Below are 112,377 nucleotides of genomic sequence, written 5' to 3' on the forward strand. Positions count from 1 at the left end.
GGCTGCTGGCCTCGGCCCCGCTCGCGCCGTACTACGCCTATGAGGATTTCCCGGGACCGAAGGTGAACAGCGACGACGAGTTCCTGGCCGCGGCGACGCAGCGCGCCACCACCACCTTCCATCCCGGCTGCTCCTGCCGGATGGGCCCAGCGGACTCGACCTGGGCAACGGTCGACGACCAGCTCCGCGTCCATGGTCTCGAGGGCCTGCGCGTTGCCGACGCCTCGATCATGCCGCGCATGATCTCCGCCAACCTCAACGCCGCGACCCTGATGATCGGCGACAAGGCGGCGGACCTGATTTTGGGCAAGGCGCCGGTGGCGGAGAGTTTGTCGGCGTAGTTGGGGCCGTCGCCGCTTATCGTTCGAGCCCGTGTCGTGCCGCACGACCAGTGCGCCCCCCTCCCCCTTGCGGGGAGGGGTCGGGGGTCCCCGGGCGCTGAACTAAGTTGCAAGCTCACGTTCGGCAGATGGGCTTCGGCGTGAGCATTGACTTCGCCCTCTACGATTTAGTCTGTCTCGCGCGCGTTCAATCGCACATCATTGACAGTGGGACTCGTGGACCCCCACCCCCGACCCCTCCCCGCAAGGGGGAGGGGAGTGCACCGCCTGCGCGGCAGACTATGCTTCCGATCACGAGCTTGACTACTTCACCAGCCTGAATCTCCCGCCCTCGACCTTGATCAGGAACGCCGAGCGTTCGTCGTAGCCGTTGTGGTCGGTCGGGCTCATATTGGAGAGGCCGTTGTTGAGATAGATATCCTTGCCGCGCTCGAGTTCGTCGCGCAGCGCGGCGCGGAATTCCGGCGTGCCGGGCTTGGCGGCCTTCAGCGCGCCGGGAATGGCGCCCTTGAGCAGGGTTGCGGTGTCCCACAGATGCGCGGCGAAGATGTTGGGCTTGTCGCCATTGGCGGCCTGATAGGCGGAGACGAACGCGTCGTTGGCGCGGCGGAACGGATCCTCGGGCGCCAGATCGTCGGCGATCGAGAACGCTTCGCCGGCGAACACCGCGCCCTCGACATTCTCCTTGCCGAGCTTGATGAACTCCTGCGTCGCGACGCCATGGGTCTGGAAAATCCTCCCCGCATAGCCGCGCTCGCGCAGCGCCTGTTGCGGCAGCACCGCCGGCGTGCCGGCGGACGCGATGAACACCGCATCCGGATTGGTGGCGATCACCTTGAGCGCCTGGCCGGTGACGCTGGTGTCGCCGCGCGCATAGACCTCGTGCGTGGTCACCGTGAGCCCGAGCTTCGGCGCCAGCTTCGTCACCTCCTGATAATAGCCCTCGCCATAGCCGTCGGACACGCCGATGAAGCCGAGCGTCTTCACCCCGGTCTTGGCGATGTATTTGAGCATCGCCGCGGCCATGATGTCGTCATTGGGCACGACCTTGAATGCCCATTTGCGCTTGTCGTCCATCGGCTGCACGATCGCGGTCGAGGCCGCCAGCGACAGCAGCGGCGTCCTGCTTTCGAGCGCGACGTCGAGCATCGGCATGGTGACCGGCGTCAGCGAGGAGCCGATGATGACGTCGACACCGTCCTGGATCACCAGGCGGCGCGCGTTCTGCAGTCCCTTCACGCTGTCGGATTCGTCGTCGAGCGCGATGTAGACGATCTTCTCGCCGTCGATCTCCTTCGGCAGCGCAGCCACCGCCTTGATCTGCGGCTGCCCGAGCGCCGAGCCGGGCCCGGTTGCGGACACCACGATACCGACCTTGATGTCGGCGCACGCGGGCGAGCCGAAAGCCATCGTTGCAGCAATTCCGATCGCCGTGAGCGCGGCTCTCATCGCATATCCTCCCCGTTGAGCGTGCTCGGCGCGTTGACTGGCCGAGACTTTGGCCGATGAGCGTAGCCGGACCGGCGGCCTCGTGTCTGTCCCCGTGGTTGGTGACGCGGGGCGGCGCTTCCAGCCAGGGCGGGTTGCTGCTAGGTTTCGGCGAACAAAGAGATCCGGGAGGAACGCATGGAGGCTCAGGAGCCTGGCATCGAGGCGGCCGGTGCCGTCGGCGCGATGGTGCTCGCGATCGGACAGCCCGCATTTCCGCAAGTCCTGATCGAGACGTTGCGCATCCTTGCCGATGTCGGCCACTGCATGGTGTTCGCCTTCGAGGACCAGCGCTCGGCGCGCTGCCTGCTCAGCACGGGGAACATCGCGATCGGGCCCGACCTCGGCGCGGCCTATTCGGAGCACTTCCACATCGCCGATCCGAACCGGGATACGATCTTTCGCGAGCGCGCGGAAGCGCGCCACATCCTGCTGCCGAACTTCGCGCGCCGCATGTACCCGAAGGGCTACCGCAAGCTGTTCTTCGAGGACTCCGAGATCGTCGACAAGGCCGCCACCGCGATCTGGGTCGGCGAGCACTGCACCTACGTGAACTTCTATCGTACTGCTGCTCAAGGCGGTTTTGCGCCCCACGAGCGCCAGCGCATCGCCGCGGTCGCCCCGATCGTGGGGGCCATCGTCGCGCGTCATTGCCAGGATCGCGCTGCCGCGATGGATCCGGCCGACAGATTTGCTTCGTTGTTCGCCGCCGGCGGACCGCTGTCGGTCCTCACCGCGCGGGAGAAGGACGTCTGCCGTCGCATCCTCGAAGGCTTCACCTCCGAGGCGATCGCCGGGGCTCTCGGCATCGCCCTCAACTCCGTCTTCACCTATCGCAAGCGCGCCTATGAGAAGCTCGGCATCGCCTCGCAGAACGAGCTGTTCGCGATCGCCCTCCGCCTGATGACGACACCGCGGCCGCTGAACTGAGCGAGGGGCTCGCCTGCTGTCACCCATCGCCGGGACAGACGTTGCCGGAGCGTGCGGCTAGCCTGCGCCGTCAGAACCGGAGACCGAGAGTGAGCACAGCACCGCGCTTCGATATCGACACCGCCACCTTCTGGACCGATCCCTATCCGGCGCTGGCGCGCATGCGCCAGGAGGCGCCGATCGCCTTCGTGCCGCAGCTCGGCAGCACGCTGTTGTGCCGTCGCGACGACATCTTCGTCTCCGAGAAGCAGATCGACGTCTTCAGCTCGCATCAGCCGCAGGGCCTGATGAACCGACTGATGGGCCACAACATGATGCGCAAGGACGGCGCGGCGCACATGGCGGAGCGCCAGGCGATCGCGCCGGCGGTGTCGCCGCGCGCCGTGCGCGTGCACTGGCTGGCGCAGTTCCAGGCCCACGCCGACCGGCTGCTCGATGCGCTCGACCCGGCGAGGGATGTCGATCTCGTCGGCGATTTCGCGCTGCCGTTCTCGGCCGAGTGCCTGAAGCTGATCACCGGCCTCACCAACATGCGCTTCCAGGACATGAATGCGTGGTCGCAGGCAATGATCGACGGCATCGCCAACTACACCGGGGATCCCGCGGTCGAGGCGCGTTGCAACGCCGCGACATCAGGCATCGACGCTGCCATCGACGACATGCTGCCGGTGCTGGAGAAGACCCCGAACCAGAGCCTGCTTGGCGTGATGCTCGCCACGCAAATGCCGATGGAGAGCGTCCGCGCCAACATCAAGCTCGCCATCTCGGGCGGCCAGAACGAACCGCGCGATGCGATCGCCGGCACGGTGTGGGCGCTTCTGACGCATCCCGAGCAGCTCGCGCTGGCCATCCATGGCGAGGTGCGCTGGCTCCAGGTGTTCGAGGAATATGCCCGCTGGATCTCGCCGATCGGCATGTCGCCCCGGCGCATCGCCAAGCCCTGGACGATTCGCGACGTCGCCTTCGAACCGGAGGAGCGCGTGTTCCTGATGTTCGGCTCGGCCAATCGCGACGAGGCGCATTTCACCGACCCCGATCGCTTCGACGTCCGCCGCGACGTCTCCAAGAGCATCGCCTTCGGCGCAGGCCCGCATTTCTGTGCGGGCGCCTGGGCCTCGCGCGCGATGATCGCCGACGTCGCGCTCCCGACGCTGTTCGCGCGGCTCAAGAACCTGCGCCTGCGTGACACCGAGCCGGTGCGCATCGGCGGCTGGGCCTTTCGCGGCCTGCTCAATCTGCCGGTGACCTGGGACGCGACGCAGGATTGATCCTCGCCGCGGCCCTTGCGGGGGGGCGCCGTGCTCAGGCGGCCTCTACGCCCTGCCTGCTGCGATCGCCTGCGCCTCTGCGGCTGCGCGCTGCATGCTGGACGACATCTCGCCGGTGACCGTGCTCTGCTCCTCGACGGCGGCGGCGGTCGAGGTGACGTATTCGCTGACGTTCTGGATCTCGACCTTGATCGCGTTCAGCGCATTCACGACCTCGCTGGAGATCCCGTTCAGTCCGGCGATCTCCGCGCCGATCTTGTCGGTGGCGGCCTTGGCCTGCGTGGCGAGATTCTTGACCTCCGACGCGACCACGGCAAAGCCGCGGCCGGCATCGCCGGCGCGCGCCGATTCGATCGTGGCATTGAGTGCCAGCAGGTTGATCTGCCCGGTGATGTTGCCGATCAGCTCGACGATGCCGCTCATCGCCTGCGTCGCCTCGCTCAGGCGCTTGGCCTGCGAATCGGCGGAGGCGACCCGGTCAGCCGCCCCCATCGCGGTCTCGCGGGACTTCGTCATGGCCTCGGAAATCTCGCGCACCGAGGCGTTCAATTCCTCGGCACCCGCGGCGACGGACTCCATCATGCCGCGGACTCGCTCATTGCCCATCCGCACCAGCACTTGCTTGGTGACGTCGGTGGCGTATTTCACGACCTTGAACGGCTTGCCGTTGAGGTCGAGGATTGGATTGTAGGAGGCCTGAATCCAGACCTCGCGACCGCCCTTTCCGATCCGCTTGTATTCCGCGGTCTGATATTCGCCGCGGTTCAGGGCGGCCCAGAAGTTGCGGTAGGCCGCACCGTCGCGCTCTGACGGATCGACGAACATCGAATGATGGCGGCCCTTGATCTCGGACAGCGTATAGCCGAGCGCCTGCAGGAAATTGTTGTTGGCGTCGATGATGGTGCCGTCCAGTTCGAACTCGATCACGGCCTGCGATTTGCTGATGGCGGCGATCTGTCCGGCGAGATCGGCATTCCGAAGCTTCTGGGCGGTCACGTCGGTGGCGAACTTGACGACCTTGAAGGGCTTTCCGTTCTGATCGAACACCGGATTATAGGACGCCTGAATCCATACCTCCTTGCCGCCCTTTCCGATTCGCTTGTATTCCGCGGCCTGATATTCGCCGCGGTTCAGGGCGGCCCAGAACTCGCGATAGGCGGCACTGTTGCGCTCCTCCGGCGAAACGAACATGCTGTGATGTTTGCCCTGGATCTCCGGAAGGCTGTAGCCCAGCGCATTCAGAAAATTGTCGTTGGCGGTGACGATGGTGCCGTCCAGGTTGAATTCGATCACGGCCTGTGATCGGCCGATGGCCGCGACCTGAGCGCTGTAGTCGAGGTTCTGCAGCCGCACGCTGGCGTCGGACCACTCGACGACCGTTCCGGCGCGGCTTCCGTCCGGGTGCTTCAAGGGCTGCGCGATCAGATCGAACGTCCACTTGCCGATCTTGATGGTGGCCCGGTGCTCGGAGGCGAGGGCCTGCAGCATGCGGCGCTGGTGGGTCGGGTCCTTGTGGAAGACGTCGATGTTGGTGCCGATGAGGCCGTCGACGCGGAAGTTCGGCAACTGCGTCTTGAGATCGGCCTCCGCCTCACGCATCAGCGCCCGTACCGCCTCGTTCATGTAGACGATGTTGAGCTTGTCGTCAGCGACCATCACCTTCGCGGTGATCGCGTTTGCGGCCAGGGCGGTCAGGGATGCGGCGTTGTTCTTGCGGCCAAACATGATGGTCTCCTGTGCAAACGATCACGCCAGCGATGTGCACATCCTCGTGATCACGCGGTAGTTGCTGTGATCCGGAGACGGCGCTGACTGCGATCATTCCTGAACTCGATGATCCCCGTAAATCCCCGGGGGGCTTTATTCAATCTAACAGCTCGTCAGTAAGATTCGGTTAGGCAGCAATCTGCAGCGATGTTCTGATTGTGCAGGAATGGCCGTGAATCTGCGGGGCGTGTTCAGGTGTCGCAGGGCCGGGATTGCCTTAGATCAAGATCGACATGATCCTCGGCGCTAGGCTCCATTCGGATTGGATGGTATCGGCTTCGACATGCCAGAGAAGGACATTGCCGAAGTCATCGCGGTGCCGAGGGTGTTTCTCGACAGCCTCGGCATCGGCATCTCGATCATCGACAGTGCAACGGGACATATCCGGTTTGCGAACGCCGAATGCTGCCGGATCGTCGGATACACGCTGGAGCAGCTCAAGACCGGTGGGCTGACCTTTGTCGATCTGACGCATCCAGAGGACCGGGAGCGCAATCGGCTGCAGCACGACAAGCTGCTTGCAGGCGAGATCGCGACCTATCAGCTCGACAAGCGCTATCTTCGGCCGGACGGAAGCGTCGTGTGGGGACGCGTGACCGTCAATCCCGTCAGGGACGCCAGGGGCCGCCTGAAGTGGTTCTGCGCCGTGGTCGAGGACATCACGACAACCAGGATCCTGGAAGAACAGCTTGCGGCCGCGGAGAAGCTCGCTGGGCTGTCGACGTTCAACCTGATCGTCGATGCAGACGAGTCCAAGGGAGATTTTCCGCCGGCGTCGCCATCGTCGCTGCGCGACATGTTGTGCCATGTGCATCCCGAGGATCGGAACGGGCTCGCGCAGGTCATCCGTCGTGCGATCATGAAGCGAACCGGCTACACGCGCGACTACCGGGTGCTTGGCAAAGCCGGTGCGGTGCGCTGGGTCCGTGGCATGGCGACCTCCGTCTACAGCCCGTCCGACGGACGAACCCATCTCGTCGGCGCGACGATCGACGTCACCGCGGATCATCTCGATCGCGATCGCCAGGTGCCGGAGCCCATTCGCAGGATCCTGGAACACATTGAGACGAACTGGGATCAGAAGATATCGATCCAGCAACTCGCGGTTCGCTACGGCGTCAGCCCCCGCACGGTCTATCAGTACTTCGCGAAGAGTGGCGTGTCCTTGGCCGAGAAGATCAAGCTGACGCGAATCCAACATGCGCACCGCATGCTGTATGATGCGAAAGCGGGTGACACGGTGACGTCGATCGCCCTGCGATGTGGCTTCAGCAATCCGGGGCATTTCGCCAGGGAGTATCGAAAGATCTATGGTGAGACGCCGTCGGAAAGTCTGAGGCAGGCGTCATTGCCGCTGGCGGCGCGGGGTGAAGCCGCCGCTGCTCCGTCCGTCCGCTGATCGTCAGCCGACCTTCACGGCATCACGTCTGGATGGAGCACCGGCCAGATGTGCCCGACGAGCAATCTCCGCATGCTTCGTATGCGCGAAATGCCCGTCGAGTTAGTTTGCCGCAGCCGTGCCGGCTTGCGTCGTCGGGCAAATCAGACCGATGGTCTTGCCCATCCCGCCTCGAGCAGAGGGACGTACGCGTCGTCACGAACGTGGAGGCGGGCTGCGATGGACGTGACGGCTGCGCTGGACGAGCGTAGCCGGCGCGGACGGCGAAGTCGTGTGGTCCTGACCTCTCGACGCTGAGGTCAAGCTCGCGAGCGTTGCTTGGCGGCACGCGCGGGCGATGGGGGCAAGAGAGCCGATCCCCAGGGAGAGCACGAAGGACACCGTTAAAACCGTTGCGCGGGGAAGGCCGGGTCTGTCCGGCTGTACCTGTGGTACCTGCCGCCTGCATTCTTTTGAGCAGGCGGGCCACGGGCCTCAGCCGAGGTCCGGCCTTCCTCGCGCCCTCTCGTTGTTCAGGAGGGGCATGATTGCCGCATCACCTGCGCCTCATGGGCGGCGGGAAGGCGGTGTCGTGTCTTATGGGATGTCTCGGGCACAGTGTGATGGAAGGCGCCAACCGCAACCTCAGCCGTCGTCCCGGCCTTGCGCCGGGACCCATAACCCCAGGAAGATGTGTGAGGCACGCTGGTGGATCGATTTCGCTGCGCCACCATGGCCGGTGGCCATGGGTCCCGGCGCAAGGCCGGGACGACACCGGTCGTGACGCGCGAGTTCTGGCAAACGAGACATCGACCGGCGCCACCATCGCGGTTCGCCTTACGCTTCCAGCGCCGTCCTGATCATGCGCGCGAGGTCGGCGCTGACATACGGCTTCGCCAGCAGCAGCACGTCGGCATCGAGCCGGCCATGATGCACGATCGCGTTCTCGGTGTAGCCAGATGTGTAGAGCACCTTCAGCCCGGGGCGGCGCTTCTCGGCCTCGATGGCGAGCTGCCGGCCGTTCATGCCGCCGGGAATGATGACGTCGGTGAACAGCAGGTCGATGCGTTCCTGGCTGTCGATGATTGTCAGCCCATCGGCGGCATTGCTGGCCGACAGGGTGCGATAGCCGAGACGGCGCACCTGAGCCACGACGTAGTCGCGCACCAGCGCATCGTCCTCGACGATCAGGATGGTCTCGTCGCCGCGCGCGACCGCCGGCCGGCCGGGCTCTGCGGCCGGCGTCTCCGGCAGTCCGGCGGCGCGCGGCAGATAGAGCTTGACCGTCGTGCCGTGGCCTTCCTCGCTGTAGATCTTGACGTGGCCGTTCGATTGTTTGACGAAGCCGTAGACCATGCTCAGCCCGAGGCCCGATCCCTTGCCGACGTCCTTGGTGGTGAAGAACGGCTCGAACACCTTGTCGAGCAGTGGAGCCGGAATGCCCTGGCCGGTGTCGCTGACCGCGATCATGACGTAGCTTCCGGGCTTGGCGTCGCGGTTCAGTTGCGCGTAGTGCTCGTCGAGCGTGACGTTCTTGGTCTCCAGGGTCAGCTTGCCGCCGTCCGGCATCGCGTCGCGCGCATTGAGCGCGAGGTTGAGGATCGCGGTCGACAATTGGCTCGGATCGATCAGCGCCGGCGCGCTGTCATGGGCCAGCATCGATTCGATCTCGATCTGCTCGCCGAGCGTCGGCCGCAGCAGACGGCCGGCCTCGACGATGAGCGCATTGATGTCGGTGGCGCGCGGCTGCAGCGGCTGGCGGCGCGAGAAGGCGAGCAGGTGCCGGGTCAGATCGGCGCCGCGCTCGGCGGCGGCGCTGATCATGCCGGCGATGCCTGCGAGCTGGGGCTTGTCCTTGACCGCATCGGCAAGGATCTCGATCGTCCCGGTGATGACGGTCAGGATGTTGTTGAAGTCGTGCGCGACGCCGCCGGTGAGCTGGCCGATCGCCTCCATCTTCTGCGCCTGACGGACCTGGGCCTCGTTGGCCTCGATTTCCTGGAATCGCCGCACCATCGCTTCCGCGGCGCGGCGCTGCCGGATCTCCTCCTCGAGCTGCGCATAGGCCTTCTGCAAGGTGATGCGCGTCGGCAGCACCAGAAGCTGCGGCAGCATCTTGATCATGATGACGATGATTCCGATCGAGGTGACGCCGAGAAAGACGTTGATGACGTCCGTGATGGTCGAGGTCGGTACCCAGAGATCGACGATCGCAAGCAGGCGGGTGACCCCGACGACGGCCACGAAGGTCGCAAGCGCCCCGACGATTCCGCGGAACATGACGTCGCGCCAGCGCCGCCGCAGGAACGTGCCGACGACGAAGGCGATGGTGAAGAAGGCGCTGGCGATCAGTCCGTTGGATACGACCTGCAGCCATGCCCATACCGGCGCTCCCTGCAGACCCGCCGCTTGCACCGTCAACGTCGGCATATGCAAATCATCCTCAACAACGCAACGCGCCAAAATCCGGGGGCGGCCCGGCCTGTCGTCGTCGCAACCCGAACGGATCATTCAGCTTTTCGTCTCCGGCGCAAGGGCAATGGCGGCTTCGACGCGCATCGCGGCAGGGCGCCCTCGCCGCGAATGCCGCTCCGCCGCGCGGCGTCAAAAGCCTGCCACACATCCTTTACCGCCCGGTCACGCGGTTGTTAACGCGCCGACCTAAGCCGCTCGACACCGTCATCACCATGGGGAATGAACGAGATGTCGAACACGATCGCGCACAACCGGCGCGAGTTCCTGCGGCTGCTCGGAGCGTCGGCTGCGACCGCCGCCCTCGGCCAGAGCATCGAGCGCGCGCATGCCATTCCGGCGTTCAACCGCCACGGCAGCATCGAGGACGTCAAGCACATCGTGGTGCTGATGCAGGAGAACCGCGCCTTCGATCATTATTTCGGCGCGATGCGCGGCGTCCGCGGCTTCAACGATCCGCGCGCCGTGAAGCTGCCGAATGGCAATCCGGTGTGGCAGCAGCCGAACGGCGCGGGGGCAGTGATGCCGTTCCGCGTCGACAATGCCGGCCAGGTCTATGTCGAGGACGTCGCCCATGGCTGGAACGACGGCCAGAAGGCCTGGAACAACGGCAACTACGACAAGTGGATCGCCAACAAGGGCACCACGACCATGACCTGCTTGAACCGGCAGGATCTGCCCTGGCACTATGCGCTGGCCGACGCCTTCACGGTGTGCGATTCCTATTTCTGCTCGGTGATGGGCCCGACCGATCCGAATCGCTACTACTTGTGGACCGGTTGGGACGGCAACGACGGCAAGGGCGGCGGCCCGGTCATCACCAATGCGGAAGCCGGCTACGACTGGACCACGTTTCCGGAGCGGTTGGAGAAGGCCGGCATCTCCTGGAAGGTCTACCAGGACATCGGTCTCGGCCTGACGGCGGAAGGCTCCTGGGGCTGGACCCAGAATCCGTGGATCGGCAATTACGGCGACAACTCGCTGCTGTATTTCCATCAGTACCAGAATTCGCAAGCAGGCAGCCCGCTGTACGAGAAGGCGCTGCGTGGCAGCAACATCGCCAATGGCGGCACGTTCGAGAACCTGTTCGACGGGCTGCGCAACGACGTCCGCAACGGCACGCTGCCGCAGGTGTCGTGGATCGCAGCTCCGGAGGCGTTCAGCGAGCATCCGAACTGGCTGCCCGGGCCGGGCGCCTGGTACATCTCCAAGGTGCTCGACATCCTGACGTCGAACCCCGAGCTGTGGAGCAAGACCGCGCTGCTCATCAACTACGACGAGGGCGGCGGATTCTTCGACCATGTCGTCGGCCCGTATCCGGCGATGTCGCAGGCCTGGGGCCAGTCGACCGTCGATGTGAGCACGGACCTCTTCGCTGGCGACGGAAGCCACGTTGCCGGCCCCTACGGACTAGGCGTCCGCGTGCCGATGCTGGTGGTGTCGCCGTGGTCGCGCGGCGGCTTCGTGTGCTCGGAAGTGTTCGACCATACTTCTGTGATCCGCTTCATCGAGCGCCGCTTCCATCACAAGGCGCCCGATCTGTTCGAGAGCAACATCCCGGCGTGGCGGCGCGCGGTGTGCGGCGATCTCACCTCGGCGTTCAACTTCACTTCGCCCAACGAAGGCATGGCGCCGCTGCCGAGCACGGCCGGCTACAAGCCGCCGGCCGCCGACATCACCTCCGGCGCCCGCTTCGACGACTATCATCCGGTGCCGCCGGCCAAGCAGGCGTTGCCGCAGCAGGAGCCGGGCATTCGCCCGGCGCGCCCGCTGCCCTACGATCTCAGGGTCGATGGCGACGCCGATGCTGCGCACAAGACGTTCGCGATCCGCTTCGCCAATCCGGGGCAGGCGGGCGCCTGCTTCCACGTCCGCTCCGGCAACACCGCGACCGGCCCGTGGAGCTACACCGTCGAAGCCGGGAAATCGCTGCACGGCGTGTGGGACCTCGCGGCCAGCGCCGGCCAGTACGATCTGTCGGTGTACGGCCCGAACGGCTTCTTCCGCCACTTCAAGGGCGGCGTCGCCACCACCGCCGCGCTGGTCGACGTCGATACGGTCCATCTCTGTGATTGGGATGATGACGACGATTCGCGCAGCCTTGCGATCGCGCTCACCAACAAGGGGGCGAGCTGTGTCGTGACACTGGCCGACAACTATACGGGACGCAGCCAGCGGCACCGCCTGCAGCGTGGCCAGCGGCTGGAGACGCGGGTTCGCCTGCAGCAGACCCATGGCTGGTACGACCTGACGGTCACGACGGACAGCGATGCCAACTTCAACTGGCAGCTCGCGGGTCACGTCGAGAACGGCCGGCCCAGCATCAGCGACCCGGCGATGGGCAGGATCGCCGCGACCTGATCGCGAACGATATCGGGATGCGCCCGGAGCGATTTGGGCGCATCCTCAAGATGACGAGGTGACGAGACCTTCGGGGGCTGCGTCGTCGGCATTGGGATCGCCGGGCGCCGTCGCCCAGGCAAGTTCGACCAGGGTGACGATGCGGCGGCCGGCGCCGTCGAGCTGGCACACGATGAGGCCCTGGTCCTCGATATAGGTCAGCAGGCGCTGCGCACGGCGCAGCGAATGCGAGCCATAGGCGCGGGCGATCGCCGCATCGCTCGGGCAGGGGCGGCCGTCCTTGGCGGCGCGGGCGATCATCATGAACACGCCCTGCATGTCCTCAGGCAGCAGCGAGGCGCGCAGCCTGACGTCCTGCCAGCCGGCATCGTCGGCCGTCTCGTCGCCGCCGAGCCCGGCGCGGGCGCGGGTCAGCATGCGGCGGAACTCGTTGAGGTCGGGCACGGCCGTGCCCAGCCCCTCGATGCGGCAGCGGACGACGAATTCCTGGTAGAGCACGCCGACGGCGCGGAAGCCGGCGTCGGGCTCGGCCAAGACCGCGCGCAGCACACGCTCGACGCGGGCTTTGCGTTCGGCGAGCTCCTCCTCGCTGACGGCGGGTGCTGGCGGTTCGGGGCGCAGCTCGAGCGCGGCGGACTTCGCCGCCATGAGCTGGTCGAGCAGCTCCGGTTGCGGCTTGCGCTGCGGCCGCGCGTTGGTCTCGGGCGGCGGTGCGGCGAGAATCACCGCGCGGGCGTCCTCGAGCGAAGCCTCCGGCAGCGGCATCAGCCGCGGCGTTGCGTTGCGCGGCTTGGTATCGGTCGGGCCGATGCGCAGGCCGAGTGGACGGCGCGACAGCGCGGGCCCCAAGGCCATGAACTGGCCGCGCTCGAGGTCGCGGAACGCCTCCGCCTGGCGCCGCTCCATGCCGAGCAGGTCGGCGGCGCGGGCCATGTCGATGTCGAGGAAGGTGCGGCCCATCAGGAAGTTCGAGGCCTCGGCCGCGACATTCTTGGCGAGCTTCGCCAGTCGTTGCGTCGCGATCACGCCCGCCAGCCCGCGCTTGCGGCCGCGGCACATCAGGTTGGTCATCGCGCCGAGCGAGGCCTTGCGGGCCTCGTCGGAGACCTCGCCCGCGACGGCCGGTGCGAACAGCTGGGCCTCGTCGACCACGACCAGCATCGGGTACCAGTGGTCGCGGGAGATCTCGAACAGGCCGTTGAGAAAGGCGGCCGCGCGCCGCATCTGATTCTCGGCGTCGAGGCCTTCGAGGTTGAGCACCGTCGAGACGCGATGCATCCGCGCCCGTTCGCCGGCGACCTGCAGCGCGCGCTCGGTGTGGTCCTCGGCCGCGATCACGAGATGGCCGAATCGCTCGGCCAGCGTGACGAAGTCGCCCTCCGGGTCGATGATCGTCTGCTGCACCCAGGGCGCGCTCTGCTCCAGCAGGCGGCGCAGGAGATGCGACTTGCCGGAGCCGGAATTGCCCTGCACCAGGAGCCGGGTCGCCAGCAGTTCCTCGAGGTCCAGGGCGGCAGGCGATCCCGCCGCCGTCTGCCCCATCTCGATTGCAACCGTCATGTGCCCCGACTCAAGCCCGCTTCACGCAGAGGCTGGCGCTTAACAAGCGCGGGCGCGCACGTCGAGCGTTTGCAATGGACTGTCCCAGATTGCGGGATGGGCTGTGGATGGTTCGCAGATGGAACCCGATCGCGGGCTGCCCAGTTCCCTGTCGACGCGCCTCTTACCGTGAGGGCCGGTGCTTGGCGCCCGCGCGCATTTGACGGTACTGTGCGGCGAAAAAGGGGCCAGGAGTGAACGAGCATTCGGATGCCGGTCACGCGACGTTCAAGGCGTTCGCGCGCGGAGCCGACTTCCTGCAGGGTGGCGGGGAGATGGGGGCGCTCATGCGCATCCATGATTGGTCGCGGACGCCGTTGGGGCCGCCCGAGAGCTGGCCTCAGTCCTTGCGCACTTCGATCAGCACCTGCCTGGACTGCGCGTTCCCGATCCTGATCTGGTGGGGCCCGGAGCTCGTCATGCTCTACAATGACGAGTATCGCCTGATCCTCGGCTCGCAGAAGCATCCCGCGGCGCTGGGGGCGCCAGGGCGCGCGGTATGGTCCGAGATCTGGGAGGTCATCGGCCCGATGCTGCGGCACGTCGTCGGGCTTGGCGAAGCGACCCGCTCACGCGACATGCCGCTGTTCATCGACCGCCACGGCTACCTGGAGGAGACCTATTTTTCGTTCTCCTATTCGCCGATTCGCGATGAGACCGGCGGCGTCGGCGGCGTCTTCACCCCCGTCATCGAGACGACGGCCCGGGTCGTGGGCGAGCGCCGTATGCGGACCTTGCGCGATCTCGCCGCGCGCGGCCGTGCCGACAGTCTGGCGCATGCTTGTCGCGAAGCCACCGACGTCCTCGCCGAGAATCCGCATGATGTCCCGTTTGCGCTGATCTACCAACTCAGCGAGGATCAGCGATCGGCACGGTTGTTGAGCGCCGCGGGGGGGCACCCGGACAGCGCCATCGCGCCGGCGCAGATTGCCCTCGACAGTGACGGGCTGTGGCCGATCCGGGCGGCGGCGCGCGCGGTGGCGCCGATTCGCGTCGTGCTGGATCGTGCGAAATTTGCCGGCGTGCCGACCGGCGCATGGCCCGAGCCGCCACAGCTGGCGCTGGTGCTGCCGGTTGCGACGGGCCGGGAGCAGGCGACGGCGATCCTGATCTGTGGCGTCAATCCGCGCCGCGCCCTCGATGCCGAGCACCAGGGCTTCTTCGATCTGATGGCCGCTCAGCTCGGTAGCTCCTTTGCGGAGACGCTGGCCTATGAACAGGAGCGGCGCCGCGCAGAGGCGCTCGCCGAGATCGATCGGGCCAAGACCGCGTTCTTCACCAATGTCAGCCACGAATTCCGTACGCCGCTGACGCTGATGCTCGGTCCGCTCGAAGATGTCCTGCTGCGGTCGCAGGCCTTGCCGCCTGCGGATCGCGACCGGTTGGAGATCGCCGAGCGCAATGCCTTGCGGATGCTCAAGCTGGTCAACACGCTGCTGGATTTCTCGCGGATCGAGGCCGGCAGGATGCAGGCAGTCTACGCGCCGGTCGACCTCGCGAGCCTGACCGCGGAGATCGCCAGCACCTTCCGCTCGGCGATCGAGGCCGCCGGCCTCAGGCTGATGGTGGATTGCCCGCCGCTGCCGGAGCCGGCCTATGTCGATCCCGAAATGTGGGAGAAGATCGTCCTCAACCTGCTGTCCAACGCGTTCAAATTCACCTTTGCGGGCGACATCGAGGTCCGGCTCGTCACCTGCGATCGTCATTTCGAACTGAGCGTGAAGGACACCGGGACCGGCATCCCGCAGCACGAGCTGCCGCGGCTGTTCGAGCGTTTCCATCGCGTCGCCGGCGCGTTCGGCCGCACCCATGAAGGCTCGGGCATCGGGCTCGCGCTGGTGCATGAGCTCGCCAAGCTGCACGGCGGATCCGTCGCAGCGACCAGCGAAGCCGGGCAGGGCAGCACGTTCGCGGTCAGGATTCCCAGGGGACGAAGTCATCTGCCGTTCGACCAGGTCGACGCGGCGCCAGCGCAGGAACCGATCCTTCGCGGTGCGCGGCCCTTCATCGAGGAGGCGTTGCGCTGGCTGCCGGATCCGCCGACGCTCGACGCGCACGCCGTTCCGGACATCGACATCACCACCCCGTCAGCTGACAGGGCCGGGCCGCGCCCCCGTATCCTGCTGGCCGACGACAATGCCGATATGCGCGACTATGTCCGCCGCCTGCTCGCCTCGCGCTACGATGTCGAGACCGTCGCCGATGGTGAAGCCGCGCTCGCGGCCATCGCCCGCGACAAGCCCGACCTCGTTCTGTCTGATGTGATGATGCCGCGCATCGACGGCATGCAGTTGCTTGCGCGGCTGCGCGCCGATGAACGGGTCGGCACTATCCCGGTGATCCTGGTGTCGGCCCGGGCCGGAGAAGAGAGCCGCGTCGAAGGCATGGAGGCCGGTGCGGATGACTATCTCATCAAGCCGTTCAGTGCGCGTGAACTGTTGGCGCGCGTCGAGGCGCATCTCAAGATGGCCCGTCTGCGTGCCGAAGCGACGGAGCGGCTGCGCGCCAGCGAGGAGCGCTATCGCGCTTTCGTAACCGCGAGTTCCGACGTCATCTATCGCATGAGCCCCGACTGGCGGGAGATGCGCCAGTTGCAGGGCAAGGACTTCATCGCCGATACAATGAACCCGAGCCAAGGCTGGCTCGCGAAATACATTCATCCGGACGATCAGGCGCAGGTGACTGCGGCGATCAGCAGGGCGGTCGCGACGAAGGGCATGTTTGAGCTGGAGCACCGTATCATCCGGATCGATGGCAGCCTCGGTTGGATCCATTCGCGCGCCATCCCCATTCTCGGGCGTGACGGCGAGATCATCGAGTGGTTCGGGACGGCGCGCGACATCTCCGAGCAGAACAAGGCCGAACGGGAGTTGCGCAAGAGCGAGGAGCGCCTGCGTAGCGCGGTCGAGGTCGGTCGGCTCGGCCTGTGGGACTGGAACGTCGCGACCGGCGAGGTCTACTGGTCGGACGAGCACTTCCGCATGGAAGGCTATGGCGTTGGCGAACTGACTCCGAGCTATGAGGCCTGGGCGGCGCGCATCCATCCCGACGATCGTCCCGCAGCCGAAGCCGCGCTTCACCGCGCGATGGAGGCGCACCAAGAGTATGTCAGCGAGTTTCGCGTGGTGCATCCGGGGGGCGCAATTCGCTACCTCTACGGCCGTGGGCGCTTCTTCTATGACGACGCGGGACGACCGATCCGCATGACCGGCGCCATGGTCGACGTGACCGAGCGGCGTGAATGGGAGGAGCGGCAGAAGGTGCTGGTGGCCGAACTGCAGCATCGCACCCGCAACCTGCTGGGCGTGGTCCGCTCGATGGCCGACAAGACGGCGCGCGCCAGCACCGATCTCGGCGATTTTCGAGCTCGCTTCCGTGATCGGCTGGATACGCTGTCACGCGCCCAGGGCCTGCTGTCCCGCCTCAAGGAGCATGATCGCGTCACGTTCGACGATCTGATCCGTAGCGAGCTGTGGGCTGTCGCCGGCGGTTCGGAGCGCATCGGGCTGTCGGGGCCGTCCGGCGTAAGGCTGCGGTCGTCGACCGTTCAGACCCTTGCCATGGCGCTGCACGAGCTCGCCACCAACGCGGTCAAGTATGGCGCGCTGGCGCAGCCGTCGGGCCGGCTCTGCGTGGTCTGGTCGCTCGAGCGCGAAGGCGCGGAGGGACAGCCCTGGCTGCATATCGAGTGGCGCGAAAGCGGCGTCGACATGCCGCCGCCAGACACGATGCCCAGCGGCACGGGGCAGGGGCGCGAGCTGATCGAACAGGCCTTGCCCTATCAGCTCAGCGCGAGGACCTCGTACGCCTTCGAATCCGACGGTGTCCGTTGCACGATATCGATTCCCGTTTCGCTCACCACACTGGAGCTCGAGGATCATGCCTGAACGCTCGCTTCGCGACCGTCATATCCTCATCGTCGAGGACGAGTACATGCTTGCCGACGAGCTGCGCTGCGCCTTCGGCGACGCCGGCGGCACGATCCTGGGCCCGGTCGGAACCGTCCCCGACGCGCTCGCCTTGATCAAACGCGAGGGGCGGATCGAAGGCGCCGTTCTCGACGTGAATCTGCGCGGCGACATGGCGTTTCCGGTTGCCGATCTGCTGGTCGAACGCGGCGTGCCCTTCGTCTTCACCACCGGCTATGACGAATCGGTCATTCCGGACCGCTTCTCGAAGATCCTCCGCTGCGAGAAGCCGATTGCCGTCGATGGGATCATGCGCGCGCTCGGACGCCTGATCAAGAAGACGGCGCCGCAATGACGCGCCGGTCGGATGGAGCTGGGCGCCTCACACCTCGCGCCGGCTGAGGAAGGCGAGCCGCTCGAACAGGTGGACGTCCTGCTCGTTCTTGAGCAGCGCACCGTGCAGCGGCGGGATCAGCTTCCGCGGGTCGCGCTCGCGCAGCTGCTCAGGACCGATGTCCTCGTTGAGCAGCAGCTTGAGCCAGTCGAGCAGCTCGGAGGTCGACGGCTTCTTCTTCAGGCCGGGCACGTCGCGGACCTCGAAGAAGATGCGCAGGGCCTCCTCGACCAGTCGCTTCTTGATGTTCGGGAAGTGCACGTCGACGATGCGGCCCATCGTATCCGGATCGGGGAACTTGATGTAGTGGAAGAAGCAGCGGCGCAGGAACGCATCCGGCAACTCCTTCTCGTTGTTGGACGTGATGATGACGATCGGGCGCAGCTTCGCCTTGATGGTCTCGTTGGTCTCGTAGACGTGGAATTCCATCCGGTCGAGCTCGAGCAGCAGGTCGTTCGGAAACTCGATGTCGGCCTTGTCGATCTCGTCGATCAAGAGCACCGGTCGCTGCTCGGCCGTGAAGGCCTCCCACAGCTTGCCGCGCTTGATGTAGTTCTTGATGTCGGACACCCTGGAGTCGCCGAGCTGGCTGTCGCGTAGCCGCGAGACGGCGTCGTATTCGTAAAGGCCCTGCTGCGCCTTGGTGGTCGACTTGATGTGCCAGGTGAGCAGCGGCGCGTTGACGGCCTTGGCGACTTCCTCGGCCAGCACGGTCTTGCCCGTCCCCGGCTCGCCCTTCACCAGCAGCGGGCGCTCGAGCACGATCGCCGCATTGACGGCCACTTTGAGGTCGTCGGTGGCGACGTAGTCCTGGGTGCCGGTAAATTTCATTGCGTCTCGCTCATCGTTCGAACTTGTGTTGAGTGGCTACACAGCGGCAACGCCGCTGCGGCCTTAAGATGATGGCTGCCATCGGAAGCAGAAATAATCAAGCGCGCCTGATCAATGAGAGGATCACGAGCACGATGACGGCGCCGATCGTGGCGTCCAGGATCGCCCCCAGCGTGCCGCTGGCGAGCGCAATGTGCAGCGCCGGCAGCACGTAGCTTGCGACCAGCGCGCCGATGATGCCGATGACCATGTTGCCGATCAGGCCGAAACCTGCGCCGCGCACGATCAGCCCCGCCAGCCAGCCCGCGACGGCGCCGATGATCAGTGCTGCAATAATACCCATGAAAGCCCCCATTCCACCTGTTGTTCCAGGGATTGTAGAGCAAAATGCCGGCGGGTCCAGCGTGGGGCGTGGAGCGGCCCTTGACGCGCCCTCCCAGCCGCGCGATCTAATGGGCATGTTCCTGCAATTCTTCACAGCACTGCGCGATGCGCAGGTCCCGGTCTCCTTGCGTGAATATCTCACGCTGATGGAGGCGGTCGACGCCGACCTCGCCGAGCATTCGGTCGAGAACTTCTACTATCTCTCGCGCACCGCGCTGGTGAAGGACGAGCGCAATCTCGACAAGTTCGATCGCGTATTCGGCACCGTGTTCAAGGGGCTGGAGAACCTGCTCGACGCGATGGAGAAGGCCGAGATTCCCGAGGAGTGGCTGAGGAAGCTGGCCGAGAAATACCTCACCGAGGAGGAGAAGAAAGAGATCGAGGCCATGGGCTGGGACAAGCTCATGGAGACCTTGAAGAAGCGCCTGGAGGAGCAGAAGGGCCGCCATCAGGGCGGCAACAAGTGGATCGGCACCGCCGGCACCTCGCCGTTCGGCGCCTATGGCTACAACCCCGAAGGCGTCCGCATCGGCCAGGAGAAGAACCGCAACAACCGCGCCGTGAAGGTGTGGGACCGGCGCGAGTTCAAGGATCTCGACGGCAATGTCGAGCTCGGCATCCGCAACATCAAGGTGGCGCTGCGCCGGCTGCGCAAGTTCGCCCGCACCGGTGCGCCCGACGAGCTCGATCTGGACACCACGATCCGCGAAACCGCCAACCACGGCTATCTCGACGTGCACATGCGTCCCGAGCGGCGCAATGCGGTGAAGGTGCTGGTGTTCTTCGACATCGGCGGCTCGATGGATTCCCACGTCGCGCAGGTCGAGGAGCTGTTCTCGGCCGCCAAGAGCGAATTCAAGCACATGGAATATTTCTACTTCCACAACTGCCTCTACGAGGGCGTGTGGAAGCAGAACAAGCGGCGTTTCACCGACCGCACGCCGACCTGGGACGTGCTGCACAAGTACCCGCACGACTACAAGGTCGTATTCGTCGGCGACGCCTCGATGTCGCCTTATGAGATCATGGTGCCCGGCGGTTCGGTCGAGCACGTCAACGAAGAGCCGGGGTCGGTGTGGCTCGACCGCGTCATCCGCACCTATCCACACGCGGTGTGGCTCAATCCGGTGGCGCAGAAGCACTGGGACTATTCTGAGTCCACCACCATCATTCGCCGCATCTTCTCCGAGCGCATGTATCCGATCACGATTGAGGGATTGGAAGCGGCGATGAAGGAGCTGGTCCGGTAGGCAGTCCCGTCATTCCGGGCGGTTCGGTCCTGACCGACCACCCCGAATGACGAGGTCGAAACGGCGCCGCGCGACGGCTGGACACGACGAAGGAAGAAGGCATGCCCCAGACCATCACGCGCGGCATCAAGGCGCTGCTCGATGAAGCCAACGCCGAGATCGAGACGCTCTCGGCGGCTGAGGCGATCGCGGCGGCGAAGCGCGACGATGTCGTGATCGTCGATATCAGGGATCCCCGAGAGATCGAGCGCGAGGGCAGGATTCCCGGCGCGTTCTCGTGCACCCGCGGCATGCTGGAGTTCTGGATCGACCCGCAGAGCCCCTATGCCAAGCCGATCTTTCAGCAGGACAAGACGTTCATCTTTCATTGCGCCGGCGGCCTGCGCTCGGCGCTCGCGGCCAAGACCGCACAGGACATGGGTCTGACGCCGGTCGCCCATATCGGCGGCGGCTTCGCGGCGTGGCGCGACGCCGGCGGGCCGGTCGAGGCCTGGGCGCCGAAGAAGAAGGATTGATCGCTGCCCATCCCGCGCGGACTTGACCCGCGTGTCCATCGCTTCGACAAGGTGGATCGCCGGATCTCAAGTCCGGCGATGACGACTGAATGTGAAGTCCGGAGCTCTTGCGCATGACCATCCACGACGACCCTCTCGTCTCCACCGACTGGCTCGCTGCGCATCTGGGCGATCCCAAGGTGAAGGTGCTCGACGCGACCTTCAAGATGCCGGGTGTGCTGCCGCTGCCGAAGGACGATTATCTGAAGGCGCACATCCCCGGCGCCGTGTTCTTCGACGTCGACGAGGTCTCCGACCATTCCAATCCGCTGCCGCACATGTATCCGAGCGCCGAGCAGTTCGGCCGCGACGCGGGCCGGCTCGGCGTCAGCAATGGCGATACGGTCGTGGTCTATGATTCCGGCGGCTGGGTCGCCGCGCCGCGCGCCTGGTGGATGTTCCTGTCATTCGGCCACACGGATGTGCGCGTGCTCGACGGCGGGCTGAAGAAGTGGATGGCGGAGGGGCGCCCGGTCGAGAGCGGACAGGTCACGCCGGCGCTCGGCACGTTCAGCGCGAAGTTCGATGCCGCGCGCGTGCGCCGGATCGAGCAGATGGTTGCCAATCTCGCCGGCAACGCCGAGCAGGTGATCGATGCACGGCAGGCGCCGCGCTTCGCGGGCGAGGTCGCCGAGCCGCGGCCCGGCCTCCGATCCGGCCATATCCCCGGCAGCCGAAATCTGCCTTATGCGGAGCTGTTTGACGCGGCGACCGGCGTGATGAAGCCGCTCGACCGGTTGCGCGAGGCATTCGGCGCCGCCGGCGTCGATCTCGCCAAGCCGATCGTCACCTCCTGCGGCTCCGGGGTGTCGGCGGCCGTGCTGACGCTGGCGCTCTATCGTCTCGGCATCCGCGACACCGCGCTCTACGACGGCTCATGGTCGGAGTGGGGCATCGAGAACGGTCCGCCGGTTGCGACGGGGCTGGCCTGATCGGCTGGCTCCGCCTATCGCGTGCGCGGCCCGGCAGCCTGCTGGCCGACCGCCTGCGGTTGACCAAACGGCTGCTGTCCGAATGGATCGGGGAAGGCAGTCTGTTGCTGCTGGGCGGCCGCGGCTTGCCGAGCCGACCGGAGCCGCTGGGCGATGCGCCGCTGCTTGGCGCGGCGCGCAGCGATCTGCTTCTCCCGGGCCTGGCGCTTCTTGAGGATGCTCCGGCGCAACTGAACGCTCGCGACCTTCACCGAGGCACGATGCTCGCTGGCGGCAGGCCGCTCCTGATGAGCCGGCTGTTCGGCCAGCGCGGCGAGCTTGGCCGCGATCGGATCGAGCACCGCCGGAACGGGCGCGAGCGCGGTTGAAGCGGCGGCTGCGGTCGTCATCATCGGATCGGCGCTGGCGATGACCTGAGGAACTGGCGGCGGTGGTGCGACCACGGCGGCCGCCGTTTCGCTCGACGCCCGCGGCGGGGCCGGCGCTGCAGTCTCGGGCGAGCTGTCCATGCTCGGCCTGTCGGACGCTTTTTCGACCGGAGCGACGATCGAAGCGGTCGTGTCCGGAATGGGGCGCTCCGGCTTGGTGCTCTCGATCCGGTCGTTCGTCGCGGACGCGGTCGCGACAATGGCGGAGGTGCGGGACGTGTCGACCGTTTCCGCGGGCAGCGAGGGCGTCGGCACGTCGGTGGCCACCGCAACGGGTGTCACTTCGGGCGCTTCTGTGAGCGGCGTCGCCGTCGACGGCGCGCTCGGCTGTTCGGACGTTGCCGGGGCAGCATCGGCCACGACCGGCGGCGGCGTCACCGGCGGTGTCGGAATCGAATCCACCCGCAGCACTGCGAGCACCGGCGTGGGCTCGGCCGGCGGTAGGAACGTCGTGAAGCCCGACGCCTGAGTCGTGCGCCAGGACGCGTTGCTGGCGAACTGCTCGTGGGCGGCGCGCAACAGGGCCGCGGCGCCCATGCCGAAGATGGTGAGAGAGATGGAACAGACGATCGCGGCGACCAGAAAACGAAAGCCGGGAAGCATTGACGGTAACTCTCGCCACGGCAGCGGGGACTGCCGAGACATTCGAGCCAGTAGGGAACGCGGTGATCACAGGGAATAGCCGCGTTCGCGACGAGGCCGGCTTCTGCCGTGCATCGCGAATCAGGCTCAGGTCAGAATACCGGAAGTGTTCCCGCCCGCTCGGCAAATCACGGCATCGATAGGGCCTGCGGGGGCTTCGCCGCACTTTTTCGGCGGCGTGAGACTTCCGTGCAACGACGGAGACATGATCACAAATTGCCGAAGTCGGGCCGCTCTGGCCGGAATTGTCTTGAATGCGCCGCTATCTTCGGCCATCTGGCACAGCAAAGGTCCCAATCGGCGGCTTGGGGATACTGCAAGGGCGATGATGATCAGACAAATCCTGACGGTTTGCGCGGTCGCGGCAGCGGGCGTGACGGCAACTTCGTTTGCCGAGGCACAGCAGGTCTATCAGACCGCGCCTGGAGCGTATTCACCGGCGCCGACGCCTTACCCGGCCGACGCGCGCGGGCAGGGGCAGGATTTTGACGCGCTCGACGATGAGGATGCGCCCGGCAATTCCGCGGCGTTGCCGCCGCCCGGCCCGGTGATCTCGCCGGACGATCCGCGCTACGGTCGTCCAGCCAATGCGCCGGTTTATGGTGCTGCCGCTCCGACCGGTCCCATCCTTTCTCCCGACGATCCTCGATATGGACGTCCGGCCGGTGCGACGGTCTATGGAGCCGCTCCGACCGGCCCGGTGATGTCCCCGGATGATCCGCGGTATGGCCGCCCGGCTGGTCCGCCCCCGGTGATCTACGGTGATCGTCCCGCCTCCAGCCAACAGGCCTATGGTGGCGCCTATGGCAACAGCGCGCCCGGTGGCGACGCAGGCGCGCCGCGGCCGCCCGGCGCCGTCGGCGGCGCTCCCGCCGTCGCGGGCGCGGCGCAGGCCCCGTCCGCCGGAGATCGTCCGATGACGGTAGCAGCTCTGCCGCCTGAGGAACAACCCGATGCGGCGCCAGCGCCGCTGCCGGCGAACCTGCGCCGCCAGGAGGTCGACTTCGTCACCAAGGAGCCGCCGGGAACGATCGTCGTCGATACGCCCAACACCTACCTCTATCTGGTGCTCGGCAACGGCCGGGCGATGCGCTACGGCGTCCGCGTCGGCCGCGAAGGCTTCACCTGGACCGGCGTGCAGAAGATCACCAAGAAGACCGAGTGGCCGGACTGGTATCCGCCGAGCGAGATGATCGAGCGGCAGCCCTATCTGCCGCGCTTCATGGCCGGCGGTCCGGGCAATCCGCTCGGTGCCCGCGCGATGTATCTCGGCTCGACCGTGTACCGCATCCACGGCACCAACCAGCCGTCGACGATCGGCAAGTTCGTGTCCTCCGGCTGCATCGGCATGCTGAACGACGACGTCGCCGACCTGTTCGACCGGGTCAAGGTCGGCACCCGCGTGGTCGTGATGCCGGGCGGTGCGCCTCCGGGTTCCGGCAAGAACATGGCTGCTGCCGCGGCCTCTCCGGCTCCGGCGCCCGTCCAGGCCCAGGCGACTGTGCCGGCGGCTGGCCAGCCCGCCAACATGCAGCCGCTGCCGCCGCCGGTGACGATCCGCTGAGGCGGGCGTGGGCGCGCTGATTACGTTGAAAACACCCTCCTCGCGGAGGGTGTTTTGCTGTGAGGGCCGCGCTCGCCTGCTTCAAGCCAGCCGGCGCGGCGGCTCGGCTCCTGCGAGCCAGGTGGCGATACAATCGACCATCTGGCCGTAATGGGCGCGAAAACTCTCCTCGGTGACGTAGCCGAGATGCGGCGTGAGCACGACATTGCCGAGCTGGCGCAGCGGATGGGCGACGGGCAGCGGTTCCACCGAGAACACGTCGAGGCCGGCGCCGGCAATGCGCTTGTCGCGCAGTGCCTGCAGCAATGCGGCCTCGTCGACGATCGGCGCGCGCGAGGTGTTGACGAGATAGGCGGTGGCCTTCATGCGCGCGATGTCGGCCGCGCCCACCAGCCCGCGTGAGCGGTCGCTGAGCACGACGTGGACGGTGATGACGTCGGCGGCGGTGAACAGCTCCTCCTTGGTCGCGTAGCCTACTCCCGCCGCCTCGCAGCGTTCGGGCGTCAGGTTGGGGCTCCAGGCGATCACGTTCATGCCGAACGCCTTGCCGAGCCCGGCGACCTTGGTGCCGAGCTTGCCCAGCCCGATCACGCCCAGCGTCTTGCTCTCGATCTCCACGCCGCCCAGCGTCTGCCAGGGCTGCCCGGCATGCATGAGAGCATTCTCCTGGCCGATCCTGCGGGTCAGCTCCAGGATCAGGCCCATGGTGAGCGCTGCGGTGGGGTCACGGCCATATTGCGTGCCGCAGACCATGATGCCGCGCGCCTTGGCGGCCTCCAGGTCGATGGCGGCGTTGCGCATGCCGGAGGTGATCAGGAGCTTCAGCTTCGGCAACCGCTCGATCAGGGAGCGCGGCAATGGCGTCCGCTCGCGCATCGCACAGATGATGTCGGCATCGGTGAGCGCGCCGGCGGCCGCTTCCTCGTTGCCGAACGGCTGTGTGAAAGCCGTCACATCCACTCTGTCGGCCAGCCGGGGCCAGTCGGCCAATGAGAGGGCCGTATCGTAATAGTCGTCGAGGATCGCACAGCGCAGCCGTGTCATCGGCAGGGTCCATTCATCGGGGGACGGCGGCAATGGTGAAGGCCGTCAGGAATGGAGCCATGCTTGCGCGCAACGCGCTGGTTGCGCAAGGCATCGTCACGCTCACGTGGAACCAGGAGACGTCAGTCGAGGCGGGTCTTCAGCCTGAACGCGGCGTCATGGCCGTACTTGGCGCGCCAGGCGGGGCCGGGGCCGCGCATATAGTGCAATTCTGGCCGGTACGGGTTGAAGGCGCGCGCGACGAATTCGCGCCAGAAGCCGCGGATGTCGTCCGCGATCCCGGATCGGTCTTTGCGGTGTGCCGCCGGAGCGGGCAGGGAGGCTGAGGTGAAGGCTGCCATGACGGGCTCTCGCTGTTGTCGGTCGCGGCTTTTGCCGCTTGGGCGCGCGGGGTCTTGCGGGCCGAGACCGAGTGTCCCGCCGAATTAATTAAAAGATGGTTGCAATTGTCGTGATCCGCCACACACAAGGTGATGGACCCGTATTCGTCCGTGGGCGGCAGGCCGGGCCGGCGCAGGAACGACCGTGATTCTCCCGGCATTTGTTCCCGCCGAGACCGGCTCGCCGGTTGCCCTTTGGGGACCGCGCGGTTACATCAGCGGCAACCATTTTCCGAAAATTCCGGCAGGCTTCAAGGGACACGCGATGGCGCGCCAGTTCGTCTATTTCATGCAGGGTCTGTCCAAGACCTACCCGACCCGCAAGGTGCTCGATAACATTCACCTGTCGTTCTATCCGGACGCCAAGATCGGCGTGCTCGGTGTCAACGGCTCGGGCAAGTCGACCCTGCTCAAGATCATGGCCGGTATCGACAAGGACTATACCGGCGAGGCCTGGGTGGCCGAGGGTGCCCGCGTCGGCTATCTCGAGCAGGAGCCGCAGCTCGATCCGAAGCTCACGGTGCGCGAGAACGTCATGCTCGGCGTCGGCAAGCAGAAGGCGATCCTCGATCGCTACAACGAGCTGGCGATGAACTACTCGGAAGAGACCGCCGACGAGATGACCAAGCTGCAGGACGAGATCGAGGCGCAGGGCCTTTGGGATCTCGACAGCAAGGTCGACCAGGCGATGGATGCGCTGCGCTGTCCGCCCGACGATGCCGACGTCACCAAGCTGTCCGGTGGTGAGCGCCGCCGCGTCGCGTTGTGCAAGCTGCTGCTCGACCAGCCCGAGCTGTTGCTGCTGGACGAGCCGACCAACCATCTCGACGCCGAATCGGTGTCCTGGCTCGAAGGTCACCTGCGCAATTATCCGGGCGCGATCCTGATCGTGACCCACGATCGCTACTTCCTCGACAACGTCACCAGCTGGATCCTGGAGCTCGATCGCGGCAAGGGCATCCCCTACGAGGGCAATTATTCGTCCTGGCTGCAGCAGAAGCAGAAGCGGCTGGAGCAGGAGGGCCGCGAGGATGCCGCGCATCAGCGCACTTTGGCGCGCGAGCAGGAGTGGATCGCGGCCTCGCCGAAGGCCCGCCAGGCCAAGTCCAAGGCGCGCTACCAGCGCTATGAGGAGTTGCTCAAGAAGGCCAGCGAGAAGCAGACCCAGACCGCCCAGATCATCATTCCGGTCGCCGAGCGGCTCGGCCAGAACGTCGTCGATTTCGACGGATTGTCCAAGAGCTTCGGCGACCGCCTGCTGATCGACAATCTCACCTTCAAGTTGCCGCCGGGCGGCATCGTCGGCGTGATCGGTCCGAACGGCGCCGGCAAGACCACACTGTTCCGCATGATCACCGGGCAGGAGAAGCCGGACGCTGGCACCATCACCATCGGAGAGACCGTGCATCTCGGCTATGTCGACCAGTCGCGCGACGCGCTCGATGGCAACAAGACCGTGTGGGAGGAGATCTCCGGCGGCAACGAGCTGATCCTGCTCGGCAAGAAGGAAGTGAACTCGCGCGGCTATTGCTCGGCGTTCAACTTCAAGGGCGCCGACCAGCAGAAGAAGGTCGGGGCGCTGTCCGGCGGCGAGCGTAATCGCGTTCATCTCGCCAAGATGCTGAAGTCGGGCGCCAACGTGCTGCTGCTCGACGAGCCGACCAACGACCTCGACGTCGACACCCTGCGTGCGCTCGAAGAGGCGCTGGAGGATTTCGCCGGCTGCGCCGTCATCATCAGCCACGATCGCTGGTTCCTCGACCGCATCGCGACCCACATGCTGGCCTTCGAGGGCGACAGCCATGTCGAATGGTTCGAAGGAAACTTCCAGGACTACGAGAAGGACAAGATGCGCCGGCTCGGCCAGGACAGCGTGATTCCGCACCGGGTCAAGTACAAGAAGCTGACGCGCTGATCCCTGATCTCGCGAGGCGCGACGCGGTCTCTGTTCCGAGACAAAGCGTCGCGCCCCGGCTGCGGCCAGTTGTCGCTTTTCCGCGTGCTGCGATTGCGTAGATACATGATCCGCAATCCCTCCCAGCCGCGAGATTCTTCACATGTCTTCCTCCGACGCGACCCTGTCCTCCAAGGGCGGAGCGCTGCGCCCCATTCCCATGCTGATCTTCGGCTCGCGCTGGCTGCAGCTGCCGCTCTATGTCGGGCTGATCATCGCGCAGGGCGTCTATGTCGTGCTGTTCCTGAAGGAGCTCTGGCACCTGTTCGCGCACGCGTTCGATTTCTCCGAGCAGCAGATCATGCTCGCCGTGCTCGGACTGATCGACGTGGTCATGATCTCGAACCTGCTCGTGATGGTGATCGTCGGCGGCTACGAAACGTTCGTGTCGCGGCTCAATCTGCAGGGCCATCCCGACGAGCCGGAATGGCTCAGCCACGTCAATGCCAGCGTGCTGAAGATCAAGCTGGCGATGGCCATCATCGGCATCTCGTCGATCCACCTGCTGCGCACCTTCATCGAGGCCGGCGCGCTTTCGTCGGGCAAGTCGAACTACACCGAGACCGGCGTGATGTGGCAGACGATCATCCACACGGTCTTCATCCTCTCCGCGATCGGCATCGCCGTGGTCGACAAATTGTCGAATGCCGCGATCGAAGAGACGAAGCAGGCGGGGCATTGAGCGGCAGCCTCGGGTTCCGTCGGTGGCCTGCTGACGTTCACAAGTGCCGCGGGCTATGGTAGCCCTGAGGCATGGTTCGGCAGCTGCTACTCCGTTTGCGCAGGCTCGTTCTCGTCGGTCTGGCGCTCTGCATGTTCGGCGATGGCCAAGCGAGCGCGGCTGACGCCGCCTTCACGCAGTTCATCAACTCGCTCTGGCCCGAAGCCAAGGAGCAGGGCGTCTCCCGTGCGACGTTCGAGGCGGAGACGCGCGGGTTGGAGCCTGACTACAAGCTTCCCGATCTGCTGCTGCCCGGCCGGCCCGCGACGGGGGCGCCGGCGCAGGCCGAGTTCGTGCAGGTGCCAGCCGACTACATCAAGGAAGCGTCGATCGCGCGGCTGGCCGCGCACGGCGAGAAGCTGATCCAGCAATATCGTCCGGCACTCGCCGAGATCGAGCGCCGCTTCGGCGTGCCGGGGCCGGTCGTGCTTGCGATCTGGGGCCGGGAGACCGATTTCGGCCGCTATGCGCTGCCCTACGATGCGCTGCGCGTGCTGGCGACGCAGGCCTATGTCGGCCGCCGCAAGGACCAGTACCGCACCGAGTTCATCATGGCGCTGAAGATGCTGAGCGACGGCGTGGTGTCGCGCCGCGATCTCAGGGCGTCATGGGGCGGGGCGGTCGGGCTCACCCAGTTCCTGCCGTCGGAGTACTACAAGCACGGTGTCGATCTCGATGGCGACGGCAAGGTCGATCTCTGGCATTCGGTGCCGGACGCGCTGGGCTCGGCGGCGCTGCAGCTTGCCAACAAGGGGTGGCAGCGCGGCCTGCGCTGGGCCTACGAGGTCAAGCCGCCAGCGACTGTCGACTGCGCGATCGGCGTGCCGGAGGTGAAGAAGCCGATCGGCGAATGGCTGCGCGCCGGCTTTGTCCCGGTACGCGGCCAGCGGCTCAGCGCAGCCGAGCAGCAGCAGCCCGCGTCGCTGCTGCAGCCTGAGGGCATCTATGGTCCGGCGTTCCTGACGACGGCGAACTACTTCGTCATCAAGGAATACAATTTTTCCGATCTCTATGTGCTGTTCGTCGGTCACCTCGCGGACCGTATGACGAGCCCGGCTCCGTTCGCGACACCATGGTCGGCGTCAAAGCAGCTTCGGAGCAAGGACGTCGAGGCGATGCAGAAGGGCCTGACGCGGCTCGGTCTCTACGGCGACAAGCTCGACGGCAAGGCCGGCATGCAGACCCGCGCCGCGCTCGGCGCATTTCAGAAGAAGGCGGGCCTGAAGGTCGACTGCTGGCCGAGCGAATCGGTGCTGCAGGCGATCAACGCCGCGCGCTGAGCGGCCGATTCGGTGCGAAGGCCGGAGCCGGCAGTAAAAAGCCCGGCCGCAAGGCCGGGCTTTTCGCATCGAGATGTATCGTCAGGATCAGTAGCAGACGCGAACCGGGCGGGACACCCAGCCATAGCCGTCCCAATAGCGCTCACGGCGCCACACGCACGGCGGCGGGCCCGGCGGAGGGGCTTCGACGTAGACCGGACCGCCATAGGCCGGACGGCTGGACGCGATCGCGCCGCCGAGCAGGGCGCCGCCGATCAGGCCGGCTGCCACGCCGGCACCCACGTCGCCAGCCTTGGCGGCCGGTGCCGTCACGCTCAGCGAACCGGCGATGGTCGCAACCGCAAGCACTGCGGTCAGGATCTTCTTCATGTTCCGAGATCTCCTGGAAGGCGCCCTCGCAGGCGCCGGGTTGGTGATTCACGCACGATCTGGGCCGTCAGCATCGTGAGAAAACACGACAATCCGTCAACCCTTCGTAAACTCTGTTCGACCTGATGCGACGGAAAAACGGTTTTTTCTGGCCGTGCCGGCCGCCGTTCTCGAAATTCCGGTGCAAGGTCATGGAATTAATGAAGGTGAACGATCACTCGCAAACCCGGACGCGGCGAATCCGCCAGCCGTAGCCGTCCCAGAAGCGCTGGCGCTGCCAATAGCAGGCGTAGCCAGGATCGGCGACGTAGGCAGGCCCGCCGTAATAGGAGTAGCCCGGTTCGTAAGAATATCCGGGCCCATAATAATAGGGATTGCTGCCCGCAGCGATGGCGCCACCGATGAGGGCACCCCCGAGCAGGCCGGCAGCGACACCGGCGGCGACACGACCATTGCGCGCTTCAGCAGGAGCAGGGGCCAGCGCTGCGGTCGACAGCGTTGCGACGGCGGCCAGGGCCGCAAGAGTCTTCTTCATGACCTTAACCTCTCTCACTCCAGGTCGGCGGATCGCGTATCAAGCGATACGGCAGGTTCACACATCCCGCTTGAATGATCAATGAACGGGGGCGTCCCATTGGACGACCCAAGTCCAGGATACGTTCAATGCTGCATTGCACAAAATTCACTGCCGCATTGGAGCCGGCATGACCCCCACGATGGCGATGGTCGTGGCGATCGGATTGACCTCGGCCGTCTGCTACGCGCTGTTGGTTCGTGTCGACCGCAGGCCCAACCGCCGCCGTTCGTCCGCGGACAGCACCAGCGTCGACTCCCACGGGGGGTCCAGCTCCAGTCAGGGCGGCGGTCTCGCAAGTTGGTTTTCCAATACCTCGTCGGACGTCATGGGAAACCCGATCGACGGCGGAGGTGACAGTGGGGACGGTGGTGGAGGGGACGGTGGTGGTGGCGACTGAGTTGCGCCTGCTCGATCGCCGCCCACCATTGTTATTCGGCGGTAACTTTGATCTGCGGCAAGCTCGTACAGTTGGAGGCATTCTAGATTGATCGCGAAATTGGAATAGCTTCAAAAGCGCCGTTTTCCCTTTGCGCGGGTAGCTGCGGATGACTATCGATACCTGACCAAGGACGATTGGCCGGTTTCTCATGATTGTTTGTTCCTGCAACGTCATCAGCGATCACGATATCCGCAACGCGGTGAAGTCCGCGGACGAACTGCCGCGGAACCCCAAGCAGGTCTACGGTTGCCTGGGGTGCAGCGCGGAATGCGGCCGCTGTGCGCGCACGATCAAGACGATCATCGACGAGGCGCTGGGTCCCTGTGCTCGCGCCTGCCAGGCCGGCTGTCAGCACGGCCACCACCATGGGACGACACCGGTGAAGGCGATCGATGACGACCTTCAGAGCCGTTTCGCGCTCGCTGCCTGCTGACAGGCATTGCCGTCAGTCGCGTCGTTCTCCGCCCGAAAAATGCACATGAACGGGGGTCGTCTCCGCACTTCGAACCTGTTATTGAGCGCCTGCGGCCTCTAACTTTTTCGGAGCTTATCCATGCAGGGCGACCCCAAGGTCATCGAATATCTCAACAAGGGATTGCGCAGCGAGCTGACTGCCATCAACCAATATTGGCTGCACTATCGTCTGTTGAACAATTGGGGCCTTCTCGACATGGCGAAGGTCTGGCGCAAGGAATCCATCGAGGAGATGGAGCACGCCGACAAGTTCACCGACCGCATTCTCTTCCTCGACGGCTTCCCCAACATGCAGGTGCTCGATCCCCTGCGCATCGGCCAGAACGTCAAGGAGATCATCGAATGCGATCTCGCCGCCGAGATCGGTGCGCGGACGCTGTATCAGGAAGCCGCAACCTATTGTCATGGCGTCAAGGACTACGTGTCGCGCGACCTGTTCGAGCAGCTGATGAAGGACGAGGAGCATCACATCGACTTCCTCGAGACCCAGCTCGACCTCATCGACCGCATCGGTCTCGAACTCTACACGCAGAAGCACGTCGGCGGCCTCGAGAGCGAGCACTGACGGCGTCGGCGAGGCGGCAGTCCGCTTCGGAACGGGAGGCGATTCAGGGCTGGTGTTTCAAGCCTTGAATCGACCGCCCCTGACGTCGAACCCGCTCACGCGATGATGCCGAAGGCGGTGACGGGTACGACCCAATAGACGAGCTGGGTTCCCGCAAACGCGCTTCTGAGCCGCTCGAGGAGCCGCTCGAGATCCTCTTCCGGCAACACGATCCGCACGACGACCTCGTCGGCATGTCCTTTCACCCGCTCTGCAGCGCTCCGTAGCCGGACGCGCGCACCGTGTCCGGCTGCTTCCGAGGCGGTAAAGCCCGTCACGAGATCGGTCTGCTCGCTCAGATGGTCGAGTACCTCGCTGTGAAGTGCATCCGGCACGATCAGGGTCAGGCAGACGGCTTGGCTGCTCATGTGGCTTCCTTCGCAGCAGCGCCGTAGCGGCGATACAGGATCGGCAACAGGATCAGCGTCAGCAGCGTGGACGACAGCAGGCCGCCGATCACGACGATCGCGAGCGGACGCTGGACCTCCGATCCGGGCCCCGATGCAAACAGCAGCGGGATCAAACCCAGCGCCGTGATGCTCGCCGTCATCAGCACAGGCCGCAGCCTGCGCTTGGCGCCTTCGACCACGATGCGCTGCTCGGGGACCCCGTGAGCGCGCAACTGGTTGAAATAAGACACCAGCACGACACCATTGAGCACGGCGATTCCGAGTAGTGCGATGAAGCCGACGGAGGCTGGAACGGAGAGGTATTCACCGCTCGAGACCAGCGCGAACACGCCGCCGATCAGCGCAAACGGAATGTTGACGAGGACGAGCAGGGCTTGGCGCACCGAGCCGAACGTGGTGAAGAGCAGCACGAAGATCAAGCCGATCGCGACCGGCACCACGACCGATAGACGCGCGGCTGCACGTTGCTGGTTCTCGAACTGCCCGCCCCATGTCAGCCGATAGCCGGACGGCAGCGGCAGCTCGGCTGCGACCCTTTGCTGAGCCGCCTGGACGAAACCGACCATGTCGCGGCCGCGGACATTGCTGCGAACCACGCTCATGCGGTTGCCGTCCTCACGATCGATCTTCACCGGGCCATCGACCCGCTGGATGCGTGCGACCTGCGAGAGCGCAACATGCTGGCCGGACGCAAGCGTCAGCGGCAGCGCCGCCAGCATCGTCGGCGCCTGCCGCGTGGCCTCGCCGCCGCGGACCAGGATCGGCGTCCGGCGTCCCTCCTCGAGCGCGGTGCCGATCGTTCGGCCTTCGATCTGCGTGCGCAGGGAGGCCGAGATCGAGTCCACCGTGAGCCCGAGCCGGCCCGCCTCCATCCGGTTGACGACGATCGTGTAGTACTGCGCGCCTTCGTTAAGGGTCGTGTAGACGTCCTGGGCTCCATCGATATCGGATAGAATCGCCGACAGTTTCGCTGCGATCTCGTTGAGCTTGGTGATGTCCGGGCCGAAGATCTTGACCGCGACGTCGCCGCGGACGCCGCTGATCATCTCCTGCACGCGCATGTCGATGGGCTGCGTGAAGCTGAGCGAGACACCGGGGAAGCCGGTCAGAACCTCGCGAAGCGTCTCGAGCAGGACATCGCGGTCGCTGGTCTGCCGCTGGTCTGCCGGCTTGAGCACCAGGAACGTGTCGGTCTGATTGGGTCCCATCGGATCGAGCCCGAGCTCGTCCGAGCCGGTGCGTGCGATGATGCCGGCGACGTCTGGCACCTTCATCAGGGCCGCCTGCAGCCGGGCATTGATGGCGAGGGACTCGTCGAGATTGACGGATGGCAGCGTCTCCACGCTGACGATGACGTCGCCTTCGTCCATCGTCGGCATGAAGGTCTTGCCCAGCCGGGTGTAGCCATATCCCGCGGCAACGAGGCAGACCAGCGCCGCGATGATCACCTTGCGCTCGTTGCCGAGCGCCCAGTCGAGCGCGGGCGCATAGACGCGCTGCGCTGCGCGGATCAGCAATGGATCGTCATGCGACGCGGATGTGAGCACGAAGGATGTTGCGACCGGAAGCACCGTCAGCGCCAGCAGCAGCGACGCGGCCAGGGCGAAGATGATCGCCAGCGCGACCGGAATGAAGAGCTTGCCCTCCAGCCCCTGCAAGGTCAGCAGCGGAACGAACACGATGATGATGATCAGGACGCCCGAGGCGACCGGCTGCAGAACCTCGCAGACCGAGCGGTAGACGATGTGGATCAGCGGCGTGGTGCTTGCGTGATCGTGCTTTGCGAGATTGCCGACGATGTTCTCGACCACCACGACCAGCGCGTCGATCAGCATGCCGATGGCGATCGCAAGGCCGCCGAGACTCATCAGGTTGGCGGACATGCCGACAGCCCGCATCACGATCAGCGCCATCACGATCGCGAGCGGCAGGCTGAGCGCAATCACCAGCGAGGCGCGCCAATTGCCGAGGAACAGCAGCAGCAGCACGACGACGAGCACCGTGGCTTCGCCCAGCGCCCGCACCACCGTGCCGACGGCGCGGTTGACCAGCCGGCTGCGGTCGTAGAACACGTTGATGGTGACGCTGCTCGGTAGCGATGGCTTCAGCTCATCCAGCCGCGCCCGAACGTCGCGCACCAATTGTCCGGCGTTGGCCCCGCGCAAGCCGAGCACGAGCCCCTCGACCGTCTCGCCCTTGCCGTCTTTCGTGACGGCGCCATAGCGGGTGAGGGCGCCGATCTTGACCCGGGCGACGTCGCTGACCCGGATCGGGATTCCGTCGCGGGTGTCGACGATGATCGCGCGGATGTCGTCGATGCCGCGGATGCTGCCCTCGATGCGGACCAGCGCGCTGTCCTCGCCCTGGTTGACCCGCCCGGCACCGTCGTTGCGGCTGTTGGCCTCGATGGCTTTGCGAAACAGCTCGGACGAGATGCCGCGCGCCGCCAGCGCATCGTTCCGCGGCACGATTTCGAAGGCGCGAACATAGCCGCCGAGCGCGTTGACGTCGGCAACCCCGGGCACGGTGCGCAGGGCCGGGCGGATGACCCAGTCGAGCAAGGTCCGGCGCTCGGCCAGCGACAGATCGGGACTGTCGATCGTGAACATGAACATCTCGCCGAGCGGACTCGTGATCGGCGCAAGGCCGCCGCTCACGCCCTCGGGGAAGTCGCGCGAAATGTTGGAGAGCCGCTCCGAGACCTGATTGCGGGCCCAGTAGATGTCGGTGCCGTCCTCGAAGTCGACGGTGATGTCGGCCAGCGCATATTTCGTCGCCGAGCGCAGGATCTTCTTGTTCGGCAATCCGAGCAGCTCCAGCTCGATCGGGACCGTGATGCGCTGCTCGACCTCTTCCGGCGTCAGACCGGGGGCCTTCATGATGATCTTCACCTGGACCGGCGAGACGTCCGGAAAGGCATCGATCGGCAGGCTCGGCAGGACGACGGCGCCAGCGCCGATCACCAGCAGTGTGCTCAGGATGACGAAGAGCCGCTGCGACAGCGCGAATGCGACAAGCCGCTGTAGCATCTACTGCCCCAGTCGCGAGAGGATGCCGCGCAGCGCCGAGATGCCGCCGATGGCGATCTCGTCCTTGTCCGTGAGGGGGCCGGCGATGACGACGTGATCCTGATCCTCCGCGAGCAGCGTCACGGGGACGAGCCGGAAACCGCCTTCCGTGGCGACGAACACCGAGGTCTGCTCGCCGCGACGGACGAGGCCGCTATAGGGAATCTCCCATGCGCTTTCGCCTGCCGAGATGAAGCCGATGCGAGCGGCCGCCATCTGTCCGGAATGCAGCTCACCGTTGTTTGGAATCTCGGCGCGGACGAGAATGGTCTGCGTGGCGGCATCTGTCGTCTCGGACACCAGGATGACCTGGCCCGGTGTCGCATAGCCTTCGATGTCGACCTTGGCGCCGGTCTTGATGGCGCCGATGTTGGTCGCGGGGATCGCGATCTCGGCCCATAGCGGCGACAGCCGCGCAAGCTTTACCAGGGACGCGGCCTGCTCAAGGCGCTGGCCCGGCGATACCGCGATCTCGACCACGGACGCGGCGCGTGGCGCCGTCACGGTGAGTGTCGCGCTGATCGCCGCCTCATTGCTGAGCCGGGCGATGGCTTCGTCCGACAGCCCGCTGATGTGCAGCATCTGCCGTCGTTCGGCGACGACGATGCTGGCCTGGCGTGCTTCGGCCTGGCTCGACTCCAGCACGCGTTGCGGGATGGCTTTGCCTTCGAACAGGTCGGCGTTGCGCTTCAACTGCTGAGCCGCGAGTCCCTCCTGTGCCAGCGCGTGCAGGTAATCGCGCTGGAGCGAGACGAAGCTCGGACTCTCCAGCGTGAGCAGCGGCTGTCCGACGGTCACGCGATCGCCGCGGGCAACAGCGAGGTTGGTGATCATCCCCGCGACCGGCGCGCTGACGACCCATAGTTGAGGCGTGGGAATGACGATCTGCGCGGGATAAGGCAGGGTCCTGTCCATCCGGCTGGAGATCGGATGCGTCACGCGCACGCCGAGGTTCTGCGCCTGGCTTGGCGTGAGCTTCAGCTCATCATCGGCCGACGCAGCGCAGGGCGCGACGACGAGAGCCAGCGCGAGAGATGCGCGGGCCAGACGGCCTGCGGACCGGAAAAACAATCGCTTGAGCATTTCGATCAGGAATCTTCGCGTTCATGCATGACGCATTCTGCACACTATTTCGGCCAATTTCCGTATTTGTTGACCTGCGTCAACAGGGGCCGGTCACGAGCCCGCGAGCCGAGCTGAAAATCTCGCTTGAGACCTGTCTTGTCGCTAACGACTCGCAGCAGTCGCAGTCAGATGGCGCACATGCGCATCATACCGCATCGGCGGGAACGAAACAGCTGATGATGATGTCGCCGCGGTGATGGACGTACCACACCACGGCTTTGCCGATCGGGTTGCCGCGGTCGCGGATGATGGCGCGTTCCGGCACTGGCATCCACCGGCCTTCGATCGGTACCCAATAGGTGCCGTCACGGACGTCATAGGTGGTGCGGTGGCCGTCGGAGACATCGCAGCATGGCACGCCGTTCGGCGCGATCACGCTCTTGAACCACGCGCGGATATCGGGCGGGACGTTGTCGAACTGCCCATTGTCGAAGGCCGGCGCGACGGTCGCGCAGGCGAACGAGCCGATCGTGACAGCGGCCAGCATCGTCCTGCGCATTCGTTCGCTCCCTCCGCCGATCTACATGCCGCGCTGCGGCGCCGTCGCCAGCAATTCGCGCAGCGGCTCGGCGTAGAACTTCGCATTTCCGGTGGTCAGGTGGCCGCGCGTTTCGGCCGAGGTCGGGATGAGGAAGAGCTTGCCGTTGGCGACGCGTTTCATCGCGTCGACCGTGACGCCGGTCTCCGGCGGATTGCGCTCGTCGTCGGCCGAGTTGATCAGCATCACGGTTGCCTTGATCTTGTCGAGATCGGCGGACGGATTGTAGTCGTGCGAGGAGTCCCACTGATAGATGAAGTCGTTGGCGTCGGTGGGGATCGGCGTGGCGAGGCGCTCCTCGACCAGCTTGTCGGCCTTGGCGGCGGTCGGTGCCGCGAGCTGGTAGGCGATGGTGCCGCCGGCCGAGGCGGTGGCATAGGCCGTGACGGCGTATTTCATCATGCGCGGCTGCGCGGTGTAGTTGCCGCCGTTGTAGTCGGGATCGTTGCGGATCGTCTCCAGCATCAGCCGGCGCAGCATCCAGTTGCGGGCCGCCATTTCGGTCGGCTGCGAGGCCATCGGCACCGCGACGTCCATGAAGTCCGGATAGCGCGTGGCCCACACCCAGCTATGCATGCCGCCCATCGAATTGCCGATCACGAGCCGCAGGTGCTTGATGCCGAGCCCCTCGGTCAGCAGGCGGTGCTGCGCGTCGACCATGTCGGCATAGTCATAGGCGGGAAATTTCGTCTTCAGCCCGTCGGAGGGTTTTGACGATTTGCCGTGGCCGATGCTGTCGGGGATGATGATGTAGTACTTGCTCGCGTCGAGCGGCTGGTCCTTGCCGAACAATTCGCCGGCGAAGGTCGGCACCAGCATGCTTCCGCCTGAGCCGCCGGTGCCATGCAGCACCAGCACCGGCTGCCCGGTCGGCTCGCCGACGGTCGTATAGTGCAGCCTCAGCTCCGGCAGCGTCTCGCCGGTGTGAAACTTGAAATCCTTGACGACGAAGTCGCCCTGCTTCGGGGCGGGATAGTCGGCGGCGCGGGCCGGCGCGCAAACAACGACGACGGCGGCAAGAACGGCGGCAAGCGGTCGAAACATGGACTCCCCCTGATCATGCGCGACTCTTCCGGCCGCGTCGGGGGCATGATAGCACGGTCTGCGACCTGGTTCAGTACCGGATTGATGGGACTCATCATGTGCCGCAACATCAAGACGCTGTTCAATTTCGAGCCGCCGGCGACGGAGGCTGAAATTCAGGCCTCGGCCCTGCAATTCGTGCGCAAGCTGTCCGGCTTCAACGCGCCCTCGCAGGCCAACGAGGCCGCCTTCGCCCGCGCGGTCGAGGAGGTGGCCGACGCCGCGCGGCGGCTCCTGACCTCGCTGCAGACCCAGGCGCCGCCGCGCGACCGCGAGATCGAGGCGGCCAAGGCGCGGGAACGCTCGGCGGCCCGGTTCGGCCCGCGCTGAGGCCTATCGTGCCCTGACGGAGGGCGAAGCTCAGAAACCCTCGTCGTCGTGGTCGCCGCGCCCCTGGGCGTGCTTGTCGTGCTTCTTCTTTTTCTTGCCCTTCTTCTTTTTCTTCTTCTTCGGGAGGTCGATGTCGTGCGGATCGTCGTCCTCGAAGGCCTCGTCCAGTGCATCGTCATGCGTGGTGGCGGCGAAGATGTCGCGCACCGCCACCAGCTCGGCCTCACGCTCATGCGCCTCGCGATCGCGGTTGCGCTTGTAGTCGTCATAGGCGGCGAAGATCTGCTCCAGCCAGGGCATCAGCTGATCGATGGTCGGCAGCGTGCCTGGCGCTCCCGGCTCGCCCTGCGGACCTTGCGGTCCGGCAGGTCCCGGCTTGCCTGGCGGACCGGCCTCGCCGCGGGGCCCCTGCGGACCGGGCCTGCCTTGCGGACCCGCCTTGCCGTCGGGACCGGGCTTGCCGCGCTGACCATCCGGTCCGCGCCGCCCGGGCTGCCCTTGCGGGCCACGTGGACCCACCGGGCCCTGCAGGCCGCGTCCGGCCGGATTCCTTGCCACTACCGCAACTCCGCTACACGTCTTTGATTCGCAGCGAAGCCTAACAGAGCCGCGACGACGGCAGCAATTGCAGCAGGGCTGCGAGGCCGATTGATCAACATCAATCGGCGCCGCATCCTGATGAGTTCCACGCGATGGGATATCGCGTGGCCGCCGTCGGATCAGGCCGAATAGGCCGGCACCGCGATGCCGTCGGCCGTGTAGATGCGGATCTTGTTGCGCAAGGTACGCACGGGCATGCCGAGCAGCCTTGCGGCGTGGGTACGATTGCCGTTGCAGCGCGCCAGGGTCTGCACGATCAGCTCGCGCTCGATCTCGGACAAGGGCGTGCCGATCAACAGCGGCAGGACCTCCGCCGCGGAGCGCGACGGTGGCATGGCAAGCGGCACGAGTGACGGACTTGCGGCTTCGGATGACAACTCTTGCGACATAACTCCTCCCGATCAACGCCCGCGCCGCCACTGAAACGACGCGTAAACATCGAGACCAACTAAACATCCAGCCCGTAAATCACCGTGGTCGGACAAGGTTAATGGGGCCTTAACGCCGGCGTCCGGCCGCCTCCAGCGCGCCAAATACCCCGAAATCGCCTTGGTTCTGCGCGGGTCTCGACCCATTTCGCCGGCGGCCGGCGGCACATCACGGCCCGCCCGGTCGGCATGCCCTCCGACAGCCATCGTCAATGTCGGCGGCGGGCCGTTTGCATTGCCAAATTCCTGCGGTGAGAGCGCGTCATTTCGAACACACCGGCGGCGGCGCATGCGTGGTGCCGCGCAAAGGGCTAAATTCGGCCCGATCGATTCGCTTGGTGGGGCACGATCGTCACACACGGCCATCGAATGACCTCAAGCCCAAATTCACTTCGCTGGAGACTTCATCCATGACAATTGCATCCTCGCTTCGCGGTCTGCTGGTGGCACTGACGGCTGCTTGCGGCGCCGTCATTCCGGCCACGGCGCACGCGGATGGCGGCTTCATCACGCTGACCATCTACAAGGCGGGGTGGATCATCGGCGGCTCCGGCGGCAGCGGCGTGTTGAACTTCCACGGCCGCGCCTATCCGCTGTCGACCGGCGGCCTCGACTGGGGCCTGGTGTTCGGCGGCTCGCGCACGGTGCTGCGCGGCCGCGTCAGCAACATCTGGCGTCCGTCCGACGTCGAGGGCGTCTACGGCGCCGCCGGCGCGGGCCTCGCCGTCGGCCGCGGCGTGCGCGGCATCGTGCTGACCAACCAGAAGGGCGCGGTGCTGGAACTCGCGGGTGAGCAGATCGGCCTCTTGGCGAACGTCGATCTGTCCGGGCTCGCGATCACGATCAGGTAGTTGCGTCATCGTCGTCGTCATCGTGGCTGCGTAGCAACTCACAACAGGTGTCATCGCCCGCCTGCGCGGGCGAGGACCGTCGTTGCGTGCTGAGCACTGCCAACACCATCTCTCTCCCTCACTCCTGCTCATAAGTCCGCGTTCTCGCCGCATCGCGTGCGCGAGGGATGCATCGTACGAGCCCCATCGAAAATTGAGAGGGGCAGGGAAGGCCGGGAGCTCGCCGCTCCCATGGTCCGCGTGCAACAGATAAGCACGCGGCAGAACCACAGGTTCGGCGGAGACATCCCGGCCTTCCCTGCGCGCATGGTCTGACGGCTTATACGTGGTCTCCCTGGCGCGCCGGCTTGTTGGCCGCCATTGCACGCGTCACGCTTCCGCATGAGCACGCACGTGATACCAGCTTCGGGGTATCAGGACATCACGATTTCGCCGTACGTGACGCTCGCGCTCGTCGGGCGCAGCGATCACGTCCACCGCGGCCCACCTCCACGTATCGTGACGACGCGTACGTCCCTCTGCATGAGGCGGGTTGAGCGGAAACATCGTCCTGATTTGCCCGACATGGCAAGCGCGCGGACGTGCGGCAAACTAACACGACGGGCAGTTGGTGCATGGCGGGGATGCGGAGATTGCCTGTCGGGCAAACCGGTTGTTGATCGCGCGAGGCATGGCGACGCCGCGGCATTTCATGCGATCGCGCCGCCTTCGCGTACTGGATCGTCCGCCTTCGCGGACGATGACGCCTGCATGTTGAGCTGCGGCGGAGCTCGATCCGCTGCACTTGCGAGCGCGAGCCAGAGCGCGGCACCTTGGACCGTCATGTCCCGCGTCGGCGGGGCATCCAGTCCTCCGCGGCCTTCCGCCTCAATCGAGACGATCTCGGATGACCAGAGTTCCGGAAGCGCAAGCCACATGCGCTGCCAGCTCCTGCCACGGCTGCAACGTCCACGCGCCAGACGCCGCACCGGACGGAGAGGCGAGCACGAACGTTGTCGGAAAGCCATCCCGCTCCGGCTGCCGCCCCAGCGCAATCGTGCCGGTCGGCTTGCCATAAAACAGGCTCGCGGCCTTCTTGCTGGTGAAGGCGACGGTTGCCGGGCGATGGTGTCGGATCTTTGCGGCGAAACCGGCGGCGTCGACGCCGGCCTTCAGCGCGACATGGTCCATGCCCGCGCCCAGCTTGCACAGATCGGTGAAGCCGATGCCGAGCGACAGCAGCGCCGGAAATTCCTGCGGCTGGTACAGCCGCGGTGTCAGGCCGACCGCGAACAGCGTGCGCCAGAAACGGTTGCCGGGATGGGCGTAGTAGTGCCCGGTCGCCGCCGAGCGTTCGCTCGCGGCGGTGCCGACGAAGACGAGGCGCAGGCCGGGCTGGAGCTGGTCGGGCAGGCGGTTCATGGCTGGCGTTGTCGCATTGTTGCAGCCGCTGCAACAGCCTGTTGCAGGGAGGCCGCATTGTTGCTGCGGCGTCCCTGGTCTAGGTGACGCGGAGCCACGGGAGCACCTGATGTCGCAACGTCGTCTGTACTATTTCGCCCTCTCCGGCCACGCGCATCGCGCGCGGCTGATGCTGAGCCTGCTCGGCCTGCCTTGCGAGCTCGTCGAGGTCGACCTCAAGGGCGGCGCGCACAAGCGGCCGGACTTCCTCGCGCTCAATTCGTTCGGCCAGGTGCCGGTGCTGGTCGACGGCGATGCCGTGATCCCCGATTCCAATGCGATCCTGGTCTATCTCGCCGGCCGCTATGACGGCTCCGGCACGTGGCTGCCGCGCGATCCGCTCGGCCAGGCCCAGGTCCAGCGCTGGCTGTCGGCCGCGGCCGGTCCGCTCGCGTTCGGCCCGGCGGCGGCGCGGGTTGCGACCTTGTTCGGCGTGCCGCTGGACATGGCGCGGGCGCACCAGCTCGCCAACAGCCTGTTCGGGGTGATGGAATGCGAACTTGCCGCGCGACCCTATCTGACCGGCGCGCCGCCGACCATCGCCGACGTCGCGCTCTATAGTTACACCGCGCATGCGCCCGAAGGCGGCGTATCGCTGACGCCGTACCCCAACGTGCAAGCATGGCTGGCGCGGATCGCCGATCTGCCCGGCTTCGTGCCGATGCAGGCGAGCGCGGTCAGCGCAGCCTGACCGCCGCCATGTACGACTGCGTGCGAACGCCGCTTACAGGAAGCAGCGGCGCTCGTCGCGCAGCTTGAGCTGGATGTTGGTCGCCTCGACGAAGGTAGGCACCGGCTTGGACACGATCTTGTAGGTCGACGGCCACTCCACCGGCTTCGACTGCAGCTCGGTGTTCCAGATCTGGCAGATGCCGGTGTTGTCCCAGCGGATCACGTAGTAGCCGGACTTGGGCGCAGGCGCGGCGAAGGCGGTGGGCACGATCGAGGCGGCTGCAATGGCCGCGGCGGCGGCGAGCGTGGTCAGGCGACGCATCATCAATCTCCTCAAACAAAACAACGACAATCGCCCGCCCGCGCGGGCCACCGGCCTTGCGGCCGGACCAAGGCCAAAGTGGTGCGACAAAAGCGCGCGCAACGCAAGCCGCGCGTGCCGTCATTCACAGCGATGTCCGGGATGTGAAACGACGACTTGCCGCCGTCACGTGATGCCATAAGGCGCGCGCGGGCTCACAGCGTGCAGCGGCCCTGCTGGCGCAGCCTGATCTGCCGGGTCACGGCGTCGTTGAACGTCGGCACCGGCCGGCTGATGACCTGATAGCTCGACGGCCATGCGACCGGCTTGAAGGCGAAGGCCTCGCTCCAGACCTGGCAGATGCCGGTGTTGTCCCAGCGGATGATGTAGTAGCCGGCCTGGGCGGGCGCGGCGGCGAGCAGCGCGGCCGCGAGAGATGCAGCAAAAAAGATTGTGGTGAAACGAGGCATCGTCAACTCCGGCAACGAACTGGCCCGGCCAGCGGGTGGCCCTATGTCGGAGCGGTCTCGTTCATTTTGAAGGCAAGTCTGCAGAACGCGTGCGTCAAAAGCGCGCGATCGTGGTCACCTGATCACTCCTGATGATCCCGGCGGAAGGGGAGGCGGGTTTGCAGGCTCGGCGCGTCGACTTGATTGCGGGGCTGGCGCGGTCGTTTCGGCGACCTCGGCGCACGGCTCAGGGGCGGACGCCTTCGGTGCTCGCGTGCGACGAGAAGCGGAGATCCGCGCCGAAGCTCGCTGCCGGAACCAGCACCGGAGACGCGCCCGTGACGATCGGCGGCGAGGTGACCGGCTGCGCGCGCCGGCGCAGGAAGTGGCGCTCGAGATAGGCGTAGGACAGCGTCGCCGCCACGATCGACAGCGGCAGCCCGATCGCGAGCCGCAGCGGCCACCACACGCCGTAGCTGTCGAGGAAGTTCAGGATCGGCAGATGCCAGAGATAGATGCCGTAGAAGATCCGGCCGAGGAAGATCGCCACCGGCCATTCGAAGATGCGATGGCAGATCGTGCCGTGGCTCCGCCCCAGCATGGTCAGCGCGAGGATGCCCGGAAGCACGCCGCACACCATGCTGCCGAACAGATAGTAGTTCATGCTCGGCCCGTCCGCCGGCCAGAACAGGAAGGTGACCGTGATCCAGTAGATCAACAGCGGCCATGCGAGCTTCGGCCACAGACGATCGAGCGCGGGATAGGCGCCTTGCGGCACCAGCCTGAGCACGACGGCCATGGCGCAGCCTGCCATCAGCGCATCGGCGCGGGTATCGAACGCGGTGTAGAGCCGACGCCACTCCGCGCCATCCATCACCAGCGCCACGCGCCAGGCCCAGATTGCGGCCGCGATGGCGCAGATGGCGCCGACCAGCCGCCAGGTCACGCCGAACCGCTTCACCAGGAACGCGAAGGTCAGCGGCCACAGCAGATAGAACTGCTCCTCGGTCGACAGGGTCCAGGTGTGGCCGATGTCCTCGATCGTCTTCGGATCGAGCACGTACCAGTAGTTGGCAATGTAGGAGAGCGCGATCGCCGCGCGCTCGACCGCCGGCAGCAATGGCGGCCGCAGCAGCCAGGTGAACAGCAGATAGGCCGCGAGCATCAGGAGCAGCGGCGGCACGATCCGGGCGAAGCGCCGGGCGTAGAACTGACGGAACCTGACGGTGCCGTGCTTGTCGATGTCCCGCAGCAGCAGGCCGGTGATGTAATAGGCGCTGGCGACGAAGAACAGGTCGATATAGAGCACCGCGCCCGGCACGAGGCTGTGGGAGACATGCGCCGTGACGACGCCCAGCGTCATCAGCCCGCGCATGCCGTCATGCGAGGGAACGTAGCCGAGCGGATAGACCTGGGCCTGGAAGGCCTCCCGGATCGCCTCCCGCAACGGCGCCGTGGCGGTGCCTGCGAGGCGCAACAGGGCATGGATCGGCAATGAATAAAACATCTATCGTGAAATTTTCGGAGATAATGTTTCGGACTATTAAATCTTATTTAAAATTTAAATCGACCGCAAGAGACGAAATAGCAGGACGGGGGCCATCACGACGCAGGGTTGCGGCGGAATGAGGCAGGCCGCCGCGGTGGCGGCAAACGGCGGCGTCAGTGCAGCTGATGCGAAGGGAAACTCGCGGTGCTGCTGCGGAGCGCAACGGCGTGTTGCTCGACCGGCATCTTCCGCTCCTCGAGGTCGCGTGAACGGCAGAGCGGCGTCCGCTGATCGGCAGCACGATCGCTGGACGACGATCATAGTCATTGACCGTCGCCTCATCGGCAAAACCGTAGGGTGGGCGAAGCGACGTCTCGCTGCATCGCCGCGCGTCGGCTGACGCGTGCCCACCATGCCCTCCGCGGTGGGCGCGCCTCCGCCGCCGCTCTGCGAGCGCCGACGGCGGCTTTGCCCATCCTGCGGTGTCGCGGCCGCCGCGACGCCCTCGATCAGCATCTTCTGGAGTGGGGGCGCTAGACGGGTGAATGCGCGTCCACGACGGTGTCGGTGTCACCAACACGGAGTGACAATCATTGGTTGTAAATCGCGGAATTGAAGTCTAAAATCCGCGATTGTTTGAGCGCGGCCAATTTTTGAGTTTCATTTCAACGGAGCTTGTCATGGAAGAAGCGCATATCAAGTCATTCGAGGCTCTGCCTCAGTCCACCTCATGCAGGATCATCACGTTCGACAGCGCGACCGTGGTGCCTGGCATCGTTCCGAACACCTACTTCCTGATCGTCACCGGCACCAAGCCCTGGGTCACGATGAAGGTCGAATTGCATCCGCTGATCTATATCCGGCAACCCGAATATTGGGGCATCGAGGTGGTCGGCTGCCAAAGCGGCATCGGCTTGCCGCAGACCGCGCCGTATCACGTTGTCCTCGACATCACACACGTGCGCGGCAAGAAGGGGATCGAAGTGATCGGCGCCACGAGCAGGAAGCAGATCAACGTGCCGTAGGTCGGTCGACGGTCGGGTGGGGGGCATTCGCGCGCGCCGAAGCGGATCGCGCAACGCCCTCGGCCTGACCAGCTCACGTTACGACGAGCGCCGCGACACCCTCGATCTCGATCAGCATCTTCGGATCGGGCAGAACGTAGGGCGGGTTAGCGCCCGCGGGACGATTTCACCGCGGAGGGAATGTTTGCCAGGGCGCGTAACCCGCCGCCTGGAATGGTGGGTTACGCGAACGGCGTTCAGCCATGTGCGAGCGTGGAGAGATCGTCGGTTGCCGTCCGCTAACCCACCCTACCGTTTCGCGACCGCCGCGACACCCTCGATCTCGATCAACATCTTCGGATCAGGCAGCGCTGCGACCACGCAGGTGGTGCGCGCGGGGTAGGGTGCCGGCCCGAACGCCGCGGCATAGAGTCGGTTCATGGTCGCGACATCAGCGGCTCGCGTCAGCAGCACGTTGACCTTGACCAACTGGCGGATGGTCGCGCCGCCTTCGATCAGGACGCGAGTGAAGTTGGTCACGACATTGGCGAACTGCGCGTCGAAGTCGTCGGGCAGGTTGCCGTGGGCATCGAAGCCGGGAATGCCGGAGATGAAGAGGAGGTCGCCGATCCGGGTGCCAAACGACAGCGGCGGGGCTTTGATGTGGGGTGGGGCGGGGATGTGGTGGATGGGCATGGGACGTCCATTTCGATCTCGTAACTATTCACAAGAGGCGCAAAGCACGCGCTAGGACCTGGGCAGTGGATTTCGGCAGGCTACCGAAAATTCCTACTAGTGCAAAGGCGACCGGCCACAGGCAGGCGGCTAGACCGAACAACCAGTGCTGCTTTGGCTCGCGGGAAGACCGTCCGGACATCAGATTCTCCTGCTTCTTTCGCCGCGAAGGTGATGTCCTTTCCTACAAAGTACAATGATGAAATAACTTAGTTGGCGGTCGGTTTAACGGGCCACTAAACCGAAATTGACCTAATCCCTTGGATTTACTTACTCGCGTTCCTTGCGGATAGTTGTGGATTGGGAACGTGAAGGAGGCTGTTTCTGCATTCGTCGACCGTTCCTTGTCGCTGAAATTGAGAAGGCGGACATCAGCGAGCTTCCGTCATTGTCGCAACAAGCGGCAACCAACGCATCAATTGCGAAATCGAAGGACCGAGCAGATCTCAAACAAGAAAGCCGGGCTTGCGCCCGGCTTCGATGGGTGGCCGGGTCAAGCCCGGCCATGACGACGGAGAGAGTGGAACTGAGCGGGCTTCAGGACAACGCCTTGTTGCTCTCCTTCACCTTCTCCGCATCCAGATACACGCTGCCGCCCATTTCCTTGAACTTGGCGCTCATCTGGGCCATGCCGTCCTCGATGGTGCCGCTGATGGTCATGCCGACGGTGGCTGGATCATTCAGCGTCGCGGCGTAGTCGCGGACGTCCTGGGTGATCTTCATCGAGCAGAATTTCGGGCCGCACATCGAGCAGAAATGCGCGACCTTGTGGGCTTCCTTCGGCAAGGTCTCGTCGTGGAAGCTCTTGGCCGTGTCCGGGTCGAGGCCGAGGTTGAACTGGTCGGTCCAGCGGAACTCGAAGCGGGCGCGGGAGAGGGCGTCGTCGCGCAGTTGCGCTGCGGGATGGCCCTTGGCGAGATCGGCGGCGTGGGCGGCGATCTTGTAGGTGATGACGCCGGTCTTGACGTCGTTGCGATCGGGCAGGCCGAGATGCTCCTTCGGCGTCACGTAGCACAGCATGGCGCAGCCGAACCAGCCGATCATGGCTGCACCGATGCCTGACGTGATGTGGTCGTAGCCCGGCGCGATGTCGGTGGTCAGCGGCCCCAGCGTATAGAACGGCGCCTCGCCGCACTCCTTGAGCTGCTTGTCCATGTTGATCTTGATCTTGTGCATCGGCACGTGGCCGGGGCCCTCGATCATGACCTGGCAGCCCTTGTCCCAGGCGATCTTGGTCAGCTCGCCGAGGGTTTCCAATTCGGCGAACTGGGCGCGGTCGTTGGCATCCGCGATCGAGCCGGGACGCAGGCCGTCGCCGAGCGAGAACGAGACGTCATACTTGCGCATGATGTCGCAGATCTCCTCGAAATGCGTATAGAGGAAGCTCTCCTTGTGATGCGCGAGGCACCACTTCGCCATGATCGAGCCGCCGCGCGAGACGATGCCAGTGACGCGGCTCGCGGTGAGGTGGATGTAGGCGAGACGCACGCCGGCGTGGATGGTGAAGTAGTCGACGCCCTGCTCGCACTGCTCGATCAGGGTGTCCTTGTAGAGCTCCCAGGTCAGCGCGACCGGATCGCCGTTGCACTTCTCCAGCGCCTGGTAGATCGGCACGGTGCCGATCGGCACCGGCGAGTTGCGCAGGATCCATTCGCGGGTGGTGTGGATGTTGCGGCCCGTCGAGAGGTCCATCACGGTGTCGGCGCCCCAGCGGATCGCCCACACCATCTTGTCCACTTCCTCTTCAACGGAAGATGTCACCGCCGAGTTGCCGATATTGGCGTTGATCTTGGTCAGGAAGTTGCGGCCGATGATCATCGGCTCCAACTCGGCATGGTTGATGTTGCAGGGAATGATGGCGCGGCCACGCGCGATCTCGTCGCGCACGAACTCCGGGGTGATGAAGGCGGGCACGGATGCGCCAAAACTCTCGCCGTCGGCAAGCGCAGCTTCGGCGCGCTCGAGCTGGGTCTTGCGGCCGAGATTCTCGCGCTCGGCGACGTAGATCATCTCCTTGGTGACGATGCCGGCGCGGGCGAATTCGAGCTGGGTGATCTTGTGGCCGTCGAGGCCGCGCAGCGGCTTGTGATGCGCGGTGAACGACTTTGCGGCCTTGTCGGCGCCGACATTGCCGTTGTCCTCGGGCTTGATGTCGCGGCCTTCGTACTCCTCGACGCCGCCACGCTCGCGCACCCAGGCGGTGCGGGCGCGCGACAGGCCGGCGTTGACGTCGATCGTCACGGTCGGATCGGTGTAGGGACCGGAGGTGTCGTAGACCGGCAGGTTCGGCTCGGAGGCCGCTTCCGAGAGGATGATCTCGCGCAGCGGCACGCGCAGGTCGGGCGCGGAGTCCGGCGTTGCGTAGATCTTGCGCGAGGACGGCAGCGGGCCGGTGGTGACGGCGGGCAGGGTGGTGTCGGGATTGGAGCGGATGTTCATGGGATCCTCCTTCTCAATTGTTGTTATTCCGGCCAAAGCGCCCGGCGTTCAGAGGCGATGTGTTGGCGGGAGGTCTTGCGGCGAGTGCAGTGCGCCCCCCTCCCCCTTGCGGGGAGGGGTTGGGGGTGGGGGTGCCCGGAATGCGATGCTGATGAGTGGGCGATTCCTTAGAGCTGCAGCGTGCCGGACGTGACGTCACATGGAGAGCTGTGCGCGTGGACCCCCACCCCCGACCCCTCCCCGCAAGGGGGAGGGGGGCACACCGCGTTCGCGGAGGTGATCTCCTGCAACAATTCTCAGACGCATTCGCAAAATCCGCGCGCATCATGCCGGCTCCTTGGTCGCATCGAGCCACGCGCGGACGCGGGCGTCGGGGTCGGGGTTCTGCGTCACGTCGCTGACGACGGCGATGGAGTCGGCGCCGGCGGCGAAGATCTCCGCGGCCTGCTCCAGCTTGATGCCGCCGATCGCGACCAGCGGGATGGTGCCGACACGCTTCTTCCACTCGCCGATCTTCGCGATGCCCTGCGGGGCGAAGCGCATCGCCTTCAGCGTCGTCGGGAAGATCGGCCCCAACGCGACATAGTCGGGCTTGGCGGCGAGCGCGGTCTCCAGCTCGGCATCGTCATGCGTCGAGAGGCCGAGCGTCAGGCCGGCCTCCTTGATCGCGGCGACGTCGGCGTCGGCGAGGTCCTCCTGGCCGAGATGGAGGTGCTGCGCGCCGGCAACGATCGCGGCGCGCCAGTAGTCGTTGACGATCAGCTTCGTCGCCGTGCCCTTGGTGATCGCCAGCGCGTCGGTGACGATCTGCAGCGCCTCGCCGTCGTTGAGGTCCTTCGCGCGCAGCTGCACGGTGCCGACGCCGAGCCTGGTCAGGCGCTCGACCCAGGCGAGGCTGTCGACGACGGGATAGAAGCGATCAGGATACGGCATGCCAGAACGGTGTCCCAACGACAGGGGTGGAGGGCGAGGCGAAATCGCGGGCGTCCATCAGCCCGGCCTCGTAGGCGGTGCGGCCGGCTTCGACCCCGAGCCGGAAGGCGCGGGCCATCGCCACCGGGTCGGCAGCCTTGGCAATCGCCGTGTTGAGCAGCACGGCGTCGTAGCCGAGCTCAAGTGCTTCCGCCGCGTGGCTCGGCGCGCCCAGGCCGGCGTCGACCACCAGGGTGATATCGGGCAGGCGGTCGCGCAGCAGCTTCAGCGCGTCGCGGTTGATGATGCCCTTGGCCGAGCCGATCGGCGCCGCCCAGGGCATCACGACCTTGCAGCCGGCATCGACCAGCCGCATCGCGACCGTGAGATCCTCGGTGCAGTAGGGGAACACCTCGAAACCGTCCTTGATCAGGATATCAGCGGCTTCGACGAGACCAACCACGTCGGGCTGCAGGGTGTCGTTGTCGCCGATCACTTCGAGCTTGATCCAGCTCGTGCCGAACAATTCGCGCGCGAGCTTCGCCGTCGTCACCGCCTCGCGCACGCTGCGGCAGCCGGCGGTGTTCGGCAGCACGGTGACATCGAGCGCGTTGATCAGCTTCCAGAACGCATCGCCGGTCTTTCCGCCGGCGGCCTCGCGCCGCAGCGACACGGTGACGATCTGCGCGCCCGAGGCGCGGATCGCGTCCTGCATGATCGCAGGCGAGGGGTAGAGCGCGGTGCCGATCAGCAGGCGGGAGGCGAAAGTCTTGTCGTAGAAGGTGGGCATCAATGGTCTCCGTCATGTCGGACGGTGGTCGCCGCAACGAAGCCTGTCATCCCCGCGAAAGCCGGCGATGACAGTGGTGGTTGTGGCGCGAGCTCCATGAGCATCACCCTCCCTGCCGGGGGGTGATGATCTCGATCTCGTCGCCGGTCTTGAGCTGCGTCTCGGCCCAGCGACTCTTCGGCACCACGTCGTAGTTCAGCGCGATCGCGAAATGGGTGCCTTCGTAGTCGAGCTCGGAGAGCAGCGCGGCGACGCTGGTCGCGCTGATGTCGCGGGCCTCGCCATTAACGGTCACGCGCATCGCATCACCTCGTTGTCGATCTGGCCGTGCGCGAGATAGTTCAAGGTCGCCTGCGCCAGCGCCGGCGCGATCAGGAAGCCGTGGCGGTAGAGGCCGTTGACGCGGATCTCGCGCTCGCCCTTGATGGTGATGCGCGGCAGATTGTCGGGATAGGCCGGCCTGAGCCCCGAGCCGAATTCGAGGATGCGCGCCTCGCCGAACGCCGGATGCACCGAGTAGGCGGCACCGAGCAATTCCAGCGCCGAGCGCAGGCTGACGCCGGTGTCCTCGGCCTCGAGTGACGTCGCCCCCAGCATGAACAGGTTGTCCTCGCGCGGGATCAGATAGAGCGGGAAGCGCGGATGCATCAGCCGCACGGGCCGCGCGAGCTGCACCTCGGCGGTCTCGATCAGGATCATCTCGCCCTTGACGCCGCGCAGCTCGGGCTCGGCGTCGCGCGCCTCCAGCCCGCGGCAGTCGATCACGAGGCCGTCGAGATCATCAGCCGTGACGTCGCTGTTGAACAGCACGCGGCCGCCAGCCTCGACGATGCGCTGATGCAGCTTCGGCAGCACGCGGCGTGGCTCGACATGGCCCTCGGTCGGATAGAACAGGCCCTCGCGGAAGCGGCCCTCCAGCGACGGCTCCAACGCCGCAAGCTGCTGCGCGTCGAGCCGCTGATAGCCGGAGGTGCGGCGGGCGAAGCGGTCGTAGTCGGCGCGGTCGCGGGCATGCGCGATCACCAGCGAACCGTTGAACGGCGTGTCCGGCAGCTCGCGCCGCCAGATGTCGAGCGAGGCGAGCCCGAGCCGGCTGATGATCGGCTCGGCGACCTCGCTCTCGCAATAAGGCGCCAGCATGCCGCCGGCCCAATGGCTGGTGGAGAGCATCAGATCGGCGTCGCTGCGCTCGTGCAGCGTGACCTCGCGGCCCGCGCGCGCGAGCAGCAAGGCTTGCCAGGCACCCGCGATGCCCGCACCGATGATGGAAACGGGGACATCCCCGCGCGTGGTTGTCTGCTGCATCCCTGTCCCTTCGCCGGCATGACCCGGATCAGGTTCAAAGGGTCACCGCATCACGCTGCGGTATCTCAGCTCCCCTCGGAGCTCCCCTCGGAACGCACTTAAAATAGACCGATATCCCCCCGTGTCAACGGAGTGTCACGGAAAGACAAAGCCGGTGGCCCTTGGAACCAATGGCGATCAGTGCGCCCGCGCGTGGCGGCCGGTTGCAATCTTCGGGGTGATGTCGAGCGGGCCGCTCGTCCGCTCGGAGCGGCCGGCGGGCCGCGCGTCGGCCAGGCGCTGCCGCTTGGCCTCCTCGTAGTAGCCCCTGGCGAAGTAGAGCACGGCGCGGTCGTGATCGCCGCGGGCGGCACGATAGGCGCCGGCGAGATAGCGCACGCCATAGGTGAGATTGGTGTTCGGATCGTGCAGGCCCTGTGCGTCGCCGGTGTAGCCCAGGCCGCGCGCGGTGCCGAGCTTGATCTGCATCAGGCCGATGCAGCCGCAGCGGCCGACCAGGTCCTTCTGGTATTTGCTCTCGCGCACGATGACGCGGTGGATCAGCGATTCCGGAATGTTGTTGGCGGCGGCGTGCACCGCCACCAGCGCGTCGATGTGCGGATGGCCGGTGTCGATGTGGCGCGGCTTGGCCTCGGCCGCCTTGCGCTCGGCCTCGCGGGGCTCGGCCGCAGCGGCCGGGATGGCATCGGTGTCGGCGGGTGCTGAGGCATTGGCGTCCATCGGCGGCGAGGTGTCGGCGCTGCTGACGGCCTCGATCGCCTCGACCTCGCGCGCGGCCTTGGTCACCGCGCTGCGTGCCGCCAGCTCCCTGGTTCCGTCAGAGCGGACATGGGCGAGCTTGACCTTGCCGGCCTTCGGTTTGGCCGCACTGTCCGATGCGCTGCTCGCATCATCGGCAGCCATTGCGAACGGCACGGGACCAACCATCGCGAAGCCTGCAATGCAGGCCGTGAGCACAAGACGTCTCATGTGTCAGGATCCCCCGGGAACCACACGCATGCCGAGTAGCCCCCCAGCACGCGCTTTACACTTTGCACACCGTAATTGGTGCAAACGCCGGGCGATAATGTGGCAACAATGGGGCGAAGACGCCCGGTCGGGTCCGGATGCGCCGGCGGTTTACCGCGAATTATGCCGTGCATGCTTGGCTGGCGGAGCAATTCCGCCAACGGGGCCATGCCGCGATGACGCTGTCCGTCACCCACACCGAAGCGACCGCCGGGCGCGCGCAGGCGCTGCTGCCACTATGGGTCGGCGCCGGCGTCTATGCGCTGCTGCTGATCTCCGGCAACCGGCTGCTCAACGATCCCGACACGCTGTGGCAGATCACGGTGGGGCAGTGGATCATCGACCATCGCGCGGTCCCCGAGGTCGACGTCTATTCCTTCACCATGCGCGGCGCGCCCTGGATCTCCACGCAGTGGCTGGCGCAGGTCGCCTATGCCGCCGTTTACACGTTCGCCGGCTGGACCGGGCCGGTGGTGCTGGCGGCCTCGGCGACCGCGCTGTCCTTCGCGCTGTTCGCGCGCGCCCTTGGCCGGCATCTGCGCGACGCCACGACATTGGTGTTCGTGGTCGCGGCGTTCCTGCTCTGCCTGCCGCATCTGCTGGCGCGGCCGCATGTGCTGGCGTTTCCGATCCTGGTCGCCTGGATCGCCGGACTTGTCGATGCGGCCGATCGCAGGGCCGCGCCGCCATGGCAGCTGGTGCCGCTGATCGCGCTGTGGGCCAATCTGCATGGCGGATTCGTGTTCGGCCTGTTCTTCATCGCGCCCGCCGCGCTCGACGCGCTGGTGAATGCCGATCGCTCGGTCCGCGCCGGCCTGGCGCTGCGCTGGGCCGGGTTTGCCGCGCTCGCGCTGGCGGCGAGCTGCTGCACGCCCTATGGCTGGAATGCGCTGCTGGCGTCGCAGAAGATCCTCTCGCTGGGCCAGGCGCTGCCGCTGATCGTGGAATGGAAGGCGACCGATTTCCAGGGGCTCGGTCCGTTCGAGATCTGCCTGCTGATCGCCATCGGGTTCGCGCTGTTCCATGGTCTCAGGCTGCCTCCGGTGCGGATCCTGATGCTGCTCGGCCTGCTGCACATGGCGCTGGCGCAGGCGCGCGCGGCGGAGATCCTGGCGTTGGTCGGTCCGCTGGTGCTCGCCGCACCGCTGGCGCGGCAGGCGGACGCGTCGCCCGTGCTGCCGCCGGGGCGCGCGTCGGGAGCGGCGCTGACGGCGGCAGTGATGCTCGCGCTCGGCGCCGGCACGGTCGCCTCGGCTTCGATCCTGAACTACACGCCAAACATGCGCGGCACCCCGGTCGCGGCCGTGACCGAGCTGAAGAAGCTCAACCTCACGCGGGTTCTCAATGACTATGATTTCGGCGGCTACCTGATCTCAGCCGGTGTCGCGCCGTTCATCGACGGCCGCACCGAGCTCTATGGCGAAAAGTTCTTCGTCGATCACAACGCCGCGTCCGGCCTGATGGAGCCGGACAATCTGTTCCGCCTGCTCAAGGACTACGACATCGAGGCGACCCTGCTGCGCACGCAGAGTGCTGCGACCAAGCTGCTCGATCACGTCGACGGCTGGCAGAAGGTTTATGCCGACGACATCGCCACCATCCATCTGCGCAAGGCGGATGCCCGTCATGTCGCGGAACCGGCGGTCTCTCCGGCGGCAATTGAATCAAACGCGTTGATCCCATCTCCGTGAGGTCGGATGTCGCGCGGCATCCCGGCGCGTGCAAAACAACCGCCGCGCGGCTAAGATCAGGGCCGTCAGTTCGACAGCATGCCTGACTCATTCAAGAAGACTGAACAGAGAGGGAGCGCGTCATGGCCGTGAAGGCAGCCGACGATCATTCACCCAGCATCGACCATTCATTCGATATCGACGCGATGCCATCCACGGTTCGCGTCGTGGATCTGCCGCGCAACAATCCCTGCGCCCAATGTGGCGAGGCGATCGCATTGCCGTCCTGGGTCGAAAAGGATGGCCGCCGCACCGCCTATCTCTGGCACTGCCGCCTCTGCGACTATCGCTACGAAACCATCGCCTTCTATGCCGAGTCCGTCGACGAGAACGGCGCGATGGCGGCGTAGGCTCGATTGACTATTGCGGGACGTTGCAGCGCTGACGGTCGGCTCCCTCTCCCCGTTCTTACGGGGGCGCGACGAGCTTCGCTCGCGCTGAGAGGGTTGGGGGGGAGGGCAGACCCACGGGAAGCGCCGATGGGGAGATCTGTACCCTCTTACCCGGATCGCAACTGGCGATGCAATCCGACCCACCCCGCAGGCGGGGGAGAGGTGAAACCGAGCTAGCAGCAATAGGCTTACACCAGCTCCAGCCAATGTAGACCTGTTAGTCGGGCTCCCGTGCTAGGCGCGGCGGTGCGGCTTGGCGATGTGAGCGACGTCACCCGGATCCCCCGAACGTCACAAAGTGACACTGCCGCGGCGCACTGAGGCTGCTTGTCGCGCAGCATGACGAAATCGTGGTTCCCGCGGAACGCCGACTGTCCATTGCCGTTCTCTCGTCACCATCCACCTAGAGGAGACACCACATGATGATGAAGACTGTTGCGGCCGGCCTCGCCGGTTCCCTGCTGCTCGCGACCGCCGCCTTTGCTGCGGAGAGCACCACCACCACAACCAACACCACGATCAAGAGCGACACCACCGTCGTGTCCTATCAGGGCGACTGGCGCAGCTCCAAGCTCGTCGGCGTGAAGGTCTACAACAACAACAACGAGAATGTCGGCTCGATCGACGATCTGCTGATCGACAAGAGCGGCGCAGTCAGGGGCGTCGTGATCGGCGTCGGCGGATTCCTCGGCATGGGTGAGCACCTCGTCGCTGTCTCGTTCGACCAGATCAAGTTCTCGGACCAGCCGGTTCAGGCCAACACCGCCTCCAACGCTCCGGCCTCGGGCAAGGCGACCACGCCGCCGGCCACGACGACCGGCGCCGCCACCGGCACTTCGTCATCCTCGTCGATGAGCTCCTCGAAGAATCGCTGGTATCCCGACCATGCGATGATCAACGCCACCAAGGACCAGCTGAAGTCGATGCCCGAGTTCAAGTACTCGGAGTAAACGGCGTCACTGACGTCTAGCTGACTGCCCAAGCGGCGCGCCCGGATCCGTCCGGGCGCGTTCGCGCGTCATGCTGCGGGGCGCAAGGTGGTCTGGCCGAGCGGCAGCTCGATGCGGGCGATCAGTCCGCTTGGCTTGCGATCGTGCAATGACAGCTCGCCGCCATGCGCCTGCACGATCGCCTTCGCGATCGAGAGGCCCAGGCCGAACCCGGTGGCCTCGTCCATGTTGCGGGCATCGTCGCCGCGCACGAAGGGCTCCAGCATGTCGGGCTTGCGCGCATCGGCGATCCCGGGTCCATCATCCTCCACGTCGATCGTCAGGCACTTCCCCGACGCCACCAGTCTGATGACGGTTTCCTTGCCGTACTTCACGGCGTTCTCGACCAGGTTGGTGACCGAACGCATCAGGTCGTCGGGACGCACCGTCGCCATCGCGTGCGCCGGGCCGATATAGGTGACGCTGTGGCCGACATCGGCGAATTGGTCGGCGACGAGCTGCAGGATGCTCGCGATATCGACCAGCGTCATCGGCTCGAGCTTGCGGCCGTTGCGCAGGAATGACAGCACCGAGCCCAGCATCGCATGCATCTGATCGAGATCGGCCAGCATGCGATTGCGCTGCAGCTCGTCCTCGACGAACTCACAGCGCAGCCGCATGCGGGTCAGCGGTGTCCGCAGATCGTGGCTGATGGCCGCCAGCATCTTGGTCCGGTCGTTCATCAGCGCCGTGATGCGTTGGCGCATACGGTTCAGGGCGCGCGCGAGCGACCGGATCTCTTCCGGTCCGCGCTCGGGCAGGGCAGTGGCATCGCCGTCGAGGCTGAAGCTCTCGGCAGCCTTGGCGAAGCTCGACAGCGGTGAGGTCAGCGCGCGGGCCGCCCACAGGCCGAGCAGTGTCGTGCTGATCAGCGCGAACATGATCGTCGTCAGCCATGGGGCGCCCCAGAACGGTGGCCGGTGCGGCCGGTCGGCCATTCGAGCCGAAACCATGTTGCCATCGGGCAGAGCGAAGATGACGGTGCGCGTCTGGGAGCCGGGCGGCGGCATGAAGACGCGATAGCCTGGGCCAAGGCCACGAAAGCCGCCTGGACCGTGAGGCCGTCCGTCGGCGAGCTCCGGAGGGGCCGGGCGGCGCTCGTCGCCACCGGTCCCGGCCTCGACGTCGGGGCCGGCCGGCTCGCGCCGGCGGCCGGAATCACCCGGCAGAGGCCCCACGTGAGGCTTGAGCTCGAACTCAGGATAGGCGCGGGCAATGTCGGAGATCAGTCGAGGCCGTTCGGCAGCGGGCGCGCGTCCAAGAATGCGGATGGCGGTCGCGAGCTGAAGTGGCCCGACTTCGTTTTCGGGGTCGGGCTGCTCGGCGCGATAGATCAGGAACGTCGCCGTGATGATGGCATGGAGCGCCACGATCGAAATGGCGACCAGCGCCGTGATCTGGCCGCGGATTCCCTTGAGGTTGAGAAAGCCGAACGACATCATGACATCGCCATTCGATCGGGCCGGTCAATGGCTTTGCGGGCCAGTCACCACCTCGACGACGGGTGTGAACATGTAGCCACCGGAGCGCACGGTCTTGATCATGGTGGCCTCCTGCGGGTCCGGCTCGATCTTGCGGCGGATGCGGCTGACCAGCACGTCGATCGAGCGCTCGAACGAGCCGGCGCTGCGGCCCTGCGTCAGGTCGAGCAGGCTGTCGCGCGACAGCACGCGGCCCGGCCGCTCGCAGAAGGTGCGGAGCAGATCGAACTCGGCGCTCGTCATCGCGACGCGTGCGCCTTCGGGATTGCGTAGTTCGCGCAGCCGGAAGTCGATCGTCCAGCCGAGGAAGCTCAGCGCCGTCGCGCCTTCGGTTGCGCTCGCCGTCATCGCGGCCGCCTGCCGGCGCAGCACCGCGTTGATGCGGGCGAGCAGCTCGCGCGGATTGAACGGCTTTGGCAGATAGTCGTCGGCGCCCATCTCCAGTCCGAGGATGCGGTCGACGTCCTCGCCGCGCGCGGTGAGCATGATGATCGGCACCTGCGATTCCGCGCGCAGCTTGCGGCACAAGGTCAGGCCGTCCTCGCCGGGCAGCATGACGTCGAGGATCAGGAGATCGACACGGTGGTCGCCCATGATGCGGGTCATCTCGCGGCCGTCGGTCGCGGTGGTCACGTTGCAGGCATTGTTGCGCAGATATTTCGCGATCAGCGTCCGCGTCTCGCGGTCGTCCTCGACGACAAGAATGTGTGGTTGTGTCTGGGCCATACCGACAAGTGACCTAGAATCGCGGCGTTTTGCGAAGAATTTTGTTACGGAATATTTCCTGCGACGGGCGCGCGGAAAGGGCCCGACAACGTCTCTCTGCGCCGTGTTGCGGAATTCGTGAGGGCGCGTCAAGCCTCGCGAAACGTATGGCCTCGGGGCCGCCGCACGCTCGCGCGATACGGCTGCATCGGGTTACCGGAAACGGCGCGGACATTCGTAAGTGTCGCCAGACCAGGGCAGGTCCGATTGAATCATTGCCGGTCGTTGCACGGTCCGCAAACGCGTGCAGCGACGGGATGCGACGTTCCGAAACGGCCCGTCACAGTCCTGGCAATGTATTGACTCGAACCGACATCGTGCCCTCCGCCGAGGCGATCACGCGCAGCACGGTGGCGTCGAAGGCGATGTCGGTCAAAGCGAGGTTGTTGATGTCGGTGTCGACGCGGATGCCGTTCTCGTTCTTCTGCAACTCGGAAATCGCGGTCGCGATCTTGTCGCGGACATTGTCGGCGAACGGCTTGAGATCGACCACCGACCGCTCTAGCAGCGCGCGTTGCAGATGTGGCACCACGGCGCGCGCGGCGGCGCCGAGCAGGCCGAACGCCGCGTCGGATTCGACGGCGAGCTGCAGGTCGGACAGCCGCAGGATCTGCTGCGCCTGATCGACCATCGGCCGTCCCCAGATGTGCACCGTCGCGTCGGCGCCGAGGCCGAAGAAGCTCTCCTTCTCTTTTCCCTTCACCTGCAGCGAGATCAGCAGCCGGTTGCCCGAGGGCACGACGGTCGCATGCTTCACCGTGACCGTGACCGGGCCGGAGCCGTCCTCGGGGAACGTCCGCCCGGCGAGCTGCGAGTCGACGAGCTTGCTGAGCTCGGTGAATGGGACATCGATCGGAACCGCGACGTTGACGGTGCCCGCGGTGGGCGGAACGATCGTGATCTTGTCCGGGAACGGGCACTCCGGCTTGGTCTCGGCCGCCGTGACCCGGGTCTCCGCCTCGATCCCCATGGTGACGCTGACGACGTTCGCATCGATCGCGGGCTGCGCGGCCAGCGCCCGTGTCGGCTTGATCTCGAGCCAGACGGCGGGCAGTCCCGGCGTGGTGCCCTGAAGCGGCACCGAGCGGCAGGCGCGGGCCCACTGCGCCTGCGCCACGCGCCGCATGGTCGGGTCCTTGCGCAGCCTGTCGCTGAGCGCGCTGAGCTGGTCGTTGACGGTCTTGTCGATGACCGGCTTCATCTGCGCGGGCACGTTGACGCGGGCGCCGGCGACGGTCAGCGCGGTGTCGCCGAGATTGACCTGGGCGGTGAAGTTCGGCTCGACATACCAGGAGGCGGCCAGCCGTGGCCGCATCGCGATCAGGACGTTGCCCCTGATGTCGGCGGTGGCGTTCAGGTTCTTGATGTTGATGCCGCCAATCTGCTTGGCGGCATCCGCGCCGAGCAGGCCGCCGATGGCGTCGCCGAGCGCGCCGGTCGCTTTGGCGGACAGCGATCCGGTGACGTTCAGCCGGCCCGAGAGCGGCGTCGTCAGCGACAAAGTGTCCTGGGTGCCGGTGGCGGCGATGGCGCCGCGGGCGACCGTCCAGCCGATGTCGGCATTCTGCAGGATCTGGTTGACGGGGTTGTCGGCCTTGCCGGAGAAATTGCGCGGCGTGGCCTTTTCGGCGGCGTCACGAATCGCGCCGAGCGAGATCGAGACCGGCGTCATGATGATCGAGTTGCGCGTGGCCGGCGGCAGCGGCGGCAGTTGGGTCAGCTGCGGCGCCGGCGTGCTGCCCGAGAACAGAAACACCTCCACGATGATGATGCCGATCAGCACGACGGCGGCAAGGCCGGCGGCGCCGATCAGGATCAGCCGCAGCCGGGGCGGCGAGCGCCGCGGCGGCGGCTGCGTTTTCGGGGCGAGCGGATGCGGCCTGCTCTGCCAATCCGGTCGCGGTGTCGGAAGGTTCATGTCGGATCCACGGACTCCAACTGCCGCGCCGGCCCATGCCGGAAGCGGCGAGATCGCGGTTAATACAAGATTGCTGAGCTTACAGGGCCGGACGGAGGCGCGCCAGGGCAGCCCATGACGCGGACCATCATCAATCGGCCGTGATGGTGAACGGCGGCATGCGCGCAAAGAAATGACCGCCGCGGCTTTCGGGCCTCGGCGGTCCAGTCAGGGAGGATCCGGGAGAAGGAACGAGCGGTGCGGCCCGCGCAGGTCAGCGGGTCATGCGGCCGAGATCGGCGCGGCGCTCCATCGGCAGCACGATCACCTTGGCGCCGACGCTGACGCGGGCATAGAGGTCGATCACGTCCTGATTGGTCAGACGGATGCAGCCCGACGACACATGCGTGCCGATCGTCTCGGGCGCGTTGGTGCCGTGAATGCGGTAGACGGTGCCGCCGAGATACATCGCGCGGGCGCCGAGCGGATTGCCGGGACCGCCGGCCATATGACGCGGCAGATAAGGCTGGCGCGCGATCATCTCCGGCGGCGGCGTCCAGTCCGGCCATTCCGCCTTCCTGGTCACCGACTGCACGCCGGACCAGGTAAAGCCGTCGCGGCCCACGCCGATGCCGTAGCGCATCGCCTGGCCGCTGCCGAGCACGTAGTACAAATACTTGTTTGGTGTGTCGATGATGATCGTGCCGGGTGCCTCGCGGGTGGCGTAGCTCACGACCTGGCGGCGCAGGCGCGCGGGCATCTCATAAGCGGTCGCCTCGTCCTCGCGCGGCGTGATCAGTTGCGGCGTCGTTGCCGGCGGCTCGTAGGTCGCCATCGGCGGCGGCAGCAGGAAAGGGAACGGGAGCGGGGCCGGAGGCGCGGCTTGCGTCGGCGTTGCCGCAGCGAACGTACCGACGATCAGCGCAGCGAACAGGATGCGGGATCGCGAACCGACTGTGCCTGACGTGAACATATGGACGTCCCCTCGTTTGATCGCTTGGTGCGCGCCGTGCTTGTCTCGACCGGCGTCGTCAAAATCAGTTGCCTGTCATCATTCTCTGCGGCGCATTGACCCGCGCCCGATGCTGCAACTCATAGGGGAGAAAAGTTTCGTTGCGTTTGCGCGCTGCGCGCAAAAAGGTTTCGTCGGCTTAACCGTTTGTTTCATGACGGTTTCACGACAGCAGCCGCGCGGGACAGCCACAGATCGCGGGGAAAACAGCAGTTGGCGGGCAAAAAGACCCTTCGACAGTTCGATGACGTCACACGCCTGAAATAACAATGTCGGAATTTGCGGCTGTTCAGAATCGCTGCAACTTTCCGGATCGCCTTATGCGGATCTTAATCGCAACCGACGCCTGGCACCCGCAGGTCAACGGCGTGGTGCGCACGCTCACCTCGCTGGCTCGCGCGGCCGCCGGCCTCGGCGCCGACATCACCTTCCTCACGCCGGAAGGCTTTCCGTCGTTCGGCGTGCCGACCTATCCGGGCCTGCGGCTCGCCGTGACCAACGGCCGCGAGATCGCCCGGCGCATCGAGGCGGCGGCGCCGGATGCGATCCATATTGCCACCGAAGGCACGATCGGCTGGGCGGTGCGCCGCTACTGCCTGCGCCATGGCCTGCCGTTCACGACGTCCTACACGACGCGCTTTCCGGAGTACGTCGCTGTGCGCACCGGCATTCCCGATGCCGTCGGCTATTGGGTGATGCGCCGCTTCCACGACGCCGCCGCGATGACCATGGTCGCGACAAATTCGCTGAAGCAGGACCTCGCGTCGCGCGGCTTCAAGCGGCTCGGCTTCTGGACCCGGGGCGTCGATACGAAGCTGTTCAATCCGGACGCGCCGGTCGCGCTGGATCTGCCGCGTCCGGTGTTCATGACCGTCGGCCGCGTCGCGGTCGAGAAGAACCTGGAAGCCTTCCTGTCGCTCGACCTGCCGGGCTCGAAGGTGGTGATCGGTAACGGCCCGCAGAAGGCGGAGCTCGAGCGTCGCTTCCCGGCGGCGCATTTCCTCGGCGAGAAGACCGGCAACGATCTGACCGCGCACATGGCGGCCGCCGACGTCTTCGTGTTTCCGAGCCTGACCGATACGTTCGGCGTCGTGCAGCTGGAGTCGCTGGCCTGCGGCACGCCGGTCGCGGCCTTCCCCGTCACCGGTCCGCTCGACGTCATCGCCGATCATCCGATCGGGGCGATCGACTGGGACCTGCGCGCCGCCTGCCTGAAGGCGCTGACCATGTCGCGCGAGACCTGCCGGGCATTTGCGCTCGACCGCTCCTGGGAGAACAGCGCGCGCCAGTTCATCGGCAATCTCGCCGTGCTGCAGCCGTCCCGCGTCGTGCGTCCGACCCCGGTGCTGGCCGGTCAGAGCGCCGTCCGCGGCTGACGGCGAACTTTGCGTCACTCCATCAATTCCAAACCCAAGTGAGATGTAACGATGGCAGAAACCATGAAGCTCGGCGGCGCGCGGGAGCTCGACTTCGATCGCGAGCAGGTCGAGCAGGCCTATGACCGCTGGGCACCGATCTACGACCTCGTGTTCGGCGGCGTGTTCGAGAAGGGCCGCAAGGCCGCGATATCAGCCACGAACAAGCTCGGCGGGCGCGTGCTCGAGGTCGGCGTCGGCACCGGCATCTCGCTGCCGCTCTATGCGCCGCATGTCCGCGTCTTCGGCACCGACATCTCCGAGGCGATGCTCGGCAAGGCGATGCGGCGCGTCGCCGACCAGCGGCTGAAGAACGTCGAGGGTCTCGCGGTGATGGATGCCGAGCAGCTCGACTTTGCCGACGATTCGTTCGATGTCGTGATGGCGCAATATGTCGTCACCGCCGTGCCGAACCCGGAAGTCGCGCTCGACGAGTTCGCGCGCGTGCTGCGCCCGGGCGGCGAACTGATCATCCTGACCCGCGTCAGCGCCGATGACGGCCTGCGCCGGGTGATCGAGCAGGCGCTGCAGCCGGTGGTGCGCCGGCTCGGTTTCCGTACCGCCGAGTTCGGCTGGTCGCGCTACCTGCGCTGGCTCGCCGGCGCCGAGCGCATGGAGCTGGTCGAGCGCCGCCTGATCCCGCCGCTCGGCCATTTCTCGCTGGTCCGCTTCCGCAAGCTGGAGCGTGCCGCCGCGGCCTGAAGCCGCGGCCGCCCTCTATCGCCCTGCGACGTTCTACGTCGTCCGAAACGTTTCGCTGCGTCCGATCGCATGACATCTTGATGATGTCATGCGATCTACACCGAATCCCTGTAAACGACCTGCAACTCATTCTTCGGAGCAACCATGATCAAGCATTTCCTGGAACAGCTGCGGATCCAGCGCTGGGACGACCATCGCTACTATCATCACAGCCGTATCAACCAGAGCCTCCACTTCGTCAGCGCGCTCAGCTTCATGATCGCCTATGTGATGATGGTGTTCGATCCGCTGGTCTCGGCGCTGATCGGCTGGCTGGTGTCGATGACCTCGCGCCAGGCGGGCCACTTCTTCTTCGAGCCGAAGGGCTACGACCACGTCAACCAGGCGACCCACGAGCACAAGGAAGAGATCAAGGTCGGCTACAACCTGCAGCGCAAGGTCGTGCTGATGTCGATCTGGGCCGCGGCCCCCGTGGTGCTCTATCTGCAGCCGACCCTGTTCGGCCTGCTGCCGCCCTGGACCTCGGCGATGGACTTCGTGCGCGAGACTGCCAAGCTCTGGCTCGTGATCGGCATCGGCGGCTTGCTGTTCCGCACCATCCATTTGTTCTTCATCCGCGACGTCGAGACCGGTCTCGTCTGGATGACCAAGATCATCACCGACCCGTTCAACGATTTCATGCAGTACCGCGCGGCTCCGCTGGCGCTGCTGCGTGGCGAACTGATCGACCCCGGCCTGCACCTGATGAACGAAGGCCTCGAAGAGCAGCACGCCTGAGCCGGCCGCTGCGTCAGAGTTGCGCGATGCCCGGGCCGGTCCCGGGCATCGGTGTTTGTGGGAAGGCCAAAGTGAGATCGATCGCGCCAGAAGCCGAAGCGGCGGTGCCACCCTCCCCTGGAGGGGGAGGGTCGACGCGCGCGCAGCGGGCGTCGGGGTGGGGTGATCTCTCCACGATCACTGAACTGCGTCGAGGGATCACCCCACCCCGCCTCACGCGCCGCTGCGCGTCTCGTGAGGCGACCCTCCCCCTCCAGGGGAGGGTGGCAGCGAGCTCAGCGCTTGACCACGGCGCCAAGCATCTCTTTCAGAATCTGCCGCTTGATCGCCTTGTTGGTGAGCGTGCCGTCGTTCCACCACCAGCCGTCCTGCTTCATCTTCTCGGCCGCCGAGACGAAGCGCTTCGTCACCTCGGCAAAATCGGCGTCGGTGTAGTTCAGGCTGAAGATCAAGCGGCCGGTGCCGACCCAGCTCAGCGCCAGGCCCTCGGCACGCAGGTAGTATTGCAGCATCCAATTGTAGCGCGACGGCACGGTGTATTCGACCAGCCAGATCGAATGCATATTGGAGACGCGCACCGGCAGGTCGTGCTCGGCCAGCGCGGCGTTGAGCTGCGCGGCGCGGCCGTTCCAGGTTTCATCCAGGCCGTCGTAGAAGGCGCGGAGGTTCGGGCTGTCGAGCCGGCTCAGGAACTCGTCCATCGCCGCCATCACATAAGGATGCGAGTTGAAGGTGCCGCGGGCGAAGCAGATGTCGGCCGGGCGGTCGTCGCGGAAGCGGCGCATCAGCTCGCGCTTGCCGCAGACAACGCCGATCGGCAGGCCGCCGCCGAGGCTCTTGCCGTAGGTCACCATGTCGGCCTTGACGCCGAAATACTCCTGCGCGCCGCCCGGCGCGAGCCGGAAGCCGAGGAACACCTCGTCGAACAGCAGCACGATGCCGCGTTCCGTGCAGACCTCGCGCAGCTGCTTCAGCCAGGCGGTGTAGGCTTCGCGGTCGTAGCGACCCTTGCGCGAGGAATCGACCAGCGCCGAGTCGCCGGGCGCATTGCCGTTCGGATGCAGCGCCTGCAGCGGATTGACCAGCACGCAGGCGATGTCGCGCCGCGTGCGCAGGACGTGCAGCGTGCGCTCGGACATCTCGGCCAGCGTGTAGGTCTCGTGCGGCGCGATCGGGTTGCCGACGCCGGGCTGCACGTCGCCCCACCAGCCGTGATAGGCGCCGGCGAACCGCACCAGATGCGTGCGGTCGGTGTGGTAGCGCGCGAGCCGCACCGCCTGCATCACCGCCTCGGTGCCGGACATGTGGAACGAGACCTCGTCCATGCCGGACAGCTCGGTCAGGCGCTTCACGTTGTCGGCGACGACCGGGTGATAGAGCCCGAGCACCGGGCCGAGCGCGCTCGCGCGCCGCTCGGCAGCCGCGATGCACTCCTTGTAGAAGTCATAGCCGAAGATGTTGACGCCGTAGGAGCCGGTGAGATCGTAGAACCGGTTGCCGTCGAGATCGGTCAGGGTCACGCCGGAGGAAGCCTGCATGAACGAGCCGGCGCCGAGCTGCTCCTTGACCAGACGGCTGTACTGGAACGGGACCCGGTAGCTCTGGGTGAACTGCAGGTCGGAGATGCGGCTTGCGGCTTCCGCCGTCAGCGCGCGGCTCTTGGCGAACTTCTCCTGGAACAGCGCGCCGAGCCGGAAGAAGCCGTCCTGGCGCTTCGTGGCGATCGCCTGCGGTGCGCCGTCGGAGCGGAAGAAGTCGTCGATCTCGAACTCATAGCGCGGGATCAGCCTGGAGATCCGGCGCGACATCTTGGAATGGCCGGCCAGCGAGCGGTGCTTGGCGCGCGACAGTTCGATGCGGGCCTTGACCTTCGGGGCCATGGCGGCCGTCACGGCAGCGCCAACGGCGAGCGATACATAAGGAATCGAGTTTTCCATCATGTCCAAAAGCGCTAACCCCTCCTGCTGACAGATTCATGACAGTCAAAAGCCTGATCGCCTCCGTCACCCAACAGGAAGACCTCAACTTCCTGCTCACCAACCGCGTGCCGCGCGCCGCGCTGACCCGCTTCATGGGCTGGTTCTCCAAGATCGAGAACCCGCTCGTCCGGGACGCGTCGATCGCGCTGTGGAAGCTGTTCTCCGACCTCGATCTCTCCGAGGCCAAGGAGAGCCGCTTCAAGAGCCTGCACGCCTGCTTCACGCGCGAGCTGAAGCCCGGCCTGCGGCCGTTCGATCCCGATCCCGCCATCGTCACCAGCCCGTCCGACGGCATCATCGGCGCCCACGGCCTGATCCGCGACGGCGAGCTCTACCAGATCAAGGGCGCGCCCTATTCGCTGCGCGAGCTCGTCGCCGATCCGGCCGTGGTCGAGACCCATCGCAACGGCAGCTTCGTCACCTTGCGTCTGACCTCGAGCATGTATCACCGCTTCCACGCGCCGGCCGACATGACGATCGAGCATGTCAGCCTGATCCATGGCGATGTCTGGAACGTCAATCCGATCGCGCTGAAGCGGGTCGAGCGGCTGTTCTGCAAGAACGAGCGCGCGGTGATCCGCACGCATCTTGCCTCCGGCGAGCCGTTCACGATCGTGCCGGTGGCGGCGATCCTGGTGGCGAGTATCCGCCTGCATGCGCTCGACCGCGTATTGAACGCGCAGACCGAGCGGCCGCTCGCCTACGCCTGTAACAACAATGTGCGCAAGGGGGACGAGCTCGGCTGGTTCGAGCACGGCTCCACCATCATCCTGCTCGCGCCCGGCGACTTCACATTCTGCCGCGATGTGGCGGAAGGCGCCCGCATCCGGGCCGGACAGCCACTGTGGCGCAGGCGCGTCGCCGCCGGATGAATGTCAGGTCCACGCTTGCGGAATCTCGATTTCGGCGTTGCGCAGTCCTATATCGGAGCGTTCAACTGACGAATCAGACCGCGGGAGTTGCGGTCGTTGCGGCTCGGGAGAGGCGATGGCGAGAGCGCCGATCATGGCGGCAGGGGGCATCGTGCTGCGGCGGGAACAGCCGCCGCGCATCGCGGTCGTGCGCCTGCGCAAGCGCGACGAATGGGTGCTGCCGAAGGGCAAGCTCGACGACGGCGAGACGCCGCGCGACGCCGCCAGGCGCGAGGTGCTGGAGGAGACCGGCCACAAGGTCACCGTGCATGAATTCCTCGGCACCCTGGTTTACGATACCGGCACGCGTGCCAAGGTCGTGCACTACTGGCGCATGGAAGCGGCCGGCGAGCCGTCGCAGCCGCTCATGGACGATGTCCGCGCCGTCGACTGGCTGCCGCTCGATGCGGCGGTGGGGCGGCTGTCGCGCGATCATGAGAAGACGTTCCTGGAGACCGTCGGGCCGTACGCGCTCGCAGGCCTGATCCGCAAGACCAAGGCGAAGTCAGCGCCCGAGGTGGCGGCGAAGACCGCCGCTGACAAGAAGCCGGTCGAGAAGGTCGCAGCGGAGACGGCGGCGGTCGCGGCAAAGCCTGCAACCGCCAGGAAGCGCCGCAGCCGGGTCGTGGAGCAGCCCGCCCCAGCGCCGGCTCCGGAGATCGCCGACCTCGCGATCGCCGTGCCGGGCGAGCAGCCCGCCGAAGCCGTGCTCGCGGCTGCGGCGCCCGACCTCGGTCAATCCGAACCGACTGCTTCGGATCCGGCGGCAGTGCCGGTGGAGGCCCACCCGGTCCCGATGGCGGCCGAACCCGCTGCAAGTGAGCGTGAGCCGGCGGACCTCGAGCGTATCGAGGCCGTGGCCGCAGCGATCAAGTCGCTCGTGCCGAGCAAGGCCGCGCCGGATGCCGAAAGCAGCCCGAATAAGGACAGGCCGTCGGACGTGCCGAATGCCGGCGCAGAAGCCGCCGCGCCGCGCGAAGACGTGGCCGCCGCGGATGCGGAGGCGCTGGATGGTGCGCCACGCCGCAGCCTGGCGCAGAAGATGCGGGCGTGGCTCGGCCGCGCCGCCTGAGTCTGGTTGACGAAACGATTGATCGGCAAGCGGTTCTGCCGTGCACATTCTGCGCGTGCCGGCTGAGCAATTCCTGCTGTCCGCTGTTCGAAAATTGCCAAGAACCATTCGCGCCATCGCGGGTTGATGCGGGTCCGTCAACGGAGACCCCGCATGAGCCCGCCGCCACCGCGCCAGAGCGCCGCGTCCACCGCAAAGCCTGCCCCTCTGTCCGTCACGCTTCAGATCAATGGCCAGTCGCACACGCTGTCGGTGGCACCCTGGACCACGCTGCTCGATCTCCTGCGCAATCATCTCGACCTCACCGGCACCAAGAAGGGCTGCGATCACGGCCAATGCGGCGCCTGCACCGTGCTGATCGACGGCCGCCGCGTGCTCTCCTGCCTGACGCTCGCGGTCATGAAAGACGGCGCCGAGATCACGACCATCGAGGGACTCGCCAAGGGTGATGAGCTGCACCCGCTGCAGCAGGCCTTCATCGATCACGACGCCTTCCAATGCGGCTATTGCACGCCGGGCCAGATCTGCACGGCCGCCGGCCTGATCGCCGAGGGCAGGGCGAAGACGAAGGACGAGATCCGCGAGCTGATGAGCGGCAACATCTGCCGTTGCGGCGCCTATCCGAACATCGTCGGCGCCATCGAGCAGGCGATGGGAGGCAGCCGATGAACAATTTCGACTACGCGCGCGCCAGCGATGTCGCCGAGGCCGTCAGGCTCAAGGCGGCGACGCCGGAGGCCAAGTTCATCGCCGGCGGCACCAACCTGATCGACCTGATGAAGTATCACGTCGAGCAGCCGCGTCAGCTGATCGACATCAGCTACCTGCCGCTGACGAATGTGGAGGAGACGAGCGCCGGCGGCGTCAGGATCGGTGCGCTGGTGCCGAACAGCACGCTCGCCTATCACCCCCTCATCGAGAGCCGCTATCCGCTGCTGGCGAGCGCGATCCTCGCCGGCGCATCGGCGCAGCTGCGCAACATGGCCTCGACCGGCGGCAATCTGCTGCAGCGGACGCGCTGCGCCTACTTCTATGACGTCGCCACGCCCTGCAACAAGCGCACGCCCGGCGCCGGCTGCTCGGCGGTCGACGGTCTCAACCGCGGCCATGCCATCCTCGGCGCCAGCGCCGATTGCATCGCGACCCACCCCTCCGACATGTGCGTGGCGCTCGCCGCGCTCGACGCCAAGGTGCAGGTCGCGGGCTCCTCGGGCGAGCGGGTCATCGCCCTTGCGGACTTCCATCGGCTGCCCGGCGACCGGCCGGATCTCGACAACACGCTGCGCGTCGACGAGATCATCACCGCGATCGAGCTGCCCCCGCAGGGCTTCGCCGCGAATCACAGCTATCTGAAGATCCGCGATCGCCTGTCCTACGCATTCGCGCTGGTCTCGGTCGCCGCTGCGCTCGAGCTCGACGGCGGCCGCATCGGCGAGGCGCGCCTGGCGCTCGGCGGCGTCGCCCACAAGCCGTGGCGCAATGAGGCCGCCGAAGCCGCGCTGCGCGGGCAGGCGCCGGATCCCCAGGCGTTCGGCCGCGCTGCGAACATCCTGCTGAGCGATGCGAAAGCCGCCACGCACAACGCCTTCAAGATCCCGCTGGCGCGCCGCGCCATTGTGCGCACCCTGACCCAGGCCGCGAACGCAACGCCCCAGATCCAAGCCATCAAGACCATCCGGTGATGTCATGACAGCTCGCATCGGCACAGCCACCTCCCGCATCGACGGCCGCGCCAAGGTCACCGGTGTCGCCAAATATGCCGCTGAGTTCACCGCGCCCGATCTCGCCTTCGGCGTCGTGGTCAATTCCACCATTCCGAAGGGGCGGATCGTGCGCATCGATACCAGCCGCGCCCTGGCTGTCGACGGCGTCCTCGACGTGCTGACCCACGCCAACCGGGTCAGGATGGCGGACAAGGATGACGATTATCGCGACGAGGTCGCGCCGGAGGACGGCTCGCCCTATCGTCCGCTCTATGACGACCGGGTGCATTTCAACTATCAGCCGGTGGCGCTGGTCGTCGCCGAGGACGAGGGCACCGCGCGTTTCGCGGCGACGCTGGTCGCGGTAGAGTATCTGGCCGAGAGCTTCGCGACCGACCTGCATGCGCGGCGCGAGCAGGCTTTCAAGGTCGACAAGCCGCTCAAGCCGCGCGGCGACGCGACAAAGGCGCTTGCCGGCGCAGCCGTGCGTCACGATGCCGACTATGGCGTCCCGATCGAATATCACAACCCGATGGAGCTCTACGCGTCGACAGTGCTCTGGCGCGAGGGCGGCAAGCTCGTGGTCTACGACAAGACCCAGGGCGTGCAGAATGTGCAGCGCTACGTCTGCAGCGTGTTCCAGCTGAAGGAGGACGACGTCCAGGTGATGTCGCCGTTCGTCGGCGGCGCGTTCGGCTCCGGCCTGCGGCCGCAATACCAGGTGGTGCTCGCCGCCATGGCCGCGCTGAAGCTGAAGCGCGCGGTGCGCGTCGTGCTCAGCCGCGCCCAGATGTATGGCCTGTGCTATCGCCCTGCGACGATCGAGCGGCTGGCGGTCGGCGCCCGTGAGGACGGCACGCTGGCGGCGCTGACGCACGAGGCCGTTGCGATGACCTCGCAGCACGAGGCGTTCTCGCGCAACGACATCGGCTGGGGCGATGTGCTCTACACCTCCGCCACTTCGCGCGCGACGCACCGCCTCGCCAAGCTCGATGTGCCGACGCCCGGCGACATGCGCGCGCCCGGCGCCGCCAGTGGCGTCTACGGGCTGGAATGCGCGATGGACGAGCTCGCCGTCGCGCTGAAGATGGATCCTCTCGCATTGCGCCTGCGCTGCTATTCTGATCGGGATCAGGACAAGGATCTGCCGTTCTCCAGCAAGCGGCTGAAGGAGTGCTATCAGCAGGGCGCCGAGGCGTTCGGCTGGTCGAAGCGCAATCCCGAGCCGCGGTCGATGCGTGATGGCCGAGAACTCGTCGGCTGGGGCATGGCGAGCGGCGCCTGGGAGGCACTGCAGATGCCGTTCGCGACGCGGATCGTGATGACGGCGAATGGACATGTCGAGGTGGCGAGCGCGACCTCCGATATCGGCACCGGCACCTACACGATCATGGCGCAGGTCGCCGCCGACATGCTCGGCGTGCCGCTCGACAGCATCAATGTGAAGCTGGGCGACTCCACGCTGCCGAAGGCGCCGGTGGAGGGAGGTTCGTGGACCGCAGCCTCGATCTCGCATGCGATCGTCAACGCCGCCGATGATATCCGGGCGGAGCTGCTGAAGATCGCGCACACCATCCCGGGCTCGCCGTTGCAGGGGCTTGGGGCTGAGGAGGTGACGCTCGCGGACGGCGCGATCGTGGCCATCGCAGATCGCAGTCGTTCGGTGCCCATGGCCGACGTCATGCGCCATGGCGGCATGGACCGGATTGAGAAGGAACGCGGCTCGGAGTTCGAGGACGACGAGAAGCACGCGCATAACACGCATTCGGCCATCTTTGCGGAAGTGAAGGTCGACGAGGAGCTCGGCGTCGTCAGGGTGACGCGTATCGTCAATGCCGTCGCCGCCGGGCGCATCCTCAACACCAAGACGGCTTCGAGCCAGATCATGGGCGGGGTCGTCATGGGCATCGGCATGGCGTTGCACGAAGAAGCCCAGATCGACCAGCGGTTCGGGCGCATCATGAACGCCAACATCGCCGAATATCACATGCCGGTGAATGCCGACGTTCACGACATCAAGGTGATCTTCGTCGACGAGGAGGATCGCATCATCAACAAGATGGGCATCAAGGGCGTCGGCGAGATCGGCATCGTCGGCGTCGCCGCGGCGATCGCCAACGCGGTCTATCACGCCACCGGAAGGCGCATACGGGATTTGCCGATCACGCTGGACAAGCTGGTGGGGTGAACCGTCTTCTCTCGGCCATAATGGCGCCGGAGCGAGCCGCGCTCGCCACACCGTCTCCCTTGTTGGTGCCGTTTCGAAACATCTCTCCATTCTTCCGCCCCACGCCGTCCGAAATCTCGGAGAAGGATGCGCCGCCCGCGAGAGGGCGATCATCGTGGGCGTGAGGCGGGAGAAGCATGGTCGAGATCGACGTCGCGGCTTTCGTGAGATCCTGTACCCCCGCCACCATCCGCCTGATGATGCTGTGCGCGGCGCTCGGCCTGTCGGGCTGCGCCACGGCGCAGATGACGCAGAGCGGCGCGCTCGCATCCTATCAGTCGCTGGCGGAATCGAACGGCCTGCTCGCCAAGTCGCAGCTCAACGTCGACAAGGACAATGTGCTCGCGGCCCAGACCGTGCGTATCATGCCGACATCCTTCTCGGGCCAGGCCGGCGCGGTGCTGACGGACCAGCAGCGGCAGCTCGTCGCCAATGCCGTCGACCGCGCGCTGTGTCTCAACCTGAGCGAACGCTTCACGGTCGTGGCGCCCAATCAGAGGGCCGATCTGACGACGCGCACCTTCATCACCCAGGCGACGCCGACCGATCCGGTCGCCGCCGGTGCGTCGAAGGTCGTGTCGGCCGTGCCGGGCGCGCTCGGCGTTCCCGTTCCGGTGCCGCGGCTGCCGATCGGGCTCGGCAGTCTCACGATCGAGGCTGAGGCGCTCGACCGCAAGGGCCGGCAGCAGGCCGCAATGGTATGGGCGCGCGGCGCCAATTCGTTCACCAACTCGCCGGTGCTGTCGCAGGCCGGCGATGCCTATGATTTGGCAGGTTCGTTCAGCGCCGATTTCGGCCAGATGCTGGTGACCGGCGAGACGCCCTTCGGCAAGGTGCCGAAGCTGCCGTCGATCGAACGGATCGGCGCGGCGCTCGGCGGCAAGCCGAAGAACGCGGCGTGCGAGGCGTTCGGCAGGGATCCCGGGGTCATCGGCATGGTCGCCAACCGTCTGGGCGCACCGCCGGAATGGGTCGACAAGGGCGCTGTGCCAAGAGACGCACAGGCGAGCACGCAGATCGCGAAGCAGTAGCGGTCATCTGCATCCGCATGCCGCCATGGGAATGCGAGACGCGGCCGCGTCGGAAAGCATAAACGCGCTGCTGGTGCTGGCACACCTCGGAGCGGGGCGGCGGCCGGTGTGCGCTACTCCGCCGCCTCGCTCTTGCCCTCGATCAGCAGCACGTCGAGGCTCTCGATCTCCTGCATCGCGCGGCCGGCGATGCCCTGCAGGTCGCCATACAGGCCCGCCGTCGAATCCAGCACGCTGCGCAGTTGCTCCTCGCGCTTGGCCCACAGCCGCATCATGGTCTTGCGCTCGCGGTCGAGATCCGACTGCATCTCGGTGAAGCGCTCGACGATGGCGTCGATGCGGTGGCGGAAGCGGGGCCCCGTGAGATAGGCGTAGACCATCTCCATCTTGGTCTGCTGGCCCTCCTGCGCGAGCTTGCTGCAGGCGACGTCGATCAGCGACTGCCGCAGTGCCAGCGACAGTGGCAGCGCGAAGCGCGGCTCGGCGACCCAGACGCCGTCGATCAGGTCGAAGCCGTCGACCCCCTTGGGCAGCGCGCTCGAGACGATCAGCGCGATGTCGGCCTTGGCGGCGCGCAGGTCGTCGCGCAGCTTCACCAGCCAGCCATCGCTCCAGTTCTTGGTGCGCTTGGATTCCCACAGGATCGCGCCGCAGGCCTGGCCACCGGGGCCGACCACGCGATGGATCACGTCGCCGCCGAACTCGCCCTTCGGAACCGGCTCGACCAGGTCGCGGGGAAAGCGCGCGCGCAGTTGTGACTCCAGCTCGATCTCCAGTGCCTCGCCCTGCAGCTGCTGCGAGCCCTGCTCGGCCTTGCGGCGAAGCTCCTCGATCTGGCGCTGCATGCCTGCGATCTGGGTCTCCTTCTCGGCGACCTTGGCCTTCAGAGACTCCTCCGCCTCGAGCCGCGCCTTGTCGCGCACCGCGACGAGATTTTCCTGCACCTTGGTCTCGATGGTGAGATCGAGCTCGCGGCGGGCCTCGTCGAGCTCACGCTGCTTGCGCATCATCTCCGCCTGCGCCTTCTGCGCATCCGCCAGCTTGGCGTCCTTGCTGACGATGGCCTCGTGCAGCTCGGCGAGCTGGCGATCGCGGTTGCCCATCTCGTCGGCCACCGCCTGTCGTGCCTTCTCGGCCTCGGCCTGCGCGATCGCAGCGCGTTCGGCCTTCAGCTTGGTGGCGACCTGCTGGTCGATCGCAGCCTTGGCCTGCGCGATCTGCTCCTGCGCGGCCTTGAGCTGCGCCTCGCGGCGGCCGAAATCGGCTTCTTTCGCCTGGAGCTGCCTCTCGAACTGCCGGCGCGTCTCCGCGATCAGGGGCGCTGCGAGCTGCTCGGTCAGCTTGATCTCGGTGCGGCAGGAGGGGCAGACGATCTGAGGATCGGTCATGATTCGCTTCCTTCCATGAAAGCCGAATCTAACCGGCCGCCGCGTGGCGTTTAACCCACGCGAACGGCTTATCCCACGCAATTATCCGCGATTCACGCCCCGTGCGGCGTGGCCTCGGACGTCGCCGTCGTGTCCGGCGCCTTGATGCGGAACCAGGCGACGTAGAGCGCCGGCAGGAACAGCAAGGTCAGCACGGTGCCGACGATGATGCCGCCCATCATCGCATAGGCCATCGGACCCCAGAACACTTCGCGCGCGATCGGGATCAGCGCCAGCGAGGCCGCGGCCGCCGTCAGCATGATCGGCCGCATGCGGTGCTCGGTCGCCTCCATCACGGCCTCCCACGGCGGCCGTCCTTCTTCGCGCAGATGCTCGATCTGCACGATCAGGATCACCGAGTTTCTGATCAGGATGCCGATCAGCGCGAGCACGCCGAGGATGGCGACGAAGCCCAGCGGCGCGCCGCTCGGCAGCAGTGCTGCGACGACGCCGATCAAGGCCAGCGGGGCCACCGCGAACACCAGGAACAGCCGCTGGAAGCTCTGCAGCTGCAGCATCAGGATGGTGGCCATGGTGAACAGCATGATCGGGACGACCGCGATGATCGGCGCCTGGCTCTTGGCGCTCTCCTCGACGCTGCCGCCGGTGACGACCTTGTAGCCGGCTGGAAGCTTGGCGTCGAAGGCCGTGATAGCCGGCTTGAGCTGATCGACCACCGTGTTCGGCTGCACCTGATCGATCACGCTGGCCTTCAAGGTCAGCGTCGGCAGGCGCGAGCGGCGCCAGATTTCCGGCTGCTCGATCTGGTAGCGCAGGGTCGCGAGCGCCGCGAGCGGGATCGACTGGCCGTTGGATCCGGAGAGCTGCAGGTCGCGCAAGGTCTCCAGCGACTGCCGTTCCTTGGCCTGGGCGCGGCCGCGTACGTCGATCAGATAGATGTCGTCGCGCACCTGGGTGATCGAGGTGCCGTCGAGCACGCTGTTCAGCGCATTCGCGATGTCCTCCGAGGTGACGCCGAGCTGGCGCGCCTTGTCCTGCAGCACGTCGACCTTCACGACGCGCGCCGGCTCCATCCAGTCGAAGATGACCGCCCCGAGATGGCTGTTGCCGCGCAGGACGCCGGCCAATTCCTGCGCGATCTCGCGCACCTTGGCGACATCGGGCCCGCTGACGCGATACTGCACCGGGCGGCCGACCGGCGGGCCGATGTCGAGCAGATGCACATAGGCGTCGGTGCCGGGGAACGTCTTGGTCAGATAGGCCTGCAGCTTGGCGCGGGCGCGGTCGCGCGCCTCGAGGCTCCTGGTGACGATGATGATCTGGCCGAACGACACGTCGGCCGGCTGCACGTCGAACGACAGCACGAAGCGCTGGGCGCCGGAGCCGACATAGGTCGACCAATGGTCGATGTCGGGATTGCCCTTCAGCGCCTCCTGCTCGAACTGCGCCATCTGCGCGTTGGTCTCGGCGATCGAGGAGTTCTGCGGCAGGTTGAAGTCGATCACCAACTCGGTACGGTCGGAGGAGGGGAAGAACTGCTGCTGCACGAAGCGCATGCCGAACACCGACAGCCCGAAGATCAGGACCGTGGCGACGATCGTGGTCCAGCGGTTCCGCATGCAGGCATTGAGCATGGCGCGGAAGATCCGCGTCAGCCGGCCGCCCTCGGCATGGTGACTCGGCAAGGTCGCGGGCAGGATGGTGACGCCGAGCAGCGGCGCGAACAGCACGGCGACGATCCAGGACACGACCAGCGACACCGCGATCACGACGAACAGCGTGAAGGTGAACTCGCCGGCGGCGCTGTTGTTGAGGCCAATCGGAATGAAGCCCGCGACCGTCACCAGCGTGCCCGTCAACATCGGGAAGGCGGTCGAGGTGTAGACGTAGGTTGCGGCCTTGCGCAAGGAGTCGCCGACCTCGAGCCGCGCCACCATCATCTCGACCGCGATCATGGCGTCGTCGACCAAGAGGCCGAGCGCGATGATCAGCGCGCCCAGCGAGATGCGCTGCAGCGAGATGCCGGTGTAGGCCATGAACAGGAAGGTGATGGCGAGCACCAGCGGGATCGAGATCGCGACCACGAGGCCGGCGCGGACGCCGAGGCTGACGAAGCTGATCGCGAGCACGATGATCACGGCCTCATAGAGCGCCTTGGTGAAGCCGCCGACGGCTTCCTCGACGATCTTGGGCTGGTCCGAGACGAGATGCACGCCGACGCCGACCGGCAGGTCGGCGATGACCTTGGTCATCTCCTCCTTCAGCGCCTCGCCGAAATCGAGCAGATTGGCGCCGGCCTTCATGCCGATGGCAAGCCCGATCGCCGGCTGGCCGTTGAAGCGGAACAGCGACGTCGGCGGGTCCTCATAGCCGCGGGTGATGGTGGCGACGTCGGTGAGCGGGAAGAAGCGGTCGTTGATGCGCAGGTTGATCGCCTTGAGACTCTCCTCGGAGGTGAACTGGCCGGAGACGCGTACGGCGACGCGCTCGGGGCCGGCCTGCAGCACGCCGGACGGCGACACCGCATTCTGCGCCTGGAGCGCCGTCAGGATGGTGCGCTGGTCGATGCCGAGCGCGGCCACCTTGCGCGGCGAGAATTCGAGATAGATCACCTCGTTCTGCGCGCCGACGATGTCGACGCGGCCGACATTGGGCACGGTCAGCACCTTGGCGCGAACCTCCTCGACGCGGTCGCGCAGCTGGCGCTGGCTGAGGCCGTCGCTGGTGAAGGCGTAGATGTTGCCGAACACGTCACCGAAGCGGTCGTTGAATCCCGGCCCGACGACGCCGGACGGGAAGTCGCCCCTGATGTCGTTGATCAGGTTGCGCACCTGCAGCCAGGTCGGGACGACGTCGCGTGCCTTGGTGGTGTCGCGCAGATTGACGAACACGGTGGTCTGGCCGGGCACCGTCAGGCTCTTGGTGTAGTCGAGCGCCGGCAGCTCCTCCAGCTTCTTCTCGATGCGGTCGGTGACCTGGCGCGTCATCTCCTCGGCGGAGGCGCCGGGCCATTTGGCCTGGATCAGCATCGTCTTGATCGTGAAGGACGGATCCTCCTCGCGGCCGAGATGCACGTAGGAGAAGAGGCCCGCAGCCATGAAAGCGATCATGAAATACCAGACGAGCGAGCGGTGCTCGAGCGCCCAGTCGGAGAGGTTGAAGGACTTCACGGTTGAGATTCCTGATCGATGCGGACGGACTGGCCATCCTTGAGACTGTGCACGCCGGCGGTGACGACGCGCTGCCCGGCTTCGAGGCCGCCGGTGACGCGGACGCTGCCGTCCTCGTTGCGGGCGATCGTGATTTCCTGTCGCTTCACCGTCTTGCTGGTAGCGTCGACCAGCCAGACGAAGCTCTTGTCGTTCTGCTCGAGCACAGCCGAGCGCGGCAGCCGGATGACGGTCTTCTGCTCGATATCGAGCGAGGCGGTCACCGTGGTGCCGAGCCGCATGATCTCGGGCGGATTGTCGAGCGTGATGCGGATGCGGCGCGTGCGCGTGGTGGCGTCGGCGCGCGGCGCGATCTCGCGCACCTTGCCGGCGGCGCTGACGCTGGGATCCACCTGTAGCCGCACGGTGAACGGCGTGCCGGCCTGCAAGGCCCCGGCGATGTCGTCGCCGACATCGATCACGGCCTCGCGGATGTCGGGCCGCGCCACCGTGACGACGCTCTGTCCCGGCGAGACGACCTGGCCGACCTCCGCGCCGACGGCGGTGACGATGCCGGCGAAATCCGCCTTGAGCTGGGCGTAGCCGAGCTGCTCACGCGCCTTGGCGAGATTGGACTGCGCCTTGACGACGGAGGCCTGGGCGGCCGCGCGCGACTGCTCGGCGCTCTCCAAGGTCGCCTTGGTGGTGGCGTCGGTTTCCAGCAGGGTGCGCTGCCGGCCCTCGGTGCCGGTCGCATTGGTCAGTTGTGCCTGGCTGCGCGAGACCTCGGCGGCCGAGGCACGCACGGCGAGCTCGAGCGCGGCGGGATCGATCGCCGCGACGACCTGGTCCTGCTTGACCATGTCGCCGACATAGACGGGCCGGGCGATCAGCCGTCCGAGCACGCGGAAACTGAGATCGGCCTTGTAGCGCGGCTCGATCGTGCCGGTGACGGCCGAGCCGTTGGCCGCCTGCGGCTCGATCTTCATCGACAGCACCGGCCGGACCGGCTCGGGAGCGGCGGCCTTTTCGTTGCAGCCGGCGAGCAGAGCGAGCGCGCCGAGCGGAAGAACACAACGCATGGGCGTCATCACGACCGCTTCTCCTCGTTGAATACGATCTGTTGGCCGACGCTGAGCAGCTTGCCGCCATCGGTCACGACGCGGTCACCCGGTTGCAGCCCGGCCGACACCACGATCGCGCCGGTCTCGTAGTCCTCGATCGTGATCGGCTTCAGCGACACGGTCTTGTCGGCGGCATCGACCAGCCACACCGCCGGTTTCTTGCCGGCCGCGGTGAGCGCGCTCCAGGGCAGCACAATGCGTTGCTCCGGCTTGATGAAGCCGGTGACGCTGACGGCGCTGCCGAGGATCATCTCGGGCGGCGGATTTTCGATTGCCATCTTGACACGGACGGTCCCGGATTTGGGATCGATGGTCGGCGAGACTTCGCGCACTTGACCCTTGGCCGTCACCGAGGGATCCGAGAGCAGCGCAATCGCGGCCTTGGTGCCGTCGAACTTCAACGACAGCGCCGCCTCGTAGACGTCGACCACGGCATCGCGATCGCCGTCACGCGCGAGCGTGAACACGGACTGCGCCGCCTGCGCCACCTGGCCGACCTCGATATTGCGCGCGGTGATCGTGCCGTCGGCGTCGGCGCGCAACTCGGTGAAGGTGAGCGCGTCCTTGGCGGTGTCGCGCTGGGCCTTGGCGGATTCCAGCGAGCCTTCCGCCGTCCGCAGCGTCTCCTGGGCCTGGTCGAAGGTGGCGCGCGTCGTGAAGCCGCTCGAGAGCAGCGTCTGCTGCCGATTGAAGTTGGAGGTCGCGACCTTCACCTGCGACTCCGCGGCGGTCACGGCGGCCTCGGCGGAATCCAGGTCGGCCTGCTGCTCGGCCGGATCGATCCTGGCGAGCAACTGTCCGGCCTTGACGTGCGCGCCGACCTCGACGAGGCGCTCCGTGACGCGGCCGCTGACCCTGAACGACAGGTCGGCGAGCACGCGCGCCTGGACGTCGCCGGTCAGCGTGATCGATTGCCGGCGCTCCGACAGCTTGACCACCTCGGTTCGCACCAGCCGGGACGGCGGTGCGGTTGCGGCCGTTTTCTGCTCGCAGCCGGCCAGCAGCAGGCCGACGGCAGCACAGCCGGCCGCGGCCAGCAGGCGTGAGCCCGGCGCCCGAAGGAAGGGGAATCCTGTGATTGGAGACATGGTCGTATCTTCGGCCCGGTTGGGTGGTGGCGATCATTCCCATCCTGCCGCGCAAGCACGCAAGGACCGGAAAGCGCCTGTTGGTCGTCAGCAGCGCGCAGAACCCGCGCAGCCGCCCGCCGTTGCAGGCAAGGTTCACGCGAAAGTTGAACACCATCCTCTTGACAGTGCGTGAATTAGACAATCAAATCTAGAATAATTCGTCTAGTAACATTCTCGTGGCGGTTTCGAATTCCCCCTGTGTGGGTTGCCGGGCGCTCCCGTTGGGACATCGGCCATCGCTGCCGCCGCGGTGAGCCAAGGCATGACGCGAACGTGCGACGCAAAGCTGCGACTGACCTGAATGACCCCGCGCGCACGACATCACGTGCGCCGCGCCAGGCGCGGGGCCGTGAGCGGCGCGAGCAGCTGCTCGACGCCGCAGCCGCCATCATCGCCGAGTCCGGGATTGGTGCCGTCAGCATGCATGCCGCGGCCCAGCGCGCCGGCGCCTCGATCGGCTCGGTCTATCACTTCTTCCGTGACAAGGATCAGATGCTGGATGCGCTCGCCGAACGTCACGATGCCGAGCTGCAGCCGGCATTCGATCGCGTGCTGCAGCGGAGCGATGCGGAATGGGCAGCGTTGGCGCCCGCAGAGGTCATCGAGCAACTGATCGGCTGGGCGATCCGCTACTTCGTCCGCAATCCCGATGCGCTGGCGACGCTCGATCTGCACGACCAGACCGTGCATGCCGAGTTCAGGGCCGTCATCGACCGCGTCATGCGCGCCAGGCTTGGCGACGAACTGGGCAAACAGGCGGCCACTACGCTCGATGCCGTCGTGCTCGGCACCCTGCTGTTCACGCGCGAGCAGGATCCGCGCAGTCGCGACGTCGTGGTCGCCGCGTTGCCGGAGATGATGGCTACCTATCTGAACGCTCTCGAGGCGAAGCGGAAGCGGACGAAGGCATGAGGTACAGGCGGCGTATCGATGCGATCAGGGCGGCTATCTGAACGGCCACGCGCTGCTCTTCCGATGCATCGCCACTGTGCGCGGCGTCGCCGTGTCCGCGATCGGCTGGGCCGGAAGGACGATCCGGTCGTCGACGTTCCAACGGTCGAGCTCGTAGCGCCATTTGCCATTCTCCGATGTGCGATAATCGCAGTCCTTCAGCGCGCGATCGCGAGACGGTGGATCGATGACCGTAGACGTCGTTCGGCGCTGGCGACGATGCTGACGATCAGGCGGAACGACGAGGCCGGCGCGGACGTACGCATACCGCTCATCGCACGGGGCCCGCCGGCGAAGGCGTGTCGACATGATCCATCGTCGTCATCGACACCGGCTGCGGCTCGTCGATGAGAGCGGAGCGATCGCGACGGCGTGCCAGCCGCCGCTCGCTGCTCCGGTCGCGCCTGATGGCGATCCCTTCGACCAGCCGGGCCACGACGCCGACCACGGCAAAGCTCAAGAGCAGCGAGATGCACAGCAGCCCCAGATAGAGCTTCAGCACCGAGCTTGCGAAGCAGGCAAGCGCGATGAGCGCGACAATGGCCAGTCGGCCTTTGACGGAGATCGACATGATGGGGCGTTTCGCTGGTAGCTGATTGTGGGCGCCACTCTAGCGCCATGTTTTCTGCCGCCAAGCCGCGTCCCAATGGGTGGTAAATTTTGCCGCAAGGTCATGACGACAATCGGATGTGCTCCAGCTCAATCGTCGTCGCACGCGTCGCAGTTCAACTCCGCGTTGCGAAGATCCGGTTGTCCTTGTGCCGGCTTCGCGCATTCGTCGTGGGGAACCGAAGCGAGCATCCATCGTCGCCGAGGTCCGGCCTTCCCTGCGCCCTCTCGTTACGATGAGGGCCGAGATATCGCACGATCCGGGCGCATCGCGTCGCGGCAACGCGAAGCCGCGTCATCTCTCCGAGTAACGGATCAAATGCGTTTCTGCGCATCAGTACCCGACGAGACCGGCTGTTTGAGATGGCCAGCAAGACGATCGGCAGACGTGCTGCTACTGCGCGCTGGCCCACGCCGCGAGCACGGCGCGCTCCTCGCCGGTGATCTCGGTGATGTTGCCGGGCGGCATGGCGCTCGACCACGCCGCGTTGCGCGCGATCAGCCGCGCATTGCGCTGGATGTGCTCGGCGGTGTCGAGCCGCACGCCCCGGGGCGCGCTGACGATGCCGTCCCACACCGGCTCGGCGGCATGGCACATGCTGCAGCGGGAGGTCACGATCTCCTCGACCTGCGCGAAACTCGGCTGTGCCGTTGCGGCGACCTTGGCGTCGCGTGGGCCGGCCGCGGACAGCAGCAGGATGCCGATCATGCCGGCGGCGGCGACGCCCCACACCCACCATGGCGACGGGTTGCCCTTGTGACGCTCGTTGAAGAAATGCCGGATGACGGGTCCGAGCGCGAGCACGATGGCGACGATCACCCAATTGTAGCGGGTGCCGAACAAGAGCGGATAGTGATTGCTGATCATCAGCACCACCACCGGCAGGGTCAGATAGTTGTTGTGGACCGAGCGCTCCTTGCCGGCCTTGCCAAGCTTGGGATCCGGCGCCTCGCCGGCGAGCAGCGCGGCGACGATCTTCTTCTGGTTGGGGATGATCACCGCGAACACGTTGGCTACCATGATGGTGCCGATGATGGCGCCGATCTGGTTGAAGGCGCCGCGGCCGCTCAGCACGTGGGTGAAGGCGTAGGTGAGCGCGACGAGGAAGATGTAGCCGCCGATCGCGAATGGCAGTTCGTGCCGGGCAAGGCCGCTGCGGCAGGCGGCCTCGTAGAGCAGCCACGCCAGCGCCAGCGAGCCGAAGCTGAACAGGCCGGCCTGAAGGGGCGTGAGATCGAGGATCGACTTGTCCACCAGGAACAGGTCGGCGTTGAGATAGTACACCACGATCATCAGCACGAAGCCGGACAGCCAAGTGGTGTAGGCCTCCCATTTGAACCAGGTCAGCTCGCTCGGCATCTGCGCCGGGGCCACCAGATATTTGACGATGTGGTAGAAGCCGCCGCCATGCACCTGCCAGGCCTCGCCCATCACGCCGGTCGGCAGGCCCTCGCGCGGCCTCAGGCCGAGGTCGAGCGCAATGAAGTAGAACGAGCTGCCGATCCAGGCGACGGCGGCGATCACGTGCAGCCAGCGGAAGATCAGGCTCAGCCATTCCGATATGATCGAAGCCCACATCGTGCGCTCATCTCCTTCGACAGGGCAAGTCCAGAGCCGAGTGCCGGCGTCTCATCTGTGGCATCGATCGCATCTGATTTCCAGCGCGTCGCTGTGGCAGTCAGTGCACAACAGATTAGCTGTCATGCGCGCGTGATGCGGTGGACTCCGGCGGCGCGATTGCGTTCAATGTTCCGGTCTGACAAGCGGGACGGGCGGAATGACGAGACTGGTTCTGATCATGCTGGTGCTGGGACAGTTCGCTGGTGTGCCTCTGGCGGCGGCGCAGACCGCACCCAAGCAGAGCACGGCCAAGCGCGCCGATGCCTGCGCGCCGATCGGACGAACCGAGGACGGCAAGCTGGTCTATGCGATGAAATGCGAGAGCATCCCCAAGCCGGTCGCTCCCGCCGCCCCGCCACAGGCGGCCGCCCAGCCGTCGGAGCCGGCTGCGGAACCGGAGCCCGAGACCCGGCGGAGCGGCGTGTTCGGTTGGTCGTACGATCGCCGACCCAAGCCATAGCGCAGCCGTTTCCCCAGACCGGCTCATTCGCCGAATTTCTCCTGCAACTGCGGAAGCAGCCGGTCCGGCTTGAACGGCACGGCCGCGAAGCGGATGCCGGTCGCAGCGCGCAGCGCGTTGCCGAGCGCGGCGGCGACCGGATTATAGGGGCTCTCGCTCATCGACTTCGCCCCCAATGGGCCGATCGTGTCGTGGGTGTCGGCAAACAGCACCTCGGTGCGCGGCACGTCGGCATAGGACGGCAGGTGATAGTCGCGGAAGCGCGGATTGATCACGCGGCCCGTGTCGTCGATCACGATCTCCTCGTACAGCGCGGCACCGAGCGCTTGGGCCACGCCGCCCTCGACCTGGCCGCGGCACTGCATCGGATTGGCGACCCGGCCGGCATCCGCGGCCTGCACGCTCTTGAGGATCCTGACCTCGCCGGTCCCCTTGTTCACAGCGACGCGAAAACCCTGGACGTTGAACGCGACCGAGCGCGGCGTGCCCTGCGAACTGCCGCTCGCGGTGAGCGGCGATCCGCTGGCGTTCGCGAGCTCGGCGAAAGCGAGACGGTGTGCGCCGCAGGTGATTGCATCATCGGCGATCACGCAGGCGCCGGGAGCGACGTTCCACCTGTCGGCCGCGAACCGCTTGATCGTCTCGGCCAGCGCTTCGGCCGCAGCCTGGGTCGCGCGTCCCGCGACGAAGGTGCCTGTCGAGCCATAGGCGCCGGTGTCGTGGCCGCCATGCGCCGTGTCGGACTGTCTGAGGCTGATGCGACCGACCGTGGTGCCGAGCACGGTCGCGGCGATCTGGCGATGGACGGTGCTGGTGCCGTTGCCGAATTCGGCGGTGCCGACGGTGAGCACGAAGCCGCCGTCGTCGCGCAGGCTGACGGTGGCATCGGCGATATGTCCATCGGGCGGCACGGTGTCGATCATCGTCAGCGCGATGCCATCGCCCTTCAGCCACTCGGCCGCCAGCTCCGGCGTCGGCGTGGCCTCGGCCATCGCGCGCTCGACCAGATCGAGGCACTGGTCGAGCCCGTAGGAGCCGTACAGCACGTCGCTGGGCTCCGATGCCGGCGGCGCCAGCATGGCATCGCCCGGCCTGACGATGTTGCGGCGTCGCATCTCGAAAGCGTCGATGCCGAGCTGCCGCGCGAGCTCGTCGATCGCGGCTTCGACCGCGAAGGTGGTTTGCGGCAGGCCGTAGCCCCGATAGGCGCCGGCCGGCACCGTGTTGGTGTAGACGGCGAGGCCGTCGACCTTCTTGTTGGGACAATTGTAGACCGAGATCGACTCGGCGCAGGCATGGAGCAGCACGGGCCCGGCATGATTGCCGTAGGCACCGGTGTTGGAAAGAACATCGAGCTGCAGCGCGGTCAGCTTGCCATCCTTGTCGGCGCCGGCCTTGACCGTGAGGCGCATCGGATGCCGCGTCGAGGTCGCGATGAACTGCTCCTCTCTGGTGAATTCGAGCTTCACGGGGCGCTTTGTCTTCAGCGCGGCGAGCGCGAGGATATCCTCGACGAACATCTCCTGCTTGCCGCCGAAGCCGCCGCCGACGCGCTCGCAGAACACGCGGACATTATCGGGCGCGAGGTCGAAGATCTCGCACAGCGCCCGTTTCGTCAGGAACGGCACCTGCGTGCTGGAACGGACGGTAAGCGCGCCGTTCTCGTCGAGCCAGGCGAGACCGCCGTGCGTTTCAAGCGCCGCATGCTGCACCCGCTGGGTGGTGAAGGTGCCTTCATAGGTCGCGGCGGCCGACGCGAGCGCGGCGGCGACGTCGCCGAACTCGCCATGGGTCTCGGCGACGATGTTGCGGCCGACGTCCGCGATGCGATGCGCGCTGCCACGGCCGGCGTGAATGACCGGCGCGCCGGGCACGATCGCGTCAGCGGGATCGACCACGGCGGGCAGGATCTCGTAGTCGACGACGAGACGCCGACAGGCCTCTTCGGCCGCGGCCTCGGTCTCGGCGACGACGGCCGCGACCTTCTGGCCGATGAAGCGGACGACGTCGTCGAGCACGCGGGTGTCCGCCGGATCCATCCAGGCCTGCTCATGGCGCGCGGTGGAGAACAGCGTCGCCGGCGCATCCTCATGCGTCAGCACCGCGTGCACGCCCGGCACCGCCAGCGCAGCCCTCTTGTCGATGCCGGCGATGCGCGCATGCGCGTGCGGCGAGCGCGCGAGCTTGACGTGCAGCAGGCCTTCGACCGTCATGTCGAAGGTGTAGCGCGCCCGGCCGCGTACGACGTCGGGGCCGGCGGGGGCGGGCAGGCTGCGTCCGAAGGCTTCGCCGGCTGTGACCTGCTCGACATGAACGTGGCCGAGCAGCGCGTCCTCGATGGCGCGATAGCCGGTGCAGCGGCACAGATTGCCCTTCAGCGCCGCGCCGAGATCCTTCTTCTGCGCCTGGTTCAGCGAGGCACAGGTGACGATCATGCCGGCGGTGCAGAAGCCGCATTGGAACGCCTGCGCATCGAGGAAGGCGTGCTGCATCGGATGCAGGCCGTCATCGGTCGCGAGGCCTTCGACAGTCGTGACCGCCTTGCCATCGGCACGAAAGGCAGGGATCAGGCAGCTATGCACCGGTTCGCCGTCGAGCAGCACAGTGCAGGCACCGCAATCGCCGGCGTCGCAGCCTTTCTTGACGCCGAAATGGCCGGTGTCGCGCAGAAAGGTCCGCAGGCATTGCCCGGGGCGCGGGGCAGCATCGACCTCCTTGCCATCCACGATCACGTTCATGGCCTGAAGCCCGCGAGCTCGGCGCGGATCTCCTCGGCGAGGCGCAGAGTCATCGCCTTGCGCCAAGCGGGCTTGCCATGAACATCATCATGATACGACGCGTCTGGGATGCTGCCGAGAATGCCGGCGCGCAATTTGGTTGGGTCGGGCATCGTGGCGAAGCGCAGCTGCTGCGGCTTGATCGTCGATCCGGTTACCGTGAGCAGCAGGTCGCCGCTGCGGCCCGAGGTGCCGATCAGCAGCGCGCCGGAGCGTCCGACCGGGGTGAGGGCGATTTGGCGGAAGGCAGTGCGGCGCTTGAGCGCGGCCAGCGGAACGTCGATCTGGCGCAGCAGATCTCCAGGCGCGAGCACGTTGCTGTTGTTTCCGGTGACGAAGTCGGTGACCTGGATGCGCTGCTCGCTGCCGTCGTTCTTCCAGATCGTGCAGACGCCCTCGAGCGCGGCGAGCAGCGAGATCATCGGCCCGGCCGGCAGCGACATGCAGAGATTGCCGCCCACGGTCGCCGTCTTCCAGATCTTGAACGAAGCGAGGAACGCGCGGCAGCATCGATCGATCAGCGGCGCCGCGATCCACTCGGCCGGGCAGGGCAGCGCGTCCAGATCGGCGACGCTGCAGGTCGCGGCGATGCACAGGCCCTGATCGCTGATGCTGAGAGACGGCCAGGCGAGATCGCTGAGATCGATCAGCCGCGACAGGCGCGGCTGCGGTTCCGAGAAAAGCCACGTGCCGCCGGCCAGCCAGGCATCGCCTGCCTGCCAGCTGGGCAGCTCGGCCCGCGTCCTCGGGCGCACGACCGCCGTGATGGTGTTCAGATCCATGGTGAAGCCAGCTCGTGGGCGCAGCCTATCGCGGGTGGAATCCTTGCAAGACCAGCGCCAACTGGCAATAGGATGACGCTGGCCTTCCGCTTGCAAGTTACCGGCACATGCAAACGCCCAATCACCGAGACGAGGCAGCCATGAGCACGACGCCGATCTGGATCAAGGACCCGCTAGCCATTCTCGCCGAGGGTGCTGCGCGCGGTGTCGTCGTCAAGGACGGCCGCATCGCCGAGCTGGTGCCTACCGGGGCCAAGCCGGCCACCGCTGATGCGGCGATCTATGATGCCAGCGGGCATGTCATGATCCCCGGGCTGATCAACACCCATCATCACTTCTACCAGACGCTGACGCGCGCGCTGCCGGCTGCGATGGACCGCGAGCTGTTCCCCTGGCTGAAGGCGCTCTATCCGATCTGGGCGAAGCTGACGCCGGAGGCATTGGATGCGGCGGTCACGGTCGCGATGGCCGAGCTGACGCTGTCCGGCTGCACGACGACGACCGATCATCACTACGTGTTTCCGGCCGGCCTCGAGGACGCGGTCGGCATCGAGGTGGCGGCTGCGAAGCGGCTGGGCATTCGAGTGCTATTGACCCGCGGCTCGATGAACCTGTCCGAGCGCGACGGCGGACTGCCGCCGGACAGTGTGGTGCAGGACGAGGATACGATCCTCGCCGACAGCGAGCGCGTGGTCGCGACCTATCACGAGCGCGGGCCGGATGCGATGGTGCAGATCGCGCTGGCGCCGTGCTCGCCGTTTTCGGTCACGGGATCGCTGATGCAGAAGACGGCCGATCTCGCCGACGAGCTCGACGTGCGGCTGCATACCCATCTCGCGGAGACCGAGGACGAGAACCGCTTCTGCGAGGCGATGTTCGGCTGCCGTCCGCTCGACTATCTGGAGAAGCATGGCTGGCTCGGACCGCGAACCTGGCTGGCGCACGGCATCTTCTTCAATGCCGAGGAGATGAAACGGCTCGGCAAGGCCAAGACCGCGATCACTCACTGCGCCTGCTCGAACCAGTTGCTCGCATCCGGCTGCTGCCCGGTGTGCGAGATGGAGGAGGCGGGCGTCGGGATCGGCCTCGGCGTCGACGGCTCGGCGTCGAACGACGGCTCAAACCTGATGCAGGAGGTGCGTGCCGCGTTCCTGCTGCAGCGGGCGCGCTACGGCGTTGGCCGGATCAGCCACAAGGATGCGCTGCGCTGGGCAACCAAGGGCTCGGCCGCCTGCGTCGGCCGGCCGGAGCTCGGCGAGATCGCGGTGGGCAAGGCCGCCGACCTCGCACTGTTCAAACTCGACGAGCTGCGCTTCTCGGGTTCAGGGGATCCGATCGCCGCGCTGGTGCTCTGCGGCGCCCACCGCGCCGACCGCGTGATGGTCGGCGGCCGCTGGACCGTGATCGACGGCGCAATTCCGGGACTGGACGTCGGCGGGCTGATCGATCGGCACAGCGCGGCCGCCAAGGCCATGCGGGGAGGGTGAAGCGCGCAGCGTTGGAAAATATCCGCTCGAGAACTCCCCCCGACGTGTGGGGGGAGTTCCTGCCGGGTGCTGCGTCTACTTGCCCGGCACCTTGTCGTCGACGCCCTTGACATAGAAGTTCATGCCGAGAATCTGGCCGTCGGCGAGATGGTCGCCGCCCTTGCACTCGATCTCCTTGCCGTCCTGGCCGAGCACGGGGCACTTGAACGGGTGCAGCTTGCCGGCGGTGATCGCGGCCTGGGTCTCCTCGGCCAGCTTCTTCACGTCATCTGGCATGTTGGTATAGGGCGCCATCTCGAACATCTTGGAATCGAGGCCGCCCCAGGTGTCCTCCGACTTCCAGGTGCCGTCGAGCTCGGCCTTGACGCGCGCGATGTAGTAGGGGCCCCAGGTGTCGAGGATCGAGGTGAGCTGCGCCTTGGGGCCGAACTTGATCATCTCGGAGTCCTGGCCGAAGGCGAGCTTGCCGCGCTCGGCGGCGATCTGCATGGCAGCCGGGCTGTCGGTGTGCTGCATGATGATGTCGGCGCCCTGGTCGATCAGTGCCTTGGCGGCGTCGGCTTCCTTGCCCGGGTCGAACCAGGTGTTGGCCCAGATGATCTTGACCTTGATGTTCGGATTGACCGTCTGCGCGCCGATGATGGTGGCGTTGATGCCCGAAATGACCTCCGGGATCGGGAACGAGCCGATATAGCCGAGCACGCCGGCCTTCGACATCTTGCCGGCGATGATGCCCTGGATGTAGCGGCCCTGATACCAGCGCGCCGAATAGGTCGACATGTTCTTGTCGCGCTTGTAGCCCGTGGCGTGCTCGAAATGCACGTTGGGATACTTCTTGGCGACCTTCAGGGTCGGATCCATGTAGCCGAACGAGGTCGTGAAGATCAGCTTGTTGCCGGCGCGGACCAACTGCTCGATGGCGCGCTCGGCGTCCGGGCCTTCCGGTACGTTCTCCAGATAGGTCGTCTCGATCTTGTCACCGAGCTCCTTCACCAGCGCCTGGCGCGCGAGCTCATGCTGATAGGTCCAGCCGAGGTCGCCGATCGGCCCGAGGTAGATGAAGCCGACCTTCAGCTTGTCGGCAGCGTGCGCCACGCCGGCAATGCTTCCCGCCAGCACCAGCGCGGCGGCAGCCCCCAGAAGCCTTTTCATCATCGTCCATGCCTCCAAACAATCCGGGGAAGACCTCGTGAGCCAGAGCACCGCGCCCCATCGCTGGCGCTCCGGATGATTGGTTCAGCGATCCGGCACGAACACCGTCCCCAGCGCTGCCGGCGCGGTGGAGCCGCCGGTGCGGGCGCGCGACAGCAGCACCAGGACGATCACGGTGGCGAGGTATGGCAGCGCCGACATGAACTGCGAGGGGATGCCGACGCCGGCGCCCTGCGCATGCAGCTGCAGAATCGTCACCGCACCGAACAGGTAGGCGCCGATGACAAGGCGGCCCGGTCGCCAGGATGCGAACACGACCAGCGCCAGCGCGATCCAGCCGCGCCCCGCGGTCATGCCGGGAATGAAGAACGGCGTATAAGCCAGCGGCAGATAGGCGCCGGCGAGCCCGGCGCAGCCGCCGCCGAACAGCACCGCGAGCAAACGGATGCGCAGCACGGGATAGCCGAGCGCGTGGGCGGAGACATGGTTGTCGCCGCAGGCGCGCAGCACCAGGCCGGCACGGGTGCGGTACAGAAACCACCAGACGGCGATGATCAAGGCGAGCGACAGATAGACGAACGCATCCTCGCCGAACGCGATACGGCCGACCAGCGGGATGTCGCTGAGGCCGGGAATGGAAAGGTGCGGCGCGGTGCTGATGCGTTCGCCGACAAAGCGCGCGCCGATCAGGCCGGACAGACCGGTGCCGAGGATGGTCAGCGCGAGGCCCGTCGCCACCTGGTTCACGGCGAGGCCGAGGGTCATGAACGCGAAGATCAGCGACATCAGCATGCCGGCGACGATGCCGCACAGCGCGCCGACGATGATCGAGCCGGACAGCCAGGCCCCGCCGAAGCCGCAGGCCGCGCCGACGATCATCATGCCCTCGACGCCGAGGTTGAGGACGCCCGAGCGCTCGGTGACCAGCTCGCCGGTGGCCGCCAGCAGCAGCGGCGTCGATGCTGCGAGCACCGACAGGATGATTGCTTCAACCAGCACCACTTTGCACCTGCCGCGCGGCGAAGACGAGCTTGAAACGGTAGAGGATGAGCGAATCGCAGGCGAGCACGTAGAACAGCAGGATGCCCTGGAACACCTTGGTCACATCGAGCGGAATCTTCATCGTGATCTGGGCCTGCTCGCCGCCAATGAACGTCAATGCGAGAAAGAGCCCTGCAATGAATATTCCAACCGGATTGAGCCGTCCGAGGAAGGCCACGATGATCGCGGTGAAGCCATAGCCCGGCGAGATGCCAGGCTGCAGATGTCCGATGGGTCCCGCCACCTCGATGATCCCTGCGAGACCGGCCAATGCGCCCGACACGGCGAACGTCAGAAGGATGAGCTGGTTCGCATTGAAGCCGCCGAACCGCGCCGCACGCGGCGCCACGCCCACGACTCGGATCTCGAACCCCTTGATGGTGCGCTCGAGCAGCACGAAGGCGCCGGCAACGACAATCAGCGCGATGATGCTGCCGAGATGCAGGCGTCCGCCCTCGATCAGCACCGGCACGGTGGCGACCGGATCGAACTCCGCCGTGGTGGGGAAGTTGAAGCCGGCGGGATCGCGCCAGGGGCCGCGAACGAGATAGTCGAGCAGGAGATCGGCGACATAGACCAGCATCAGGCTGATGAGAATCTCGCTGGCGCCGAACTTGACGCGGCACAGCGCCGGGATCAGCGCATAGAGCGCGCCGGCTGCGGCGCCCGCGACCAGCATCGCCGGCAGCACCCAGTGTCCCGCTTCGGTGCCTTGCGTCTTCACCGCGATCCAGCTGCCGGCAACGGCCCCGATCAGGAACTGGCCCTCGGCACCGATGTTCCAGGCGTTGGCGAGGTAGCACAGCGACAAGCCGATCGCGATCATGACCAGCGGCGTGGCCTTCACGGCGATCTCCTGTAGCGAATAGCCGTCGGTGAGCGGCGCGATGAAGTAGACGCCGAGCGCGGTGATCGGGTTCTTGCCGAGCACGGCGAACAGCACGCTCATGGTCACCAGCGTCAGTCCGATCGCGATCAACGGCGAAACCAGCGCGATGGTGCGCGAGCGCTCGGCGCGCTTCTCAAGCACGAGCTGCATGCGCCGCCTCCTTCTCGAGGCTGGCGCCGCCCATCAACAGGCCGAGCCTTTCCCGCGTCGCCTCCGCGCGTGGCAGCGCCTCCGACAAGTGTCCGTGAAACATCACCGCGATGCGGTCGGCGATCTCGATCAGTTCGTCGAGGTCCTGGCTGGTGACGAGGACTGCAGCGCCCGCGCTGGCGAGATCGATCAGCGCCTGGCGGATGATCGCGGCGGCGCCTGCGTCGACGCCCCAGGTCGGCTGATTGACGACCAGCACCGCCGGCGTGCGCAGGATCTCGCGGCCGACGACGAACTTCTGCAAATTCCCGCCGGACAGGCTCGCCGCTTCCGGATCGCGCTTGGCCTTGCGGACATCGAACGTCTCGGTCGTCAGATCGACCGTCCGCAATGTCGCTGCGGCGTTGATGAAGCCGTGCCGGACCATATCGCCCGCAGCGTGTCCGGTCAGTAGCGCATTCTCGGACAACCTCATCCGCGGCGCGGTGCCATGCCCCAGCCGCTCCTCCGGCACGAACGCCGCGCCCATCTTGCGGCGCTCGGTGATCGAGAGATTGCCGCAGGCGAGGCCGTCGATGATGATCGCGCCGGGCTCTTTGACGAGGCGTTCGCCGGACAACGCAGCAAACAGCTCGTCCTGGCCGTTGCCGGCGACACCGGCGATGCCGAGGATCTCGCCGCCCTTCAGCTCGAAGGAAATGTTCTTGAGACCCACGCCATGCAGCTCGCTGGGGGCGAGGGTGAGATCATTGACGACCAGACGCGGCACGGTGGTGCGCCGCTCGGCCGGCGGCTTCACGTCCTTGATCTCGGTCCCCACCATCATGCGCGCCAGCGAGGCAGCCGTCTCCAGCTTCGGATTGCAGGTCGCGACCTTCCTGCCGCCGCGCAGGATGGTGGCAGTGTCGCACAGCCGCTTCACCTCTTCGAGCTTGTGGCTGATGTAGAGGATGGCGCGGCCTTCTGCTTTCAGTCGCTCGAGCACGACGAACAACTGGTCGGCCTCCTGCGGCGTCAACACGGCGGTGGGCTCGTCCAGGATGAGGAATTTCGGATTCTGCATGAGCGCGCGCACGATCTCGATGCGCTGCCGCTCGCCCACCGACAGTTGCCAGACTTCGCGCTTCGGATCGAGCGGCAGTCCGTAGTCGCGCGCGACGTCCGCGAGCCGCGCCGACATGGCCTTGAATGGCTCCTTGCCATCGAGCCCGAGCGCCACGTTCTCAGCCACCGTGAGGTTGTCGAACAGGGAGAAATGCTGAAATACCATGCCGATGCCGAGGGATCGCGCTTCCGCGGGACCGGACAGCGTGATGGGCACACCCTGCCAGCGCAGCTCACCGGCGCTCGGCTGCACCAGTCCGTAGATCGTCTTCACCAGCGTCGACTTCCCGGCGCCGTTCTCGCCGAGCAAGGCGTGAATCTCGCGTGGCCGGATCTCGATGTCGATCTTGTCGTTGGCAACGAAGTCGCCATAGCGCTTGGTCAATCCGATCGTCTGCAGGAGCGGAGGCGTAGGGTTCGGATCGGCCGGCGCGGGGTCAGGCATTTGCTGCGTCATGGGGCAGGGGAATGAAGCTGCCTCAATTGTGATCTAATTTGCCGCGGCGCGTAAGAGGCGAAAAGCGCCATCGTCTGCCCAACTCTTGTCCAAGCGTCCATCGCGCCGCGTTCGGCGAATGCAGTGCGCCAGCGGTTGCAGGCATCACGTCCCGCAATCGGTCGAGCGGAGCGAACGATAAAGTTCTGTGGCAGTTTTGAGACACCGGCCGGAAATCGATCCGCCCGCAGCACGTTGCCCGTTGGATGAGCAGCGTCATCCCATGCGCGTCCAGGGGCGCGCTTGCGCTCGCGCGTTGCCGCGAACGCGCGCGGAAGGCCAGGCGGGGCTTTTCGGAAAAACTTCAGCAATGTGAAGCCGCAAGATCGGGGTCTGGGAGCATCGTGGCCGCGGCCAATCGTCCCATGCCCAAGCTCGCGACCGATGTCGTCGCCGCTGCAATACGGCGGAACCTTGATCAAACTGCGGGCAAGTCCTGGAGAAAGTTGAGGCTTCTCCCACCCGTGGAACGGCGCAACTGTGCATGCAGGTCGGGAATCGGCGCTTGTCAACTGGGGGTGTTCTGAATGTCGTTACGTCAAACAATCGCGGCGGTCGTCGCAATGGGCGCGGCAGCGCTGACGTCGGTCGGTGCAGCGGGGGCCGCTGACCTGTCCGCCAAGGCGATCGCGAAGAAGGCGCCGGCCGAGGTGCCGTTCTTCCTCGTCGTCGACAATCGCGTCAGCTACTCCTATATCTTCGATGCCAGCCAGCCTGGTGCATGGAGTGTCAACGGCAACGGCACATTCAACGCCAAGACCGCCAAGCAGGTCTACTCGTTCACCCATTTCGACGTCTGGGGTTACGGCACCAACTTCTTCACGATCTCGCTGTTCAAGTCGGACCACAACGACCCCGCTGGGCCGTGCACGCAGACCGGCGGGATCGTGTCGCCCAACGCAGGTTTCGCCTTCACGCCGGCGAGCTGTGCCGGTGCGACCGAAATCTACGGACTGTTCCGCTCGACCTTCGGCTGGAACCAGATCTTCAACACCAAGGCCTTCACGATGGGCCCGCTGCAGAACATTTCGTTCGAGGTGGGCATGGATGCCAATACCGAGAACCGCTATTTCGGCGCCGCCAAACGCGACGTGGTTGCCGGCCTGCAGTTCGCGTTCAACCTGCCCTACAAGGGCTATTTCAACGTCGCTCCCCTGATGTATTGGGAGTTCGCCAACCACAATTCGTTCTCGCAGTGCGGGGCCGGCTGGTCGAACCCCTGCATCAATGACGGCAATACCTCGTTCAAGCCGACCTGGGCCGTCGAGACCAACTACTACATGGATCTCGGCTTCCTGCCGGAGAGCATGCAGTTCTTCTCGATCTCGGGCCGCGCCGGCTGGTACGGCAAGAAGGGCACCGACACCGAGCCGCTCCCGGCCAGCGTCGCGAACGGCGTCTATCCGACCAAGATCGAGTTCAATTCCGAGCCGATCCGCCTGACCTTCGATGCGTCGAAGGCGATGTGGGGTGAGAAGCAGAGCCACCTGATCGACGTCTGGGTGGCCTATCGCTACTGGCAGAACAAGTTCGGCCTCGACCACAACAACGCGGTCGGCTGTTCCGTCGCCGGTGTCGGCGGCACCCGCGTCGCCACGGGCGCCTGCACCGAGTCGTCGCTGTATTCGGGCGTGACCGTGAAGTTCTGATATCGATCGAGCCACGCAAGCAGGCGCCGCGCCTCCGGTCGCGGCGCCTGCTTCATTTGTCCCAGGCTCCCTCATGCAGCGTCGCGGCTTCCTCCTCCAACAGGGGGCCGACGACTTCGGTCGCACGCTGGCCGCTCGCGAACACGTCGCGGCACGGCAGGTCGAGGGTCGGGTTCTCCGGATGATTGCCGGTAATGCCGCGCAGCCGCCGCTCACTGAGGCCATAGACCACGCGTCCGATGCCGGCCCAGTAGATGGCGCCCGCGCACATCGCGCACGGCTCTGCCGACGAATACAGCGTGGCCGCCGCCCTGATCTCGGGCGCTAGCGAAACGCAGGCCTGGGTCGCGACCAGCCGCTCGGCATGGGCCGTGGCGTCATGAGCTGGCATGTAGCCGTTCTCGGCCTCGATCAGAACGCGGCCGTCGGCAGCGATCAGCACCGCTCCGAATGGAGGATTGCCGTTGGATGTCGCGCGGCGGGCGATGGCGAAGCTGTGGCGCAGGAAATCTGCGTCCCGGTCTTGGGCGCCGGCTTGCCTCTGTCCGTCTCTCGCCTCATCTCTCGGCGCCATCGTCACTCTGCTCCGTTGCGGATCGGGCGATCCTGCTCCGGCGCGGCGACGTCCGCAAGCGCGCCACGGGAACCGATGCCCCGCAGCTCGCGTTGCCCGGCGCACGAGCGCAGGGAACAGGCAGGCGACATGGCGGCAAACGCGGATTCCAAGGTTGCCGTCTATGCCGCGCTTGCCGGCAATCTGCTCGTGGCCTGCACCAAGACCGCCGCGGCGGTGTGGACCGGCAGCTCGGCCATGATGAGCGAGGCGATCCACTCCGCCGTCGACACCTCGAACGAACTGCTGCTGCTCTACGGCTTTCATCGCGCAAGCCGTCCGCCCGACCAGCGGCATCCGCTCGGCCATGGCCGTGAGCTCTATTTCTGGAGCTTCATCGTCGCGCTGCTCTTGTTCGCGCTGGGCGCCGGCGTCTCGCTGTATGAAGGCGTGACGCACCTGATGCATCCGCGGCCGATCGAAGACCCGACGGTGAACTACGTCGTGCTCGGGCTCTCCTTCGTGTTCGAGGCAGGCTCCTGGTGGGTGGCGGTGCGGCGGTTTCGCGCGGCTGCGCCGGGTCTCTCCTATCTCGAGGCGTTCAGGCGCAGCAAGGACCCGCCGGCCTTCATGGTCGTGTTCGAGGACAGCGCGGCACTGATCGGCATCGTGATTGCTGCTGCCGCGATGGCTGCGGCCGTCGCCTTCGATGAGCCGGCATGGGACGGCATCGGATCGATCCTGATCGGTGTGCTGCTTGCGGCGACCTCGATGGTGCTCGCGCGGGAGAGCAAGAGTCTCCTGATCGGCGAGCCGGCGGACCCGGAGCTGGCGCGTTCGATCCTCGACATCGCGCGCAAGAGGAAGGGCGTCAAGTCAGCCAATGGCCTGCTCACGGTGCAGCTGTCACCGCAGCATGTCGTTGTCGCGCTGAGCATCGAGTTTGCGGACGATCAGCGCGCCGACGACATTGAGCGCGCCGTGGTTGCGATCGAGAGCGAGCTGAGGGCGCGGCATCCGATCGTCGCGGCGCTGTTCGTCAAGCCGCAGACCGGTGCGCGCTATCAGGAAATGCGCGAGAGCGTGCTCCAAGATGGTTCGGCGCCGGCGTGAGACCGGCAGCTCAGCGATAGACGACGTCGCTTCGTGCAGACGAATGGCCGAGGCATGAGATGCCGGGTCAAACCGGAGCGGCGCGCCTCGTTCCTAAGGCTGCGTGCTCGCGGCCAACGGCGCACTCAGCAGCACGATGACGAGCAGTGCGGCCAACATCCAGAATGCGGCCGGCAGGCTGGTGGCTGCGGCGATGAAGCCGATGCCTGCGGGGCCCAGCAGCACGCCTGAGTAGCCTGCGGTGGTGACGGCCGCGACGGCCAGCCCGACCGGCATGGCGGTCTGCGCCCCGGCTCGGCGGAACAGCACTGGGACCAGGTTCGACGCGCCGAGGCCGATCAGCGCAAAGCCCGCCATGGCAGCAGCAACCCACGGAGCCGCGAGCAGCAGGACGAAGCCCGCGATGGCGATGGCGCTGCCCCCGAGCAACGTTGCGCGATCACCGATCCGTGCAACCACGGCGTCACCGACGAGGCGCCCTGCGGTCATTGCGATCGAGAACATGATGTAGCCCAATCCGGCCTGCGCGGCCGGCAGGCGGCCGGAACTGGCGAGCAGCAGCGCGCTCCAGTCGAGCATCGCGCCTTCGACCAGGAACATGATCGCGGCGAGCGCCGCCAGCAGCAGCACCGCGCCGTGCGGAAGCACGAGCAGAGGCCCCGATTGCGCGGGTTTGCTCGCCATCAGTCGCGGGGCGGCCACGATCATCGCGGCCAGGGCGAGCGCACAACAAGCGAGTGTGCCGAGCAGCGGCGCGACGTCGAACGCGAGCAGCGCCGTCATGACGCCGGAGCCCGCGAAGCCGCCGATGCTGAACTGGGCATGGAAACCTGACATCAGCGGACGCTCGCTCAGCCGCTCGACGTCGATCGCCTGGATGTTCACCGCGACGTCGAGCGAGCCCAGCGCCGCACCGAAGGCGAACAATGCGAGTGCGAGAGTCGCTGGCGTTGCTGCGATCGCCAGCAGTGGCAGGAACAGCGCGAGAGCGATGCCGCTGACGATGACGACCGGCTTGCTGCCATAATGGGCGCTCAGCAGCCCGGCGGCCAGCATCGATGCGACTGAGCCCACGCCGAGCGAGAGCAGTAGCAGCCCGAGCGTCGCATCATCGACGCCGAGCCGCTGTTTGGCAAACGGCACCAGCGGTGCCCAGCAGGCGATGCCGAAGCCGGCGACGAAGAAGGCCAGGCGGGTCGCGAGCCGCGCCCCGCTGTGATCAGAACTCATTTGGAAGATTCCTGACTTTCTGAAGGGCGCTGTCACACCGGCGGGGCGGCCGTCATGATGGCGGCTCCCGCCCGTTTGAGCAGGGCGAGCCGGGCCGCCGGCGCATCATGCTCGACGGTGAGCTGGCTGATGGTCTTGGCGCCGGCGATACGGTGGGGGGCTCGGGTCTCGAGCTTCTCGTTGGTGACCATTGCGACGCTTACGCGGCTCAGCGACAGCAGCGTCCGCTTGAATGCTGCGTCAGTCGGATCAACCGCGCTGATGCCGCCTTGCGCCGATACAGCGCAGGCGCCGATGAAGCAGCGGTCGATGTTCAAGCGCTGCACCTGCATGAGCGCATCGGCGTCGACACAGCCGCCGACTGCGGGGTGAACGGAGCCGCCGATCATGATCAGCTGCAGGTCCTGCCGGTGCAGCACGGTTGCGGCAATGTCGATGGCGTTGGTTGCGACGGTGAGATCGAAATCATCGGGCAGGACTTCAGCGAGGGCGAGATTGGTGCTGCCACTATCGAGGAAGAGAAATTCGCCACGCGCGATGCCGCGGGCGGCCGTCCGGGCGAGCGCCAGCTTGCGTTCGCGATCTTGCCCGATCCGCGCCGCCATCGGTGTCATGCCGCCGGCGATCGGCAATGCGCCGCCATACACCCGGCGGCAGCGTCCTTCGGCGGCAAGCGCACGAAGATCGCGCCGGATGGCATCCTCGGAGACGCCGAATTCGTGGGCCAGGGCGGCCGCGACGACCGCGTGCCCCGCCGAGAGGCGGCCGGCGATCTGGTCGCGGCGCGCCAGTGGAAGGTCTGACATGCCCTCTTCATATCAGGCATAAACAAGAATAACAACGTGCATAATCGTGCATTGCGCAATTTGTTGTTTGCGCGGCCCGCGCGGCATGGCATTGCCAGATGTCGAAGTGATCGGGAGCAAGGTGTGACCGCCGTCTATTCGTCAGCAACGCCGGCCCTTGTCGCCGTCGACTGGGGGACATCCAGCTTCCGCGCCTGGCTGATGGCTGGAGACGGGACGGAGCTGGCCGGGAGCCGCGGTAGCGAGGGCATGCTGCATTGCGCGACATCTGGCTTCGCGCCGGTGCTGCGCGACCATCTGGCGAAGCTCGGCGCGCCGGCCGATGTTCCGGTGCTGATCTGCGGCATGGCCGGCGCGCGGCAAGGCTGGGTCGAGGCGCCTTATCTGCACACGCCCACCCGGCTGGAGGCGCTGCATGCCGGCGCGATTGGCGTCGACACGGATGGCGACGTCAGGATTCTGCCGGGACTGGCGCAGGCGCGGGCGGATCAGCCGGACGTGATGCGTGGCGAGGAAACCCAGCTGCTCGGCGTCACCGAGCCGGACTTCACCGGGATCGTCTGCATTCCGGGCACCCACAGCAAATGGATCCGGATCGATGCCGGCGCTGTGATCGACTTTGCCACCTACATGACCGGCGAGCTGTTCGCGGTCGTCTCTCAACATAGCATTTTGATGCACGCCGTCGAACCGGAGGCCTCGGCCGTCGAGCACGACGCGGCGTTCCGCGAGAGCTTCGCAGCGTCGCTTGCCGCGCCGACGGCACTGACCAATGCGCTGTTCCGGCTGCGCGCAGCCCAGCTCCTCGGTTTTGAGCAGCGGTCCGATGGGGCTGCGAGGCTCTCCGGGCTTCTGATCGGCAGTGAGATCGCCGACGCTCGGGCGCGGTTTGGCGCCGAGCTTCCACTCCGGTTGATCGGAGCGGGCCGGCTCGGCCGGCTCTATCGCGCGGCGCTGGCCGCTGCTGGTTTCGACGTGAACGAATGTGATGCCGAGCAGGCGTCCCGGCGCGGCCTGGTCAAGGCCGCGCGGCAGATCTGGGGAGCGCGGGTCCGACCATGACAAAGTCCGTTGCCTGGCCGCATGTCAAGCGGTCGCTGGTTGCGATCCTGCGCGGTATCAAACCCGACGAGTCCGAGGCCATCGTCGATGTCCTGATCGAAGCCGGTTTCGAGCTGATCGAGGTTCCTCTCAACTCGCCGGAACCGTTCGTCTCGATCGAGCGTCTCGCCGCCCGGTTCGGCAAGGACTGCCTGATCGGTGCAGGGACGGTCGTCAATGCCGCAGATTGCGTGCGTGTCGCGGAGGCCGGCGGGCGTCTGATGGTCAGCCCCAACGTCGATGTCGAAGTGCTGGCGACGGCGCAGGCCTACGACATGGTCACCATGCCCGGGGTCTTCACGCCGACGGAGGCCTTTCTTGCTTTGCGTTGCGGCGCCTCGGCCCTGAAATACTTTCCGGCGTCGGTGCTCGGTCCGTCGGGGATTGCAGCGCAACTTGCCGTCCTGCCGAAAGGCGTCGTGGTCGGTGCCGTCGGCGGTGTGTCGGACAAGAATCTCGCCTCCTATGCCGTAGCCGGTGTGCGAGCCTTCGGACTCGGCTCCAGCCTGTACAAGCCGGGGATGAGCGCGAGCGATGTGCGAGACACCGCGGTCGCTTCCGTGCGTGCCTATGACGATGCCATCGCAGCCACGGGCTGAGCAGATCACGCTCCATGACGGCTTCGTGACGCTGTCTTGAAACTGTCGTCAGAGCTCGGCGTTGGAAGGGAACCAATTGTTCGTGCTCGCAAGAGTCTTGGTCCGCGCCTCCGGAACGGGCGGCCCTTGAACGCAGCTTGCGCGCATGGACCGGCTACGAACAACCGGGAGCAAGCCGGACATGACCGAATCCGTCATCCGCTTCCTGATCGGCGGCGTCATCGTTTCGACATTCGCGATCATTGGCGATGTGTTGCGTCCGAAGAGCTTTGCCGGCCTGTTCGGAGCCGCGCCCTCGGTCGCGCTGGCGACGTTGGGCGTTGCGGTTGTCACGCATGATGCCGCTTATGCGGCGGTCCAGAGCCATTCGATGATGTTCGGCGCAGCCGCGCTCTGTCTCTATAGCATGACCGTGTGCCGGCTGCTGATGCGGCAGCATATGCGCGCATTGAGCGCGAGCCTGCTCGCAACGGCCGTGTGGCTGGTCGCAGCGCTGGGACTGCAGGCGGTCTTCTCCGGAGGGGCGTGATGCTGATCCGCATCTCGCCCTCGGCGCTGAAGGACGGCAAGTGGCATGAATATGTCATCCGCTTCGCGCTGGGCGGCGCCGCCACAGTCGCGACCGGGCTCATTGCCAGAGCCTTCGGTCCTGCGATCGGCGGCCTCTTCCTGGCATTGCCGGCGATCTTCTGTGCCAGCGTCACCCTGATCGAGGCGCACGAGATCAGGCGCAAGCGCCGTCAGGGACTGTCCGGCGAGCGGCGCGGACGCGAAGCAGCCGCACTCGACACCGCAGGTGCAGTGCTCGGCAGCCTCGGCATGCTGGCGTTCGCGGCCGTATTCTCGACGCTGGTTCAGTCAAGCGTCGCGGCCGCCTTCGTCGCCGCAACGACGGCGTGGCTCGTTGTCTCGGTGACAGCGTGGGCGATCCGGCGCAAGCTGCGTGTTGCGGCAACGACCCGCAAAGTTGCGGGTCGTTGCGATACGTCTCGGCCGCAGCCTCCGCTGGTCAGCTGGCGGCGGCGTTGATCTCCTGCGATTCGCCTTCTTCCGCAGACTGGGTGAATGCCTGCAGCGCCTCCGCCATCTGCATGCGGCCGCCGACGCCGGTGATGACGACGTCGACCATCGTGAACGACGAGTGGAAGTGGCCGTGGGCCTTGAGCTGCCCGACCGGCACGCCGTTGGCGGCGAGCGCCTCCGCATAGGCGACGCCCTCGTCGCGCAGCGGATCGAACTCGCAGGTGACGATGTAGGCCGGCGGCAGGCCCTGCAGCTTGCCCCGCAACGGCGACGCGCGCGGATCGGTGCGATCCGCCGGCGAGCAGTAGATGTCCCAGAACCAGTACATCAGGCCGCGCGTCAGGAAATAGCCGGCCGCGTTGTCGGTGTAGGACGGCCGATCGAAGCTGCAATCGGTCACCGGGCAGACCAGCAACTGTCCGCCGACGAGAGGCCCGCCACGATCCCGCGCGAGCTGGCAAGTGACCGCAGCGATGTTTCCGCCGGCGCTCCAGCCGGCCACCAGCACCGGTCCGTCGCGTCCGCCGAGCTCGGCGGCGTGCTCGGCCACCCAGCGCGTCGCCGCATAGCCGTCCTCGGCCGCCGCCGGGAAGCGGTGCTCGGGCGCATGGCGATAGCCGACGCTGACGAAGATCATGTTGGAGCGGCGGCACATGTCGCGGCAGAATGGATCGTCCGACTGCTCGTCGCCGAGCACCCAGCCGCCGCCATGGAAGTAGACGACGATCGGATGCGGCCCGGGCGTCGCCGGCCGATAAAGCCGATAGGGCAGGGGACCGTCGGCGCCCTGCAATGTGCCATCCTTGACTTCGCCAACGGGACGTCCAGGCGGCCTCGTCGCGTTGAACTGCGCAACGAATTCGCGGGCGCCAGCGGCGCCCATCGATTCGATCGGCGGCAAGTTCATCTCGGCCAGCATGTTCAGCACCAGCCTGACATCCGGCTGCAGCCGCACGATCTCGCCGTCATTGCATTGGGACGCGCCGTTCGGACCTGACAGCTTGAAGCCGAGCATGCCGCGGCTGACGATTTCGTTGCAGATGCCGCGATAGGGGCCGACGCCGCCAGTATAGGGCATCAGGGTCTGCGGCTTGCCCGGCACGTTGGCACCAGTGTACCAGGTGTTGGCGAGCCGATGCAGCGTCACGGTCGCGCAGTCCGCCATGTGGCGTGCCCAGCCGGCCTGCGCAGTCTCCGTGGCCTCGATGGTCGTGAACCCGGCTTCGCGCAGGGCGACGAGACGATCGACGACCCAGTCGACATGCTGCTCGATCGAGACCGCCATGTTCGACAGCACCGATGGGCTGCCGGGACCCGTGATCAGGAACAGATTGGGAAAGTCTGCGACCGTGAGCCCGAGATAGGTTTGCGGTCCGTTGGCCCAGACATCCTCCAGCGATTTGCCGCCGCGCCCGGTGATCGGATGCACGGCGCGGATCGCACCGGTCATGGCATCGAAGCCGGTCGCGAACAGGATGACGTCGATGTCGAAGCTGCGCCTGTCGGTCTTGATGCCATCAGCGGTGATGGATGTGATCGGCTCCTGGCGCAGATTGACCAGCGTGACATTGGGGCGGTTGAACGTCTGATAGTAGTTGGTGTCCAAGCACGGGCGCTTGGCGCCGAACGGATGGTCGTGAGGCGTGAGCGCGGCGGCGGTCTCGGGATCCTTGACGATCTCGTGAATCTTCTCGCGGATGAGGTCGGCGAGCAGCGCATTGCCGTCGGGGTCGACACCCTGGTCGGCCCAGAGCTGCGTCAGCATGCCGACGAGGTCGCCCGACGCCCACAGCTTCTCGAAGCGTTCGCGGCGCTCGGCCTCGCTCAACGCCCAGCTGAAGTCGGTGGCCGGCGGGATCGGCACGCCAGCCATCGACCAGCGCGCCTGCTCGCGCAGCCCGTTGCGATCTTCTGCGAGCTGCGCGGCGCGATCGGCCGGGAGCGGGCCGTTATGCGCCGGCAGTGCGAAGTTCGGCGTGCGCTGGAAAACCGTGAGCTGTGCTGCCTGCTCGGCGATGATCGGGATCGACTGGATGCCGGACGAGCCGGTGCCGATCACCGCGACGCGCTTGCCGCGGAGGTCGACACCGTCATGCGGCCAGCGGCTGGTGAAGTAGATCTCGCCCTTGAAGTCGTGCACGCCGTCGATCTCCGGCGGCTTCGGCTGCGACAGGCAGCCGGTCGCCATGATGTAGTGGCGGCAGGAGACGGCGGGGCCCTTGTCGGTCGTCAGCAGCCAGCGCTCCTTGGCGTCATCCCAGGAGGCGCCGAGGACGCGGGTGCCGAAGCGGATGTCGCGGCGCAGATCGTAGCGGTCGGCGACAAAGCCGAGATAGCGCAGGATCTCCGGCTGGGTGGCGTATTTCTCCGACCATTGCCAGGCCTTCTCGAGCTCGGGATCGAAGGTGTAGCTGTAGTCGACGGTCTGAATGTCGCAGCGCGCGCCGGGATAGCGGTTCCAGTACCAAGTGCCGCCGACATCGTTGGCCGTATCCAGAGCCACGGTCGAGAAGCCCGCCTTGCGCAGGCGGTGCAGCAGGTAAAGCCCCGCAAATCCGGCACCCACGACGGCGACATCGACCGTCTGCGTTTCACCGCCCGACACCTCCGACGCGCGTGTCTCGACAACCCCGTCTGACATGCTGACCTCCCGATGATTTTGTGATTGGAAGAAAGGCTAGCTCTGCTCGCATGGTTTGTCAGCAGCCAAAACAGCGATCTGCGGTTGTTGCAGTGCGGGCCGTGCGGTGCGGCCGGTATGCCAGGCGCTGATTTTGCATCGCCGGTCAAAAGGCCGCGACGGAGTGGACAAGACCCTGAGAAAGCGACAGAAAGCGACCCTGCCGCGTCGCATTCACCAAGTTTCAACGCATCGCGACTGTAACAACCGCTACACTACGCCACATCCACGACTGAATCAGGCCAGGCCCATGCCGTTATCGCTTCCCAAGCAAAAGATCCGCGTTCTGCTCCTCGAGGGCGTGAACGACTCGGCCGTCCGCATGTTCGAGGCCAACGGCTATACGGAAATCGAGCGGCTGCCGAAGGCGCTCGGTTCGGCGGAGTTGAAGCGTATGCTGTCGGGCGTGCACATGCTTGGCATTCGCTCGCGCACGCATCTCACCGCCGACGTGCTGCAGGCCGCCGACCGGCTGATGGTGGTCGGCTGCTTCTCCGTCGGCACCAACCAGGTCGATCTCGATGCCGCGAAGCGGCTCGGCATCCCCGTATTCAATGCGCCCTATTCGAACACCCGCAGCGTCGCCGAGCTGACGATCGCCGAGGTCGTGATGCTGATGCGCCGCATCTTCCCGCGCTCGGTGTCGGCGCATGCCGGCGGCTGGGACAAGTCGGCCAATGGCAGCCGAGAGGTGCGCGGCAAGACGCTCGGCATCATCGGCTATGGCAACATCGGCTCGCAGCTGTCGAACCTCGCCGAGGCCATGGGCATGCGGGTGATCTTCTTCGATCTCACCGACAAGCTCCGTCACGGCAACACCGAGCCGGTCGAGAGCCTCGACGAGCTGCTGGCGATGAGCGACGTCGTGTCGCTGCACGTGCCGGAGACGCCGGCGACCGCCAACATGATCGGCGAGCGCCAGATACGTCACATGAAGGACGGGGCCTATCTGATCAACAATTCGCGCGGCACGGTGGTCGACATCGAGGCGCTGGCCAGCGCATTGCGCGAGGGCAAGCTCTCAGGTGCTGCCGTCGACGTGTTTCCGGTCGAACCGGCATCGAACGCCGATCCGTTCGTCTCGCCGCTGCAGGGCCTGCCCAACGTGATCCTGACCCCGCATGTCGGCGGCTCCACCGAGGAGGCGCAGGACCGAATTGGTGGCGAGGTCGCGCGCAAGCTGATCGATTATTCCGATGTCGGCTCGACCTTCGGCGCCGTGAACTTCCCGCAGGTGCAACTGCCGGCGCGCCCGACGGGCACGCGCTTCATCCACGTTCATCGCAACGTGCCCGGCGTGCTGCGCCAGGTCAACGAGGCGGTATCGCGGCACAACATCAACATCCTCGCGCAATATCTGCAAACCGATCCCGAGGTCGGCTATGTCGTGCTCGAGACCGACGTGGTCGGCGGTGAGGGCGAGGCGCTGCTGTCGGAGCTGCGCGCGGTGGAGGGCACGATCCGCGTTCGCGTCCTGTACGATCACGACCGGCCCTGAGGCTGTGGAGGCTGCCGCGCGATGACCGGCTCGTCTGCATCGTCCTCAGCCTCGACCGTCGTTCTCAGCACGACGGTGCCGGCGCGCGTGCTGCGCCATGATCCGCAATATGGCATGTCGACGTTGTTCTTCGCCGACGGCGAGTTGCGCGTTCCGATGGTCGACGCCGCGATCGACGCCGGCGTCTCCGTGACCATCGAGGCCCGCGATGTGTCGATCGCGCTGTCGCGGCCGATGGATGTTTCGATCACCAACCGGCTGCCCGGCCGGATCGAGGAGATCCTGCCGCTCGATCCGCCCTATGTGCGCGTGACGTTCGATCTCGGTGCGACGAAGCTGCACGCCTTGGTCACGCTGGAGTCCGTCGAGCGGCTGGCGTTGGAGCCGGATCTGTCGGCCTGGGCGATGATCAAGAGCGTCGCGATCGGGCCCGGCGCGGTTCGGCCTTCGGAGCTGCCTCGGCCGCGCCGCTGGCCCGCTTCTGATAGCGGGGATCGGTAGCCTTCTGCAGCTCAGCGAGCGCCGCGGCGGTGGCCGTGCGGGTGCGCCGCTCCATCGAGCGATACAGCGCGATCAGCCGCTCGCCGAACGGCGTGATCTCGGCGCCGCCGCCCCGTCGCCCCGGATGAGTCTCGAACACCGGCGTCTCGAAGGTGCGGTTGAGCGCATCGACCATCAGCCAGCATTTGCGGTAGGAGATGCCGCTCGCGCGCGCGGCGCCGAGGATCGAGCGCTCCCGGCGGATGAAGTCGATCAGCAGCAGATCTTCGGGCGACAGACTTCCGCCGTTGCCGAAAGTGATGGTCAATGCGATCTGAGCTTCGCGCTTCATCCTATTCCGATCCGCTCGCGTTGTGAGCCGATCATGTCACGCGGGCTTCGCGCTGTCACCATGCGGCCGGACCACGCCTCGATCCAGCCGGGACGGCGCGCGACATCGACCGGGACGCATTCGGCGAACACGCCGGCGAAGCGCGTCCACGCCTCCATCATCGCGGGCGATACCGCCGTGATGATCGGAAGCCCGGCTGACATCGCCGAGCCGAAGGCGTCGGCGAGGCCTCCTCCCGCCGCCTCCTGCTTGCCGAACTTGCTGAGGATCACGACATCCGTGCCGCGCGCGATCGACTGCTGCACGGCGGCGCAGGCCAGCACCAATCCTTCGGGATCGAGATTGCAGGCCTGCGATCCCGGGCCGAGATCCTGCGAGATCGAGAACACGCGGTCGTCGTCGAGGCTGCGCAGCATCATGGCCTTGCACGGCCTGGTCTTGTCGGCGCTGCTCTCGATCACGCCGGAGACGCGCAGCCCGATGCCTGCGAGCCGCGTGGCGAGCTCATCGAGCAGCTCCTGGATGACGGTGGACGCAGCGCCCTGCAGCGCCACGATCTGACACGTCCCGACCTCCGCGACACCCATGGCAGTCCTCCTCACACGTTGGCGGAGACGCGGCCCGCCTTCCGACCGGTTTGCATGATCTCGTGGACCGCCGAGACGACGCTCGCGGCGATCGATCGCCCGCGGCCGTCCATGCCGGTCCATGCGGCGTGGCGGCCGCGCGGATCGATCTCCAGCAGCTTGACGTTGGCCGGCACGCGCAAACCGTCGCGCGCGATGCCGCGCAGTGCGCCATCGAGCGGGGCCAGCACCGGCGTGCCGCCGAGCGAGCCGAGCTGCAGTCCCTTGTAGACGCGGGTGCCGATGTCGAGCGGCGTATGCCAGACGGCGTCCTGATTGGAATAGACGAAGCGCTCGCGGCCGGCGCCGCCGAGCGCACGCGCCTTGCCGTCCGCGTCGCGCGTGGTGCCGTGCGCCACGATCGCGCCGGTGTCGCAAGGATGCGTCTCGATCGCGATGTCGCAATTGTGCCCGACCGCAAAGCGCGGTCCGATGCCGACGGCGATGCCGGCAACGCCGCGCAGATCCGGCGTGGCCAGATGCTTCTGCATCCGTGCGTCGACGATGACCGCGGGATAGCGGAACGCGATGATGTCGGTGAGATGCATCCCGGTGACGGCGACCTGGCTGGGCTCGCGATGAATGCGCACGACGTCCGCGATGCCCTCGGCCCGGCAGCCGACCACGCCGTCGATGTCGCAGGCCTCGCCATACAGGACGTCGTGGAAGGCCATGCCGCGTCGGATCACCGGCGGAAAGGCGTCGTGACAGAGGACGAGCGCGAAGCGCTCATGGTTGAGCTTGGCCGCGATCGCGGAGGCGATCTCGTTGGTGCCCAGCACCAGCGCGAGCGGCTTGGGCGCGTTCGGATGCCAAGTGACGGCGGCGGCTTTCATGCTGATGACCTCGTGTTGCGAGATCGAATGAGCAAGCCGCGGGCCAGATCGTTGCGCGCCGATCAACTTGTTCATTGTATTGAGGAAAAGCAGGCATGCCTCGGTTTGTCTGATCCAGAGCTGTATTGTCTAGGATATAACAGCGGATGCTATATTGTCGCTTATACAACATGTCGTGATGGTGGGGCAGGTCGGCGCGTGCCGATCAGGCGATGGGCTCTTCGCGGCGCACCAGCGCGACGCCCTTGACCTGGGCGTAGACGGCAAGCCCTGCCTGCAGGCCGAGCTCGTTCCACGAGCGTTGGGTGACCCGCGACAGCAATCGTGCACCCTGGCCGTCCTCGCCGAGGCCGAGCAGGGCGGTGACGCGGTGGTCCGATTGGCTGCGGATTTCCAGGATCTTCGCGCGTAGCACGTTGACGATGGTGCTGCGGCTCGGCGTTTCCAAGGCGAGGCTGACATCATCGGCCAGCACGCGCAGGCGGCGGCGTGTTCCCGACGCAAGCGGCTCGGCCGGCAGCACGAAATGCCCGCCCGGCGCCGCAAGCGTCAACATGCCGTCGATGGCGTCGTGCTTCAGAACGGTGGCGTCGAGACTGACCGCTGCATCGCGGGAGAGCGCGAGCGGCAGTGTCAGGTCGGCTTGGAGCACGGACAGCGGACCTGAAGCCAGGACGCTGCCATTGCGCATCAGCACCAGCTGATCGGCGAGCCGCTCGACCTCCGCGATATCGTGGCTGATGTAGAGGATCGGCAGGTCGAGCGCGGCATGCAGCCGCTCCAGATAGGGCAGGATCTCGTCCTTGGTGATCTGGTCGAGCGCCGACAGCGGCTCGTCCATCAGCAGCAGCTTCGGCTGGCTGAGCAGCGCGCGGCCGATCGCCACGCGCTGCCGCTCGCCGCCGGACAGATGGCGCGGCGAGCGCTCCAGCAGCTTGGCAATGCCGAGCAGCGACACCACCTCATCGAAGCCGATGGCGGTGGGGCCGGAGGGGCCGGGATGCCCGTACATCAGGTTGCGGCGGACGGAGAGGTGCGGAAACAGATTGGCTTCCTGAAAGACGTAGCCGATCGGGCGCCGGTGCACCGGGCGGAAGGTCTTCTCGTCCTGCCAGACGTCGCCGGCGACAGAGCATCGTCCGTCCAGGCGGTTGAGGCCGGCGATGCTGCGCATGACGGCGGTCTTGCCGCAGCCGGACGGGCCGAAGATCGCGGTGACGCCGCGCGCCGGCACCTCGAACCGCGCGTTCAGCTCGAAGCGCCCGAGCGTACCGCGGAAATCGACCTTGACGGTGCTCATGACGCGCGTCGCGTCATCTTCTTCTCGATCAGCATCATCGTCAGAATGACGCCGAACGAGAACACGACCATGCCGAGCGCCAGCACGGAGGCTTCGGTCCATTGCGAGGTCTCGACGTAGTCGTAGATCGCGACCGACAGCACCTTTGTCCTGCCGGGAATGTTGCCGCCGATCATCAGCACGACGCCGAACTCGCCGACGGTGTGGGCAAAGCCGAGGATCGCGCCGGTGAGGAAGCCGGGGCTCGCCAGCGGCACGGCGATCGTCCAGAACGCGCGCCAGGGCGTGGCCCGCAGCGTGGCGGCTGCTTCAAGGGGCTTCTCGCCCATGGCCTCGAAGGCGTTGCGGATCGGCTGCACCACGAACGGCATCGAGAACAGCACCGAGCCGATCACGAGGCCTGGGAAAGTGAAGGCGAGGGTGCGTGCGCCCCACAAGGAAGCCAGCGCCCCGCCCGGACCGCTCGGGCCGAGCGCGACCAGCAGATAGAAGCCGAGCACGGTCGGCGGCAGCACCAGCGGAATCGCCACCAGGGCTGCGACCGCCTCCTTCCACCACGCCTGCGACCGCGCCAGCCACCATGCGATCGGTGTTCCCACGATCATCAGAATGACGGTCGTGATCGCTGCCAATTCGAGGGTCAGACTGACCGGTTGCCAGATATCGGCCGAGACGTGCAAGTTCATCCTTGGAAGTTCATCGACGTGAGCGCTCAGCTGCCGGACTTCGGGTCCAGAGCATAGCCGAACTTCTCGATGACCGCACGGGCTTCCGGAGTCTTGAGGAAGGTCAGGAACGCGGTCGCCGCCTCGTTGCCGGCGGATGCCTTCAGCAGCACGGCATCCTGACGGATCTCGCTGTAGAGGTTCTGCGGCACCAGCCAGCGCGAGCCGCCCGCATTCGGCATCAGCTGCGACAGTGCGACGAAGCCGACCTCGGCATTGCCGGTATCGACGAACTGGAACGCCTGCGAGATCGTGTTGCCCTGCACGATCTTGGGCTTGATCGTCTCATAGAGATTGAGCGCCTTCAGCGTCTCCACTGCAGCCGCGCCATAGGGCGCGGCGGCGGGATTGGCGATCGACAGCTTGTTGAACGCGTTCGCCTTCAGCGTTTCCTCGCCTTTCACCGCGTTCGGGTCCTTGCTCCACAGCACGAGCTTGCCGATCGCGTAGGTGAAACGGCTCCCGGCGACGCCGAGGCCCTCGTCGACCAGCTTCTTCGGCCGTTCGTCGTCGGCGGAGAGCAGGATCGCGAACGGCGCGTTCTCCTTGATCTGGGTGTAGAACTGTCCGGACGCGCCGAAGCTCAGCACCAATTCGTGTCCCGTCTTGGCCTTGAACAGACCGGCGATCTCCTTGGCCGGCTCGGTGAAGTTGGCGGCCACGGCGATGTTGGCGCTCCCGGCGAACGCATTTGCGCCAGTCAGGAGAGCGGCAGCCGCGCACAGGGCAGCGGCGACGAAGCGCATCGATCTCATCACAATTGTCCTCGTTCATATCGCAGAGACGGGTTCGCTTCGGTGAATTGCAAGTCCCGTTCCGGCGCAGCGCCCGTACCGATGCCGTGCTATATTCATTCGTATACATCAAAATAGACAGGTCGGCGACGTCCCGTCAACCCGAGGGGCCCCTCGGGCAAACGCGATGGGCGTCAGTGTACGACTTTCGACAATCGAGGCTGAAGCGATGTTGGAAACATGACGGCCCGAGAGCCGGGGTTCTCGGGCCGGCGCGAGACTAAGCCATCCGCTCCCAGAGCTGCCGCACCAGCATGCCCGCACGCTTCTCGATCGCCGCGGCGGCATCGAGCGCGAGATCCTCGCGATAGCGGCCGGCGATCAGCTGCACGCCGATCGGCTGGCCATTGTGAACCGCCACCGGCACCACCGCGCCGGGCAGCCCGAGCACGTTGATGGCCGAGATGAAGCGGATCTCGTTGAAGAAGATTTCGCGCACGCGCTCCGGGCTTACCGTGTCCTCGCGCGGGCCCGGCGTCGGCTTGACCGTCGTCGGCGCCAGCACCACCGGATAATCCTCGAAGAACAGCTGCCAGGCGCGGATATGGGTGGAGCGCTGCGCCGTCGCGTTCATCCAGCCCGCGAGGTCGAGGATCTCGGCCTTGGCCCGCATCCCGCCCCACGCCTTGTGGAAGTCTTCCGAGGTGACGGCCAGCATCTTGGCCTCCTGCATCACGACCACCTCGGTGGTGATGACGTCGCACCAGGTCTGCCAGACGCCGGAGATGTCGGGGACCTCGACCTCGCTGACCCGGTAGCCGGAGCGTTCCAGATGATCGGCGGCCTGCCGCAGCGCGGCCTGCACCGAAGGATCGACGTCCATGTCATCGGGGATCTTGGCGAGCGCGACCTTGATCGGCCGCTTGGGCTTCTCGCCCTCGAGCGGGGCCGGCACCCACCAGGGATCGCGCGGATCGCGCCGGCTCATCACCTCCAGCGCCAGCCTGACGTCGGCGACGCTACGCGCCAGCGGGCCCTGCGACGACATCAGATGCGCCAGCATCGGCCGCTCGGCCGCGGCGCTTTCGTTGTAGGCCGGGATGCGCCCCTGCGTCGGCTTGATCGTGACAACGCCGTTGCAATGCGCCGGCCAGCGCAGCGAGCCGCCGATGTCGTTGCCATGCGCGATGGTGCCGATACCGGCGGCGACCGCAGCTCCAGCGCCGCCCGACGAGCCGCCGCAGGTGATCTCGGGATCCCACGGGTTCAAGGTCAGTCCGTGCAGCGGGTTGTCGGTGAAGCCGCGGAATGAGAATTCCGGCGTGTTGGTGAGGCCGAGCACGATCGCGCCCGCGTTCTTGAGGTTGCG

General features: G+C 66.3%; 100 protein-coding genes, 1 pseudogene and 1 riboswitch (2 of these 102 running past the window's edge). Of the genes and pseudogenes, 43 read left to right on the plus strand and 58 right to left on the minus strand.

The genetic code is table 11. The features are described from left to right. On the plus strand, positions 1-341 hold the end of the coding sequence (locus tag ACQR1E_RS13905) for a GMC family oxidoreductase (RefSeq protein ID WP_316167553.1). Its footprint begins 1,294 nt before the window's first position; only the last 341 of its 1,635 coding nucleotides appear in the window; its start codon lies off the left edge, out of view; it ends in the stop codon at positions 339-341. 303 nt (positions 342-644) lie between these two features. Here ACQR1E_RS13905 and ACQR1E_RS13910 read toward each other — a convergent pair whose 3' ends face one another. Beyond that, the gene (locus ACQR1E_RS13910) at positions 645-1,790 is read right to left on the minus strand and encodes an ABC transporter substrate-binding protein (protein WP_434862888.1); all 1,146 of its coding nucleotides are present in this window, start codon (positions 1,788-1,790) and stop codon (positions 645-647) included. Positions 1,791-1,967: 177 nt separating this feature from the next. Between ACQR1E_RS13910 and ACQR1E_RS13915 the strand changes: the two genes are divergently transcribed. Together ACQR1E_RS13915 and ACQR1E_RS13920 are read left to right on the plus strand one after the other, a co-directional pair. After that, a complete protein-coding gene (locus ACQR1E_RS13915) occupies positions 1,968-2,759 on the plus strand; it encodes a helix-turn-helix transcriptional regulator (RefSeq protein WP_434897179.1) in 792 nt (263 codons plus the stop codon). Positions 2,760-2,848: 89 nt separating this feature from the next. Then, positions 2,849-4,027, plus strand: coding sequence for a cytochrome P450 (locus ACQR1E_RS13920; RefSeq protein ID WP_434897180.1), 1,179 nt, complete (start codon positions 2,849-2,851; stop codon positions 4,025-4,027). Between the two features lie 45 nt (positions 4,028-4,072). Here the strand turns inward: ACQR1E_RS13920 and ACQR1E_RS13925 are convergent, their stop codons facing one another. Next, positions 4,073-5,752, minus strand: coding sequence for a methyl-accepting chemotaxis protein (locus ACQR1E_RS13925; protein ID WP_316173025.1), 1,680 nt, complete (start codon positions 5,750-5,752; stop codon positions 4,073-4,075). A 325-nt stretch (positions 5,753-6,077) separates the two neighbouring features. Here ACQR1E_RS13925 and ACQR1E_RS13930 point away from each other — a divergent pair, with 325 nt between their 5' ends. Then, positions 6,078-7,193, plus strand: a complete 1,116-nt coding sequence (locus ACQR1E_RS13930) for a PAS domain S-box protein (RefSeq protein WP_434897181.1) — start codon at positions 6,078-6,080, stop codon at positions 7,191-7,193. Between the two features lie 816 nt (positions 7,194-8,009). On the opposite strand, the gene ACQR1E_RS13935 is transcribed toward ACQR1E_RS13930, so the two are convergent. Next, the gene (locus ACQR1E_RS13935) at positions 8,010-9,602 is read right to left on the minus strand and encodes an ATP-binding protein (RefSeq protein ID WP_315717857.1); all 1,593 of its coding nucleotides are present in this window, start codon (positions 9,600-9,602) and stop codon (positions 8,010-8,012) included. A 273-nt stretch (positions 9,603-9,875) separates the two neighbouring features. Between ACQR1E_RS13935 and ACQR1E_RS13940 the strand changes: the two genes are divergently transcribed. After that, on the plus strand, positions 9,876-12,005 hold the full coding sequence (locus ACQR1E_RS13940; RefSeq protein ID WP_434897182.1) for a phosphocholine-specific phospholipase C: 2,130 nt from the start codon (positions 9,876-9,878) through the stop codon (positions 12,003-12,005). 45 nt (positions 12,006-12,050) lie between these two features. Here the strand turns inward: ACQR1E_RS13940 and ACQR1E_RS13945 are convergent, their stop codons facing one another. Further along, a complete protein-coding gene (locus ACQR1E_RS13945) occupies positions 12,051-13,565 on the minus strand; it encodes an ATP-binding protein (protein ID WP_315717855.1) in 1,515 nt (504 codons plus the stop codon). A gap of 233 nt (positions 13,566-13,798) precedes the next feature. Between ACQR1E_RS13945 and ACQR1E_RS13950 the strand changes: the two genes are divergently transcribed. Further along, complete coding sequence (locus tag ACQR1E_RS13950; protein WP_434897183.1) at positions 13,799-17,491, plus strand: PAS domain-containing protein; 3,693 nt, start codon at positions 13,799-13,801, stop codon at positions 17,489-17,491. Next, complete coding sequence (locus ACQR1E_RS13955; RefSeq protein ID WP_315717853.1) at positions 17,484-17,867, plus strand: response regulator; 384 nt, start codon at positions 17,484-17,486, stop codon at positions 17,865-17,867. The genes ACQR1E_RS13950 and ACQR1E_RS13955 overlap by 8 nt, the downstream gene beginning before the upstream one ends. Positions 17,868-17,894: 27 nt before the next feature. On the opposite strand, the gene ACQR1E_RS13960 is transcribed toward ACQR1E_RS13955, so the two are convergent. Both ACQR1E_RS13960 and ACQR1E_RS13965 read right to left on the minus strand, forming a co-directional pair. Next, the gene (locus ACQR1E_RS13960; protein WP_315717852.1) at positions 17,895-18,737 is read right to left on the minus strand and encodes an AAA family ATPase; all 843 of its coding nucleotides are present in this window, start codon (positions 18,735-18,737) and stop codon (positions 17,895-17,897) included. A 97-nt stretch (positions 18,738-18,834) separates the two neighbouring features. After that, positions 18,835-19,080: a GlsB/YeaQ/YmgE family stress response membrane protein gene (locus ACQR1E_RS13965; protein ID WP_315717851.1), complete on the minus strand. Its 246-nt coding sequence runs from the start codon at positions 19,078-19,080 to the stop codon at positions 18,835-18,837. Between the two features lie 115 nt (positions 19,081-19,195). On the opposite strand from ACQR1E_RS13965, the gene ACQR1E_RS13970 reads away from it, so the two are divergent. From ACQR1E_RS13970 to sseA, 3 genes are all read left to right on the plus strand, one after another. After that, positions 19,196-20,371, plus strand: coding sequence for a vWA domain-containing protein (locus tag ACQR1E_RS13970; RefSeq protein ID WP_315827124.1), 1,176 nt, complete (start codon positions 19,196-19,198; stop codon positions 20,369-20,371). Between the two features lie 101 nt (positions 20,372-20,472). Next, positions 20,473-20,886, plus strand: coding sequence for a rhodanese-like domain-containing protein (locus ACQR1E_RS13975; protein WP_315717849.1), 414 nt, complete (start codon positions 20,473-20,475; stop codon positions 20,884-20,886). A 113-nt stretch (positions 20,887-20,999) separates the two neighbouring features. Then, entirely contained in the window at positions 21,000-21,857 is an 858-nt protein-coding gene (sseA, locus tag ACQR1E_RS13980; protein WP_315750239.1) for a 3-mercaptopyruvate sulfurtransferase, read from the plus strand. 14 nt (positions 21,858-21,871) lie between these two features. On the opposite strand, the gene ACQR1E_RS13985 is transcribed toward sseA, so the two are convergent. Beyond that, positions 21,872-22,822 carry a hypothetical protein gene (locus tag ACQR1E_RS13985; RefSeq protein WP_315717847.1) on the minus strand — a complete coding sequence of 317 codons (951 nt, stop codon included), beginning with the start codon at positions 22,820-22,822 and terminating at the stop codon, positions 21,872-21,874. A gap of 430 nt (positions 22,823-23,252) precedes the next feature. Here ACQR1E_RS13985 and ACQR1E_RS13990 point away from each other — a divergent pair, with 430 nt between their 5' ends. Beyond that, complete coding sequence (locus ACQR1E_RS13990; RefSeq protein WP_315717846.1) at positions 23,253-24,491, plus strand: L,D-transpeptidase; 1,239 nt, start codon at positions 23,253-23,255, stop codon at positions 24,489-24,491. A gap of 81 nt (positions 24,492-24,572) precedes the next feature. On the opposite strand, the gene ACQR1E_RS13995 is transcribed toward ACQR1E_RS13990, so the two are convergent. After that, the gene (locus ACQR1E_RS13995; protein ID WP_315750242.1) at positions 24,573-25,535 is read right to left on the minus strand and encodes a D-2-hydroxyacid dehydrogenase family protein; all 963 of its coding nucleotides are present in this window, start codon (positions 25,533-25,535) and stop codon (positions 24,573-24,575) included. Between the two features lie 122 nt (positions 25,536-25,657). Then, the gene (locus tag ACQR1E_RS14000) at positions 25,658-25,876 is read right to left on the minus strand and encodes a hypothetical protein (protein WP_315717844.1); all 219 of its coding nucleotides are present in this window, start codon (positions 25,874-25,876) and stop codon (positions 25,658-25,660) included. 304 nt (positions 25,877-26,180) lie between these two features. Here ACQR1E_RS14000 and ettA point away from each other — a divergent pair, with 304 nt between their 5' ends. The 3 genes from ettA to ACQR1E_RS14015 all read left to right on the plus strand — a co-directional run bounded on the left by ettA (position 26,181) and on the right by ACQR1E_RS14015 (position 29,870). Continuing rightward, positions 26,181-27,830, plus strand: a complete 1,650-nt coding sequence (ettA, locus tag ACQR1E_RS14005; RefSeq protein WP_315717864.1) for an energy-dependent translational throttle protein EttA — start codon at positions 26,181-26,183, stop codon at positions 27,828-27,830. A 142-nt stretch (positions 27,831-27,972) separates the two neighbouring features. After that, positions 27,973-28,551: a TIGR00645 family protein gene (locus ACQR1E_RS14010; protein ID WP_315717843.1), complete on the plus strand. Its 579-nt coding sequence runs from the start codon at positions 27,973-27,975 to the stop codon at positions 28,549-28,551. A gap of 131 nt (positions 28,552-28,682) precedes the next feature. After that, a complete protein-coding gene (locus ACQR1E_RS14015; protein ID WP_315717841.1) occupies positions 28,683-29,870 on the plus strand; it encodes a lytic murein transglycosylase in 1,188 nt (395 codons plus the stop codon). An 87-nt stretch (positions 29,871-29,957) separates the two neighbouring features. Here the strand turns inward: ACQR1E_RS14015 and ACQR1E_RS14020 are convergent, their stop codons facing one another. Further along, complete coding sequence (locus ACQR1E_RS14020; protein WP_257169446.1) at positions 29,958-30,239, minus strand: hypothetical protein; 282 nt, start codon at positions 30,237-30,239, stop codon at positions 29,958-29,960. Between the two features lie 214 nt (positions 30,240-30,453). Continuing rightward, complete coding sequence (locus tag ACQR1E_RS14025) at positions 30,454-30,774, minus strand: hypothetical protein (protein WP_315717840.1); 321 nt, start codon at positions 30,772-30,774, stop codon at positions 30,454-30,456. A gap of 629 nt (positions 30,775-31,403) precedes the next feature. Here ACQR1E_RS14025 and ACQR1E_RS14030 point away from each other — a divergent pair. After that, a complete protein-coding gene (locus ACQR1E_RS14030; protein WP_315717838.1) occupies positions 31,404-31,688 on the plus strand; it encodes a (2Fe-2S)-binding protein in 285 nt (94 codons plus the stop codon). A gap of 120 nt (positions 31,689-31,808) precedes the next feature. Next, positions 31,809-32,294, plus strand: a complete 486-nt coding sequence (bfr, locus tag ACQR1E_RS14035) for a bacterioferritin (protein ID WP_316171679.1) — start codon at positions 31,809-31,811, stop codon at positions 32,292-32,294. Between the two features lie 95 nt (positions 32,295-32,389). On the opposite strand, the gene ACQR1E_RS14040 is transcribed toward bfr, so the two are convergent. The 5 genes from ACQR1E_RS14040 to ACQR1E_RS14060 all read right to left on the minus strand — a co-directional run bounded on the left by ACQR1E_RS14040 (position 32,390) and on the right by ACQR1E_RS14060 (position 38,518). Continuing rightward, positions 32,390-32,701, minus strand: coding sequence for a DUF3240 family protein (locus ACQR1E_RS14040; RefSeq protein WP_315717836.1), 312 nt, complete (start codon positions 32,699-32,701; stop codon positions 32,390-32,392). Then, positions 32,698-35,772: an efflux RND transporter permease subunit gene (locus ACQR1E_RS14045; RefSeq protein WP_316171680.1), complete on the minus strand. Its 3,075-nt coding sequence runs from the start codon at positions 35,770-35,772 to the stop codon at positions 32,698-32,700. Before ACQR1E_RS14045 ends, ACQR1E_RS14040 begins: the two co-directional genes overlap by 4 nt. After that, positions 35,773-36,894, minus strand: coding sequence for an efflux RND transporter periplasmic adaptor subunit (locus ACQR1E_RS14050; RefSeq protein WP_316171681.1), 1,122 nt, complete (start codon positions 36,892-36,894; stop codon positions 35,773-35,775). A gap of 187 nt (positions 36,895-37,081) precedes the next feature. Then, positions 37,082-37,435 (minus strand): hypothetical protein, encoded by a 354-nt coding sequence (locus ACQR1E_RS14055; protein ID WP_410051259.1) that lies wholly within the window; start codon positions 37,433-37,435, stop codon positions 37,082-37,084. Between the two features lie 21 nt (positions 37,436-37,456). Then, entirely contained in the window at positions 37,457-38,518 is a 1,062-nt protein-coding gene (locus tag ACQR1E_RS14060; protein WP_316203238.1) for an alpha/beta fold hydrolase, read from the minus strand. A gap of 96 nt (positions 38,519-38,614) precedes the next feature. Between ACQR1E_RS14060 and ACQR1E_RS14065 the strand changes: the two genes are divergently transcribed. After that, positions 38,615-38,887: a DUF2277 domain-containing protein gene (locus ACQR1E_RS14065; protein WP_315717862.1), complete on the plus strand. Its 273-nt coding sequence runs from the start codon at positions 38,615-38,617 to the stop codon at positions 38,885-38,887. Positions 38,888-38,917: 30 nt separating this feature from the next. Here the strand turns inward: ACQR1E_RS14065 and ACQR1E_RS14070 are convergent, their stop codons facing one another. Together ACQR1E_RS14070 and ACQR1E_RS14075 are read right to left on the minus strand one after the other, a co-directional pair. Next, positions 38,918-39,445 carry a collagen-like protein gene (locus tag ACQR1E_RS14070; protein ID WP_315827118.1) on the minus strand — a complete coding sequence of 176 codons (528 nt, stop codon included), beginning with the start codon at positions 39,443-39,445 and terminating at the stop codon, positions 38,918-38,920. 161 nt (positions 39,446-39,606) lie between these two features. Next, a complete protein-coding gene (locus ACQR1E_RS14075) occupies positions 39,607-39,876 on the minus strand; it encodes a helix-turn-helix domain-containing protein (RefSeq protein WP_315717831.1) in 270 nt (89 codons plus the stop codon). A 449-nt stretch (positions 39,877-40,325) separates the two neighbouring features. Between ACQR1E_RS14075 and ACQR1E_RS14080 the strand changes: the two genes are divergently transcribed. Then, positions 40,326-40,766: a hypothetical protein gene (locus ACQR1E_RS14080; RefSeq protein WP_316194330.1), complete on the plus strand. Its 441-nt coding sequence runs from the start codon at positions 40,326-40,328 to the stop codon at positions 40,764-40,766. Between the two features lie 867 nt (positions 40,767-41,633). On the opposite strand, the gene ACQR1E_RS14085 is transcribed toward ACQR1E_RS14080, so the two are convergent. Beyond that, complete coding sequence (locus ACQR1E_RS14085) at positions 41,634-42,167, minus strand: mismatch-specific DNA-glycosylase (protein ID WP_316171683.1); 534 nt, start codon at positions 42,165-42,167, stop codon at positions 41,634-41,636. 109 nt (positions 42,168-42,276) lie between these two features. Here ACQR1E_RS14085 and ACQR1E_RS14090 point away from each other — a divergent pair, with 109 nt between their 5' ends. Beyond that, entirely contained in the window at positions 42,277-42,897 is a 621-nt protein-coding gene (locus tag ACQR1E_RS14090; protein WP_434897184.1) for a glutathione S-transferase family protein, read from the plus strand. Positions 42,898-42,930: 33 nt separating this feature from the next. Here ACQR1E_RS14090 and ACQR1E_RS14095 read toward each other — a convergent pair whose 3' ends face one another. From ACQR1E_RS14095 to ACQR1E_RS14105, 3 genes are all read right to left on the minus strand, one after another. Continuing rightward, positions 42,931-43,200 (minus strand): hypothetical protein, encoded by a 270-nt coding sequence (locus ACQR1E_RS14095; RefSeq protein ID WP_315827115.1) that lies wholly within the window; start codon positions 43,198-43,200, stop codon positions 42,931-42,933. Positions 43,201-43,394: 194 nt separating this feature from the next. Next, entirely contained in the window at positions 43,395-43,649 is a 255-nt protein-coding gene (locus tag ACQR1E_RS14100) for a hypothetical protein (protein WP_315717825.1), read from the minus strand. 226 nt (positions 43,650-43,875) lie between these two features. Further along, the gene (locus tag ACQR1E_RS14105) at positions 43,876-45,135 is read right to left on the minus strand and encodes an acyltransferase family protein (protein WP_434897185.1); all 1,260 of its coding nucleotides are present in this window, start codon (positions 45,133-45,135) and stop codon (positions 43,876-43,878) included. Between the two features lie 662 nt (positions 45,136-45,797). Here ACQR1E_RS14105 and ACQR1E_RS14110 point away from each other — a divergent pair. Further along, on the plus strand, positions 45,798-46,142 hold the full coding sequence (locus ACQR1E_RS14110; protein ID WP_315827112.1) for a hypothetical protein: 345 nt from the start codon (positions 45,798-45,800) through the stop codon (positions 46,140-46,142). Positions 46,143-46,430: 288 nt separating this feature from the next. Here ACQR1E_RS14110 and ACQR1E_RS14115 read toward each other — a convergent pair whose 3' ends face one another. The 7 genes from ACQR1E_RS14115 to ACQR1E_RS14145 all read right to left on the minus strand — a co-directional run bounded on the left by ACQR1E_RS14115 (position 46,431) and on the right by ACQR1E_RS14145 (position 53,271). Next, entirely contained in the window at positions 46,431-46,817 is a 387-nt protein-coding gene (locus tag ACQR1E_RS14115) for a RidA family protein (protein ID WP_316171686.1), read from the minus strand. Positions 46,818-47,393: 576 nt separating this feature from the next. Beyond that, complete coding sequence (gene thiC / locus ACQR1E_RS14120) at positions 47,394-49,295, minus strand: phosphomethylpyrimidine synthase ThiC (protein ID WP_316193141.1); 1,902 nt, start codon at positions 49,293-49,295, stop codon at positions 47,394-47,396. Between the two features lie 324 nt (positions 49,296-49,619). Then, entirely contained in the window at positions 49,620-50,228 is a 609-nt protein-coding gene (locus ACQR1E_RS14125; RefSeq protein WP_315717820.1) for a thiamine phosphate synthase, read from the minus strand. Continuing rightward, positions 50,215-50,997, minus strand: a complete 783-nt coding sequence (locus ACQR1E_RS14130) for a thiazole synthase (protein ID WP_315717819.1) — start codon at positions 50,995-50,997, stop codon at positions 50,215-50,217. Before ACQR1E_RS14130 ends, ACQR1E_RS14125 begins: the two co-directional genes overlap by 14 nt. Before the next feature lie 103 nt (positions 50,998-51,100). Next, positions 51,101-51,298, minus strand: coding sequence for a sulfur carrier protein ThiS (gene thiS, locus ACQR1E_RS14135; protein ID WP_315750253.1), 198 nt, complete (start codon positions 51,296-51,298; stop codon positions 51,101-51,103). Beyond that, positions 51,289-52,302 carry an FAD-dependent oxidoreductase gene (locus tag ACQR1E_RS14140; RefSeq protein ID WP_315717817.1) on the minus strand — a complete coding sequence of 338 codons (1,014 nt, stop codon included), beginning with the start codon at positions 52,300-52,302 and terminating at the stop codon, positions 51,289-51,291. Before ACQR1E_RS14140 ends, thiS begins: the two co-directional genes overlap by 10 nt. Continuing rightward, positions 52,290-52,400, minus strand: a riboswitch (TPP riboswitch). Its footprint overlaps the gene before it by 13 nt. Positions 52,401-52,479: 79 nt before the next feature. Continuing rightward, on the minus strand, positions 52,480-53,271 hold the full coding sequence (locus ACQR1E_RS14145) for a transglycosylase SLT domain-containing protein (RefSeq protein ID WP_434897186.1): 792 nt from the start codon (positions 53,269-53,271) through the stop codon (positions 52,480-52,482). A gap of 215 nt (positions 53,272-53,486) precedes the next feature. Here ACQR1E_RS14145 and ACQR1E_RS14150 point away from each other — a divergent pair, with 215 nt between their 5' ends. From ACQR1E_RS14150 to ACQR1E_RS14160, 3 genes are all read left to right on the plus strand, one after another. Next, positions 53,487-55,001 carry a hypothetical protein gene (locus ACQR1E_RS14150; protein WP_434897187.1) on the plus strand — a complete coding sequence of 505 codons (1,515 nt, stop codon included), beginning with the start codon at positions 53,487-53,489 and terminating at the stop codon, positions 54,999-55,001. Between the two features lie 122 nt (positions 55,002-55,123). Then, positions 55,124-55,390, plus strand: a complete 267-nt coding sequence (locus ACQR1E_RS14155; RefSeq protein ID WP_315717814.1) for a hypothetical protein — start codon at positions 55,124-55,126, stop codon at positions 55,388-55,390. A gap of 461 nt (positions 55,391-55,851) precedes the next feature. Beyond that, entirely contained in the window at positions 55,852-56,382 is a 531-nt protein-coding gene (locus ACQR1E_RS14160; RefSeq protein WP_316194335.1) for a PRC-barrel domain-containing protein, read from the plus strand. Positions 56,383-56,450: 68 nt separating this feature from the next. Here ACQR1E_RS14160 and ACQR1E_RS14165 read toward each other — a convergent pair whose 3' ends face one another. From ACQR1E_RS14165 to ACQR1E_RS14180, 4 genes are all read right to left on the minus strand, one after another. Then, positions 56,451-57,863 carry an ATP-binding protein gene (locus ACQR1E_RS14165; protein WP_434841291.1) on the minus strand — a complete coding sequence of 471 codons (1,413 nt, stop codon included), beginning with the start codon at positions 57,861-57,863 and terminating at the stop codon, positions 56,451-56,453. A 24-nt stretch (positions 57,864-57,887) separates the two neighbouring features. Beyond that, a complete protein-coding gene (locus ACQR1E_RS14170) occupies positions 57,888-58,628 on the minus strand; it encodes a response regulator (protein ID WP_315717811.1) in 741 nt (246 codons plus the stop codon). Between the two features lie 319 nt (positions 58,629-58,947). Continuing rightward, positions 58,948-60,585 (minus strand): DUF4403 family protein, encoded by a 1,638-nt coding sequence (locus ACQR1E_RS14175; protein ID WP_434897188.1) that lies wholly within the window; start codon positions 60,583-60,585, stop codon positions 58,948-58,950. Between the two features lie 253 nt (positions 60,586-60,838). After that, the gene (locus tag ACQR1E_RS14180; protein ID WP_315717809.1) at positions 60,839-61,537 is read right to left on the minus strand and encodes a L,D-transpeptidase; all 699 of its coding nucleotides are present in this window, start codon (positions 61,535-61,537) and stop codon (positions 60,839-60,841) included. A 359-nt stretch (positions 61,538-61,896) separates the two neighbouring features. Between ACQR1E_RS14180 and ACQR1E_RS14185 the strand changes: the two genes are divergently transcribed. The 3 genes from ACQR1E_RS14185 (at position 61,897) to ACQR1E_RS14195 (ending at position 64,470) form a co-directional block, all read left to right on the plus strand. Continuing rightward, positions 61,897-62,952, plus strand: a complete 1,056-nt coding sequence (locus ACQR1E_RS14185; protein ID WP_315717808.1) for a glycosyltransferase family 4 protein — start codon at positions 61,897-61,899, stop codon at positions 62,950-62,952. A gap of 51 nt (positions 62,953-63,003) precedes the next feature. Next, positions 63,004-63,693, plus strand: coding sequence for a class I SAM-dependent methyltransferase (locus ACQR1E_RS14190; protein ID WP_434841290.1), 690 nt, complete (start codon positions 63,004-63,006; stop codon positions 63,691-63,693). 144 nt (positions 63,694-63,837) lie between these two features. Continuing rightward, the gene (locus tag ACQR1E_RS14195) at positions 63,838-64,470 is read left to right on the plus strand and encodes a hypothetical protein (protein ID WP_316194340.1); all 633 of its coding nucleotides are present in this window, start codon (positions 63,838-63,840) and stop codon (positions 64,468-64,470) included. 275 nt (positions 64,471-64,745) lie between these two features. Here ACQR1E_RS14195 and ACQR1E_RS14200 read toward each other — a convergent pair whose 3' ends face one another. Further along, on the minus strand, positions 64,746-66,410 hold the full coding sequence (locus ACQR1E_RS14200; RefSeq protein WP_434897189.1) for an aminotransferase class III-fold pyridoxal phosphate-dependent enzyme: 1,665 nt from the start codon (positions 66,408-66,410) through the stop codon (positions 64,746-64,748). Between the two features lie 35 nt (positions 66,411-66,445). Between ACQR1E_RS14200 and asd the strand changes: the two genes are divergently transcribed. The 6 genes from asd (at position 66,446) to ACQR1E_RS14230 (ending at position 73,393) form a co-directional block, all read left to right on the plus strand. Continuing rightward, positions 66,446-67,321 (plus strand): archaetidylserine decarboxylase, encoded by an 876-nt coding sequence (asd, locus tag ACQR1E_RS14205; RefSeq protein WP_316167593.1) that lies wholly within the window; start codon positions 66,446-66,448, stop codon positions 67,319-67,321. A 115-nt stretch (positions 67,322-67,436) separates the two neighbouring features. After that, positions 67,437-68,432 carry an NUDIX domain-containing protein gene (locus tag ACQR1E_RS14210; protein ID WP_315827100.1) on the plus strand — a complete coding sequence of 332 codons (996 nt, stop codon included), beginning with the start codon at positions 67,437-67,439 and terminating at the stop codon, positions 68,430-68,432. 153 nt (positions 68,433-68,585) lie between these two features. Then, entirely contained in the window at positions 68,586-69,101 is a 516-nt protein-coding gene (locus tag ACQR1E_RS14215) for a (2Fe-2S)-binding protein (RefSeq protein WP_434897190.1), read from the plus strand. Continuing rightward, positions 69,098-70,114, plus strand: a complete 1,017-nt coding sequence (locus tag ACQR1E_RS14220) for an FAD binding domain-containing protein (RefSeq protein ID WP_316171695.1) — start codon at positions 69,098-69,100, stop codon at positions 70,112-70,114. Before ACQR1E_RS14215 ends, ACQR1E_RS14220 begins: the two co-directional genes overlap by 4 nt. A gap of 4 nt (positions 70,115-70,118) precedes the next feature. Beyond that, positions 70,119-72,323, plus strand: a complete 2,205-nt coding sequence (locus tag ACQR1E_RS14225; RefSeq protein WP_316167597.1) for a xanthine dehydrogenase family protein molybdopterin-binding subunit — start codon at positions 70,119-70,121, stop codon at positions 72,321-72,323. A gap of 176 nt (positions 72,324-72,499) precedes the next feature. Next, positions 72,500-73,393, plus strand: a complete 894-nt coding sequence (locus ACQR1E_RS14230; RefSeq protein WP_409977982.1) for a DUF3313 domain-containing protein — start codon at positions 72,500-72,502, stop codon at positions 73,391-73,393. A gap of 113 nt (positions 73,394-73,506) precedes the next feature. On the opposite strand, the gene ACQR1E_RS14235 is transcribed toward ACQR1E_RS14230, so the two are convergent. The 4 genes from ACQR1E_RS14235 to ACQR1E_RS14250 all read right to left on the minus strand — a co-directional run bounded on the left by ACQR1E_RS14235 (position 73,507) and on the right by ACQR1E_RS14250 (position 80,142). Then, a complete protein-coding gene (locus tag ACQR1E_RS14235) occupies positions 73,507-74,781 on the minus strand; it encodes a DUF2130 domain-containing protein (RefSeq protein ID WP_315717800.1) in 1,275 nt (424 codons plus the stop codon). A 92-nt stretch (positions 74,782-74,873) separates the two neighbouring features. Next, entirely contained in the window at positions 74,874-77,951 is a 3,078-nt protein-coding gene (locus tag ACQR1E_RS14240; RefSeq protein ID WP_315717799.1) for an efflux RND transporter permease subunit, read from the minus strand. Continuing rightward, positions 77,948-79,021 (minus strand): efflux RND transporter periplasmic adaptor subunit, encoded by a 1,074-nt coding sequence (locus tag ACQR1E_RS14245; RefSeq protein ID WP_315717859.1) that lies wholly within the window; start codon positions 79,019-79,021, stop codon positions 77,948-77,950. Before ACQR1E_RS14245 ends, ACQR1E_RS14240 begins: the two co-directional genes overlap by 4 nt. Then, positions 79,021-80,142, minus strand: coding sequence for an efflux RND transporter periplasmic adaptor subunit (locus ACQR1E_RS14250; RefSeq protein WP_315717798.1), 1,122 nt, complete (start codon positions 80,140-80,142; stop codon positions 79,021-79,023). The genes ACQR1E_RS14245 and ACQR1E_RS14250 overlap by 1 nt, the downstream gene beginning before the upstream one ends. 315 nt (positions 80,143-80,457) lie before the next feature. Between ACQR1E_RS14250 and ACQR1E_RS14255 the strand changes: the two genes are divergently transcribed. Beyond that, positions 80,458-81,096, plus strand: coding sequence for a TetR/AcrR family transcriptional regulator (locus ACQR1E_RS14255; RefSeq protein WP_315717797.1), 639 nt, complete (start codon positions 80,458-80,460; stop codon positions 81,094-81,096). Positions 81,097-81,406: 310 nt separating this feature from the next. Here the strand turns inward: ACQR1E_RS14255 and ACQR1E_RS14260 are convergent, their stop codons facing one another. Both ACQR1E_RS14260 and ACQR1E_RS14265 read right to left on the minus strand, forming a co-directional pair. Further along, a complete protein-coding gene (locus tag ACQR1E_RS14260; protein ID WP_315717796.1) occupies positions 81,407-81,706 on the minus strand; it encodes a hypothetical protein in 300 nt (99 codons plus the stop codon). A gap of 432 nt (positions 81,707-82,138) precedes the next feature. Continuing rightward, positions 82,139-83,323: a urate hydroxylase PuuD gene (locus ACQR1E_RS14265; RefSeq protein ID WP_315750267.1), complete on the minus strand. Its 1,185-nt coding sequence runs from the start codon at positions 83,321-83,323 to the stop codon at positions 82,139-82,141. A 199-nt stretch (positions 83,324-83,522) separates the two neighbouring features. Here ACQR1E_RS14265 and ACQR1E_RS14270 point away from each other — a divergent pair, with 199 nt between their 5' ends. After that, on the plus strand, positions 83,523-83,825 hold the full coding sequence (locus ACQR1E_RS14270; protein ID WP_315750268.1) for a hypothetical protein: 303 nt from the start codon (positions 83,523-83,525) through the stop codon (positions 83,823-83,825). A gap of 23 nt (positions 83,826-83,848) precedes the next feature. Here the strand turns inward: ACQR1E_RS14270 and ACQR1E_RS14275 are convergent, their stop codons facing one another. Both ACQR1E_RS14275 and ACQR1E_RS14280 read right to left on the minus strand, forming a co-directional pair. Continuing rightward, positions 83,849-86,563, minus strand: coding sequence for a molybdopterin-dependent oxidoreductase (locus tag ACQR1E_RS14275; protein ID WP_315750269.1), 2,715 nt, complete (start codon positions 86,561-86,563; stop codon positions 83,849-83,851). Next, complete coding sequence (locus tag ACQR1E_RS14280) at positions 86,560-87,384, minus strand: FAD binding domain-containing protein (RefSeq protein ID WP_315750270.1); 825 nt, start codon at positions 87,382-87,384, stop codon at positions 86,560-86,562. The genes ACQR1E_RS14275 and ACQR1E_RS14280 overlap by 4 nt, the downstream gene beginning before the upstream one ends. Positions 87,385-87,524: 140 nt before the next feature. On the opposite strand from ACQR1E_RS14280, the gene ACQR1E_RS14285 reads away from it, so the two are divergent. After that, positions 87,525-88,871 carry an 8-oxoguanine deaminase gene (locus ACQR1E_RS14285; RefSeq protein WP_434897191.1) on the plus strand — a complete coding sequence of 449 codons (1,347 nt, stop codon included), beginning with the start codon at positions 87,525-87,527 and terminating at the stop codon, positions 88,869-88,871. A gap of 75 nt (positions 88,872-88,946) precedes the next feature. Here the strand turns inward: ACQR1E_RS14285 and ACQR1E_RS14290 are convergent, their stop codons facing one another. The 4 genes from ACQR1E_RS14290 to ACQR1E_RS14305 form a co-directional block, all read right to left on the minus strand. Next, entirely contained in the window at positions 88,947-90,026 is a 1,080-nt protein-coding gene (locus tag ACQR1E_RS14290) for a BMP family ABC transporter substrate-binding protein (RefSeq protein ID WP_315717790.1), read from the minus strand. 81 nt (positions 90,027-90,107) lie between these two features. Continuing rightward, entirely contained in the window at positions 90,108-91,025 is a 918-nt protein-coding gene (locus ACQR1E_RS14295; protein ID WP_316201172.1) for an ABC transporter permease, read from the minus strand. Continuing rightward, on the minus strand, positions 91,012-92,103 hold the full coding sequence (locus ACQR1E_RS14300) for an ABC transporter permease (RefSeq protein WP_315750273.1): 1,092 nt from the start codon (positions 92,101-92,103) through the stop codon (positions 91,012-91,014). The genes ACQR1E_RS14295 and ACQR1E_RS14300 overlap by 14 nt, the downstream gene beginning before the upstream one ends. Then, complete coding sequence (locus tag ACQR1E_RS14305; RefSeq protein ID WP_316171709.1) at positions 92,087-93,652, minus strand: ABC transporter ATP-binding protein; 1,566 nt, start codon at positions 93,650-93,652, stop codon at positions 92,087-92,089. The genes ACQR1E_RS14300 and ACQR1E_RS14305 overlap by 17 nt, the downstream gene beginning before the upstream one ends. 578 nt (positions 93,653-94,230) lie before the next feature. Between ACQR1E_RS14305 and ACQR1E_RS14310 the strand changes: the two genes are divergently transcribed. Further along, positions 94,231-95,352: a hypothetical protein gene (locus ACQR1E_RS14310; RefSeq protein WP_315827085.1), complete on the plus strand. Its 1,122-nt coding sequence runs from the start codon at positions 94,231-94,233 to the stop codon at positions 95,350-95,352. A gap of 52 nt (positions 95,353-95,404) precedes the next feature. On the opposite strand, the gene ACQR1E_RS14315 is transcribed toward ACQR1E_RS14310, so the two are convergent. Further along, positions 95,405-95,926 carry a nucleoside deaminase gene (locus tag ACQR1E_RS14315; protein WP_434897192.1) on the minus strand — a complete coding sequence of 174 codons (522 nt, stop codon included), beginning with the start codon at positions 95,924-95,926 and terminating at the stop codon, positions 95,405-95,407. A 129-nt stretch (positions 95,927-96,055) separates the two neighbouring features. On the opposite strand from ACQR1E_RS14315, the gene ACQR1E_RS14320 reads away from it, so the two are divergent. Then, positions 96,056-97,018, plus strand: a complete 963-nt coding sequence (locus tag ACQR1E_RS14320) for a cation diffusion facilitator family transporter (RefSeq protein WP_315750277.1) — start codon at positions 96,056-96,058, stop codon at positions 97,016-97,018. A gap of 93 nt (positions 97,019-97,111) precedes the next feature. Here ACQR1E_RS14320 and ACQR1E_RS14325 read toward each other — a convergent pair whose 3' ends face one another. The 3 genes and pseudogenes from ACQR1E_RS14325 to ACQR1E_RS14335 all read right to left on the minus strand — a co-directional run. Continuing rightward, positions 97,112-98,248 (minus strand): MFS transporter, encoded by a 1,137-nt coding sequence (locus ACQR1E_RS14325; protein WP_315750278.1) that lies wholly within the window; start codon positions 98,246-98,248, stop codon positions 97,112-97,114. 32 nt (positions 98,249-98,280) lie between these two features. Continuing rightward, the gene (locus ACQR1E_RS14330) at positions 98,281-98,880 is read right to left on the minus strand and encodes a DeoR/GlpR family DNA-binding transcription regulator (RefSeq protein ID WP_434897254.1); all 600 of its coding nucleotides are present in this window, start codon (positions 98,878-98,880) and stop codon (positions 98,281-98,283) included. A 9-nt stretch (positions 98,881-98,889) separates the two neighbouring features. Beyond that, positions 98,890-99,054 (minus strand): annotated as a pseudogene (locus tag ACQR1E_RS14335) (DeoR family transcriptional regulator); the annotation flags it as partial. 123 nt (positions 99,055-99,177) lie between these two features. Between ACQR1E_RS14335 and ACQR1E_RS14340 the strand changes: the two are divergent. From ACQR1E_RS14340 to ACQR1E_RS14355, 4 genes are all read left to right on the plus strand, one after another. Further along, positions 99,178-100,116: a 2-dehydro-3-deoxygalactonokinase gene (locus ACQR1E_RS14340; RefSeq protein ID WP_434897193.1), complete on the plus strand. Its 939-nt coding sequence runs from the start codon at positions 99,178-99,180 to the stop codon at positions 100,114-100,116. Beyond that, complete coding sequence (locus tag ACQR1E_RS14345) at positions 100,113-100,754, plus strand: 2-dehydro-3-deoxy-6-phosphogalactonate aldolase (RefSeq protein WP_316167618.1); 642 nt, start codon at positions 100,113-100,115, stop codon at positions 100,752-100,754. The genes ACQR1E_RS14340 and ACQR1E_RS14345 overlap by 4 nt, the downstream gene beginning before the upstream one ends. A gap of 181 nt (positions 100,755-100,935) precedes the next feature. Then, positions 100,936-101,283, plus strand: a complete 348-nt coding sequence (locus tag ACQR1E_RS14350; RefSeq protein ID WP_315717779.1) for a DUF3147 family protein — start codon at positions 100,936-100,938, stop codon at positions 101,281-101,283. Further along, positions 101,283-101,783: a DUF3147 family protein gene (locus ACQR1E_RS14355; protein ID WP_434897194.1), complete on the plus strand. Its 501-nt coding sequence runs from the start codon at positions 101,283-101,285 to the stop codon at positions 101,781-101,783. Before ACQR1E_RS14350 ends, ACQR1E_RS14355 begins: the two co-directional genes overlap by 1 nt. On the opposite strand, the gene ACQR1E_RS14360 is transcribed toward ACQR1E_RS14355, so the two are convergent. Continuing rightward, the gene (locus ACQR1E_RS14360) at positions 101,764-104,418 is read right to left on the minus strand and encodes a flavin-containing monooxygenase (protein ID WP_434897195.1); all 2,655 of its coding nucleotides are present in this window, start codon (positions 104,416-104,418) and stop codon (positions 101,764-101,766) included. The genes ACQR1E_RS14355 and ACQR1E_RS14360 overlap by 20 nt on opposite strands. Positions 104,419-104,707: 289 nt before the next feature. On the opposite strand from ACQR1E_RS14360, the gene serA reads away from it, so the two are divergent. Then, complete coding sequence (serA, locus tag ACQR1E_RS14365; protein ID WP_315750287.1) at positions 104,708-105,955, plus strand: phosphoglycerate dehydrogenase; 1,248 nt, start codon at positions 104,708-104,710, stop codon at positions 105,953-105,955. Positions 105,956-105,976: 21 nt separating this feature from the next. Next, on the plus strand, positions 105,977-106,456 hold the full coding sequence (locus tag ACQR1E_RS14370) for a TOBE domain-containing protein (protein WP_315750288.1): 480 nt from the start codon (positions 105,977-105,979) through the stop codon (positions 106,454-106,456). Here ACQR1E_RS14370 and ACQR1E_RS14375 read toward each other — a convergent pair. The 7 genes from ACQR1E_RS14375 to ACQR1E_RS14405 all read right to left on the minus strand — a co-directional run. After that, complete coding sequence (locus ACQR1E_RS14375) at positions 106,365-106,787, minus strand: winged helix-turn-helix domain-containing protein (protein WP_315717774.1); 423 nt, start codon at positions 106,785-106,787, stop codon at positions 106,365-106,367. The two genes, ACQR1E_RS14370 and ACQR1E_RS14375, sit on opposite strands and share 92 nt — an antisense overlap. After that, the gene (locus tag ACQR1E_RS14380; RefSeq protein WP_315750289.1) at positions 106,784-107,374 is read right to left on the minus strand and encodes a DUF2478 domain-containing protein; all 591 of its coding nucleotides are present in this window, start codon (positions 107,372-107,374) and stop codon (positions 106,784-106,786) included. Before ACQR1E_RS14380 ends, ACQR1E_RS14375 begins: the two co-directional genes overlap by 4 nt. Positions 107,375-107,385: 11 nt before the next feature. Further along, positions 107,386-108,249, minus strand: a complete 864-nt coding sequence (locus ACQR1E_RS14385) for a xanthine dehydrogenase (protein ID WP_434897196.1) — start codon at positions 108,247-108,249, stop codon at positions 107,386-107,388. Between the two features lie 205 nt (positions 108,250-108,454). Further along, on the minus strand, positions 108,455-109,549 hold the full coding sequence (gene modC / locus ACQR1E_RS14390) for a molybdenum ABC transporter ATP-binding protein (RefSeq protein WP_434897197.1): 1,095 nt from the start codon (positions 109,547-109,549) through the stop codon (positions 108,455-108,457). Continuing rightward, positions 109,546-110,235: a molybdate ABC transporter permease subunit gene (gene modB, locus ACQR1E_RS14395; RefSeq protein ID WP_316171718.1), complete on the minus strand. Its 690-nt coding sequence runs from the start codon at positions 110,233-110,235 to the stop codon at positions 109,546-109,548. The genes modC and modB overlap by 4 nt, the downstream gene beginning before the upstream one ends. Positions 110,236-110,261: 26 nt before the next feature. Beyond that, positions 110,262-111,029: a molybdate ABC transporter substrate-binding protein gene (gene modA / locus ACQR1E_RS14400; protein WP_315750293.1), complete on the minus strand. Its 768-nt coding sequence runs from the start codon at positions 111,027-111,029 to the stop codon at positions 110,262-110,264. Positions 111,030-111,288: 259 nt separating this feature from the next. Then, positions 111,289-112,377: the 3' portion of an amidase family protein gene (locus ACQR1E_RS14405; RefSeq protein ID WP_434842876.1), read on the minus strand. The gene runs 477 nt beyond the window's last position; 1,089 of the gene's 1,566 nt are visible here — the last part of the coding sequence; the start codon falls outside the window, past its right edge; it ends in the stop codon at positions 111,289-111,291.

The sequence above is a fragment of the Bradyrhizobium sp. HKCCYLRH1030 genome, assembly GCF_051168395.1.
Lineage (GTDB): Bacteria > Pseudomonadota > Alphaproteobacteria > Rhizobiales > Xanthobacteraceae > Bradyrhizobium.

Excerpts from the sequence above, each read along its gene's own strand:
- ACQR1E_RS13910 (WP_434862888.1), bottom strand. The coding sequence starts at position 1,790 with ATGAGAGCCGCGCTCACGGCGATCGGAATTGCTGCAACGATGGCTTTC.
- ACQR1E_RS13915 (WP_434897179.1), top strand. The coding sequence starts at position 1,968 with ATGGAGGCTCAGGAGCCTGGCATCGAGGCGGCCGGTGCCGTCGGCGCG.
- ACQR1E_RS13925 (WP_316173025.1), bottom strand. The coding sequence starts at position 5,752 with ATGTTTGGCCGCAAGAACAACGCCGCATCCCTGACCGCCCTGGCCGCA.
- ACQR1E_RS13930 (WP_434897181.1), top strand. The coding sequence starts at position 6,078 with ATGCCAGAGAAGGACATTGCCGAAGTCATCGCGGTGCCGAGGGTGTTT.
- ACQR1E_RS13935 (WP_315717857.1), bottom strand. The coding sequence starts at position 9,602 with ATGCCGACGTTGACGGTGCAAGCGGCGGGTCTGCAGGGAGCGCCGGTA.
- ACQR1E_RS13940 (WP_434897182.1), top strand. The coding sequence starts at position 9,876 with ATGTCGAACACGATCGCGCACAACCGGCGCGAGTTCCTGCGGCTGCTC.
- ACQR1E_RS13945 (WP_315717855.1), bottom strand. The coding sequence starts at position 13,565 with ATGACGGTTGCAATCGAGATGGGGCAGACGGCGGCGGGATCGCCTGCC.
- ACQR1E_RS13955 (WP_315717853.1), top strand. The coding sequence starts at position 17,484 with ATGCCTGAACGCTCGCTTCGCGACCGTCATATCCTCATCGTCGAGGAC.
- ACQR1E_RS13960 (WP_315717852.1), bottom strand. The coding sequence starts at position 18,737 with ATGAAATTTACCGGCACCCAGGACTACGTCGCCACCGACGACCTCAAA.
- ACQR1E_RS13965 (WP_315717851.1), bottom strand. The coding sequence starts at position 19,080 with ATGGGTATTATTGCAGCACTGATCATCGGCGCCGTCGCGGGCTGGCTG.
- ACQR1E_RS13970 (WP_315827124.1), top strand. The coding sequence starts at position 19,196 with ATGTTCCTGCAATTCTTCACAGCACTGCGCGATGCGCAGGTCCCGGTC.
- ACQR1E_RS13975 (WP_315717849.1), top strand. The coding sequence starts at position 20,473 with ATGCCCCAGACCATCACGCGCGGCATCAAGGCGCTGCTCGATGAAGCC.
- sseA (WP_315750239.1), top strand. The coding sequence starts at position 21,000 with ATGACCATCCACGACGACCCTCTCGTCTCCACCGACTGGCTCGCTGCG.
- ACQR1E_RS13985 (WP_315717847.1), bottom strand. The coding sequence starts at position 22,822 with ATGGGCGCCGCGGCCCTGTTGCGCGCCGCCCACGAGCAGTTCGCCAGC.
- ACQR1E_RS13990 (WP_315717846.1), top strand. The coding sequence starts at position 23,253 with ATGATGATCAGACAAATCCTGACGGTTTGCGCGGTCGCGGCAGCGGGC.
- ACQR1E_RS13995 (WP_315750242.1), bottom strand. The coding sequence starts at position 25,535 with ATGACACGGCTGCGCTGTGCGATCCTCGACGACTATTACGATACGGCC.
- ACQR1E_RS14000 (WP_315717844.1), bottom strand. The coding sequence starts at position 25,876 with ATGGCAGCCTTCACCTCAGCCTCCCTGCCCGCTCCGGCGGCACACCGC.
- ettA (WP_315717864.1), top strand. The coding sequence starts at position 26,181 with ATGGCGCGCCAGTTCGTCTATTTCATGCAGGGTCTGTCCAAGACCTAC.
- ACQR1E_RS14010 (WP_315717843.1), top strand. The coding sequence starts at position 27,973 with ATGTCTTCCTCCGACGCGACCCTGTCCTCCAAGGGCGGAGCGCTGCGC.
- ACQR1E_RS14015 (WP_315717841.1), top strand. The coding sequence starts at position 28,683 with ATGTTCGGCGATGGCCAAGCGAGCGCGGCTGACGCCGCCTTCACGCAG.
- ACQR1E_RS14020 (WP_257169446.1), bottom strand. The coding sequence starts at position 30,239 with ATGAAGAAGATCCTGACCGCAGTGCTTGCGGTTGCGACCATCGCCGGT.
- ACQR1E_RS14025 (WP_315717840.1), bottom strand. The coding sequence starts at position 30,774 with ATGAAGAAGACTCTTGCGGCCCTGGCCGCCGTCGCAACGCTGTCGACC.
- ACQR1E_RS14030 (WP_315717838.1), top strand. The coding sequence starts at position 31,404 with ATGATTGTTTGTTCCTGCAACGTCATCAGCGATCACGATATCCGCAAC.
- bfr (WP_316171679.1), top strand. The coding sequence starts at position 31,809 with ATGCAGGGCGACCCCAAGGTCATCGAATATCTCAACAAGGGATTGCGC.
- ACQR1E_RS14040 (WP_315717836.1), bottom strand. The coding sequence starts at position 32,701 with ATGAGCAGCCAAGCCGTCTGCCTGACCCTGATCGTGCCGGATGCACTT.
- ACQR1E_RS14045 (WP_316171680.1), bottom strand. The coding sequence starts at position 35,772 with ATGCTACAGCGGCTTGTCGCATTCGCGCTGTCGCAGCGGCTCTTCGTC.
- ACQR1E_RS14050 (WP_316171681.1), bottom strand. The coding sequence starts at position 36,894 with ATGCTCAAGCGATTGTTTTTCCGGTCCGCAGGCCGTCTGGCCCGCGCA.
- ACQR1E_RS14055 (WP_410051259.1), bottom strand. The coding sequence starts at position 37,435 with ATGCGCAGGACGATGCTGGCCGCTGTCACGATCGGCTCGTTCGCCTGC.
- ACQR1E_RS14060 (WP_316203238.1), bottom strand. The coding sequence starts at position 38,518 with ATGTTTCGACCGCTTGCCGCCGTTCTTGCCGCCGTCGTCGTTGTTTGC.
- ACQR1E_RS14065 (WP_315717862.1), top strand. The coding sequence starts at position 38,615 with ATGTGCCGCAACATCAAGACGCTGTTCAATTTCGAGCCGCCGGCGACG.
- ACQR1E_RS14075 (WP_315717831.1), bottom strand. The coding sequence starts at position 39,876 with ATGTCGCAAGAGTTGTCATCCGAAGCCGCAAGTCCGTCACTCGTGCCG.
- ACQR1E_RS14080 (WP_316194330.1), top strand. The coding sequence starts at position 40,326 with ATGACAATTGCATCCTCGCTTCGCGGTCTGCTGGTGGCACTGACGGCT.
- ACQR1E_RS14085 (WP_316171683.1), bottom strand. The coding sequence starts at position 42,167 with ATGAACCGCCTGCCCGACCAGCTCCAGCCCGGCCTGCGCCTCGTCTTC.
- ACQR1E_RS14090 (WP_434897184.1), top strand. The coding sequence starts at position 42,277 with ATGTCGCAACGTCGTCTGTACTATTTCGCCCTCTCCGGCCACGCGCAT.
- ACQR1E_RS14095 (WP_315827115.1), bottom strand. The coding sequence starts at position 43,200 with ATGCGTCGCCTGACCACGCTCGCCGCCGCCGCGGCCATTGCAGCCGCC.
- ACQR1E_RS14100 (WP_315717825.1), bottom strand. The coding sequence starts at position 43,649 with ATGCCTCGTTTCACCACAATCTTTTTTGCTGCATCTCTCGCGGCCGCG.
- ACQR1E_RS14105 (WP_434897185.1), bottom strand. The coding sequence starts at position 45,135 with ATGTTTTATTCATTGCCGATCCATGCCCTGTTGCGCCTCGCAGGCACC.
- ACQR1E_RS14110 (WP_315827112.1), top strand. The coding sequence starts at position 45,798 with ATGGAAGAAGCGCATATCAAGTCATTCGAGGCTCTGCCTCAGTCCACC.
- ACQR1E_RS14115 (WP_316171686.1), bottom strand. The coding sequence starts at position 46,817 with ATGCCCATCCACCACATCCCCGCCCCACCCCACATCAAAGCCCCGCCG.
- thiC (WP_316193141.1), bottom strand. The coding sequence starts at position 49,295 with ATGAACATCCGCTCCAATCCCGACACCACCCTGCCCGCCGTCACCACC.
- ACQR1E_RS14125 (WP_315717820.1), bottom strand. The coding sequence starts at position 50,228 with ATGCCGTATCCTGATCGCTTCTATCCCGTCGTCGACAGCCTCGCCTGG.
- ACQR1E_RS14130 (WP_315717819.1), bottom strand. The coding sequence starts at position 50,997 with ATGCCCACCTTCTACGACAAGACTTTCGCCTCCCGCCTGCTGATCGGC.
- thiS (WP_315750253.1), bottom strand. The coding sequence starts at position 51,298 with ATGCGCGTGACCGTTAATGGCGAGGCCCGCGACATCAGCGCGACCAGC.
- ACQR1E_RS14140 (WP_315717817.1), bottom strand. The coding sequence starts at position 52,302 with ATGCAGCAGACAACCACGCGCGGGGATGTCCCCGTTTCCATCATCGGT.
- ACQR1E_RS14145 (WP_434897186.1), bottom strand. The coding sequence starts at position 53,271 with ATGAGACGTCTTGTGCTCACGGCCTGCATTGCAGGCTTCGCGATGGTT.
- ACQR1E_RS14150 (WP_434897187.1), top strand. The coding sequence starts at position 53,487 with ATGACGCTGTCCGTCACCCACACCGAAGCGACCGCCGGGCGCGCGCAG.
- ACQR1E_RS14155 (WP_315717814.1), top strand. The coding sequence starts at position 55,124 with ATGGCCGTGAAGGCAGCCGACGATCATTCACCCAGCATCGACCATTCA.
- ACQR1E_RS14160 (WP_316194335.1), top strand. The coding sequence starts at position 55,852 with ATGATGATGAAGACTGTTGCGGCCGGCCTCGCCGGTTCCCTGCTGCTC.
- ACQR1E_RS14165 (WP_434841291.1), bottom strand. The coding sequence starts at position 57,863 with ATGATGTCGTTCGGCTTTCTCAACCTCAAGGGAATCCGCGGCCAGATC.
- ACQR1E_RS14170 (WP_315717811.1), bottom strand. The coding sequence starts at position 58,628 with ATGGCCCAGACACAACCACACATTCTTGTCGTCGAGGACGACCGCGAG.
- ACQR1E_RS14175 (WP_434897188.1), bottom strand. The coding sequence starts at position 60,585 with ATGAACCTTCCGACACCGCGACCGGATTGGCAGAGCAGGCCGCATCCG.
- ACQR1E_RS14180 (WP_315717809.1), bottom strand. The coding sequence starts at position 61,537 with ATGTTCACGTCAGGCACAGTCGGTTCGCGATCCCGCATCCTGTTCGCT.
- ACQR1E_RS14185 (WP_315717808.1), top strand. The coding sequence starts at position 61,897 with ATGCGGATCTTAATCGCAACCGACGCCTGGCACCCGCAGGTCAACGGC.
- ACQR1E_RS14190 (WP_434841290.1), top strand. The coding sequence starts at position 63,004 with ATGGCAGAAACCATGAAGCTCGGCGGCGCGCGGGAGCTCGACTTCGAT.
- ACQR1E_RS14195 (WP_316194340.1), top strand. The coding sequence starts at position 63,838 with ATGATCAAGCATTTCCTGGAACAGCTGCGGATCCAGCGCTGGGACGAC.
- ACQR1E_RS14200 (WP_434897189.1), bottom strand. The coding sequence starts at position 66,410 with ATGATGGAAAACTCGATTCCTTATGTATCGCTCGCCGTTGGCGCTGCC.
- asd (WP_316167593.1), top strand. The coding sequence starts at position 66,446 with ATGACAGTCAAAAGCCTGATCGCCTCCGTCACCCAACAGGAAGACCTC.
- ACQR1E_RS14210 (WP_315827100.1), top strand. The coding sequence starts at position 67,437 with ATGGCGAGAGCGCCGATCATGGCGGCAGGGGGCATCGTGCTGCGGCGG.
- ACQR1E_RS14215 (WP_434897190.1), top strand. The coding sequence starts at position 68,586 with ATGAGCCCGCCGCCACCGCGCCAGAGCGCCGCGTCCACCGCAAAGCCT.
- ACQR1E_RS14220 (WP_316171695.1), top strand. The coding sequence starts at position 69,098 with ATGAACAATTTCGACTACGCGCGCGCCAGCGATGTCGCCGAGGCCGTC.
- ACQR1E_RS14225 (WP_316167597.1), top strand. The coding sequence starts at position 70,119 with ATGACAGCTCGCATCGGCACAGCCACCTCCCGCATCGACGGCCGCGCC.
- ACQR1E_RS14230 (WP_409977982.1), top strand. The coding sequence starts at position 72,500 with ATGGTCGAGATCGACGTCGCGGCTTTCGTGAGATCCTGTACCCCCGCC.
- ACQR1E_RS14235 (WP_315717800.1), bottom strand. The coding sequence starts at position 74,781 with ATGACCGATCCTCAGATCGTCTGCCCCTCCTGCCGCACCGAGATCAAG.
- ACQR1E_RS14245 (WP_315717859.1), bottom strand. The coding sequence starts at position 79,021 with ATGACGCCCATGCGTTGTGTTCTTCCGCTCGGCGCGCTCGCTCTGCTC.
- ACQR1E_RS14250 (WP_315717798.1), bottom strand. The coding sequence starts at position 80,142 with ATGTCTCCAATCACAGGATTCCCCTTCCTTCGGGCGCCGGGCTCACGC.
- ACQR1E_RS14260 (WP_315717796.1), bottom strand. The coding sequence starts at position 81,706 with ATGTCGATCTCCGTCAAAGGCCGACTGGCCATTGTCGCGCTCATCGCG.
- ACQR1E_RS14265 (WP_315750267.1), bottom strand. The coding sequence starts at position 83,323 with ATGTGGGCTTCGATCATATCGGAATGGCTGAGCCTGATCTTCCGCTGG.
- ACQR1E_RS14270 (WP_315750268.1), top strand. The coding sequence starts at position 83,523 with ATGACGAGACTGGTTCTGATCATGCTGGTGCTGGGACAGTTCGCTGGT.
- ACQR1E_RS14275 (WP_315750269.1), bottom strand. The coding sequence starts at position 86,563 with ATGAACGTGATCGTGGATGGCAAGGAGGTCGATGCTGCCCCGCGCCCC.
- ACQR1E_RS14280 (WP_315750270.1), bottom strand. The coding sequence starts at position 87,384 with ATGGATCTGAACACCATCACGGCGGTCGTGCGCCCGAGGACGCGGGCC.
- ACQR1E_RS14285 (WP_434897191.1), top strand. The coding sequence starts at position 87,525 with ATGAGCACGACGCCGATCTGGATCAAGGACCCGCTAGCCATTCTCGCC.
- ACQR1E_RS14290 (WP_315717790.1), bottom strand. The coding sequence starts at position 90,026 with ATGATGAAAAGGCTTCTGGGGGCTGCCGCCGCGCTGGTGCTGGCGGGA.
- ACQR1E_RS14300 (WP_315750273.1), bottom strand. The coding sequence starts at position 92,103 with ATGCAGCTCGTGCTTGAGAAGCGCGCCGAGCGCTCGCGCACCATCGCG.
- ACQR1E_RS14305 (WP_316171709.1), bottom strand. The coding sequence starts at position 93,652 with ATGCCTGACCCCGCGCCGGCCGATCCGAACCCTACGCCTCCGCTCCTG.
- ACQR1E_RS14310 (WP_315827085.1), top strand. The coding sequence starts at position 94,231 with ATGTCGTTACGTCAAACAATCGCGGCGGTCGTCGCAATGGGCGCGGCA.
- ACQR1E_RS14315 (WP_434897192.1), bottom strand. The coding sequence starts at position 95,926 with ATGGCGCCGAGAGATGAGGCGAGAGACGGACAGAGGCAAGCCGGCGCC.
- ACQR1E_RS14320 (WP_315750277.1), top strand. The coding sequence starts at position 96,056 with ATGGCGGCAAACGCGGATTCCAAGGTTGCCGTCTATGCCGCGCTTGCC.
- ACQR1E_RS14325 (WP_315750278.1), bottom strand. The coding sequence starts at position 98,248 with ATGAGTTCTGATCACAGCGGGGCGCGGCTCGCGACCCGCCTGGCCTTC.
- ACQR1E_RS14345 (WP_316167618.1), top strand. The coding sequence starts at position 100,113 with ATGACAAAGTCCGTTGCCTGGCCGCATGTCAAGCGGTCGCTGGTTGCG.
- ACQR1E_RS14350 (WP_315717779.1), top strand. The coding sequence starts at position 100,936 with ATGACCGAATCCGTCATCCGCTTCCTGATCGGCGGCGTCATCGTTTCG.
- ACQR1E_RS14355 (WP_434897194.1), top strand. The coding sequence starts at position 101,283 with ATGCTGATCCGCATCTCGCCCTCGGCGCTGAAGGACGGCAAGTGGCAT.
- ACQR1E_RS14360 (WP_434897195.1), bottom strand. The coding sequence starts at position 104,418 with ATGTCAGACGGGGTTGTCGAGACACGCGCGTCGGAGGTGTCGGGCGGT.
- serA (WP_315750287.1), top strand. The coding sequence starts at position 104,708 with ATGCCGTTATCGCTTCCCAAGCAAAAGATCCGCGTTCTGCTCCTCGAG.
- ACQR1E_RS14370 (WP_315750288.1), top strand. The coding sequence starts at position 105,977 with ATGACCGGCTCGTCTGCATCGTCCTCAGCCTCGACCGTCGTTCTCAGC.
- ACQR1E_RS14375 (WP_315717774.1), bottom strand. The coding sequence starts at position 106,787 with ATGAAGCGCGAAGCTCAGATCGCATTGACCATCACTTTCGGCAACGGC.
- ACQR1E_RS14380 (WP_315750289.1), bottom strand. The coding sequence starts at position 107,374 with ATGGGTGTCGCGGAGGTCGGGACGTGTCAGATCGTGGCGCTGCAGGGC.
- ACQR1E_RS14385 (WP_434897196.1), bottom strand. The coding sequence starts at position 108,249 with ATGAAAGCCGCCGCCGTCACTTGGCATCCGAACGCGCCCAAGCCGCTC.
- modC (WP_434897197.1), bottom strand. The coding sequence starts at position 109,549 with ATGAGCACCGTCAAGGTCGATTTCCGCGGTACGCTCGGGCGCTTCGAG.
- modB (WP_316171718.1), bottom strand. The coding sequence starts at position 110,235 with ATGAACTTGCACGTCTCGGCCGATATCTGGCAACCGGTCAGTCTGACC.
- modA (WP_315750293.1), bottom strand. The coding sequence starts at position 111,029 with ATGAGATCGATGCGCTTCGTCGCCGCTGCCCTGTGCGCGGCTGCCGCT.